This is a genomic window from Jeongeupia sp. HS-3, from assembly GCF_015140455.1.
Classification (GTDB): Bacteria; Pseudomonadota; Gammaproteobacteria; order Burkholderiales; family Chitinibacteraceae; genus Jeongeupia.
Map to the genome: position 1 here is coordinate 2,329,779 of NZ_AP024094.1, position 115,343 is coordinate 2,445,121.

Annotated in this window: 108 protein-coding genes, 4 tRNA genes, 3 rRNA genes and 1 riboswitch (2 of these 116 cut by a window edge); of the genes, 45 read left to right on the forward strand and 70 right to left on the reverse strand. The window is 59.7% G+C overall.

Features of this window, described 5'->3' with window-relative positions:
* A protein-coding gene (gene ppc / locus JLC71_RS11120) for a phosphoenolpyruvate carboxylase (protein ID WP_200915483.1) crosses the window boundary here: on the reverse strand, positions 1-615 show its start. The gene continues 2,148 nt to the left of window position 1, outside the view; only the first 615 of its 2,763 coding nucleotides appear in the window; its start codon is at positions 613-615; its stop codon lies beyond the left edge, outside the window.
* A 108-nt stretch (positions 616-723) separates the two neighbouring features.
* Here ppc and JLC71_RS11125 point away from each other — a divergent pair, with 108 nt between their 5' ends.
* The gene (locus tag JLC71_RS11125) at positions 724-1,560 is read left to right on the forward strand and encodes a PhzF family phenazine biosynthesis protein (RefSeq protein ID WP_200915484.1); all 837 of its coding nucleotides are present in this window, start codon (positions 724-726) and stop codon (positions 1,558-1,560) included.
* Between the two features lie 31 nt (positions 1,561-1,591).
* Here JLC71_RS11125 and JLC71_RS11130 read toward each other — a convergent pair whose 3' ends face one another.
* From JLC71_RS11130 to JLC71_RS11160, 7 genes are all read right to left on the reverse strand, one after another.
* Positions 1,592-3,232, reverse strand: a complete 1,641-nt coding sequence (locus tag JLC71_RS11130) for a response regulator (RefSeq protein ID WP_200915485.1) — start codon at positions 3,230-3,232, stop codon at positions 1,592-1,594.
* Positions 3,233-3,242: 10 nt separating this feature from the next.
* On the reverse strand, positions 3,243-5,363 hold the full coding sequence (locus JLC71_RS11135; protein WP_200915486.1) for a UvrD-helicase domain-containing protein: 2,121 nt from the start codon (positions 5,361-5,363) through the stop codon (positions 3,243-3,245).
* A 131-nt stretch (positions 5,364-5,494) separates the two neighbouring features.
* Positions 5,495-5,818 (reverse strand): H-NS histone family protein, encoded by a 324-nt coding sequence (locus JLC71_RS11140; protein WP_200915487.1) that lies wholly within the window; start codon positions 5,816-5,818, stop codon positions 5,495-5,497.
* Between the two features lie 128 nt (positions 5,819-5,946).
* The gene (locus JLC71_RS11145; protein WP_200915488.1) at positions 5,947-7,314 is read right to left on the reverse strand and encodes a TolC family outer membrane protein; all 1,368 of its coding nucleotides are present in this window, start codon (positions 7,312-7,314) and stop codon (positions 5,947-5,949) included.
* A 14-nt stretch (positions 7,315-7,328) separates the two neighbouring features.
* The gene (locus tag JLC71_RS11150; protein ID WP_200915489.1) at positions 7,329-10,418 is read right to left on the reverse strand and encodes an efflux RND transporter permease subunit; all 3,090 of its coding nucleotides are present in this window, start codon (positions 10,416-10,418) and stop codon (positions 7,329-7,331) included.
* Positions 10,415-11,533: an efflux RND transporter periplasmic adaptor subunit gene (locus JLC71_RS11155; RefSeq protein WP_200915490.1), complete on the reverse strand. Its 1,119-nt coding sequence runs from the start codon at positions 11,531-11,533 to the stop codon at positions 10,415-10,417. The genes JLC71_RS11150 and JLC71_RS11155 overlap by 4 nt, the downstream gene beginning before the upstream one ends.
* Positions 11,526-12,185 (reverse strand): TetR/AcrR family transcriptional regulator, encoded by a 660-nt coding sequence (locus JLC71_RS11160; protein WP_200915491.1) that lies wholly within the window; start codon positions 12,183-12,185, stop codon positions 11,526-11,528. Before JLC71_RS11160 ends, JLC71_RS11155 begins: the two co-directional genes overlap by 8 nt.
* Before the next feature lie 150 nt (positions 12,186-12,335).
* Here JLC71_RS11160 and argB point away from each other — a divergent pair, with 150 nt between their 5' ends.
* The 3 genes from argB (at position 12,336) to JLC71_RS11175 (ending at position 14,463) form a co-directional block, all read left to right on the forward strand.
* Complete coding sequence (argB, locus tag JLC71_RS11165) at positions 12,336-13,214, forward strand: acetylglutamate kinase (protein ID WP_200915492.1); 879 nt, start codon at positions 12,336-12,338, stop codon at positions 13,212-13,214.
* A gap of 133 nt (positions 13,215-13,347) precedes the next feature.
* Positions 13,348-13,779, forward strand: a complete 432-nt coding sequence (locus JLC71_RS11170) for a CBS domain-containing protein (RefSeq protein ID WP_200915493.1) — start codon at positions 13,348-13,350, stop codon at positions 13,777-13,779.
* A 30-nt stretch (positions 13,780-13,809) separates the two neighbouring features.
* On the forward strand, positions 13,810-14,463 hold the full coding sequence (locus JLC71_RS11175) for a pyrimidine 5'-nucleotidase (protein ID WP_200915494.1): 654 nt from the start codon (positions 13,810-13,812) through the stop codon (positions 14,461-14,463).
* 50 nt (positions 14,464-14,513) lie between these two features.
* On the opposite strand, the gene JLC71_RS11180 is transcribed toward JLC71_RS11175, so the two are convergent.
* The 8 genes from JLC71_RS11180 to JLC71_RS11215 form a co-directional block, all read right to left on the reverse strand.
* Positions 14,514-16,361: a potassium transporter Kup gene (locus JLC71_RS11180; RefSeq protein ID WP_236250872.1), complete on the reverse strand. Its 1,848-nt coding sequence runs from the start codon at positions 16,359-16,361 to the stop codon at positions 14,514-14,516.
* A 93-nt stretch (positions 16,362-16,454) separates the two neighbouring features.
* Positions 16,455-17,024 carry a 1,6-anhydro-N-acetylmuramyl-L-alanine amidase AmpD gene (ampD, locus tag JLC71_RS11185; RefSeq protein ID WP_200915496.1) on the reverse strand — a complete coding sequence of 190 codons (570 nt, stop codon included), beginning with the start codon at positions 17,022-17,024 and terminating at the stop codon, positions 16,455-16,457.
* Complete coding sequence (locus JLC71_RS11190) at positions 17,021-18,376, reverse strand: sigma-54-dependent transcriptional regulator (RefSeq protein ID WP_200915497.1); 1,356 nt, start codon at positions 18,374-18,376, stop codon at positions 17,021-17,023. The genes ampD and JLC71_RS11190 overlap by 4 nt, the downstream gene beginning before the upstream one ends.
* Positions 18,357-19,943, reverse strand: coding sequence for a sensor histidine kinase (locus JLC71_RS11195; protein WP_200915498.1), 1,587 nt, complete (start codon positions 19,941-19,943; stop codon positions 18,357-18,359). Before JLC71_RS11195 ends, JLC71_RS11190 begins: the two co-directional genes overlap by 20 nt.
* A gap of 40 nt (positions 19,944-19,983) precedes the next feature.
* Positions 19,984-20,481: an RNA pyrophosphohydrolase gene (locus tag JLC71_RS11200; RefSeq protein WP_200915499.1), complete on the reverse strand. Its 498-nt coding sequence runs from the start codon at positions 20,479-20,481 to the stop codon at positions 19,984-19,986.
* 153 nt (positions 20,482-20,634) lie between these two features.
* Complete coding sequence (locus JLC71_RS11205) at positions 20,635-21,423, reverse strand: fused MFS/spermidine synthase (RefSeq protein ID WP_200915500.1); 789 nt, start codon at positions 21,421-21,423, stop codon at positions 20,635-20,637.
* On the reverse strand, positions 21,423-22,367 hold the full coding sequence (gene ttcA, locus JLC71_RS11210; RefSeq protein WP_200915501.1) for a tRNA 2-thiocytidine(32) synthetase TtcA: 945 nt from the start codon (positions 22,365-22,367) through the stop codon (positions 21,423-21,425). Before ttcA ends, JLC71_RS11205 begins: the two co-directional genes overlap by 1 nt.
* 69 nt (positions 22,368-22,436) lie before the next feature.
* Complete coding sequence (locus tag JLC71_RS11215; RefSeq protein ID WP_200915502.1) at positions 22,437-23,177, reverse strand: pteridine reductase; 741 nt, start codon at positions 23,175-23,177, stop codon at positions 22,437-22,439.
* Positions 23,178-23,263: 86 nt separating this feature from the next.
* On the opposite strand from JLC71_RS11215, the gene JLC71_RS11220 reads away from it, so the two are divergent.
* From JLC71_RS11220 to JLC71_RS11230, 3 genes are all read left to right on the forward strand, one after another.
* The gene (locus JLC71_RS11220) at positions 23,264-24,442 is read left to right on the forward strand and encodes a class I SAM-dependent methyltransferase (RefSeq protein ID WP_200915503.1); all 1,179 of its coding nucleotides are present in this window, start codon (positions 23,264-23,266) and stop codon (positions 24,440-24,442) included.
* 43 nt (positions 24,443-24,485) lie between these two features.
* A tRNA-Met gene (locus JLC71_RS11225) sits at positions 24,486-24,562 on the forward strand.
* 151 nt (positions 24,563-24,713) lie between these two features.
* On the forward strand, positions 24,714-26,030 hold the full coding sequence (locus tag JLC71_RS11230; protein WP_200915504.1) for a tyrosine-type recombinase/integrase: 1,317 nt from the start codon (positions 24,714-24,716) through the stop codon (positions 26,028-26,030).
* Between the two features lie 248 nt (positions 26,031-26,278).
* On the opposite strand, the gene JLC71_RS11235 is transcribed toward JLC71_RS11230, so the two are convergent.
* Positions 26,279-26,446 (reverse strand): hypothetical protein, encoded by a 168-nt coding sequence (locus tag JLC71_RS11235; protein ID WP_200915505.1) that lies wholly within the window; start codon positions 26,444-26,446, stop codon positions 26,279-26,281.
* Positions 26,447-27,669: 1,223 nt separating this feature from the next.
* A complete protein-coding gene (locus tag JLC71_RS11240; protein ID WP_200915506.1) occupies positions 27,670-27,909 on the reverse strand; it encodes a hypothetical protein in 240 nt (79 codons plus the stop codon).
* On the opposite strand from JLC71_RS11240, the gene JLC71_RS11245 reads away from it, so the two are divergent.
* From JLC71_RS11245 to JLC71_RS11285, 9 genes are all read left to right on the forward strand, one after another.
* On the forward strand, positions 27,908-28,099 hold the full coding sequence (locus JLC71_RS11245) for a helix-turn-helix domain-containing protein (protein WP_200915507.1): 192 nt from the start codon (positions 27,908-27,910) through the stop codon (positions 28,097-28,099). The genes JLC71_RS11240 and JLC71_RS11245 overlap by 2 nt on opposite strands.
* Entirely contained in the window at positions 28,096-29,220 is a 1,125-nt protein-coding gene (locus tag JLC71_RS11250) for a DUF927 domain-containing protein (protein WP_200915508.1), read from the forward strand. Before JLC71_RS11245 ends, JLC71_RS11250 begins: the two co-directional genes overlap by 4 nt.
* Positions 29,213-29,821 (forward strand): hypothetical protein, encoded by a 609-nt coding sequence (locus JLC71_RS11255; RefSeq protein WP_200915509.1) that lies wholly within the window; start codon positions 29,213-29,215, stop codon positions 29,819-29,821. Before JLC71_RS11250 ends, JLC71_RS11255 begins: the two co-directional genes overlap by 8 nt.
* Positions 29,822-30,612: 791 nt before the next feature.
* Complete coding sequence (locus JLC71_RS11260; protein WP_236250873.1) at positions 30,613-30,882, forward strand: GlsB/YeaQ/YmgE family stress response membrane protein; 270 nt, start codon at positions 30,613-30,615, stop codon at positions 30,880-30,882.
* A 30-nt stretch (positions 30,883-30,912) separates the two neighbouring features.
* Positions 30,913-31,125: a hypothetical protein gene (locus JLC71_RS11265; protein WP_200915510.1), complete on the forward strand. Its 213-nt coding sequence runs from the start codon at positions 30,913-30,915 to the stop codon at positions 31,123-31,125.
* 118 nt (positions 31,126-31,243) lie between these two features.
* Complete coding sequence (locus JLC71_RS11270) at positions 31,244-31,606, forward strand: hypothetical protein (protein WP_200915511.1); 363 nt, start codon at positions 31,244-31,246, stop codon at positions 31,604-31,606.
* A 9-nt stretch (positions 31,607-31,615) separates the two neighbouring features.
* Positions 31,616-32,962 (forward strand): tRNA (N6-isopentenyl adenosine(37)-C2)-methylthiotransferase MiaB, encoded by a 1,347-nt coding sequence (miaB, locus tag JLC71_RS11275; RefSeq protein WP_200915512.1) that lies wholly within the window; start codon positions 31,616-31,618, stop codon positions 32,960-32,962.
* Between the two features lie 63 nt (positions 32,963-33,025).
* Positions 33,026-33,343: a hypothetical protein gene (locus tag JLC71_RS11280; protein ID WP_200915513.1), complete on the forward strand. Its 318-nt coding sequence runs from the start codon at positions 33,026-33,028 to the stop codon at positions 33,341-33,343.
* 20 nt (positions 33,344-33,363) lie between these two features.
* Entirely contained in the window at positions 33,364-33,963 is a 600-nt protein-coding gene (locus JLC71_RS11285) for a UPF0149 family protein (RefSeq protein WP_200915514.1), read from the forward strand.
* Here JLC71_RS11285 and JLC71_RS11290 read toward each other — a convergent pair.
* Positions 33,941-34,105 (reverse strand): hypothetical protein, encoded by a 165-nt coding sequence (locus tag JLC71_RS11290; protein ID WP_200915515.1) that lies wholly within the window; start codon positions 34,103-34,105, stop codon positions 33,941-33,943. The genes JLC71_RS11285 and JLC71_RS11290 overlap by 23 nt on opposite strands.
* A gap of 55 nt (positions 34,106-34,160) precedes the next feature.
* Between JLC71_RS11290 and JLC71_RS11295 the strand changes: the two genes are divergently transcribed.
* The 6 genes from JLC71_RS11295 to JLC71_RS11320 all read left to right on the forward strand — a co-directional run bounded on the left by JLC71_RS11295 (position 34,161) and on the right by JLC71_RS11320 (position 40,987).
* A complete protein-coding gene (locus JLC71_RS11295; protein ID WP_200915516.1) occupies positions 34,161-35,165 on the forward strand; it encodes a PhoH family protein in 1,005 nt (334 codons plus the stop codon).
* The gene (gene ybeY / locus JLC71_RS11300) at positions 35,162-35,635 is read left to right on the forward strand and encodes an rRNA maturation RNase YbeY (protein ID WP_200915517.1); all 474 of its coding nucleotides are present in this window, start codon (positions 35,162-35,164) and stop codon (positions 35,633-35,635) included. The genes JLC71_RS11295 and ybeY overlap by 4 nt, the downstream gene beginning before the upstream one ends.
* Positions 35,636-35,643: 8 nt before the next feature.
* Positions 35,644-36,501, forward strand: coding sequence for a CorC family transporter (locus JLC71_RS11305; RefSeq protein ID WP_200915518.1), 858 nt, complete (start codon positions 35,644-35,646; stop codon positions 36,499-36,501).
* The gene (gene lnt / locus JLC71_RS11310; RefSeq protein WP_200915519.1) at positions 36,501-37,988 is read left to right on the forward strand and encodes an apolipoprotein N-acyltransferase; all 1,488 of its coding nucleotides are present in this window, start codon (positions 36,501-36,503) and stop codon (positions 37,986-37,988) included. The genes JLC71_RS11305 and lnt overlap by 1 nt, the downstream gene beginning before the upstream one ends.
* Positions 37,989-38,349: 361 nt before the next feature.
* The gene (locus JLC71_RS11315; RefSeq protein ID WP_200915520.1) at positions 38,350-39,684 is read left to right on the forward strand and encodes a sigma-54 dependent transcriptional regulator; all 1,335 of its coding nucleotides are present in this window, start codon (positions 38,350-38,352) and stop codon (positions 39,682-39,684) included.
* A 97-nt stretch (positions 39,685-39,781) separates the two neighbouring features.
* On the forward strand, positions 39,782-40,987 hold the full coding sequence (locus tag JLC71_RS11320; RefSeq protein WP_200915521.1) for a hypothetical protein: 1,206 nt from the start codon (positions 39,782-39,784) through the stop codon (positions 40,985-40,987).
* A 92-nt stretch (positions 40,988-41,079) separates the two neighbouring features.
* Here the strand turns inward: JLC71_RS11320 and JLC71_RS11325 are convergent, their stop codons facing one another.
* The 7 genes from JLC71_RS11325 to JLC71_RS11355 form a co-directional block, all read right to left on the reverse strand.
* Positions 41,080-41,694: a hypothetical protein gene (locus JLC71_RS11325; protein ID WP_200915522.1), complete on the reverse strand. Its 615-nt coding sequence runs from the start codon at positions 41,692-41,694 to the stop codon at positions 41,080-41,082.
* A 74-nt stretch (positions 41,695-41,768) separates the two neighbouring features.
* Positions 41,769-42,470 (reverse strand): C39 family peptidase, encoded by a 702-nt coding sequence (locus JLC71_RS11330; RefSeq protein ID WP_200915523.1) that lies wholly within the window; start codon positions 42,468-42,470, stop codon positions 41,769-41,771.
* Positions 42,471-42,497: 27 nt separating this feature from the next.
* On the reverse strand, positions 42,498-42,878 hold the full coding sequence (locus JLC71_RS11335; protein WP_200915524.1) for a hypothetical protein: 381 nt from the start codon (positions 42,876-42,878) through the stop codon (positions 42,498-42,500).
* Between the two features lie 110 nt (positions 42,879-42,988).
* The gene (locus JLC71_RS11340; protein WP_200915525.1) at positions 42,989-43,309 is read right to left on the reverse strand and encodes a hypothetical protein; all 321 of its coding nucleotides are present in this window, start codon (positions 43,307-43,309) and stop codon (positions 42,989-42,991) included.
* A gap of 111 nt (positions 43,310-43,420) precedes the next feature.
* Complete coding sequence (locus JLC71_RS11345) at positions 43,421-44,227, reverse strand: hypothetical protein (protein WP_200915526.1); 807 nt, start codon at positions 44,225-44,227, stop codon at positions 43,421-43,423.
* Positions 44,228-44,666: 439 nt separating this feature from the next.
* On the reverse strand, positions 44,667-45,245 hold the full coding sequence (locus JLC71_RS11350; RefSeq protein WP_374757598.1) for an RDD family protein: 579 nt from the start codon (positions 45,243-45,245) through the stop codon (positions 44,667-44,669).
* Between the two features lie 16 nt (positions 45,246-45,261).
* Complete coding sequence (locus tag JLC71_RS11355) at positions 45,262-45,618, reverse strand: hypothetical protein (protein WP_200915528.1); 357 nt, start codon at positions 45,616-45,618, stop codon at positions 45,262-45,264.
* A 305-nt stretch (positions 45,619-45,923) separates the two neighbouring features.
* On the opposite strand from JLC71_RS11355, the gene ilvB reads away from it, so the two are divergent.
* The 5 genes from ilvB (at position 45,924) to JLC71_RS11380 (ending at position 52,570) form a co-directional block, all read left to right on the forward strand.
* On the forward strand, positions 45,924-47,690 hold the full coding sequence (ilvB, locus tag JLC71_RS11360) for a biosynthetic-type acetolactate synthase large subunit (protein WP_200915529.1): 1,767 nt from the start codon (positions 45,924-45,926) through the stop codon (positions 47,688-47,690).
* Positions 47,691-47,702: 12 nt separating this feature from the next.
* Complete coding sequence (gene ilvN, locus JLC71_RS11365; RefSeq protein ID WP_200918343.1) at positions 47,703-48,194, forward strand: acetolactate synthase small subunit; 492 nt, start codon at positions 47,703-47,705, stop codon at positions 48,192-48,194.
* Between the two features lie 27 nt (positions 48,195-48,221).
* The gene (gene ilvC / locus JLC71_RS11370) at positions 48,222-49,280 is read left to right on the forward strand and encodes a ketol-acid reductoisomerase (RefSeq protein ID WP_374757599.1); all 1,059 of its coding nucleotides are present in this window, start codon (positions 48,222-48,224) and stop codon (positions 49,278-49,280) included.
* A gap of 504 nt (positions 49,281-49,784) precedes the next feature.
* Complete coding sequence (locus JLC71_RS11375; protein ID WP_200915531.1) at positions 49,785-51,116, forward strand: transporter; 1,332 nt, start codon at positions 49,785-49,787, stop codon at positions 51,114-51,116.
* 59 nt (positions 51,117-51,175) lie between these two features.
* Positions 51,176-52,570, forward strand: a complete 1,395-nt coding sequence (locus JLC71_RS11380; protein WP_200915532.1) for a sigma-54 dependent transcriptional regulator — start codon at positions 51,176-51,178, stop codon at positions 52,568-52,570.
* Positions 52,571-52,586: 16 nt separating this feature from the next.
* Here the strand turns inward: JLC71_RS11380 and JLC71_RS11385 are convergent, their stop codons facing one another.
* The 6 genes from JLC71_RS11385 to asd form a co-directional block, all read right to left on the reverse strand.
* Positions 52,587-53,279, reverse strand: coding sequence for a hypothetical protein (locus JLC71_RS11385; RefSeq protein ID WP_200915533.1), 693 nt, complete (start codon positions 53,277-53,279; stop codon positions 52,587-52,589).
* Between the two features lie 23 nt (positions 53,280-53,302).
* The gene (locus tag JLC71_RS11390) at positions 53,303-53,983 is read right to left on the reverse strand and encodes a C39 family peptidase (RefSeq protein ID WP_200915534.1); all 681 of its coding nucleotides are present in this window, start codon (positions 53,981-53,983) and stop codon (positions 53,303-53,305) included.
* 55 nt (positions 53,984-54,038) lie between these two features.
* Positions 54,039-54,935, reverse strand: coding sequence for a FapB/FapC family functional amyloid domain-containing protein (locus tag JLC71_RS11395; protein ID WP_200915535.1), 897 nt, complete (start codon positions 54,933-54,935; stop codon positions 54,039-54,041).
* Between the two features lie 78 nt (positions 54,936-55,013).
* On the reverse strand, positions 55,014-55,613 hold the full coding sequence (locus JLC71_RS11400) for a FapB/FapC family functional amyloid domain-containing protein (protein WP_200915536.1): 600 nt from the start codon (positions 55,611-55,613) through the stop codon (positions 55,014-55,016).
* A gap of 9 nt (positions 55,614-55,622) precedes the next feature.
* On the reverse strand, positions 55,623-56,069 hold the full coding sequence (locus JLC71_RS11405) for a FapA family amyloid fibril periplasmic chaperone (protein ID WP_200915537.1): 447 nt from the start codon (positions 56,067-56,069) through the stop codon (positions 55,623-55,625).
* A 355-nt stretch (positions 56,070-56,424) separates the two neighbouring features.
* Positions 56,425-57,264: an archaetidylserine decarboxylase gene (gene asd / locus JLC71_RS11410; protein ID WP_200915538.1), complete on the reverse strand. Its 840-nt coding sequence runs from the start codon at positions 57,262-57,264 to the stop codon at positions 56,425-56,427.
* A 168-nt stretch (positions 57,265-57,432) separates the two neighbouring features.
* Between asd and pssA the strand changes: the two genes are divergently transcribed.
* Positions 57,433-58,197 carry a CDP-diacylglycerol--serine O-phosphatidyltransferase gene (pssA, locus tag JLC71_RS11415; RefSeq protein WP_200915539.1) on the forward strand — a complete coding sequence of 255 codons (765 nt, stop codon included), beginning with the start codon at positions 57,433-57,435 and terminating at the stop codon, positions 58,195-58,197.
* A 140-nt stretch (positions 58,198-58,337) separates the two neighbouring features.
* Positions 58,338-60,128 (forward strand): 2-isopropylmalate synthase, encoded by a 1,791-nt coding sequence (locus tag JLC71_RS11420; protein ID WP_200915540.1) that lies wholly within the window; start codon positions 58,338-58,340, stop codon positions 60,126-60,128.
* Positions 60,129-60,448: 320 nt separating this feature from the next.
* Here JLC71_RS11420 and JLC71_RS11425 read toward each other — a convergent pair whose 3' ends face one another.
* Complete coding sequence (locus JLC71_RS11425; RefSeq protein ID WP_236250874.1) at positions 60,449-60,823, reverse strand: DUF2069 domain-containing protein; 375 nt, start codon at positions 60,821-60,823, stop codon at positions 60,449-60,451.
* Positions 60,820-61,419 carry an NAD(P)H:quinone oxidoreductase gene (gene wrbA, locus JLC71_RS11430; protein ID WP_200915541.1) on the reverse strand — a complete coding sequence of 200 codons (600 nt, stop codon included), beginning with the start codon at positions 61,417-61,419 and terminating at the stop codon, positions 60,820-60,822. The genes JLC71_RS11425 and wrbA overlap by 4 nt, the downstream gene beginning before the upstream one ends.
* 59 nt (positions 61,420-61,478) lie before the next feature.
* Here wrbA and JLC71_RS11435 point away from each other — a divergent pair, with 59 nt between their 5' ends.
* Entirely contained in the window at positions 61,479-62,675 is a 1,197-nt protein-coding gene (locus tag JLC71_RS11435) for a YihY family inner membrane protein (protein ID WP_200915542.1), read from the forward strand.
* Positions 62,676-62,715: 40 nt separating this feature from the next.
* Here the strand turns inward: JLC71_RS11435 and aroB are convergent, their stop codons facing one another.
* From aroB to JLC71_RS11470, 7 genes are read right to left on the reverse strand one after another with little or no spacing between them, the layout of a single operon-like run.
* The gene (aroB, locus tag JLC71_RS11440; protein WP_200915543.1) at positions 62,716-63,798 is read right to left on the reverse strand and encodes a 3-dehydroquinate synthase; all 1,083 of its coding nucleotides are present in this window, start codon (positions 63,796-63,798) and stop codon (positions 62,716-62,718) included.
* Complete coding sequence (locus JLC71_RS11445) at positions 63,791-64,327, reverse strand: shikimate kinase (protein WP_200915544.1); 537 nt, start codon at positions 64,325-64,327, stop codon at positions 63,791-63,793. Before JLC71_RS11445 ends, aroB begins: the two co-directional genes overlap by 8 nt.
* Before the next feature lie 51 nt (positions 64,328-64,378).
* Complete coding sequence (locus tag JLC71_RS11450) at positions 64,379-66,439, reverse strand: type IV pilus secretin PilQ (protein ID WP_200915545.1); 2,061 nt, start codon at positions 66,437-66,439, stop codon at positions 64,379-64,381.
* Positions 66,436-66,960 (reverse strand): pilus assembly protein PilP, encoded by a 525-nt coding sequence (locus JLC71_RS11455; RefSeq protein ID WP_200915546.1) that lies wholly within the window; start codon positions 66,958-66,960, stop codon positions 66,436-66,438. The genes JLC71_RS11450 and JLC71_RS11455 overlap by 4 nt, the downstream gene beginning before the upstream one ends.
* A gap of 14 nt (positions 66,961-66,974) precedes the next feature.
* Entirely contained in the window at positions 66,975-67,607 is a 633-nt protein-coding gene (locus JLC71_RS11460; RefSeq protein WP_200915547.1) for a type IV pilus inner membrane component PilO, read from the reverse strand.
* A gap of 10 nt (positions 67,608-67,617) precedes the next feature.
* Positions 67,618-68,208 (reverse strand): PilN domain-containing protein, encoded by a 591-nt coding sequence (locus JLC71_RS11465; RefSeq protein ID WP_200915548.1) that lies wholly within the window; start codon positions 68,206-68,208, stop codon positions 67,618-67,620.
* Positions 68,205-69,281: a pilus assembly protein PilM gene (locus JLC71_RS11470; RefSeq protein WP_236250875.1), complete on the reverse strand. Its 1,077-nt coding sequence runs from the start codon at positions 69,279-69,281 to the stop codon at positions 68,205-68,207. Before JLC71_RS11470 ends, JLC71_RS11465 begins: the two co-directional genes overlap by 4 nt.
* A 168-nt stretch (positions 69,282-69,449) precedes the next feature.
* Between JLC71_RS11470 and JLC71_RS11475 the strand changes: the two genes are divergently transcribed.
* Genes JLC71_RS11475 through JLC71_RS11500 form a run of 6 tightly spaced genes read left to right on the forward strand, consistent with a single transcriptional unit; the run spans position 69,450 to position 74,754 of the window.
* Positions 69,450-71,765 carry a penicillin-binding protein 1A gene (locus JLC71_RS11475; RefSeq protein ID WP_200915549.1) on the forward strand — a complete coding sequence of 772 codons (2,316 nt, stop codon included), beginning with the start codon at positions 69,450-69,452 and terminating at the stop codon, positions 71,763-71,765.
* A complete protein-coding gene (locus JLC71_RS11480; RefSeq protein ID WP_200915550.1) occupies positions 71,710-72,387 on the forward strand; it encodes a nucleotidyltransferase family protein in 678 nt (225 codons plus the stop codon). The genes JLC71_RS11475 and JLC71_RS11480 overlap by 56 nt, the downstream gene beginning before the upstream one ends.
* A gap of 6 nt (positions 72,388-72,393) precedes the next feature.
* Positions 72,394-72,963: an NAD(P)H-hydrate epimerase gene (locus tag JLC71_RS11485; RefSeq protein ID WP_200915551.1), complete on the forward strand. Its 570-nt coding sequence runs from the start codon at positions 72,394-72,396 to the stop codon at positions 72,961-72,963.
* Complete coding sequence (locus tag JLC71_RS11490) at positions 72,960-73,253, forward strand: transposase (protein WP_200914865.1); 294 nt, start codon at positions 72,960-72,962, stop codon at positions 73,251-73,253. Before JLC71_RS11485 ends, JLC71_RS11490 begins: the two co-directional genes overlap by 4 nt.
* Positions 73,250-74,116 (forward strand): IS3 family transposase, encoded by an 867-nt coding sequence (locus JLC71_RS11495; protein ID WP_200915552.1) that lies wholly within the window; start codon positions 73,250-73,252, stop codon positions 74,114-74,116. Before JLC71_RS11490 ends, JLC71_RS11495 begins: the two co-directional genes overlap by 4 nt.
* 35 nt (positions 74,117-74,151) lie before the next feature.
* Positions 74,152-74,754, forward strand: a complete 603-nt coding sequence (locus JLC71_RS11500; protein WP_200915553.1) for an NAD(P)H-hydrate dehydratase — start codon at positions 74,152-74,154, stop codon at positions 74,752-74,754.
* Between the two features lie 126 nt (positions 74,755-74,880).
* Here JLC71_RS11500 and rrf read toward each other — a convergent pair.
* From rrf to rplU, 14 genes are all read right to left on the reverse strand, one after another.
* Positions 74,881-74,993 (reverse strand): 5S ribosomal RNA (gene rrf, locus JLC71_RS11505).
* 121 nt (positions 74,994-75,114) lie between these two features.
* Positions 75,115-78,007: ribosomal RNA gene (locus tag JLC71_RS11510) — 23S ribosomal RNA — on the reverse strand.
* Positions 78,008-78,238: 231 nt separating this feature from the next.
* Positions 78,239-78,314: transfer RNA gene (locus tag JLC71_RS11515), tRNA-Ala, on the reverse strand.
* A gap of 39 nt (positions 78,315-78,353) precedes the next feature.
* Positions 78,354-78,430: transfer RNA gene (locus JLC71_RS11520), tRNA-Ile, on the reverse strand.
* Positions 78,431-78,491: 61 nt separating this feature from the next.
* Positions 78,492-80,025 (reverse strand): 16S ribosomal RNA (locus JLC71_RS11525).
* Together the 16S, 23S and 5S rRNA genes with 2 tRNA genes alongside form the textbook arrangement of a ribosomal RNA operon.
* A 602-nt stretch (positions 80,026-80,627) precedes the next feature.
* The gene (locus JLC71_RS11530; RefSeq protein ID WP_200915554.1) at positions 80,628-81,779 is read right to left on the reverse strand and encodes a THUMP domain-containing class I SAM-dependent RNA methyltransferase; all 1,152 of its coding nucleotides are present in this window, start codon (positions 81,777-81,779) and stop codon (positions 80,628-80,630) included.
* Between the two features lie 2 nt (positions 81,780-81,781).
* Positions 81,782-84,610: an AAA family ATPase gene (locus tag JLC71_RS11535; RefSeq protein ID WP_200915555.1), complete on the reverse strand. Its 2,829-nt coding sequence runs from the start codon at positions 84,608-84,610 to the stop codon at positions 81,782-81,784.
* A complete protein-coding gene (locus tag JLC71_RS11540) occupies positions 84,610-85,152 on the reverse strand; it encodes a GNAT family N-acetyltransferase (protein WP_200915556.1) in 543 nt (180 codons plus the stop codon). The genes JLC71_RS11535 and JLC71_RS11540 overlap by 1 nt, the downstream gene beginning before the upstream one ends.
* On the reverse strand, positions 85,149-85,835 hold the full coding sequence (locus JLC71_RS11545) for a hypothetical protein (protein ID WP_200915557.1): 687 nt from the start codon (positions 85,833-85,835) through the stop codon (positions 85,149-85,151). The genes JLC71_RS11540 and JLC71_RS11545 overlap by 4 nt, the downstream gene beginning before the upstream one ends.
* Positions 85,836-85,838: 3 nt before the next feature.
* Positions 85,839-87,104, reverse strand: coding sequence for a hypothetical protein (locus tag JLC71_RS11550; RefSeq protein ID WP_200915558.1), 1,266 nt, complete (start codon positions 87,102-87,104; stop codon positions 85,839-85,841).
* 24 nt (positions 87,105-87,128) lie between these two features.
* Positions 87,129-87,989, reverse strand: coding sequence for a beta-1,6-N-acetylglucosaminyltransferase (locus tag JLC71_RS11555; RefSeq protein WP_200915559.1), 861 nt, complete (start codon positions 87,987-87,989; stop codon positions 87,129-87,131).
* A 9-nt stretch (positions 87,990-87,998) separates the two neighbouring features.
* Positions 87,999-89,141 (reverse strand): GTPase ObgE, encoded by a 1,143-nt coding sequence (gene obgE / locus JLC71_RS11560; RefSeq protein ID WP_200915560.1) that lies wholly within the window; start codon positions 89,139-89,141, stop codon positions 87,999-88,001.
* A gap of 70 nt (positions 89,142-89,211) precedes the next feature.
* Positions 89,212-89,484: a 50S ribosomal protein L27 gene (gene rpmA / locus JLC71_RS11565; RefSeq protein WP_200915561.1), complete on the reverse strand. Its 273-nt coding sequence runs from the start codon at positions 89,482-89,484 to the stop codon at positions 89,212-89,214.
* Between the two features lie 17 nt (positions 89,485-89,501).
* Positions 89,502-89,816, reverse strand: coding sequence for a 50S ribosomal protein L21 (gene rplU / locus JLC71_RS11570; protein WP_200915564.1), 315 nt, complete (start codon positions 89,814-89,816; stop codon positions 89,502-89,504).
* Positions 89,817-90,049: 233 nt separating this feature from the next.
* Here rplU and JLC71_RS11575 point away from each other — a divergent pair, with 233 nt between their 5' ends.
* The 3 genes from JLC71_RS11575 (at position 90,050) to JLC71_RS11585 (ending at position 92,088) form a co-directional block, all read left to right on the forward strand.
* Positions 90,050-90,979, forward strand: a complete 930-nt coding sequence (locus JLC71_RS11575) for a polyprenyl synthetase family protein (RefSeq protein WP_200918346.1) — start codon at positions 90,050-90,052, stop codon at positions 90,977-90,979.
* Between the two features lie 65 nt (positions 90,980-91,044).
* A tRNA-Pro gene (locus JLC71_RS11580) sits at positions 91,045-91,121 on the forward strand.
* Between the two features lie 214 nt (positions 91,122-91,335).
* Positions 91,336-92,088: a hypothetical protein gene (locus tag JLC71_RS11585; RefSeq protein ID WP_200915566.1), complete on the forward strand. Its 753-nt coding sequence runs from the start codon at positions 91,336-91,338 to the stop codon at positions 92,086-92,088.
* 110 nt (positions 92,089-92,198) lie between these two features.
* On the opposite strand, the gene JLC71_RS11590 is transcribed toward JLC71_RS11585, so the two are convergent.
* The 5 genes from JLC71_RS11590 to JLC71_RS11610 all read right to left on the reverse strand — a co-directional run bounded on the left by JLC71_RS11590 (position 92,199) and on the right by JLC71_RS11610 (position 97,157).
* Positions 92,199-92,702 carry a type I restriction endonuclease gene (locus JLC71_RS11590; protein ID WP_236250876.1) on the reverse strand — a complete coding sequence of 168 codons (504 nt, stop codon included), beginning with the start codon at positions 92,700-92,702 and terminating at the stop codon, positions 92,199-92,201.
* A gap of 362 nt (positions 92,703-93,064) precedes the next feature.
* Positions 93,065-93,598: a hypothetical protein gene (locus JLC71_RS11595; protein WP_200915568.1), complete on the reverse strand. Its 534-nt coding sequence runs from the start codon at positions 93,596-93,598 to the stop codon at positions 93,065-93,067.
* 75 nt (positions 93,599-93,673) lie between these two features.
* Positions 93,674-94,765: a hypothetical protein gene (locus JLC71_RS11600; RefSeq protein WP_200915570.1), complete on the reverse strand. Its 1,092-nt coding sequence runs from the start codon at positions 94,763-94,765 to the stop codon at positions 93,674-93,676.
* Complete coding sequence (locus tag JLC71_RS11605; protein WP_200915577.1) at positions 94,762-95,646, reverse strand: restriction endonuclease subunit S; 885 nt, start codon at positions 95,644-95,646, stop codon at positions 94,762-94,764. Before JLC71_RS11605 ends, JLC71_RS11600 begins: the two co-directional genes overlap by 4 nt.
* Entirely contained in the window at positions 95,643-97,157 is a 1,515-nt protein-coding gene (locus JLC71_RS11610) for an HsdM family class I SAM-dependent methyltransferase (protein ID WP_236250877.1), read from the reverse strand. The genes JLC71_RS11605 and JLC71_RS11610 overlap by 4 nt, the downstream gene beginning before the upstream one ends.
* Positions 97,158-97,419: 262 nt before the next feature.
* On the opposite strand from JLC71_RS11610, the gene JLC71_RS11615 reads away from it, so the two are divergent.
* Entirely contained in the window at positions 97,420-97,749 is a 330-nt protein-coding gene (locus JLC71_RS11615; protein ID WP_200915579.1) for a helix-turn-helix domain-containing protein, read from the forward strand.
* Between the two features lie 661 nt (positions 97,750-98,410).
* Positions 98,411-98,737: a DUF3135 domain-containing protein gene (locus tag JLC71_RS11620; RefSeq protein WP_200915581.1), complete on the forward strand. Its 327-nt coding sequence runs from the start codon at positions 98,411-98,413 to the stop codon at positions 98,735-98,737.
* A gap of 9 nt (positions 98,738-98,746) precedes the next feature.
* On the opposite strand, the gene dinB is transcribed toward JLC71_RS11620, so the two are convergent.
* Both dinB and JLC71_RS11630 read right to left on the reverse strand, forming a co-directional pair.
* Positions 98,747-99,814 (reverse strand): DNA polymerase IV, encoded by a 1,068-nt coding sequence (gene dinB, locus JLC71_RS11625; protein WP_374757631.1) that lies wholly within the window; start codon positions 99,812-99,814, stop codon positions 98,747-98,749.
* 80 nt (positions 99,815-99,894) lie between these two features.
* Positions 99,895-100,299, reverse strand: a complete 405-nt coding sequence (locus JLC71_RS11630; protein ID WP_200915587.1) for a YfiM family lipoprotein — start codon at positions 100,297-100,299, stop codon at positions 99,895-99,897.
* 272 nt (positions 100,300-100,571) lie between these two features.
* On the opposite strand from JLC71_RS11630, the gene leuS reads away from it, so the two are divergent.
* From leuS to rng, 4 genes are all read left to right on the forward strand, one after another.
* Complete coding sequence (gene leuS / locus JLC71_RS11635) at positions 100,572-103,175, forward strand: leucine--tRNA ligase (RefSeq protein ID WP_200915594.1); 2,604 nt, start codon at positions 100,572-100,574, stop codon at positions 103,173-103,175.
* Positions 103,176-103,218: 43 nt separating this feature from the next.
* A complete protein-coding gene (locus tag JLC71_RS11640) occupies positions 103,219-103,770 on the forward strand; it encodes an LPS-assembly lipoprotein LptE (protein ID WP_200915596.1) in 552 nt (183 codons plus the stop codon).
* Positions 103,770-104,774 (forward strand): DNA polymerase III subunit delta, encoded by a 1,005-nt coding sequence (gene holA, locus JLC71_RS11645; protein ID WP_200915598.1) that lies wholly within the window; start codon positions 103,770-103,772, stop codon positions 104,772-104,774. The genes JLC71_RS11640 and holA overlap by 1 nt, the downstream gene beginning before the upstream one ends.
* A gap of 78 nt (positions 104,775-104,852) precedes the next feature.
* Positions 104,853-106,304, forward strand: a complete 1,452-nt coding sequence (gene rng, locus JLC71_RS11650) for a ribonuclease G (RefSeq protein WP_200915600.1) — start codon at positions 104,853-104,855, stop codon at positions 106,302-106,304.
* A gap of 38 nt (positions 106,305-106,342) precedes the next feature.
* On the opposite strand, the gene JLC71_RS11655 is transcribed toward rng, so the two are convergent.
* From JLC71_RS11655 to JLC71_RS11690, 8 genes are all read right to left on the reverse strand, one after another.
* Positions 106,343-107,449, reverse strand: coding sequence for an MraY family glycosyltransferase (locus JLC71_RS11655; RefSeq protein ID WP_200915608.1), 1,107 nt, complete (start codon positions 107,447-107,449; stop codon positions 106,343-106,345).
* A gap of 48 nt (positions 107,450-107,497) precedes the next feature.
* Positions 107,498-108,619: a glycosyltransferase family 4 protein gene (locus JLC71_RS11660; RefSeq protein WP_200915610.1), complete on the reverse strand. Its 1,122-nt coding sequence runs from the start codon at positions 108,617-108,619 to the stop codon at positions 107,498-107,500.
* Entirely contained in the window at positions 108,616-109,716 is a 1,101-nt protein-coding gene (locus JLC71_RS11665; protein WP_200915612.1) for a glycosyltransferase, read from the reverse strand. Before JLC71_RS11665 ends, JLC71_RS11660 begins: the two co-directional genes overlap by 4 nt.
* Complete coding sequence (locus JLC71_RS11670) at positions 109,713-110,675, reverse strand: EpsG family protein (RefSeq protein WP_200915614.1); 963 nt, start codon at positions 110,673-110,675, stop codon at positions 109,713-109,715. Before JLC71_RS11670 ends, JLC71_RS11665 begins: the two co-directional genes overlap by 4 nt.
* A 152-nt stretch (positions 110,676-110,827) precedes the next feature.
* Positions 110,828-111,931, reverse strand: coding sequence for a glycosyltransferase family 4 protein (locus JLC71_RS11675; RefSeq protein WP_200915616.1), 1,104 nt, complete (start codon positions 111,929-111,931; stop codon positions 110,828-110,830).
* Between the two features lie 23 nt (positions 111,932-111,954).
* On the reverse strand, positions 111,955-113,169 hold the full coding sequence (locus JLC71_RS11680) for an oligosaccharide flippase family protein (protein ID WP_200915625.1): 1,215 nt from the start codon (positions 113,167-113,169) through the stop codon (positions 111,955-111,957).
* Between the two features lie 267 nt (positions 113,170-113,436).
* Positions 113,437-114,444, reverse strand: a complete 1,008-nt coding sequence (locus JLC71_RS11685; RefSeq protein ID WP_200915627.1) for a Wzz/FepE/Etk N-terminal domain-containing protein — start codon at positions 114,442-114,444, stop codon at positions 113,437-113,439.
* Between the two features lie 81 nt (positions 114,445-114,525).
* Positions 114,526-115,167: a protein-L-isoaspartate O-methyltransferase family protein gene (locus JLC71_RS11690; RefSeq protein ID WP_200915631.1), complete on the reverse strand. Its 642-nt coding sequence runs from the start codon at positions 115,165-115,167 to the stop codon at positions 114,526-114,528.
* A gap of 91 nt (positions 115,168-115,258) precedes the next feature.
* A riboswitch (TPP riboswitch) is annotated at positions 115,259-115,343 on the forward strand (it continues 17 nt past the right edge of the window).

Consider the following 115,343-nt stretch of genomic DNA (forward strand, 5'->3'; position numbering starts at 1 on the left):
GACGGTACGGATTTCGCGGGTTTGCCACAGCGTGATCAGTACGCGCTCGAGCGCCTCCTGATTGGCTTGCAGCTCTTCCGGCGTCATTTGGCTGCGATCGCGCTCGGCCAAGAGTTCGCCGACGGCGCGGTGGCAATCGAGAATGGTCTTGCGCTTCACCTCGGTCGGATGCGCCGTCAGCACCGGCACGATCAGCGTTTCGTTCAGCAGCGAGAGAATCTCGGCCGGCTTGACGCCGCGCGCACCGAGGCTTTCGATCGCCGCGGCAATGCTGCCGCGTTGCGGCGCCGACCCCAGCACCTTATGCGCACGACGACGGCGATTATGGTGCAGATCCTCTGCTATATTTGAAAGGTGCGAGAAAGAACTGAAGCCACGAACCAGCGCCATGGCAGCGGGCAGATCCAGTGTCGACAATGCTCGCGCCAGCGCCAGACCGGCCGCCGGATCGTGCCCTTGCACGTATTTAAGTGCCAGCTCCCGGATCGCATGGATCTGATCGGCGGCATCGGCACCGGTTTGTTCACGGATGGTATCGGCCAGCACGCGGGACAGAAGGTCCAGATCACGCGCAAGCGGCAGGTCTTTCTCGGCAATCGGTTCTAGTACAGACATGGGCGAATTCGGCAGCAGCGGTTTATTGGCAAAATGAGCCCCATTGTAGCAACAAGTCGCCACAACAGAAGCCCTTAAGCCCAGCTTTGCCCTACCGGAGCGCCGATCTTGCAATACTCGTTTTTCCTGATTAACGGTTTTGCCGAGCGCCGCGGCTCCGGCGCCCCGCTGGCCGCCTTCGTTGTAGATGCCTTGCCGGACGAAACCACGATGCGGCAACTGGCCTACCAGCTGAACCTGCCCGAGGTCGTTTTCGTCACCCGCAACGCCGATGCCATCCACATCGCAACGCCCCAATTCACCCTGCCTTTCTCGGGGTTATCGCTGCTCGCCGCCGCCACGGCGCTCAAGCAGGAGACCGGGCGATACCCGGAAAGCCTGCCCGGCCGTTACGGGCCGATACAGTTGTCACATGACGACGACACTTGCTGGTTCCGGGCGTGGGCCGAACGCACCCATCCGCCAACCGCGGGGACGATGGAGCTGGCGACGGCACTCGGCATCGATGCGCGCGAGATCGCCGGCACCCCCTTGGTGGTTGATACCGGACTGGAGCAACTGCTCGTTCCGGTACGCTCGCGCCAGGCAGTGCTACAGGCGGCACCGCATCCGGCCTTGCTGGCGCAACTGGCCGGCAACGGCCAGCACATCGCCCAAATGGCCGTGTGGCACCGCGACGGCGATATCGCGATGCTGCGTTTTTTCAGCAGCGATTCGTTCAGCATTTACGAGGATTTCGGCGCCGGCAGCGCTGTGGCCAATCTTGGCGGCTGGTTGCTTGCGACCGGATGCGCGCTGCCCTGTCGGATCAAGGTCGAACAGGGTCATACCATCCACCGCCCCAATACGCGTCTGTCGGTACTGCACCTGCACATTGGTGCCGATCGCGCGATCAACGTCGGCGGCCATGTCTGGATTGTGGGCCACGGCCAGGTCGAACTGTAGCGGCAAGGTTGGCACCGCCAGTCGATGGCGGCTAGTGCTCGCCGGCGTCCTTGTGCGCCGCATCGATACCGAAACGGCGCTGGGTGCGCAGCCACACATCCTGCATCTGCCGCGCCCGGCCGTTGCCCGGCTCGATCCGCAAGGCGCGCTGCACGCAGGTCTGGGCAATCTGCATATAACTGGCGTCCCAGCCCATCCGGTTCACACAGGTCAGCAGCGAATTGGCGGCATTGAGCAGCACGCCGACATTACCCGGAAGCTGGTCGAGCGCAGCAATGAAGCGCTCGGCGGCACCGCGATAATCGCCTTCCTGCGCCGCCCGCACCGCTTCGTTATTGAGCTCGAGAATATCCCGCGTAGCCTCCTGAACCAGCCGGGCCCCGGCCTCCGGCTGCCCCAGGTCGGCGTACAAGGCCTCGACGCTGGCAACGATCTCGACATCGTCATGGCGACTGCTCAACGCGCGCCGCACCAGCTTTTCGGCATCGCCACCATCGCCCAGTGCGATGCACGCCTGCGCCGCTTCGAGCAGCGCGCCAGCCGGCGCATCATCACGCGCCGCCAGCCGGGTGGCGGCGCCGCCGATCAGTTTGCGCGCCTTGTCCTTGTCGCCACTGCTGATAAACGTTGCGCCTTCGATCAACTCGGCGATCGACTGCGCCACGCCGTCGCCACGAAAATCGTGCATCAGCTGCGCCGCGGTCCGCCGCGCCGCGCCGATATCGCCCTGCGCCAGTTGCACCCTTGCCAGCTCGGCATACAGCGCCGGATCGCGCCAGAAAGAGCCGCGATTGAGCTGCACCGCCTGCACCAGCGCAGCTTGGGCCACATCCAGCGCGCCATTGCGCTGCGCCAGACGGCCCCGCGCGCGCTGGCGCTTGGCCACCAGCGGCGAACGGGCGACAGCGTCATCGAGCACCAGCTGCGCCGCGGCCGGCTCGCCCTGTGCGGCCAGCGTGCGCGCCAAGCCGTCATAGGCATCCATGACCAGCTCGTGTTCGAGCTTGATCCGCTCGAACAGCAAGCGCGCCTCGTCGAACTGTTTCAGCGCAAACAGCGAGCGCGCCAGCCCGAGCTGTGCCCACGGCCAGTCGCCGTCGGCAAGTTGCTCGCGATAGAAGTCGCGGGCCAGCGCATGCTCCCCCAGCAGCCCGAGCAAGCGGCCCTTGTGGCGCAACAGATCGGGACGATCGCTCGCCGCCGCCGTGGCAAGCTCGGTATTGCAGGCGGCGATGGCGGCCAGATAATCGCCGGCGCGGCTGGCATCGTCGATGGCCCTGAGCTGACGCTTGCGTGCCATCGCCCGCGCCAGGCGGTCGACCAGATCGCTACTGGAAAACGGCTTGAGCAGATAGGCATCCGGCGTCAGTTCGGCGGCGCTCATCACCTGTGCCAGCCGGCGCTCGCCGCTGACGATCATGAATACACAGGATGGCTTCAGCAGTTGATGCGTCTGGCAGGCTTCGAAAAAATGCAGCCCATCGAAATCCTGGCCGAGATCGTATTCGCACAGCACGATGTCGTACGAGGTTTGCTTGATCTTGCCGAATGCGTCACCGGTGCGACCGGCGAATTCGACCTCGCCCACGCCGGCTTCGAGCAGCCCGCGCGCGAGCATCGAGCGGACTTCGGATGCCGGCTCGATCACCAGGGCGCGGGTTCCATTGCTCATACGCGTCGTCTCAGTCGGTCAGTGGTTCAAGTTTGGCATAGGCAACCGCCAGCCACTTGACGCCGTGCTCGCGGAAATTGACCTGCACATTGCCGGCCGCGCCGCCCTCGTGGTCGACGACCACGCCGATACCGAACTTGGGATGTTTGACGTTCATGCCGATCGCCAGGCCGTGTTCGGGCGTCGCGTTCCGGCGTGGCGCAGCGGCCACGGCCGCCTGCGGCGCATAGCCGCGATTCAGGAAGCGCAACAGCCCTTGCGGAATCTCGTTGAGGAAGCGGCTGGCCACGGCATAACGCGTCTGGCCGTGCAACATCCGGCTCTGCGCCAGCGTCAGGTAGAGGCGACGACGCGCGCGGGTAATCGCCACATACATCAGCCGCCGCTCCTCCTCCAGCCCCTTCGGGTCGTTGGCACTGTTGTCGTGCGGAAACAGCCCTTCCTCGATCCCGGCGACGAACACCGAATGAAATTCCAGTCCCTTGGCCGAGTGCACCGTCATCAGCTGCACCGCCGCCTCGCCGGCGCCGGCTTCGCGCTCGCCGCTTTCAAGGCTGGCGTTGGCGAGGAAGGCGGCGATGTCGTTTTCATCCTCGGAGACAAAGGCCGCCGCCGCACTGACCAGCTCGCCAAGGTTGGACAGGCGCTCCTCGCCATCCTTGTCGTTACGGTAATGCTCGCCCAGCCCCGATTGTTCGATCACCAGCGACACCAGCTCGGGCAGCGCCAAGCCTTCACCATCACGACGCATGCCGTCGACCATCTGCACAAAGCGCCCGACCGCCGCCGCGCTACGGCCGGCACCGCCCGAGCACGCCGCCAGCCACAGGCTGGTACCGGTGATGCGTGCGGTTTCCTGCAGCGTTTCTATCGTCCGGTTGCCGATGCCACGGGTTGGAAAATTGATAATCCGCAGCAGCGCGTTATCGTCATCGGCATTGGCAATCAGCCGCAGATAAGCCAGCGCGTGCTTGATTTCCTGCCGCTCGTAAAAGCGCAAGCCGCCATAAACACGATAGGGAACGCCCGCCTGGACCAGCGCATGTTCGATCGCCCGCGATTGGGCGTTGGCGCGATAAAGAATGGCAATTTCATTGGCATCGACACCATCGCGCGTCAGCTGACCGATCTCGTCAACGAGAAAGTCGGCTTCTTCGAAATCGGTTGCCGCTTCAAATACCCGGAGCGGCTCTCCGCCGGCTTCCGATGTCCACAATGTCTTGCCAAGACGTTCGCTATTGTTGGCAATCACCGCGTTGGCGGCATCAAGGATATTGCCGTGCGAACGGTAATTCTGCTCAAGGCGGATCACATGCTTGACGGCGAAATCACGCTGAAAATCAAACATATTGCCGACATTGGCACCGCGGAAGGCATAGATCGATTGGTCATCGTCGCCGACGGCAAAAATGGCATTCTCGGCACCGGCCAAGAGTTTCAGCCAGGCATATTGCAGCCGGTTGGTATCCTGGAACTCGTCGACCAGGATTTGCCGGAAGCGCGACCGGTAGTGCTCACGCAAGGACGCATTGCGCTCAAGCAACTCGTAGCACGCCAGCAGCAACTCGGCAAAATCGACCACACCTTCGCGCCGGCATTGCAGCTCATACTCGGTGTAGATCGCCTTTTGCGTTTTCGAATAGTCATCCCAAGCTTCGACCACGGCAGCGCGCGAGCCGTTTTCCTTCTGGCCATTGATATATTGCTGGATGGTTTTTGGCGGGTAGCGTTCGTCGTCAATTGCCAGCGCCTTGAGTACCCGCTTGATCGCGGCGAGCTGATCGGTCGAATCGAGGATCGCAAACGTCGCCGGCAAGCCGGCGTCGCGATGATGCAGCCGCAGCATCCGGTTGCACAGGCCATGGAACGTGCCAATCCACAAACCGCGCGGGTTGAGCGACAACATCGCCGTCAGCCGCGCCAGCATTTCCTTGGCGGCTTTATTGGTAAACGTCACCGCCAGCACACCGGATGAACTGAGCTGACCGGTGGAAATCAGCCAAGCGATTCGCGTCGTCAGCACCCGGGTCTTGCCACTGCCGGCGCCGGCGAGGATCAGCGCGTGCGCCATCGGCAGCTCGACGGCGGCGGCCTGTTCGGGGTTGAGATACTCGGTCAGCGGGTGCGCCATGATCGGACAGCCTAGGCAAAACGCCGATTGTACCGGTTCTGCCGGTCTGGCTCGAACGCGGCAGGCATGAAAAAAGGCAACCCGATGGCTGCCTTTTTTGTATCAATCCTGCATTTGCGCCCAAGGGCGAATCAAACGCGCAGATCGTCGAGCGACTTGCCGGTGGCAATCCAGTCGATTGCCCATTGCGGCTTGCGACCGCGGCCCGACCAGGTTTGGCTCGGATCGTTCGGATTGGCGAACTGCGGCTTGCCAGCAACGGTCACTTTCTTGCCGAGTTTCTTGCCGGCTTCAAGGCCGAGCACTTCGGTCAGCGAAAAGCCCTTGGCGGCGGCCAGGTTCTGGATTTCAACGAGCAGATCGTGCTTATCGGTCACCTTGCGGTTTTCGATTTCTGCGGCGATCTTCTTATGCAGTTCATACAGCTGCGGCAGGCTGAAGCCGGACAGTTCCATCAGTCGCTCCTTAGTTGATGGGTGTAATGACGATGCGTCATATTTCCTGATCAATTATGCACAGCCATTTCAGTCATTACAAGCAAACCGTGAATCCAATTCCGATTATTTCATCAATAAGAATATGCTTATTGAGTTCCTGACAATCCATTCCTCAAGGCCGGATTCGAATCAAGCCAGCGGTTGATATCCTGCAATTGCCCCTCGTTCAGCCCCCCCACCGCCGCCGCCAGCTGCAAGCGGGCGTATAAATACTGGTAACGCGTCACCACCAGATTAAAGCGGGTTTGGTAATAGTTCTGTTCTGCGTTGAGCACATCAACCGTGGTACGCACGCCAACATCACGACCCAATTTGGTCGACTCCAGCGATGAGCGTGCCGAGATTTCGGCCTGCTCCAGCGCCCTGACCTGCGCGGCGCCGCTTTGTACACCAAGGAAGGCCTGTTTGGTTGATTGCGCGGCATCACGCCGCGTGGCTTCCAGCGTCTGCCGCTGCTGATCTTCCAGCGCGATCGCTTCACGGTATTTGGAGCTGCGATTGCCACCGGTATAGAGCGGAATAGATAACTGCAAACCAATCAGCCCGTTGGTGCTGCGATCGGTACCGCCGCTGCGCGACAAGCCATCGCCGTTCCAGTCGGAACCGTAGCTGGCAACCAGGTCCAGCGTCGGCGATGTTTCCAGCCGGTAGCGGTCGATCTGTCGCGTGGCGATATCAAGACCGAGTTTTTGTCCGGCAATGGCCAGACTGCCGCTATCGGCCAGCGTCAGCCACTCGCTCATTGCATTCGGTTGCGGTGGCGATGGCTTCAACGAGGTCGAAATCTTCGCCAGCACCGTCGGATCAAGATTGGTCAATTGGTTGAAGGCGTTGCGCTTCACCTCCAGATCGTTCTGCGCATTGATTTCGGTGGCGATGATCGCGTCATAGCGCGCCTGTGCGTCATTGGTATCGGTGATCGTTGCGGTGCCGACCTCGAATGATTTTTTTGCCTGCGCCAATTGCTGCGCAACCGCGAGTTTCTGCGCGCCGGAAAACCGCACCGCCTCTTCGGCGGCGATCACCTCGAAGTAGGCCTTGGCGACGCGCAGGATCAGATCCTGTTCGGCGGCGCGGAACTGCACCTCGGCCTGATCGGCCTGTTTCTTCAGCTGATCGCTGCCGACAAACGCGTCGGCGCGGTAGATCGGTTGCGCCGCGGTGACCTTGAGCCCGTACTGGCCGCCGTTGGCGTCGTAGTTCGGGTTCAGCAAGGTCGCCTGCCCGGCACGGTAGTCGCTCGCCGCGGCGCCGGCATTGCCCGACAAGTTCACCTGCGGCAGCAGCAGCGCATTGCCCTGATTGGTTTTCTCGCGCCCGGCGGTCAGGCCTGCGCGCGATGCGGCGAACGCCGCGTCGTAGCCGCGCGCGGCGCGCCAGGCGTCCATCAGGTCGGTCGCACCGGCAAACGGCATCGCGCTTGCCAGCACCAGGACTATCCATGATCGTTTCATTGTCGTTCTCATTATTATGCCGCCGCGCTATCGAGCGGTTTGATCCGGAACCAGGCCGCGTACAGCGCCGGCAGGAACAGCAACGTCAGTACCGTCGCGACGAACAGCCCGCCCATGATGGCGATCGCCATCGGCCCCCAGAAGGTATCGCGCGTCAGCGGAATCATCGCCAGGATCGCCGCCGCCGCGGTCAGCATGATGGGGCGGAAACGCCGCACCGCCGACTCGATGATCGCGGTCCACGGCGGATGGCCGTGACGGATGTCCTGTTCGATCTGGTCCATCAGGATCACCGAATTGCGCATGATCATGCCAGAGAGCGCGATCACGCCCAAGGTGGCGACGAAACCGAACGGCGCCCGAAACAACAGCAGCGCGATCGCCACGCCGATCAAGCCCAGCGGCGCGGTCAACAGCACCATGATCATGCGCTGGATGCTTTGCAGCTGGATCATCAGCAGGGTCATCACCACGATCAGCATCAGCGGCATGACCGCCGAGATCGAATCCTCGCCGATCTTCGAGGCTTCGAGCGTGCCGCCGACCTCGATGTGGTAACCCGCCGGTAGCCTGGCCTCGATGTCGGCGATTTTTGGCTGCAAGGCCTTGGCGATATCGGGAGCCTGCGCCCCGGCGACGTCGGCACGCACCGACAAGGTCGCCACGCGGTTGCGGCGCCAGATCAGGCTTTCCTCGGCCTCGAGCACCACATCGCCAAGCTGCGACAGCGGCACGCTGCGGCCCGATGCGAGCTTGACCGGCAGATCGCGGATCGCCGTCAGCGAGGTGCGCTCGTTCGGCACCAGCCGGGCGACGACGTCGATCAGCTCGTTGCCCTCGCGATACTGCGTCGCGGTGACGCCCGAGACCGCCAGCTGCAGATACTGCGCCAGCTGCTGCGTGGAGAGCCCGGCTTCGCGCAACTTGTCCTGATCGGCGCGAATGCGCAGCACCTTGACCTGCTCGCCCCAATCGAAGTGCACCTCACGGGTATGCGGATTGCCGCGCATCGCGCCGGCGACCTGCTCGCCGATGCGCCGCAGCTCGGCCACATCCTCGCCGGAAACGCGGAACTGCAGCGGGTAACCCACCGGCGGGCCGTTTTCCAGTCGCACCACCCGACCGCGCACCTGGGCGAAATCGCTGGCGAACAGCGTGCGTATCCGCTTGAACACGTTTTCGCGCACCTTCTCGCCCTTGGTCATCACCGTCAGCTGGGCGAAGTTGAGGTTGGGCATCTGCTCGTCGAGCGGCAGGTAATAACGCGGCGAGCCGACGCCGACGTAGGTGGTGACGCTTTCGACGTCGGGGTCCTTCATCAAGATCGCTTCGAGCTTCTTCGCTTCCATCTCGGTCGCCTGGTAAGACGCCGCATACGGCAGCCACAGATCGACCATCAGCTCGGGCCGGCTCGACGCCGGGAAGAACTGCTTCGGGATCAGCGTTGCGAACACCACGATCGCAGCGACAAAGGCCAGCGCGGTGGCGGCGATCGTCGTTTTCCGCCAGGTGATGCACCAGGTGACCAGCGCGCGAAAGCGACGATAAAACTTGCCCTGATAGACGTCGTGCTCCTCATGCTTGGCGACTTCGGGCAGCAATTTGTAACCGAGATAGGGCGTGAAAATCACCGCGACGATCCACGACAGCACCAGCGCGATGCCGACGACGGCAAAAATCGAGAAGGTGTATTCGCCGGCGTTCGATTTGGCCAGCCCCACCGGCAGGAAGCCGGCGGCGGTGATCAGCGTGCCGGTCAGCATCGGCATCGCCGTGCTGGTGTAGGCGAAGGTCGCCGCGCGGAAGCGGTCCCAGCCTTGTTCGAGCTTGAGCGCCATCATCTCGACCGCGATGATCGCGTCGTCGACCAGCAGGCCGAGCGCGATCACCAGCGCGCCGAGCGAAATCCGCTGCAGGTCGATCCCGGCGGCGAACATGCCCAGAAAAGTCAGCGCCAGCACCAGCGGGATCGACAGCGCGACGACGATGCCGGTGCGCCAGCCGAGACTGAGGAAGCTCACCGCCAGCACGATCAGCACGGCCTCGCCGAGCGAACTCATAAAGATCTTCACCGCGCCCTTGACCACCGCCGGCTGGTCCGACACCGCGTGGAACTCGACCCCGACCGGCAGGCTGGCGCGCGCCTTGGCGAGCACCGAGTCGATCTGCTCGCCCATGCGCATCACATCGCCGCCGTGGCGCATCGACACACCGAGGCCGATCGCCGGCTGGCCCTGATAGCGCATCTTCAGCGTCGGCGGATCGATGGTCGCGCGGTAGACGTTGGCGATGTCGCCGAGCCGGAAGCGCTTGCCGCCGGCATCGACGACGGTATCGCGAACCCGCGTGACCGCGTCGTAATTGCCGGTCACGCGCACGAACACCCGCTCCTCGCGCCCTTCAACCACGCCGGCCGGGGTCAGCGCGTTGGTCGCCGCCAGCACCTGGTTGATCTGAAACGGCGACACGCCGAGCGCCGCCAGCTTGGCCGCCGAATACTCGACGTAGATTTTCTGGTCCTGCTCGCCGACCAGCGTCACCTTGTTGACGTCCTTGATCCGCAGCAGTTCGGTACGCACGTCCTCGACGTAATTCTTCAGTTCCGGCATCGAAAAGCCGTCGCTGGTGAACGCGTACAGATTGCCGTAGGTCTCGCCGAATTCGTCGTTGAAGAACGGCCCGACCACGCCTTGCGGCAGCGTGCGCTGGATATCGCCGACGCGCTTCCTCACCTGGTACCACGCATCGTCGACCGCCTTGCCGCGGATCGACTCGCGCAGGCTGACGATGATCAGCGTCTCGCCGGCACGCGAATAGCTCTTGGTGTAATCAACCGCGCCTATGCCCTGCAGCGCTTTTTCCAGTGGATCGGTCAGTTGCTTTTCGACCTCGCCGGCCGCTGCGCCGGGCCAGAAACCGCGCACGACCATCGCCTTGAAAGTGAACTCGGGGTCTTCCTTCTGCCCCAGCTTGGTGTACGCGAGCGCACCGGCCAGCGACAACATCACCATCAGGTACAACACGAATGACTGGTGCTTGAGCGCCCACGCCGACAAATTGAAGCGCCCGGCGTGCGTGGCCGGGTCGAAATCCTGCTCGTTCATGCGCCGGACTCCTTCGTCGCCGCGAGACGCGTCACCGGCTGGCCTTCACGCAACAGGTGCACGCCGGCGGTGACGATGATTTCACCGGGCTTGACGCCCGAAACCAGCACCGCGGTATCGGTGATCGTCAGCACCTTGACCGGCAAGGCATGCACGCGGTTGGCCTTCGCATCAAGCCGCCAGACCTGCTGCTTGCCGGTTTCACCGAACAGCGCCGTCAGCGGCAGGCGGATCTGCCCGCTCGGCATCACCGCATCGGGTGCCGCCAGCCGCACGCTGGCGGTCATGCCCAGCCCCAGTTGCGGCACCACCTCGTCGAACACCACCCGCGCCGCATAGGTGCGCGAAGCCGGATCGGCGGCGGCGGAAATCTCGCTGACATGGCCCTTGAACTCGCGGCCCTGCATCGCCCACAGCCGGATCAGCACCTTGTCACCGAGTTTGACCTTGCCGTGCAGGTTTTCCGGCACATCGAGCGCCACTTCGGGGACGCCGTCGCGCGCCAAGGTGACGATCGGCGTGCCGGCGGCAACAACCTGACCCGGCTCGGCGCTGACCTTGGTGATCGCGCCATCGGCATCGGCCAGCAGCGTCGCGTAGGCGGCCTGGTTGTTCGCCAGCTGCCTTTGCGCCTCGGCCTGTTTCAGCGACTCGGTCGCCGCGTCGAAGCTGGCCTTGCGGGTATCGACCTCGGCCTGACTGACGAACTTCTGCGCCAGCAAGGCCTTGCTGCGCTCGTAGTCCATTTTCACCTTGGCCAGTTGCGCCCGCGCCAACGCCGCCTGTGCATCGGCGGCAGTGGCGTTCAGCGCCGCATCCTGCGGATCGATACGCGCGATCACCTGGCCTTTTTTCACCACCGCGCCGATCTCGACACGCCGCTCGATCAGCTTGCCGCCAATGCGGAACCCCAGCGGCGTTTCGACATGGGCACGCACCGTGCCGTTGAGCTCGGCACCGGGCAGCTGCGCGTCGGCACCGGCGGTCATCACGCGCACCGGACGGACTTCCTCCTGCAGCTTGGCGTCGTCCTTGCAGGCGCCCAGCAGCGCCATCAGGGTCAGTACGGCGGCCAGCTTGAGCCGGCGCGGTACGAGGGCAAATCGGTCATGCATGGTCGGAAGCCTCGGAAAGGGATTCGGGGCGCTGCAGCAGGCCGCGCAGCATCAGGTCGAGCAAGGTGTCGAGATAACGGATGGGGTCGAGCTTGTCGAAGCCACAACCTTGCGGCATGTAGCGCCACAGCATCGCCATGATCACCGGCGCCACCAGCACGTGCAGTGCGTAGTCGACGTCGATCGGCGTGAACTCGCCGCTGGCGATGCCGGCTTCGATTTCGCGGCGGAAAATCACCTGACCGCGAACGATGAACTGGTCGTTGTAGAGCTGCACGACCTCGGGGAAATTGCCGGCTTCGGCGATCATCAGCTTGGGCAGCGCCGACAGCCGCGTTTCGCCCATCCCTTGCCACCAGACATGCACGACGCGGCGCAAACGCTCGGATGCGCTGCCCGCAAAGCCGTCGAGCATGGCCTCGGCCTCGTCGAGCGCGGGCAACAGCAGCTCGTTGATCAGCGCCTTGAAGATGTCTTCCTTGCCGGCGAAGTACAGATACGGCGTACCGCGGGTGACGCCGGCGAGCTTGGCGATCTCGTCGATCCGCGTCGCGGCGTAGCCCTTTTCGGCAAAGAGTTCGAGCGCGGCCTCGAGGATTTCACGCGGACGCGCTTCCTTGCGTCGCGACCAGCGCTTGGGGCAGAGGTTCATGTCACAGCAACTAAATGAATATTCATTTAATTATTCTTGCCAACGGCATGCCGGTCAAAACAAGCGGTACACCTTGTTGCACAGATGGCGCGAAACCGCGGGTGCATCTTTGCTAAAATCGCCAGCATTACCGCGCAGTCAGGAGCCGTCATGCCCACGATTTCCCCGCTGGAAAAGGCCGAGATCCTCTCGGAAGCCCTCCCTTACATCCAGGCTTTTTTCGACAAGACCATCGTCATCAAGTACGGCGGCAACGCCATGATCGACGAAGAGCTCAAGGAAGGCTTCGCTTCCGATGTCGTGCTGCTGAAACTGGTGGGCATGAACCCGGTCGTCGTCCACGGCGGCGGCCCGCAGATCAACGACCTGCTTGACCGTATCGGCAAGAAGGGCGAGTTCATCCAGGGCATGCGCGTGACCGATGCCGAGACCATGGACGTGGTCGAGATGGTGCTCGGTGGCCACGTGAACAAGGAAATCGTCTCGCTGATCAACAAGCACGGCGGCAAGGCCGTCGGCCTGACCGGCCAGGACGGCCATTTCATCAAGGCGCACAAGCTGTACCTGAAGGATGAAGCCGGCGCGGAAACCGTCGATATCGGCCAGGTCGGCGAGATCGACAGCATCGACGCGACCATCGTGGCGCATCTGGATGCGGCCGACTTCATTCCGGTGATCGCGCCGATCGGCGTCGGTGCTGGCGGCGAGAGCTACAACATCAACGCCGATCTGGTCGCCGGCAAGCTCGCCGAAACGCTGAAAGCCGAAAAGCTGATCCTGATGACCAATACGCCCGGCGTACTCGACAAGCAGGGCCAGTTGCTGACCGGGCTCACCGCCAAGAAAATCGATGCGCTGTTTGCCGATGGCACGATCTCCGGCGGCATGCTGCCGAAAATCGCCTCGGCACTCGATGCGGCCAAGAAGGGCGTGAATTCGGTGCACATTATCGATGGCCGGGTAAAGCACGCGCTGCTGCTGGAAGTGCTGACGAGCCAGGGCGTCGGCACCATGATTCGCGCCGACTGATGCGTCCATGCCCCGGATAAAAACGGGGCGTGGACGCAACGATACGCTGCCGCAGGCTTGCAAGTGGACGGGCGGTGACTAGATTGGAAGGAACCGCACCCGCCGCGGCTGACTCGACATCCAGGAGCCACCCTTGAAAACCGCCCGCCATATCCTTGCCGAGAAAAAAATTTCCGGCACGCTGTCGATCGAACCCCAAGCCACCGTCTACCAGGCACTGCAATTGCTCGCCGAAATGAACATCGGCGCACTACTGGTGATGGAGGGCGACAGCCTCGTCGGCATGTTTTCCGAACGCGATTACGCCCGCAAGGTCGTGCTGATGGGCAAGACCTCGGCCGCGACGCCGGTGTCCGAAATCATGACCCGCAAGTTGATCTGTGTACCGCCCTCGTCGACCGTCGATGAATGCATGGCACTGATCACCGAAAAACGCATCCGCCATTTGCCGGTGATTGAAAACGACAAGGTGCTCGGCGTACTGTCGATCGGCGATCTGGTGCGCGAAACCATTGCCGACCAGCAGTTCACCATCGACCAACTGGTTTATTACATCCACCGTTGATTTGTCCCGGCGGCAGCCGGGCGCCCCCCCATGCCGCTACCCTGCTCGCCGATCTGGCTGTTCGACCTCGACAACACCCTGCATGACGCCAGCCGCCACGCCTTTCCGACCATAGACACGGCGATGACCGGCTTTATCGCCGACGCGCTGACGCTCACCGAGGCCGATGCATCAAAGCTGCGCGTCGCCTACTGGCATCGTTACGGCGCCACGCTGCTCGGCTTGATTCGCCACCATCCACACGTCGATCCGCGGCAATTCCTTGCGCACAGCCATCCGCTTGATATGCTCACCGATCAGTTGCACCCGATGCCCAGGCTCAAGCGCACGCTGGCCCGGCTGCCCGGACGCAAATACCTGTTCACCAACGGCCCGCAGGATTACGCCGAAACGATGCTGGCCGCGCTGGGCATAGACCGCAGCTTCGACGGTGTGTTCGCGATCGAATCGGCCGGCTACGCCCCCAAGCCGCAGCCGCATGGCTACCACATGCTGTTGCGTCGCTGGCGACTTGATCCACATCGCTGCGTGCTGGTTGAAGACACCGCCGCCAATCTCAAACCGGCACGCCGGCTCGGCATGGCCACGGTGCTGATCCGCAAGGGTAGCCGCCGTTGCGCCTGGGCCGACTGGCAAATACCCGACCTCGCGGCGCTGGCCGAGCGCTGGTCGCGCCAACGCTGAAACGACAACGGCGACCCTCAGGTCGCCGTTTCTTTACTCTGGAACGTCGATCAAAGCTCGACTTGCGTCCCCATCTCAACCACGCGGTTCGGCGGGATCTTGAAGAACTGCGTCGCCCGTGTGGCGTTGCGGTTCATCAGCGAGAAGATCTTGCGACGCCAGAAACTCATCGCCGGGTACTTCGCTTCGACGATGGTTTCGCGCGACAGGAAGAACGAGGTTTGCATCGGGTCAAAACGCAGTTCGGCCTGCAGCGTTTCAACCTGCGCCAGCACCTCCGGCACGCTCTGGTCTTCCTTGAAGCCGTAGGTGGCGATGATCTGGAAGAAGTGCTCGCCGAGCCGGCGCACGACCACGCGTTCGCGCTTGGCCACGAAGGGGATGTCGGCGGTTCTGACCGTCAGGAACACCACCTGGTCATGCAATACCTTGTTGTGCTTGAGGTTGTGCAACAGCGCATGCGGCACCGAATCGGCGCTGGCGGTCATGAATACCGCGACACCTTCGACCCGGGTCGGCGGCGACGCTTCGAGGCTTTCGACAAAGCCCTCAAGCGGCAGCTCGCCGGCAAGCAGGCGCTCGTACAGCAGCTTGCGCCCGCGCTTCCAGGTCATCATCAGCGTGAATGCAGCAAGACCAACCATCAGCGGGAACCAGCCGCCTTCGAAGACTTTCACCGCATTGGCCGAGAACAGCAGCGTATCGACGACCAGCAGCACCAGCAGCGAAGCGATGGCCAGCCATTTGCGCCAACCGCCGAAGATATGCCCCACGACAGCAAAGGCCAGCATCGTGGTGATCAGCATCGTGCAGGTCACCGCAAAGCCGTAGGCCGAAGCCAGACTGCCGGAGGAGCGGAAGCCCAGTACCAGCAGGATCACCGCAACCAGCAAGAACCAGTTGATCCCGGGCATGTAAATCTGGCCCTTCTCGGTTTCCGAGGTATGCAGGATGTCCATACGCGGGCAGAAGCCAAGGTGCACCGCCTGGTTGGTCATCGAATACGCCCCCGAAATCACCGCCTGTGAGGCGATCACCGTGGCAAAGGTCGCCAGCACCACCAGCGGCACCAGACCCCAGCTCGGGGCCAGCAGGAAGAAGGGGTTCTTGATCGTGCTCGGGTCGGAGAGCAGCAAGGCGCCCTGACCAAAATAATTGAGCGTCAGCGCTGGCAGCACAAAGGAGAACCAGGCGCGGCTGATGGCGGGACGGCCGAAATGGCCCATGTCGGCGTAAAGCGCCTCGGCCCCGGTCAGCGCCAGCACGACCGCGCCAAGCAGGAAGAAGGCCTGCCTGGGGTTATCCACAATGAACTGGAAGGCGTAATACGGGTTCAGCGCATGCAATACCGTCGGGTTCAGGAACACATGCCAGGCACCGAGGGCGCCGAGCACCGTGAACCACAGCAGCATCACCGGGCCGAACAGCTTGCCGACCGAGGCGGTGCCGTGGCGTTGCATCGCGAACAGGCCGACCAGCACACCGATGGTGATCGGGATGATGTAGGGCTCGAAGGTGTGCGAGACGATACCGATGCCTTCCAGCGCAGAGAGTACCGAAACGGCCGGGGTAATCATGCTGTCGCCGTAGAACAGCGCCGCGCCGAAAATCCCCAGTGCGGTCAGCACCTTGGCCTTGCGGCTACCCGTTTTCAATTGCCGCAGCGCCAGCGCCAGCAGCGCCAGAATCCCGCCTTCGCCACGGTTGTCGGCGCGCAGGATGATGATCACGTATTTGAGCGAGACAACCAGCATCAACCCCCAGAAAATCATCGACAGCATGCCGAGGACATTTTCCGGGTTGATCGCCAGCGGGATGTGGCCGTTCAGCCCCTCCCGCAAGGTGTAGAGCGGGCTGGTGCCGATATCGCCGTACACCACGCCGAGCGCAGCCAGCATCAGTCCGTTCGTTTTTGACTGCTCATTGCCCTGCGATGTACTGCTCATTGAAACTACCCCTACGAATTGGCCGCCGATTATAGCCCCGGTACGTTATGCGGCAAGCGGCGCGACCTTGAGCTGTGGCAAAGCTGCATGGATTCGAGTCCAGTCGAAATAAGGACCCGGATCGGTTTTACGCAGCGGCGCGATATCACAATGCCCGACGACCTCCTTCACAGGATGGCGCATGCGCAATGCAGCAGCCAGCAGGATCAGCGCGTCGTACTGGATGTTCTCGAAAACGTGCAGATCGCTGCCTTCGAGCTCGACGCCGATCGATACGTCGTTGCAACCGGGACGATCACGCCATGACGACACCCCGGCATGCCAGGCCCGCGCCGTCGTCGGCACGAATTGCAGCACCGTGCCATCGCGGCGGATGAAGAAATGCGCCGACACCCGCAGCCGGGCCAACTCGTCGTAACCGGGCGCGGCCTGCGGATCGATCCGGTTGGTAAACAGCCGCAGCACGTGATCCCCGCCAAACTGACCGGCCGGCAGGCTGATGTTGTGCACCACCAGCAGATTGATCTCGGCGCCGTCGGGGCGTGCGTCGCAATTGGGGCTAGGCACCGCGATCGCCGTGTCGCACCAGCCGGCTTCGTCGATCTGCCAGCTCATGCCTCGACCTTGCCGGCGAGGCCGAGTCTGTCCATCCGGTAGCGCAGGCTGCGGAAGGTCACCCCGAGCAACTTGGCCGCCTGGGTACGGTTGCCGTTGGTTTTTTCTATCGTTTCCAGAATGGCCTGTTTCTCCAGCCGATCCAGATAATCCTGCAGGCCACCGCCATCGGCATCGACGAGTTCGACATCTTCACGGTCAAGCTGCAGATCGTACGGCGTGATCGTCGCGCCATCGGACAGCGCCAGCGCGCGCTCGAGCATGTTCTCCAGCTCGCGCACATTGCCGGGGAAGTGATAGCGCGACAGCGCCGCCAGCGATTCCGCAGCGAACAGCGGTGCATCAACGCCGTTGTTTGCCGCCAGCCGCGCCAGGATGTGCCGGGCCAGCAAGACAATATCGTCGGCCATCTCGCGCAGCGGTGGCATTTTCAGCTCGATCACATTGAGCCGGTAATACAGATCGAGCCGGAAGCGACCCGCCTCGACGCAATCGGCCAGATTCTGGTGGGTGGCCGAGATCAGCCGCACGTCGACGGCTTCCTCGATGGTGCTACCCACTTTGCGTACCTTGCGCTCCTGAATCACCCGCAGCAGCTTGACCTGCATCGCCAGCGGCAGATCGGCGACCTCGTCGAGGAACAGCGTGCCGCCGTTGGCCGCCTGGAAAAATCCGTCCCGGTCGCTATCGGCGCCGGTGAACGCGCCCTTGCGATAGCCGAAGAATTCGCTCTCGACCAGGTTCTCCGGAATCGCGCCGCAGTTCACCGCGATAAACGCCTTGTCGGTACGCGCCGACTGGGCGTGGATCAGCCGCGCCGCACGCTCCTTGCCGCTACCGGATTCGCCGGTGACGTAGACCGGCGCCTGACTCCTGGCGAGTTTGCCCACCAGCTCGTGTACCTGGCGGATCGCGGCGGAATCGCCCAGCAAGGGGCGGTCGCCGTCTTGCGGCAGCGGCTCGGCGTCATCATCGAGCCGCAAGGCGGATTTGACCAGGGTGCGCAACTGATCCAGCGAGACCGGCTTGGCCAGATAATCAAACGCCCCGGCCTTGAGCGCCGCAACGGCGTTGTCGGTACTACCGTAGGCAGTGATCACCGCGATCGGCACATCGAGCCGCGCGCTCTGCACATGGCGCAGCAGATCGAGTCCCTCACCATCGGGCATGCGCATGTCGGTCAGCACAAGGTCGTAGTTACGCGTGTCGAGCAGCCCTCGCGCCGAGGCGACGTTGTTGGCCTTGTCGACATCGAGGCCAAGCTTCACCAGCGTCAGCTCAAGCAGATCGGCGAGATCGGCTTCGTCGTCCACGACGAGGACGCGGCGGTTGTTACGGGGTTTCCTGGCCATCGTTCATTCCGAATACAATCCGAAAGCGCACGCCCGAAGGCGGCGGCAGCTGCACATATTCAAGCCGCGCGGCGTTGGCAGCGCAGATCTCGCGTGCAATATACAGACCCAGCCCGGTGCCCTTGGACTCGGTGGTGAAAAACGGTTCGAACAATTGCGTCAGCGCGTCGCGCGCGACCGGCGGGCCATCGTTGTCGACGTCAAGCTGCCAGTGCCCGTCGAGCAGCATGATGCGCAGGCTCAGACTGCCGGGCGCCTTGCTGCAATAGCGCCAGCCGTTGCGCAGCAGATTCCACAGTACCTGATGCAGATGGCCCGGGTCGAACGGCACGACGGCCTCATCGGGACAATCGCACGCGATGGGCATGGTAATCCGCTCCACCTGACAGAACTCGTCGATAAACGCCGACAGCCAAGGCGCCAGTGCCACCGGGCGCATCTCGATCCGGTCGCGACGGTTCAGCTCAAGCACGTCCTTGACCATCCGCTCCAGCCGGTGGGCGTTGTCGCCGATGATACGGGTCAGCTTCTGCATCAGCGGATCATCACCGGCCTCTTCCCTCAGCAACTGGCCAGCATGGCTGATGGCACCGAGCGGATTGCGGATTTCGTGCGCCAGATTGGCGGTCAGCCGGCCAAGTGCGGCGAGCTTGAGCTGCTGCGCCTCGCGTCGCAGCCTGTCCATGTCTTCAAGGTAAACGAGCACGCTGCCGTCCGGATCGGGACCGAGCGGCACGAAGCGCGGGCGCAGGGTTTTATAGGCACCTTCAAGTTGCAGCAGCGTCGCCGGCTGGCCGGGATCGCGCCGCCACGCGCCCAGCGAGCGCGCCAGCACCGGCAAGGCGTTGAGCGGCTGGCCGGCGATCAGCGGCGCATCGATCAAGCGCTGCGCCTGAGCGTTGAACTGGCGTAATTGATCATGCTGGTCAACGACGATGACGCCATCCGAGACGTCCTGCAGGATGCGCGCATTCAGCTGACCGAGGTTTTCCAGATCGATGCCGCGCTGCTCTGCCAGTGCCTCGCTCTCGCGGGCAAAACCGGCCAATCGGTGCGCCAGCCACGCAAAGGCGAAACAGGCCATGCACAGCAAGGCCGGCACCAAGAAATCGTCGCTACCGCCCTGTCCGGACAGCGATTGCCACATCTGTTCGCCCAGCAGCGCCAGACTGGCAACGGCGGCATGAAACAGCGTCATCCGGCCGCGAGAAATCAGCCCGGCAGCGGCCAGATAAGGCAGCAGCAGAATCCCCAGACCGCTTTTGATCCCGCCCATCAGGTGCATCAGCGCCACCAGAAAGACGATATCGGTCACCGCCTGAATCGACAGCTGAGTCTGAAATGCCGGCTTGCGCCGATAAATACCGAAGGCGAAAAGCACCGACAGCACGACCTCGGCGATCGCCAGCACCACGAAGGCATCGTAGCTGCCGGTATCGGCCTGCGCGAAGCGCGCACGCCAGCCAATGCTGGCGAACAAGCCCAGCGCGGCCAGCAAACGGAAGACGTTGAATAACGCCAGCGAGCGCCAGTGCGCCTCGGACGGAAAAACGCCGCGGCCGCTCATGCGGTCCGCGGCGTTAGCCGGATGTGATTCACGCCCATTGTCAGTGCGAAATCCGGCGAGCCGATTCGGCGCCGATAAAGCGCACCAATTCGGACAAGGCGGCTTCATACACGCCACGCTTGAAATCGATCACGGCCTCCAGCGGCGACCAGTAGTCGCTCCAGCGCCAGGCATCGAACTCCGGATGCGTGGTGCGACGCAGGCACACATCGGTATCGCGGCCCACCAGCCGCAGCAGGAACCAGATCTGCTTCTGGCCCTTGTAGGTTCCACGCCATTCGCGTCGAACCCAGTGGGTCGGCACATCGTACTTCAACCAGTCACGGGTACGGCCGAGGATCTGCACATGCTCGGGGGCGAGCCCCGTTTCCTCCATCAGTTCGCGGAACATGGCCTCTTCCGGGGATTCACCCTGCTTGATGCCGCCCTGCGGGAACTGCCAGGAATGCTCGCGCACGCGCTTGCCCCAGAACACCTCGTTTTGACGGTTGATGATGATGATGCCGACGTTCGGGCGATAGCCGTCACGGTCGAGCATAGTCTTACCTTTTAAACTTCTGTTAGCACCGATTTTTCCACATCCGGCGTTCCTTGGGAACGCCCTCGTCGCCACGGGCCGTCGTCCGGCAAGCAAACTTTGCGCCCGGCCGATACCGGCAATGCAAAGCCTGCGGCGAACGCGGCCGTGTGCTCAGACGAAAAGCTTGCGGTCGTTATGCGGATTGAGGCGCGCCAGATCGGCGACAAACTCGGAGAACTCCAGCCCGTAGGCCGCTTCAAGCTCGGTGGCGCGCTGCGACAGCGCCGCCCAGCGCGGCTCGCCCTGGCCCTTCTTGAACGCAAACGCAATCACATTGCCCTTCTGCCGGGCCGGCAGCAGCAGCAGATGGCCGTCGAATACGCCGGAGAGCCGCTCGCAATACTGCTGGAAACGCTTGTCCGAACCCCACAGATTGACCGCGAGCACGCCGTCGTCGCTCAACTTGTCGCGACAAGCGGCAAAGAACTCGGTCGTTGCCAAGGGCGGCGCGATGCCGGTGGCCGAATACGCATCCATGACGATGAAATCGCTGCTGTCGTCGTCCATGCCGACGAGGTGGGCGGCGCCGTCGCCGGCAATCACCTCAAGCCGCTCGTCATCCATCGGCAGCGAAAACATCGACCGCGCCACATTGATCACCTGCGCATGCAGTTCGACACAGGTGATCCGCGTCTCGGGCAGCTTGGCGTAGGCCCATTTCGCCACCGAACCGCCGCCGAGGCCGATCAACAGCATCCGCTTGGGTGACGGTACGAACAGCAGCGCAGCGAACACGCAGCGCGAATACGCCAGCACCAGTTCGATCGGGTCGGAGATGCGCATCGCGCTCTGGGTGTCGTCATGACCGAAATGCAGTTTGCGGATCCCGAACTCTTCGGAGATATCCACCAGCAGCTCATCATCGGGCCGGCTGGAAAAACGCTTGGAACGGAACAGCATCAGTCGCCCCCGCAACCGCCAATGTCGGCCGGTTTGTTGGCGAGGATATTGATCGTGTTCGGCTCGCTGAAGGTATCGCGGTCGAAAGCCTTGTCGCCGTCGGCACGCGCAATGCCGTCGGCCTTGGCGCCGACGAAGTTGTACAGCTTGGGGTCGGCCAGATGGCTGGGCACCACATTGCGCAAGGCGCGGAACATGCTCTCGATCCGCCCCGGAAAACGCTTGTCCCAATCGGCAATCATCTCGCCGACCACGCCGCGTTGCAGGTTCGGCTGGCTGCCGCAGAGATTGCACGGAATGATCGGAAAGCCCCTGGCCTGCGAATACTTGACGATGTCCTTCTCGCGGCAATACGCCAGCGGCCGGATCACCACGTGCTTGCCATCATCCGATACCAGCTTGGGCGGCATCGCCTTGAGCTTGCCGCCGTAGAACATGTTCAGGAACAGCGTTTCGAGGATGTCCTCACGATGATGGCCCAGTGCGATCTTGGTCGCCCCCAGCTCGTCGGCCACGCGGTAGAGGATGCCGCGACGCAGGCGCGAACACAGGCTACAGGTGGTCTTGCCCTCGGGCACCAGCTTCTTGACGATGCTGTAGGTGTCTTCCTCGATGATGCGGTAGTCGACACCGATGCTTTGCAGATAGTCGGGCAGCACGTGCTCGGGGAAGCCCGGCTGCTTCTGGTCGAGGTTGACCGCGACAATCGAAAAATCGATCGGTGCCGATTTCTGCAGCCCCAGCAGGATGTCGAGCATGGTGTAGCTGTCCTTGCCGCCGGACAGGCACACCATGATCTTGTCGCCGGGTTCGATCATGTTGAAATCGTTGATCGCGTCACCAGCGGCGTGACGCAACCACTTGGTCAGCTTGTTGAGATTGAGCTGGGCTTTCTTGTCGGTATCGGCCACGGCGCCGGTTTCATTTGCGGTGTGCTGGGTCATGGATGAATGCCGACGGGGCGCGCTGCGCCCCGTCGTAGATGATTGAATTGGCGACGATTTTACCGCAATTCACAACACCACGCTGCGCCCGCCATCGACCGGCAGAATCACCCCGGTCAGGTAGCTCGCATCAAGCAAAAAAGCGATCGCCTGCGCCAGATCATCGGGCGTGCCGGCGCGTGCCAGCGGAATCGTCGCCAGAATGCGCTCGCGCTCGGCGGCGTCGAACACCTCGATACCGTCGGGCCACAGATTCGCCCCCGGCGCGACCGCATTGACGCGCACCCTGGGCGCCAGCTCGCGCGCCAGACCGCGCGTCATGGCCACCAGCCCGGCCTTCGCGACCGTGTACAGCATCAGCCCCGGATACGGCCGATCGGCATGGATATCGGCAATGCTGATAATGCAACCGCCGGTTTCAGCCAGTGCTGGCACGGCGGCTTGCGCCAGAAACAACGGCGCTTTCAGGTTCGAGCCCAGCAGATCGGCCCAGGCCGCCTCGGTGAATTCGCCGACCGGCGTCGGGTAAAACGACGAGGCGTTGTTGATCAGCGCATCCAGCCGGCCAAACGCCGTGAGCGCCGCATCGACGAGCTCGGGCAAACGGGCGCAATCGAGCAGATCGAGCTGCACCACGACGGCCGAAGCGGCACGCCGCGCGTTCAGTTCACCCGCCAGCACCGCCGCGGCCTCAGCGCTGCTGCGATGGTGGATCACCACCCGCCAGCCTTGCGCGTGCAAATAGCGCACCAGCCCGGCGCCAACGCGCCTGGCCGCACCGGTCACCAGGACCACCTTGTCGTGACTCATCGCCTCCCCTTCGCATGTGCGGCACATGCAGCCTTGCCGCAACCAATTACAATGATCGTTTGTCCTGCCGGAATTCTGCTGTCGTCATGAATACACCGCAACTGCCCGCGCCCGGCGCGGACGCCGCCGCCGCCAGCGCGGCCCTGGTCGAGCGCATCCGCAACGCCATCGTCGATGCCGGCGGCTGGCTACCGTTTGCCGATTACATGCGCCTGGCGCTGTACAGCCCGGGTCTCGGTTACTACTCGGGCGGCGCAACCAAGTTCGGTGCCGACGGTGATTTTGTCACGTCACCCGAACTCTCGCCGCTGTTCGGCGCCTGTGTCGCCGAAACCGCCGCCGTGGCACTCGCCGCGCTTGACGCCCAAGGCACACCGGGTGACGTACTCGAATTCGGCGCCGGCACCGGCAAACTCGCCGTGCAAATCCTGCTTGAGCTCGAACACCTCGAACGATTGCCGACGCGGTATTGCATCGTTGATCTCTCGGGTGAACTACGTGAGCGCCAGCGCACCACCATCGCGGCTAGCGCACCACACCTGCTTGATCGGGTGACCTGGCTGGATGTGCTGCCCGAGTCCTTCAGCGGTTTCATCATCGGCAATGAAGTCCTCGACGCCATGCCCTGCGCGCTCGTGCATCACGATGATGCTGGCACACTGTTTGAGCGCGGCGTGATCTGGCAGGGCCACGGCTTCGGCTGGCAGGACCGGCCGCTCACCGCTGGCCCGCTGCATACACTCGCCAGCGCACTTGATCTACCCGTGGGCTATACCACCGAAATCCAGCCGGAGATGCACGCGTTCATCGGCAGCAGCGCCGCCATGCTCAGCGCCGGTGCGGTGCTGTGGCTCGACTACGGCTTTGCCCACGCCGAGTATTATCACCCCGAGCGCCACATGGGCACGCTGATCGGCCACTATCGCCACCACACGGTGCACGACCCGTTCTTCTGGCCGGGCCTGACCGATCTGACCTGCCACGTCGATTTCTCCGCCGTCTACCGTGCCGCCGACGCCGCCGGCCTCGCACTGGAAGGCTATGCCCCGCAGGCGCAATACCTGCTCGACGCCGGCCTGCTGGCTAAACTGGCCGCGCTCGGCACCGATCACCCGGCTTATCTGGCCCAGGTCGCCGCAGTACAAAAGCTTACCAGCCCGGCCGAAATGGGCGATCTTTTCAAGGCCATTGCCTTCAGCAAGGCTCTCGAACTAACCGCCCTGCTGCCCGGTTTTGGCGGCCGGGATGATTCACACAAGCTGTAATGCTTGACAGCAAAGCAGATTCCCGACAATATGCCGTCCTCTTGGCTATGTAGCTCAGTCGGTTAGAGCACAGCACTCATAATGCTGGGGTCGCAGGTTCGAGTCCCGCCATAGCCACCAGTCAACCTTCCTAGGGCTTCCTAGGAAGTACATCAAACCCCCGAAAAGCCTAGCTTCCGGGGGTTTTTTGTTCCCAGCGCGTCCAGCCCGCGCCATTGGCAGCCAGAAGTTTTAGGTATACGCTTAGGTATACGATTTCTGGCGTATACCAATGGCCCGCACCACCAAGCCCCTGACCGATACCGATTGCCGCAACGCCAAGCCGCGAGAGAAAGATTTTTCGCTGTTCGATGGCGGTGGCCTGTTCCTGCTGGTGAAGGCCACGGGCAGCAAGTCATGGCGCTTCAAGTTCACCAAGCCCAGCGGCAAGCCGGGCCTGACCGCTTTCGGCGACTACCCGGCACTCTCGCTGTCCGACGCACGCGCCAAGCGTGACGAAGCCCGTGCGCAGCTCGCCAGCGGGATAGACCCCATCCTGCACAAGCAGCAAGCCAAGCTGGCCGCCGCCGAGGCTGCCGAAAACAGTTTTGAAGCCGTCGCCCGCGAATGGCACGCCAAGGTGCTACGCGCCGGCAAGTGGGGCGAGCATCACGCGGCCCGCGTACTGCGCAGACTGGAAACCAATCTGTTCCCCACGCTGGGCCGCTACCCGATCGACACGCTGAAAACGGCAACCCTGCTGCACCCGCTGCGCGCCATCGAGGCAAAGGGAACGTTAAGCCTGGCTGAGGATGTGACCCAGTACGTCGCCGCGATCATGCGCCACGCGGTACAGACTGGCCGCATCAGCCACAACCCCGGCCAAGACCTGCGCGGCGCGATCGCCACGCCCAAGACAACCCACCGCCCCGCCTTGCCACTGGAACGCCTGCCGGAGCTGCTGCGACGTATTGAATCGAGCGCCGGCCCGATCATGTCGCGCCACGCCGCACGCTTCGCCATGCTGACGGCGGCGCGTGAATCCGAATTCATGTTTGCCCGCTGGGGCGAGTTTGATTTGACGCGCGGCATCTGGACAATCCCACCCGAACGTGACGAGATTGAAGGCGTCGCCTACTCCGGGCGCGGCGAGAAAATGCGCCGTGAACGCCTCGTCTACCTGACCCGGCAAACGCTGGCGCTGCTGCACGACGTGCGGGCGCTATCGAGCAAGGAAGAGTTTGTCTTCGCTGGGCGCATTCATGGCAAGCCCATCAGCAGCGGCACCGTGAACCGGCTACTGCGCACCATCGGTTACGACACCAAGGCCGATATTTGCCTGCATGGATTCCGAACGATGGTCATCAGCAGCTTGAACGAATCGGGCCTATGGAGCCGCGACGCCATTGAGCGCCACGTCGGCCACGACGATCAGGACAAGGTGCGGGCCGCCTACATGCACAAGGCCCAGTACCTCGAAGAGCGGCAACGGATGCTGCAATGGTGGGCGGACTATCTCGACGCCAACGGCGGCGAGTACATCGCGCCTCACGATTTCGCCGAGCACGGCGGCAACGTCGTACCACTGCACAAGGGCAAGGCCGCCTGATCGGTCGGCAAGATGACACCCGTGACACCTCTACGGGATATAGGCGTATCTAAAAATAAAGTAAGACCATGCCAGCACGGAAACAGACTCGCGGCGACCCGGCGGATTTAATACCAGTTCGGATTTTTCGCACTTTTGCCGCCATCGCCCCCGGCATTTTTGTGGTGTCAGAAGTGTCAGAGGTGTCAGAACGTTGATTTACAAGGGTTTTTATCTGACACCGAATGTGTCATCTGGTGTCAGAGGTGTCAGAACGCAGTGATGCCGTTACCGCGCAAACCCGCGCGAATGCTTGACTCTTGGTTTTGCCGCTTGGCGGTCGCCCCCGCAAGGCAGCAAAAATCGGCCGCGAATGGCCTTTCCCCTGCCCGCCCGAGCAGCGCGATTTTCGACGAAGCTTTAATACCAATTTGCATCTCGGCGTTCTCCCGCCGGCTCCAGCGGCTGAAACTCTTGCCATTGCATCTCGGCGTCCCACCGCCGGCTCCAGCGGCCGAAACTCTTGGCATTCCATCTGGCCGTCCCACCGCCAGCTCCAGCGCCTGAAACTCTTGGCATTGCATCTGGCCGTCCCACCGCCGGCTCCAGCGGCCGAAACTCTTGGCATTCCATCTGGCCGTCCCACCGCCAGCTCCAGCGCCTGAAACTCTTGGCATTGCATCTGGCCGTCCCACCGCCGGCTCCAGCGGCCGAAACTCTTGGCATTCCATCTGGCCGTCCCACCGCCAGCTCCAGCGCCTGAAACTCTTGGCATTGCATCTGGCCGTCCCACCGCCGGCTCCAGCGCCTGAAACTCTTGGCATTGCATCTGGCCGTCCCACCGCCAGCTCCAGCGCCTGAAACTCTTGGCATTGCATCTGGCAGCCCGCCGCCAGCTCCAGCGGCCGAAACTCTTGGCATTGCATCCCAGCGTCCCACCGCCGGCTCCAGCGCTCGAAACTCTTGGCATTGCATCTGGCCGTCCCACCGCCGGCTCCAGCGCCCGAAACTCTTGGCATTGCATCCCAGCGTCCCACCGCCGGCTCCAGCGGCCGAAACTCTTGGCATTCCACTCGCTGGCCTTCTGCGGCTTGATCTGGATTGCATGTTGGCTTGAAATCTTTTAGTCTCCGTTCATCAGCCTGTGTAGCTGCGTCCAAACAACCCCGGTGCTTTTGCACGCGGGGTTGTTTGTTGTCTACGCTACCCTAGCCAATCTTTGGCAGTGCCATCGGCTCAACGTGGCTTTGCGGGGATTGCAAATTGACGTGTTATCTTTTAGCCTCCGCTCATCAGCCTGTGTAGCTGCGTCCAAACAACCCCGGTGCTTTCGCATGCGGGGTTGTTTGTTGTCTACGCTACCCTAGCCAATCTTTGGCAGTGCCCATCGGCTCAACGTGGCTTTGCGGGGATTGCAAATTGACGTGTTATCTTTTAGCCTCCGTTCTGCACAGTGAGTTACTGCGCCAAAACAAACCCGGAGCTTAGGCAGCCGGGTTTTTTGTTGTCTGCGCTAAGCCTAGCCAATCTTTAGCAGTGCCCATCGGCTCAACGTGGCTTTGCGGGGATTGCAAATTGGCGTGAAAACTTTCATCATCCGTCCTGCACAGTGAGAAATTGCGTCAAGACGCCCCCTGCGCGAAAGCCTTACCAACCATTCTTAACGAATGGGCGTTACCGGGAAATGCGCCGCTAAACCCGTGTGTCCACCCGAGTAAGGGCGTTTTTGTTCGCCCTGAAGATTTGAAGCCCCCATGAAGTAACCGAACCCAGCCCGCCGCAAGCGGGCTTTTTTGTTTTCTACTGTCACCAAACCGCCGGCCCGCATTTGCGCGCCGGCTTTTTTGCGTCCAAACCCGCCCTTGTGGCGGGTTTTTTCGTTTGGAGAAGCCTTAACCATGCAACCCGATTTATTCACCCCCACCGCCGCCGCCGATGCGATCGGCGTCACCACGTCCACCCTTGCGACCTGGCGTTGCCGTGGCAGCGGCCCGGCGTATATCAAGCGCAACGGCAAAGTGTTCTACCGTCGCGCCGACGTGGCGGCGTTCATCGCCAGCCGCACCACTGAACACGGGGGCGCGCAATGACCATTACCACCATCGCCCCCGGCGCATCACCCAGTCGTTACGAGAAATCGTGGCAAACCACCGCCACCGGGGCGGAAGCCCAGCTCGAAGCGCATAACGATCTGCCGCTGATTCTGGATGAGATCGGCCGCGCCAAGGCATCTGACGTGGCGGCCGTGGTGTACATGCTCAGTCAGGGCCAAGGCAAAAGCCGGGGGCGGGCTGATGGCGGTTTGCGGGCGATGACGCGCTGGCGCTGCTTTGTGCTCTCGAACGGCGAGCACTCGGTCGCCGATTACCTGAAAATGCACGGCGTCCCGGTCAACGCCGGCCAGTTGGCCCGGCTGCTGCATGTGAGTGCCGAACGCCGCCACGGTGCCTTTGATGAACTGCACAGCTTTGCCGATCATCCGGCGCTGTGTGAGGCCATTGCCAAGACCGCCGACCAGCAACACGGCGTCGTCGGTCTGGCCTGGCTGGAAACGCTCGCCAGCGTGAATGCGGACGATCTGCGCCGGCAACTGGAAAAAGCCCTCACCGCCTTCGCTGCTGCCTTCGTGCCTGCCGGCGCATCGGGCCAAGCGCGCCATGCCGCCAACTACTTCGGCTTGGTCGCGTTCGCGGGCGAAACCGCAAGCGCTGCGGGGCTGACTGGCTGGCCGGCACAAATGGCATGGCAAGCCATGGGCGCGCTGTACGTTGATTGGCTCAAGCATCGCGGCGGATCGGGCAACGAAGAGGATCGGCAAATCCTGCGGCAAGTGCGGCTGTTCTTCGAGCAGCACGGCGAGGCGCGGTTTACCCGCTGGGATCGAGAGGATGCGGTGATCGATGAGCACGGCCCCAAGACGCTCGCTCGCTGCGGCTTCCGCAAGACGGAAATCATTTGCAGCGATGGCACGGCCAGTGGCAGCCAGCGCAGCGAAACCACCTATTACGTGCTGCCGAATTCATGGGCAACCGAGATCCTCAAGGGGGTGGATTTGAAGCGTGCGAATCGCCTCTTGCTCGATCTGGGCGCGCTGCTGCCGGGCAAGGATGGCAAGGCATCACGCACGCAAGGCATACCCGGCATGGGGTCGCCACGGGTCTATGTTGTGACGCCTGCGCTGTGGCAACTCGGGGGCGATGATGATGCCTGATAACGCTGGTTTTCTCAATTGGATCAACGACCTAAGCCCGGTTCTGCCCGGCGTGACGGAGGGTGATTTTCTGACACCTCTGACACCTGATGACACGGTACGTGTCAGAGGAAAAACCCTTATAGATCAAGGCCCTGACACCTCTGACACTTCTGACACCACAAAAACGCCTACCCCCGAGGAAAACGCGCTACGGGCCAGCCCGCAAGAGCCCCTTCGCGCTGCTGATTTGACGGCTGTCGAGTGGTCGTTGTGGCGAGAGATCGCCGGGCAGGTCGCCGACCATTACGAGTGCACCGGGTCGGAACGATCGTTCATCCTGCGGCAACTGTCCGAGCAAGGTTCGGGCTTCATGGATGCGCTACTGCACCTGGCCCGCACCCATGCCCTACCCGTGACCGATCGTTTCGACTTCTGGCAATTGGCTTACCCCGGTCATTACATCCTGCGCATCGAAACGCCAACGCACGCCGGCTTCGCTGCCATCCCTGCCGGCCGGGCTGGGGCCAAGTTGTACCACGGGGCAACGGCAACGATATGGCAAGGGGTAGGGGGGCTGAAAGTCTGGCGACCCCAACACCGAGACCGTGTGCCTAGGTGAACATTTATGGAACCCCAAAATTAGTAGGGGGGGGTCTAAACAGGGGGTATGGTGCGCCGATCGATGGGGGTGGATAACGTTTCAGTTATCCGCCCCCTTGATCGTTTCGCCCTGTCGGTGAGGTGGGGCGGCATTCGCCTGCCAGCATGGCGTCGGGGGAAACCATCGTGGCCGCACGTGGGCGAAACCGGGCGATGGGCAGCGGGTCCTTCCTGGGGTTCTAGTGTGCGGGTAATTCGGACCCCGTTACCGCGCCAGCTACGCCCCATTGGGGTTAGTGAACTGGTGCACCGGTGAACCGTTCACCTGATAGCCGTAGACAATCAAAAACGCTTTTCCAGTGGGTGCCACCGATACCGGCGGCGTGGCGGCCGGTTTTGTAGTCGGGCCGGCAAAAACCGGGGGCAACTACATCTATCTACATTTTTCAAATCGCCCCTGTCCCGTAGCGGTGTCGGGCGTGTCATCTGGTGGGCTGCCCCACGCTGCAAAATCCACCGCCAAAGGGGGGCAGCGAAGAGTTTTAGGTATACGTTTAGGGATACGATTTCATTTTCACAGCAACGATATCAAGCAAATATGCGGCATACAGCGATATTTCCGAGTCCCGCCATACCACCAGTTGTAAAGTTAAAAGCCGTCAGCATTCACTGACGGCTTTTTCTTTGTCCGCTCGCTGCTCGCGCGCCGCCTGGAGTACTTTTCTCCCCTGTTCACGTTGCTTTTTATTTGGTTACCACCTAACCCCGGTCTACCCTGAAAGCACCACAAGCAACTACAGGGAAAAAATCATGCTGGGCTGGATCATTGCAATCATCGTCGGCGCGCTCATCGGCTGGTTGGCCAGCAAGGTCATGGGAACCGATTCGCAACAGGGCGCAATTGCCAACATCGCCGTCGGTATCATCGGCTCGGCACTTGGTCGCTGGGTGTTCGGCGACTTGCTCGGAATTGGATCGGCTCAGGCGGCCGGTGGCTTTTCGCTCGCGGGGCTGGCATTCGGAATCATCGGCGCGGTCGTGCTGATCTGGATACTCAAGCTGGTTGGCGTATTCAAGTAATCCCGGCCAGGCATCCAGACGGAGCCAGCGATGAGCGATGTGCGGTCTTTCCCCGAGCATCAGCCACGCCACCGACTCAAGGTTCAGGTCACGATCGAGCTTGAACTGACCTCGTCGCAGGATGCGGCTTCGCTCGAAGACGACCTGACCGATCTGGACTACACGCTCGGCTTCATCGACGCGCATTACACCGACGACGAATCGGTGTTCACCTGCAAGGTCCGGGTCGTCGAGCACCGTTAGTGCCGGATCAACGGCTGTCGGCTGGCCGCCGTTTTCACCCGAAAACGGCGGCTACCTGCTTTGAGATCAAGCACTTGCTTGATACCATAGCCGGCTTATCACCTCGTCGGTCACCCCCATGCGCTTCGCTGCCTTGCTGCTTGTCGCCGTCGCCGGTTCGGCCTTTGCCCAGCGCATGCTGCCCCCGGCAGGCCAGCTTGGCGAACTGGACGCCTACAGCCCGATGCGCAGCGTCAAAATTGATGGCGAGGTGTATCACGCCGCCCCCGGTCTGCGCATCTACAACGCGACGGGTGCGCTACTGACTCCCCAACAGGTATTGCAAGCGCCAAAATCGGCCAAGATCTGGTATCAGATCGAGCGCAATACCGGTTTCGCCTGGCGAATCTGGTTCCTCGGCGACGAGGAATACGCCAATCTCAAGCAGCGTTTCGCGAAGCCCGCCTTCGTGACCGCTTCGGAACCGCAGTTACTCCAATAAGTTGCAAGAATGAGCAAGAAAGTATTCATCAAGACCTTCGGCTGCCAGATGAACGAGTACGACTCGGACAAAATGGTCGACCTCCTCAATGCCACCGACGGGCTGATCAAAACCGATACGCCTGAAGACGCCGACGTCATCCTCTTCAACACCTGTAGCGTGCGCGAAAAAGCGCAGGAAAAGGTGTTCTCCGATCTCGGCCGCGTCAAGGAACTGAAGCTGAAGAACCCCAACCTCGTCATCGGCGTCGGCGGCTGTGTCGCGTCGCAGGAAGGCGAGGAAATCATCAAGCGCGCGCCTTACGTCGACGTCGTGTTCGGCCCGCAAACGCTGCACCGGCTACCGGAGCTGATCGCCAAGAAGCGCGCCAGCGGTGCGAGCCAGGTCGACATCAGCTTTCCGGAAATCGAAAAGTTCGATCACTTGCCACCTGCACGGGTCGAGGGCGCGACGGCCTTTGTCTCGATCATGGAAGGCTGTTCCAAGTTCTGTTCGTTCTGCATCGTGCCGTACACGCGCGGCCAGGAAGTCAGCCGGCCGTTCGAGGACGTGCTGGCCGAAGTCGCCGGGCTGGCACAGCAAGGCGTCAAGGAAATCACCCTGCTGGGGCAGAACGTCAACGCCTATCGCGGACGGATGCTGGATGGCGAGGAGGAGGAGATCGCCGATTTCGCCACCTTGCTCGAGTACGTGCACGAAATCCCCGGCATCGAGCGGCTGCGCTATACCACCAGCCACCCGCGCGAGATGACCCAGCGCATCGTCGATTGCTACCGTACGCTGCCGAAACTGGTGTCGCACCTGCATCTGCCGGTACAGGCCGGCTCCGATCGCACGCTGGTGAACATGAAACGCGGCTACACCACGCTTGAATACAAAAGCCTGATTCGCAAGCTGCGCGAAGCGCGCCCGGATATCTGTCTGTCGAGCGATTTCATCATCGGCTTCCCCGGCGAAACCGACGACGATTTTGAACGCACGATGAAGCTGATCGAAGACGTGCGCTTCGACGCCAGCTTCAGTTTCATCTACAGCATGCGCCCCGGTACACCGGCCGCCGATCTGCCGGACGATGTGCCGCAGGACGTGAAAACCAAACGGCTGATGCGGCTGCAGGCGCGGATCGAAGAGCTGGCGCAGGAAGTGAACCAGAGCATGGTCGGCACCGTGCAGCGCGTGCTGGTCGAAGGCATTTCCAAGAAAGACCCGAACGAGCTGGCCGGGCGCACCGACAACAACCGCATCGTCAACTTCGTCGGCCAGCCACGGCTGATCGGCCAGTTTGCCGAAGTACGCGTCACCCAGTCGTTCTCGCACAGCCTCAAGGGCGAAATCGTCACCCACGAGCACGCGTGATCTGATCGATGTCAGCGCCGGTGCAAGCTATGCTGCAGACAGCCCTCCGGCTGGAGTATCGTTATGCTTGCCCGGCGACGCGCGACTCATTTTCTCAAGCGCGACCCAATCGCCACTTTTTATACTGATGTCGATCGGCTTCGTCGGTTTTGCCGTGGTATCACTCAAGCTGGTCTTGCTGCTGTCGGCCCATCCACGGCTGTTGTCCGAGCATGGCTGGCGGCGATGAACGGCGCGCTCGAACAATTGGCCGAGCTGATCGTGTACGGTCTGATCGCGCAGCGGTTCTACCTTTTGTTCCAAATTGTGCGAAAAATTGCTGATCGACCGTCCGAGCACGACCTCGGACTCCACCCCTTAGCGAGCCCACACCCCGCATGAAATACAAACCCGAACCGCCCTTGTCTGATGCTGAGCTCGACGAGCTTGCCGCCTTCCTTGAATCCGATGCTACCGGCGAGGAGTGCATGGATCTATCGATGCTGCATGGCTTTTTGACCGCCATCCACATCGGCCCGGTCAAGCCAGAGCCCGCAGCATGGTTAGCACAGGTCTGGGGTGAAAACGGCCAGCAGCCACAATTCGCCACGCCCGCGCTCAAGATTCGCATCGAAGATTTGATCCTGCGTCTCTACAACCAGCTTGACGACGAAATCAGTAGCGAACCACCGGCATATACGCCGCTGGTTTACGTCGATGAAGAAAGCGGTACCGACATTGCTCAGCAATGGTGCTACGGCTTTACGCTCGGCACAGCGATGGCGCCCGAAGCATGGCAACCGGCCATGGACGACGATGAAATCGCCCAGTTGCTGGCGCCGATTTTTGATTGCGCCGATGACGAAGCGCGCGAGGCAATGAGCAGCGACGGTGAAAACCTCGCCGAATTCGAGCACGAACTCGCCGCCGCACTGACCGATATCGTGCCGGTACTGCATGCGTTCTGGCTGGCGCGCGTGCCGGTCGTGCCACACCGCCTCAGCAACCGCCGCCTGCACTGATCTGCCGCGCCGGGTCGGCCACGCCGCCGGCCCAGAGCTGTTTGCCGGCAACGTTGCGGCCAAGACCGGCCTGGCGCGAGTCAGCGGCGATCTGGCTTTGGCCATCCGCACAGCGGTGATTTTCGGCCTCGTTGGCATCCACGCCGGCTTTCTCGTCCTGACGCTCAAATAGCGCCGCATTGATTCAGGAACCCGTTTTGCATACCGACAAGATTTCCTTCCAGCCCATCGATAACGCCCGCCTTGCCAATCTGTGCGGCGCGCTCGACGAAAATCTCAAGCAGATCGAAACCGCGCTCGACGTCAACATCGCCCGTCGCGATGCGCATTTCCGCGTCTCCGGCGAAGCACCGCAGGTGCGCACGGCGCTGGATGCGCTGGAAACCTTCTACCTGCAGGCGACCGCACCGCTGGATATCGACACCATCCAGCTTGGCCTGATCGAACTGAGCCGCACGCCGGCCGATTTCCCGATCGATCCGGATGCGCCGCAACTGAAAACCCGCCGCGCCGACCTCAAGGGCCGCACGCCGGGGCAGAACGTCTATCTGAAGGCGATCCAGGAACACGACATCACCTTCGGCATCGGCCCGGCCGGTACCGGCAAGACCTATCTGGCCGTTGCCAGCGCTGTCGACGCGCTGGAGCGCGATACGGTCAAGCGGCTGGTACTGGTGCGCCCGGCGGTCGAAGCCGGCGAGAAGCTCGGCTTCCTGCCCGGCGATCTGGTACAGAAGGTCGACCCGTATTTGCGCCCCTTGTACGACGCGCTGTACGACCTGATGGGCTTTGAAAAGGTCACGCGGCTATTTGAAAAAGGCGTGATCGAAATCGCGCCACTGGCCTTTATGCGCGGCCGCACGCTGAATCACTCGTTCATCATTCTCGATGAAGCCCAGAACAGCTCGCCCGAACAAATGAAGATGTTCCTGACCCGGATTGGTTTTGGCTCCAAGGCCGTGATCACCGGCGACCCGACCCAGACGGATCTGCCCAAGCATCAGAAATCCGGCCTCATCGATGCGCAAGAGGTGTTGCAGGGCGTGCGCGGCATCGGCATTCATCACTTCACCAGCGCCGACGTGGTGCGTCACCCGCTGGTGCAGAAAATCGTCGATGCCTACGAGCGCGCCACGCGCGAGCGTACCGCCGCGGACGAGGCTGCCCAGCGCAGCCGCCGCACGCCGGAGAACAAACAATGAGCCGCCGCTTGAAGCTGGCCGTACAAATCGCCACCGACGCCACCGGCATTCCGGGCAAAGCGCAACTCAAAACCTGGATGGAAGCGGCGCTGCGCCCCGGCGTGAAAAATGCCGAGATCACCGTGCGCGTCGTCGATAGCGACGAAGGCCAGCAATTGAACCGCGACTACCGCGGCAAGGATTACGCCACCAATGTGCTGACCTTCACCTTTGACGACGATATGCCGGCGATTGAAGGCCTGCCCTTGCTCGGCGATCTGGTGCTGTGCGCGCCGGTGGTGGCCCGTGAAGCGCAGGAACAGAACAAAACGCTCGCCGCGCACTACTGCCATCTGATCGTGCACGGCACCCTGCACCTGCAGGGCTACGATCATATCGACGACGCCGAAGCCGACGAAATGGAGGCGCTGGAGACGCAAATCGTCACAGCGCTCGGGTATGATGACCCGTATCGCACCGACACGGAGTAGCACCAAAAATGGACGACCCCGCGTCCCCCAGTCCCAAACAATCATGGTTGGAACGACTGACGCATTTCCTGCTGCGCGAACCTGAAAACCGCGGCGAACTCGTAGATATTCTCCACTCGGCCTTCGAGCGTCACCTGCTCGACGCCGATGCGCTCGGCATGATCGAGGGCGTGCTCAACGTCGGCGACATGCAGGTGCGCGACGTCATGGTGCCGCGCAGCCAGATGGATGTGATCGACATCAGCCAGCCGCCCGCCGCCTTCATCCCCTTCGTGATCGACACCGCGCACTCCCGATTCCCGGTCATCGACGGCAATAAGGATCATGTTCTCGGCATTCTGCTGGCCAAGGACTTGCTGCGTTACTACGCTGGCGACGAGGATTTCGACGTCCGCGACATGCTGCGCCCGGCGGTGTTCATCCCCGAGGCCAAGCGGCTGAATGTGCTGCTGAAAGACTTCCGCAACAATCGCAACCATATGGCCATCGTCGTCGACGAGTACGGCGGCGTCGCGGGTCTGGTGACGATTGAAGACGTGATGGAGCAGATCGTCGGCGATATCGAGGATGAATACGATTACGACGAGACCGAAGACAATATCGTCGTCGATCGGCGCGGTTACTGGCGCGTCAAGGGCCTGACCGAGATCGACGACCTGAATGAAGAAATCGGCAGCAGCTTCTCCGACGCCGAGTTCGATACCGTCGCCGGTCTGGTCACCCAGCACTTCGGCCATGTGCCCAAGCGCGGCGAGGCGGTCGAGTTCGACGGCTTCCGTTTCCAGATCGTCCGCGCCGACAGCCGCCGCATCCATTCGGTATTGATCGAAAAACGCGCGGCCCAGCCAGAAGAAGATAGCCACTAATGGTCATTCGCAGACTTGCCGGTCTGGCATTGCTGGCCGCCCTTGGGGCGGCCAGTGTGTTTTCATTCGCGCCGCTCTATCTCGGCCCACTGATGCCGGTAGCGCTGGCCGGCTGGCTCTGGGCCGCCGCCCGCGCGCCAAGCGCACGTAGCGCGGCACTGGCCGGCTATGTCTGGGGCTTGGGCTATTTTGTCGCCAACATCTACTGGATCTACATCAGCCTGCATACTTTTGGCGGCATGCCCAGCTGGATGGCGGCCGGCTGCACGCTGCTGCTCTCGGCCTATATGGCATTGTTCCCGGCGCTGGCCGCCTGGCTAGGTCGCAAACTACCCTGCCCCGAGTCGCTACGATTGCCGTTATTGTTGCCGACGCTCTTCTGCGTCGGCGAATGGCTGCGTGGCACGCTGTTCACCGGCTTCCCCTGGGTCGAGATCGGCAGCTCACAGATCCCCGTCTGGCCGCTGGCTGGCTATGCACCGATCATCGGCAGTGTCGGCGTCGGCTGGCTGTTGATCGTCGGCATCGCACTGGCTTTGGCACGCTATCGCGATGCGCGCAGCTGGGCCGGCATCGCCGCGCTCTGGCTGGCCGGCTGGGGGCTGTTGCAGCTGAACTGGACCACGCCGGTCGGCAAGCCGGTGAGCGTGAGCCTGGCGCAGAGCAATATCTCGCAAGACATGAAGTGGGATATGGCGCATTACGTCGACAATCTGCGCGTCAACCTGCAACAGACCCAAGCCGCCAAGGGTGACATCGTGGTGCTGCCGGAAACGGCGATTCCATCCTTCCTCTCCGACGTACCGCCTTGGTATCTGGATACGCTGCGCGAAGCGGTGGGAAACCGTGCGCTAGTGCTCGGCGTACCCTTGCTGGGCAAAGCGGCCGACGAGTACTACAACGGCGCGATGGTGCTGACCGATCCGAGTCAGCCGGTCTACAAAAAGCACCACCTGGTGCCGTTTGGCGAGTTCGTCCCGGTGCCGTGGCTGTTCGGCTGGATGTACCGCTTCCTCGATATGCCCTTGTCGGGCTTTTCGCGCGGCGCGGACAAACAGACGCCATTCAGCATCGGCGCCACCCGGCTGGCAGCGAACATCTGCTACGAAGACGTCTTCGGCAGTGAAATCGCTCAGGCACTGCCCGAAGCAACCATGCTGGTCAATTTCAGCAATCTCGCCTGGTTCGATGGCTCCTGGGCGGCCGAGCAGCAGTTGCAGATGTCGCAAGCACGAGCGCTGGAAACCGGTCGCTACATGCTGCGCTCAACCAATACCGGCGTCACCGCCATCATCGATGCACATGGCCGCGTCACCCAGCGACTCCCACAGCGCGTACGCGGCGTGCTTGAAGGCACGGCCACCAATCACATCGGTCTCACCCCTTACGGTCGCTGGAAAAACGGGCCGATTTTGCTGATCTGGGTCGTCGTCTTGTTGGGGCTAGGCATGTGGGCGCGGCGGTCTTCGAGTCAGCGTCAGTCCTAAATCAAGTCACACCAAGACGTGCCCGATCACACGCCTTCCTTACGCCTTTTCAAGGCGAACATATAGCGGAAATCGGCAAACGGGCAGACATGCGGCAGAGTGCTCATTCGCCCTCTGCCGCTTGTCGTTCAGCCCTGCCAAACCCGCCATCATCCGGCCTCTCTTCTTGATTTTGCAGGGGTGCTCACCCATTCTGGGGAACAGCCAGTGCGCAAAAAATCTGACGTTGCCGCGCAGATTCAGACTTGATCGATGCCACTGGCTCATACGGCCCCCTGACCGAGCAGCATGCTCCGATCAGCACGTGGCGGCATGAAACTTACCTACTGCGTAGGCATGGCAGGGTAAGGAGGAGAACTCGGTGAACTCGCGCGCCCTGCTGTTGTACGGCAGTGAGCCGGACCGCTCGAATCCGGCGTTTCTGCCCAGTGCCATTCCCGGCTGGTACTGGATCGTTGCCGCCCATCCTGGCACTGTTCAGCAACTGATCGATGAAGAAAAACCCCACGTCGGCCTGATCCACCTGAGCCATTTCTCCGATCAATATCTGGACGAGCTGGAAGCGCTCATTCACCGCAATCCACAAATCGAATGGATCGTCGCCGCCGACCCCGAGCTGCTAGCCTCAACGGCGGTCGGTCATTTCATTTCCTGCAGTTGCTACGACTATCACACCCTGCCGGTCGATCTGCCCCGGCTGGAGGTCACCCTCGGGCACGCGTGGGGTCGAGCGCAAATGCGCCTGCGCCATGGCAGCCAGCCCCACCCCGGTCAATTCGGCATGATCGGCGCATCCGAACCCATGCAGCGGCTGTATCGCAGCCTGCACAAGGTCAGCGCTAGCGATGCACCGGTACTGATTCAGGGCGAGAGCGGGACAGGCAAGGAATTGGTTGCACGCGCGATTCATCGTCACTCTCCCCGGGCCGAACAGCCGTATATCGCGGTCAATTGCGGCGCCATTCCGGTGAACCTGATTCAATCCGAACTATTCGGCTATGAAAAAGGCGCGTTCACCGGTGCCAATCAACGCAAGATCGGTCTGATTGAATCAGCGCATGAGGGCACCGTTTTTCTCGATGAAATCGGCGACCTGCCGTTTGAATCGCAGGTCATGCTGCTGCGCTTTTTACAGGAACACAGCATCGAGCGTGTCGGCGGCCATACGCCGATCAAGGTGGATGTACGGGTGATTGCAGCCACCCACGTCGATCTGGAGCTGGCCGTTGAAGCACGCAGCTTCCGCGAAGACTTGTTCTACCGGCTCAACGTGTTGCGCATTACCGTGCCGCCACTGCGTGAGCGCCTTGATGACATCGACCCCCTCGCCGATTGGTGTTTCGAGGTTTTCAGCAGCGAAAAAAATAGCCACGTTCAAGGGTTCAGCCAGCGCGGCAAACAGGCGATGTCGCGCTACACCTGGCCGGGCAACGTTCGGGAACTGATCAATCGCATACGCCGTGCCATGGTGATGAGCGAAAACCGGCTGATTACGCCGGAAGACCTGCTACTGACACCGCCCGATACCAATGTCGCAGAAGCCTCGCTGGAACACGCACGCGACAAGATAGAGCGCGATTTGATCGAACACGCACTACAACTCAACAAGCAGAACGTCACCGAGACTGCGAGACACCTCGGTTTGTCGCGCTCGACCTTATACCGCTTGATGAACAAGCTCGAACTCAAACAATGATCGGCCGCGGCGGCACCCTCCCCCGGTAATCAACCACTCGTACCTACATCACCGCCAGTCAGTCATTTGCTTGAATGCCGAGAACAGGAGAGACGTTGTGAGTCGAAAACCAAACAAAATCGCCAGTACGATCATTATTTTGGGAATAGCCGCGGTACCCGCAGCTTATGCGAGCAGTGACGCCGGCTCTCCTGACTCGCAAGCCGAATCGGCCGCGGTACAAACGACGCCGCTTCAAGCGGCACAGGCTTCCGATGCGGAAAAACCGGCGAATGACTCACCTGCGCCCACACCGCAAGCACAAGCGGAAGCAAAGCCCGCACAGCAACCCGTCATGACGCTTAAAGAAGCCGCCGATATTCTGGCGCCAGGCGTACTGACCCCCAAGGGGGGCCTCGTTCTGGATCCCTCGCTGCAGTACTCCTATTCGGATGGCAGCCGGGTTGCATTGGTCGGCTATTCGGTGATTCCTGCGGTCACGGTAGGCCTGATCGATATCCGGGAAGAAAACCGCTCCAGCTTGACCGCGGCATTGGCGGTACGCTATGGCCTAACGGAAAGACTGGAAATTGAAACCCGGATTCCCTATGTGTATTCCCGTGATGAATCGCTGGATCGCCCTTTTCTGAATGGATCGATTGATCCAACCGTATTCAACTCATCGGGCTCAGGCGTGGGCGACGTTGAAGTGGCCATGCGTTACCAGCTTAACCAACCTCCGAATGGCAGCCCTTATTACGTGGCCGCAATACGTGCCAAATCAGACACAGGCGAAGGAACGTTTGACGTTCCTTATGATGCCAAAACAGGTCTGGCCACAGAACTGCCGACCGGATCCGGCTTCTGGGGCCTGCAAGGCACCCTGTCTGCCATTATCCCGTCCGATCCGGCCGTGTTTTTTGGCAGTCTCAGTTATATGTGGAATATCCAGCGAGACGTCAATAAAACCATTTCCTACCGCGTAGCCGCAGATGACACGCTGCTCCCGAATCAGTTTGCAGTTAAAGAGGAATTTATCGGCAAAGTGGACCCGGGTGACGTGGTTCAACTGGCCATTGGCATGGGCTTCGGCATTAACGAGCGCAGTTCTTTCAGTCTGAGCTATGACCACAGCATCATCACCAAAACCAAGATCAATGGCGAAATTCCCTCAGGATCCACCTTTGTGCAGGTTGGCATCCTGCAACTGGGGCTATCTTACCGCCTGAATAGCAGCACCACCGTTAACCTTGCCCTCGGCATCGGTACCACCGATGATGCCCCGGCGGTGCAAATGACGGTTCGGGTGCCAGTTAGTTTCTGATACGGATCGTTCTTTACCTGCAACACACAAAAAAACCGGCGGTTGCCCAAAAGCAAGCGCCGGTTTTTTACATCGCCGATCCATCCATCAACTTAGCGAGCGCCTCGGGTCAAACCCTGATTGATCGCACTGAGTACCCGATTGCTCAGCACCGTCGAAAATGAATTGGCAGAAACACTCAGCACCGTGCTCACGCCGATATTCCTATCGTTTGCCGAGTTCTGGATAATCGCGGTCGGCAGGATATTATTTGCCGCTCCCAGCAGCAAAATATTGGTCGCGCCTGCGGCACTCAAACCTGCGGTGCCTGCCCGCAGCTGTGGCGTTGAAATAGAGATGGATGGCAAGGATGACTGATTACTCCACTTAAAACTGGCTGAAGCCTCGATTTTCCCATCCAGGGTGATCACTCGCTCAATGGCGAAATTGACGGCCAGTGACCGGCCCATATCGGCCCCCCCCTGTATGCCGGCCAGTGTATCGGCACTGACGACAGACGCCTCTGCAACAATGATGCGGTCATTTGCACCATCCGCTGGCCGGGCTGCCGGCGCATTCGTTGCCATGGCCGCATGAGCTGGTACATCAGCCCCCTCCAGGCGATCGGAGGCCGCGACCGAATCCGCTTGCGCTGACCCGGCTTGGAGGCCAAGAACCACAGCACAGCACATCATTGCGTAAACCTGGGTGTTTCCGACGGTCATCATTCACCCCATTCGCTCGCGGTTGATTCTTCGCCACACACAGCCACAAACAGCCACAAACAGGCTTACCGCGGGGCTTAAAACCGGAAGTCATTCGGCCCTGGCAAGGTGACGCTGAAGTTTGCCAGATTCGGATTGAAAACACCTGCAGCCAAAGGGCCTTTAGTCACACTCCCCCAATCGGCCTGCGTGTTGAAGTGCGCTTGCCCGACGCTTTTGTAATTCAGAATCAGAAATGCAATATGCCCCCACATCGTCTCGAATTTTTCGCGCGAATAGGACTTAACGCCAACCGCCGGATCCCCCACCAGCACAAAGCCGTTGGCAAAGCCCTTAACAACCACAAAATGGCGATAGCCATCCAGGTTCAAAACGACAATGGCAGGAACGCCCAGCTTCTCGAGTTCTTCAAGGGATAATTTATACCCGTTCGCCTCGAAGCCCTCTGCCTCGACATAGGCTTTCATATCCCGCATGGAAAAACCGGTATTTTGTATCGATGCCTGGTTGCCATGCTCATACATGCCCTTGAAGGTCTGGCTCTCATCAACCGGCCATTGGTAATGGTATTTCAACAGTGTTGCCAATGCGGCCGACCCACAACTGAAATCATACTTTTGCCGTATGGTGTTACGAAAAGCCTTCTCCTTGAAGGTGGCCACATTCACCCGGAAACCATCCAGCTGCCCCACCACTACCGACATGGGTGCGGCAAAGCCAGGCGCCACGGACAAAGCAGCCGATATCACCCATACCGCCTTTATCTGCCAAGCCAACATCGCACTCCTCCCGCGCCGTGTACGCAGCTACTGTACCGATACATTCAGAATGGTGGCATTCTGAATACTGACCGAGTTGCCGCTGTTCTGGATAACGGTGCCAATCCCGTTCATCCCAGCCAGCGCACCGGCGCCAATCATGTTCATTCCAGATGTGACATCCGTCAGCGCGCTGACTACTGAACCCGTCTGGGTTGCCGTATTGGCAGCACTCTGCACCCTTAAGCTTTCTACGCCGATTTGTCCGGTAATCGGTGCCAAATCCACGATTTCAGATCGTGCCGGCAAAACCAGCATATCGGCGTTATTTTTCTCGGCGCCAGATACTTCGAGCGGAGCGGCATACAGCCCACTCGAAACCCCATAGGTCATCACCACAACGATCAAGCCTCGAATCACCGTGTTCATCACAACCCCCAGCACGATTTGGCCTCGAAAGAACCAGCCACTCTGCTCATCTACCGCAGCCAGTCAGCGCCACAGTACGTCCTTGCCCCAGGAAACAAATGCGCAGTCCCTTATCGGGCAGACTGCACGTTGGCACCTACATTGATCGATTGCTGAATCAGGGCGTTGTTGCCGCTATTGGCGGATACCACCCCGAAGCCATTGATGTTTACATTGCTGATGCTGGTATTGCCGGAACTCAACGCGGGCACGACTGCGGGCGCGCCGACGAGGTCGACCGACGTAACCGATGTGCCAACACTACCCAACTGGTTGGAAGTCAGCGTATTGGTGTCAACGGCGCTGCTGATATTGAGAGTATCCCCGGCAAAAGCCGGGACAGAAAAAGCAGCAACCATACCGATAAGGATCCGGGCGACAACTCTGGCCATTTTCACACCCACTGAGCAAGTAGATTACGCCCGCCATATCCCGCATGCGCGGATTGCGAGCCATCCGGACCAAAAAACCGGGGCCTGAATACGGCCCCGGCATTGCTCCACTTAAGGCGTGATACTGGCGTTGATCTGCACGTTGTTCTGGCCTTGCTGCACCGAACCGAACCCTGCATTGCTTTGCATGACACCCACACCGTTAATGGTGTTGCCGGTGAGATTCGATGCGCCCGAAACCAGCACGGCCAAGCCAAAGCCCGCACCCAAGCCGGAATTGCCACCATTGCCGCCAGCAGCACCGGCACCGGAATCAGCATCAGCCAGCCCCAGCCCAAGGCCCAATAGTCCCAAACCAAGCGCACCAGCACCGGCATTTGAACCGGCACCGGCACCACCGCCAGCACCACCATTACCACTATCGCCAACGCCCAACCCCGGGGTGATCGGCACGGCAAAAGCACCAGCGTTCTGATCGGCATGGATCTTGTTCGTGTTGGTGTGAGTTACCGTTGTGGTCGTGTTGTAAGAATTCTTGGTGTTGTAGGAAGAAGTGGTATTGCCAATGTCCTTCCACGAAGCGGCAGTACTACCGTTGTTGGCCGCATTACTATGGTCGTCCGCATCAGCATTTGAATCGAAGTCCAGCTTGGTGTAGGTGTAGGTTTTGGTCTTGTTGTGGCTATCACTCGTCGTAGTGGTCTTGGTCTTGTTGTTGCTATTGGTATCCACGTCGGTCTTCGTAATCGTCGTGGTCTTGGTGCGATCATGCGAATCGTTTGAAATGGCGACGCTACCGTCATCTGCGGCGGCGCTATGTGCAATTGGAACCTGCACGGTTCCGTCATCAAGAACAGCAAAAGCAGCCGAAGTACCGAATGCCATTGCAAACCCAGTGATAATTGCGAGCTTGTTCATCACAAATCTCCTCAAAGCAATGATCCCTTGCGGGATGACCACGCCCCAACAACGAGACGCAGGCTATGCTGAGCAACAGCCATGCCAGATCAGACGAAAATCGCAAGCAATTGAATTTAAAAGAAAAAACACAAGACCAACCAAGCAAACCACAGCAAGAGTGTGTTTCACTTCTGAAACACAAACGCTAACCATCACCTTTGAATCGTGCCTTGATCTGCTCTAGACGCCTTGTCTGGCGCGGTTCTCAGAGCACCATTAGCAGATGTGCCACTCTTGAGACACCGTGGCGCTTCACCTCACCTCGGCACTGAGCTGGCACGCAATAATGGCAGCGAATCCATGTCACCCATGCTGATAACGCCCGACCAATGGCCGGTTTTCTGCATGCAAAGGGAGGGCGTGAAGGTGGCCGGCAATGCAGGCAACAAGCGAAAAATCAGCGCGAAGGTGCCGATGGTTTGGCGCGCAGAGGGATCGTGCGCACGATGCGGGTTCCGGCCAAACGGTCGTGCAGCAGTTGGCCACGCCGATCAAACCAGGCGGCCCACAACCAGGGTGACACCAGCCAAGCGGTGCCCAGCCAGGCCCACGACAGCCAAGCACGATCATGCCAGGCGAGAACCCACAAGGGCACGCATGGCAGATAGCACAACGATGCCGCCACAAACCGGATCAACAACTGCCGCCATGACGGGCGCACGCCATCGCTCGTCTCTAGCTGAAGTCGCCAGGTTTTCATCGCCAGCGTTTGCCCGCCACGGCACCAGCACAGGCCAAAATAGGCAAACGACGTGCCAATCAGTACGGTGAAGTTGAGCATCCGCAACCAGGGCGAAGTCGAGATCACGGCGACCGATGCGCCGCTGAGCGACTGATAGCCAAACTGATAAACAACCTGAATCAGCAATAAAACCGGCACCAGCAAAAACAGCTCATAAACCCAGGACAAACAGCGTCGCCACCATCCTGCATACAGAGTCGCTTCGGCCGTTATCTTGGGCGTTGCCTGGTTCATGGAACCTGTCCTTGGTTTACAACACGCTCCACCCGTTGCGGATGATGCGTGCCGGTATTGATCGCGGATCGCGTTTTACCAGATGCCCCGGGATGAGGAACGCCAACTCCGCCAGCGGTTGGCGCGCGCAGCGCAGCCAGCTTTTTTGCACCGGATGGAGTGCAACATCCGCATTCTGGATCGCGACGATCGCCAGTTCTGACGCACATTTTGCGACCTCGGCCTGAAAGGCCGTGAGCTCGGCCTGCGACGCCAAATAGCACGCGATGTTGCCGGCTTGAAACAAGCGGCAGATGCTAGCAAAGCACAGTTGACGAAGCCAGAAAAACTTGCCAAGCCAAACCTGATCCGCTAACGTCACACGTTCACCCAATCCAGATCAGTGTCGGCCGCCGAAGTGGCAGCCGATGCACCGAAAGGCACCGCCCGCGCAACACACCGCAGTCGTCCCCAACTCGGGCCACAAGCTCGATCGAAGGCGGCCCGCCCGGTAGAAAATTCGGATTTGCGGCATGGCCGATTGTCGAGAATCAACAGGAGCGCCGCATTACCGCGCGACACTCCGAACCGCCCGCACGCCCGCTGGCGATTCACCCGATTACTCAGACTAAGCGTGTCGACAAGTTCAACCTGGATGGCAGTAGGCTATCTAAAACATTTAGTTGTGAGGGTGATCCCATGGAAATCTCAGGTGCAGAGATCGTCACCCGCTGTCTGCAGGAAGAAGGCGTTGAATTCGTCTTCGGCTACCCAGGCGGCGCGGTTCTGGAAATCTACGACGCGATCTTCAAGCAAGAACACTTCAAGCACGTGCTGGTTCGGCACGAGCAAGCCGCGGTGCATGCCGCCGATGCGTATTCGCGCTCGAGCGACAAGATCGGCGTAGCGCTGGTCACCTCCGGCCCCGGCGCCACCAATGCCCTTACCGGTATCGCGACCGCCTATATGGACTCGATTCCGATGGTCGTGCTGTCGGGTCAGGTCGGCACGCCGGTGATCGGTTCGGATGCGTTCCAGGAAGTCGATATGGTCGGCTGTTCGCGGCCGATCGTGAAACACAACTTCCTGGTGAAGGATGTGCGCGACCTCGCCGCCACCTTCAAGAAGGCGTTTTACATCGCCTCGACCGGTCGCCCGGGCCCGGTGGTCATCGACATCCCCAAGGATGTGACCATGGCCAAGTGCGTGTTCGAGTACCCGAAATCGGTGGCTATCCGCAGCTACAACCCGCCGACCAAGGGTCATCCGGGCCAGATCAAGAAAGCCGCGCAACTGCTCGCCGAGGCCAAGCGTCCGTTCATCTATGTCGGCGGTGGCGCGGTTCAGGGCGGCGCCGGTGACCTCGTCACCGAGCTGGTCAAGCACCTGAATGTGCCATGCACCAACACCCTGATGGGGCTGGGCGCGCTGGACGGCACCGATCCGAACTTCGTCGGTATGCTCGGCATGCACGGCACGTACGAAGCCAACCTGGCGATGCAGTACTGCGATGTACTGATCGCCGTCGGCGCGCGCTTCGACGACCGGGTGATTTCGATTCCGAGCCAGTTCCTGTCGAACCCGAAAAAAATCGTCCACATCGACGTCGATCCAAGCTCGATCGCCAAGCGCGTCAAGGTCGACGTGCCCATCGTCGGCGACGTCAAGCATGTGCTGACCGATCTGATCGCCGTGCTGAAGGAAACCGGCCTCAAGCCGAACGCCGATGCGCTGGCCAACTGGTGGAAACAGATCGACGAATGGCGCAAGCCGAACTCGCTGCTGTACACGCCATCGACCGAGGTCATCAAGCCACAATCGGTGATTGAGGCGCTGTGGCAGGTTACCAATGGCGAAGCCATCGTCACCTCCGACGTCGGCCAGCATCAGATGTGGGCCGCGCAGTATTACAAGTTCCGTCGTCCCAAGCAGTGGATCAACTCGGGCGGCCTCGGCACCATGGGCTTTGGCCTGCCGGCCGCAATGGGCGCGCAGTTGGCCAACCCGAACGCGCAGGTCGCCTGCGTCACCGGTGAAGGCTCGATCCAGATGAACATCCAGGAACTGTCGACCTGCAAGCAATACCACACGCCGGTGAAGGTGCTGAGCCTGAACAACCGCTATCTGGGCATGGTTCGCCAGTGGCAGGAGTTCTTCTACGGCACCCGTTATTCCGAGTCGTATATGGATGCCTTGCCCGATTTCGTCAAAGTCGCCGAGGCCTATGGCCACGTCGGCTTCAAGGTCGAGAATCCGGCCGACGTCGAGCCGGTGCTGAAGGAAGCCTTCGGCCCGTCGCTGAAGGAACGCCTGGTGTTTATCGATTTCCGCACCGACCAGACCGAGAACGTGTTCCCGATGATCCAGAACGGGCGCGGCCTGAACCAGATGGACCTGCCGCCGCATATGCGCGGCATGCAGCAGGTGCCGTTCGACAACAACCGTGACTACGGCAACCTGGCCTGAGGAGGAATGAACATGCGACATATTCTTTCCGTCCTGATCGAAAACGAAGCCGGCGCGCTGTCGCGCGTCACCGGGCTGTTTTCGGCACGCGGCTACAACATCGATTCGCTGACGGTGCAAACCACCGAAGACGCGACGCTCTCACGCATGACGATCGTCACCCACGGTTCCGATGACGTGATCGAGCAGATCACCAAGCAGCTCAACAAGCTGATCGAAGTGGTCAAGGTCATCGACCTGAACGAAGCCGAGCACATCGAGCGCGAGCTGATGCTGATCAAGGTCCGCGCCACCGGCAAGGAACGCGATGAGATGAAGCGGATGGCGGAAATTTTCCGCGGCCATATCATCGATGTGACCGAGAAAAGCTACACCATCGAGCTGACCGGCGACGGCAATAAACTCGACGCCTTTATCAAGGCGATCGACCCGGCGGTGATCCTTGAAACCGTGCGTACCGGCGCCTCGGGCATCGGCCGCGGTGAACGCATCCTCAAAGTCTGACGCACCACCGATTTCAATACGCTGAACTTGGGGCGAGCGCCGCCCCGCCATTCAAAAAGGAATGAAACAATGAAAGTTTCCTACGACAAAGATTGTGATATCTCGATCATCCGCGGCAAGAAGGTCGCCATCATCGGCTACGGCTCGCAAGGCCATGCCCACGCCTGCAACCTGAAGGACTCCGGCGTTGACGTGACCGTGGGTCTGCGCGCAGGCTCGGCGACCGTTAAGAAAGCCGAAGCTCACGGCCTGAAGGTTTCCGACGTGAAGACCGCCGTCGCCAACGCCGACGTGGTGATGATCCTGACCCCGGACGAATTCCAATCCAAGCTGTACCTGGACGAGATCGAGCCGAACATCAAGCAGGGCGCGACGCTGGCGTTCGCTCACGGCTTCGCGATCCACTACAACCAGGTCGTGCCGCGCAAGGATCTGGACGTGATCATGATCGCACCGAAGGCACCGGGCCACACCGTGCGTTCCGAATTCGTCCGTGGCGGCGGCGTACCTGACCTGATCGCCATCTTCCAGGATGCATCGGGCAAGGCCAAGCAAACCGCGCTGTCGTACGCCAGCGGCGTCGGCGGCGGCCGTACCGGTATCATCGAAACCACCTTCAAGGACGAGACCGAAACCGACCTGTTCGGCGAACAGGCCGTGCTGTGCGGTGGCGCCGTTGAACTGGTGAAGATGGGCTTCGAGACCCTAGTTGAAGCCGGCTACGAGCCGGAAATGGCCTACTTCGAATGCCTGCACGAGCTGAAGCTGATCGTCGACCTGATGTTCGAAGGCGGCATCGCCAACATGAACTACTCGATCTCCAACAATGCCGAATACGGTGAATACGTGACCGGCCCGAAGGTGATCAACGAAGAATCCCGCAAGGCGATGCGTCAGGCACTGAAGAACATCCAGACTGGCGAATACGCCAAGCAGTTCATTCTGGAAGGCCAGACCAACTACGCCTCGATGACCGCTGCCCGTCGTAACAACGCCGCGCACGGCATCGAAGTCGTTGGTGCCAAGCTGCGTGAGATGATGCCGTGGATTCAGGCAAACAAGATCGTCGACCAGTCGAAGAACTAATTCGACACCGTGCATCACCCGAAACGGCCAGCCTTTGCTGGCCGTTTTTTTTGCCCGCTCCGCATGCCGCACGAGATGAACTCGACTACGCCAGTAGTGCTGCAGATTACGACCGCCCTTATCGGCGGTGATGCGATGAGTGCCGAAGCATCTGAAGCATTTTTGGCAACAAGCTGACAGCCGGCTTTGCCCGCCCCTTCGCCCATGCACCTGGCGACTCATGCTGCAATACCCGGTAAATCCGCGGGATGCTCGACTAGACTGATGACGTGCAATCCCATCGCCCAGAGCGATATTCCCAGCTTACCCTTCAATCTGAATGCCATTCAAACTTGCCAACAAGGCAAGATTTGGTATAGAAATTAGAAAGGGGCAAATGACATTCACACTAATTAGAACGTCGCCATGCCATTCGTTGGCAGCGCTCACAAGGCGCCGCCAATCATGAGCGTGCACCAGATGCAGACGTGTCCCTGTCAATTGATCATCCCCTCAGGAATTCATATGGACAAACGCATCTGCGCCGTGCCCCTCACGGTCATGGCCATCTCATGCCAGCTCGCCTTCGCAATCCCTCCCAAAGCCAAGCCCAATTCCCAGATTGAGCAGCTCAGACAAGCGAACCAGCAGCAAGCGGCCAAACTGGCGGCGCTGGAAGATCAGATCCAGGCTTTGCAAAAAATGGTCGGCGATTTGAACAACAAACTGGTTGGCACCGCCCCCCCGCTCGCCAAACAGACCAGCCCCGGCACCTGGAACAAAACGGGTAATGCGCCGGGCCAGCCACAACAAGGTAGCGTCGTTGCCGCCGTGGCGCCACCACGCCAGCTGCTACCGCCGCTACCCCCGGTTCCCGCCGATAAAACGGCCGGCGATGCGCCCAAGAGCGTCGAGGACATCTATCAAGCGGCCAGTGGTTTCAATTCGTCGAGCCGCTATTCGCTTGAGGCGGGGCTGACTTACAGCCACTACGACACGCGCGAGCTCAAGCTCAGCGGCTTTCTGGCGCTGGACTCGATCTTTCTAGGCAATATCAATCTCGACCGAACCAAGCAGGACACGCTCACACTGGATCTGACCGCCCGTTACTCACCGAGCCCGCGCTGGCAGTTCGACATCAGCACTCCCTTCGTCTACCGCAATGCCCAGTATTTCTCCGGTGGCGCCGGCGGCGCCGCCACCAGCGTGTCCGAAGCCGAAGTCACCCGTTCGCCACAGCTCGGTGATGTCAACGTCGGCATAGCCTACAAGCTGATACAGGAAACGATCGACTGGCCGGATACCACCGCCAGCCTGAGCCTGCGCGCGCCGACCGGCAAAGAACCTTATGGCATCAAACTGGCCGAGGTCCCCGGCAGCAATGGCAACCTGATGGTGCCATCGGAACTACCCACCGGTAGCGGCATGTGGGGCCTGACCGGCGGACTGGCAGTAGTCAAAACCGTCGATCCGGCGGTGATCTTTGCCAACGTCGGTTACAGCTATTACTTCAAGCGTAGCTTCGACGACATCAGCGCCAATGTCGAAACAACGCAGGCGGGCGAAGTGCAGCAAGGCAGCAGCCTGCAATTCGGCGCCGGCACCGCCTTCGCGCTGAACGAGAAACTCAGCCTGGGCCTGTCATATTCGCAGCAGCTGGTTCGCAAGAGCCGCATCCGCGCGGAAGGTACAACCTGGAGCGATGTCATCGGCAGCGATGCCAACGTCGCCACCTTTAACGTGGGTATGACCTACGCAGTCAGCAAAGATATGTCGGTTATACCCAACCTGGCCATCGGACTGACGCCGGAGGCAGCCAATTACACCGTATCGATCAAGATGCCATACAACTTCTAGATCCCGGTTCGACAATAAAAAAAACTGAATACATAAAAGCAGCCCCTTGGAGAAGCAGCATGAGCATTGCGGATAAATTTCTATTCCAGGTCGGCGGCAATCTGAAAGAACCATGGCACTCGGTGCTGAGTGCCTCTGGCTGGCAGGTCATGCATTTCCCCGATGCACAGCGGCTGGCCAGCGTCCGCCACGTCGGCAATGCCACGGTCGGGCTGATCTACGCCGACGAACAACTGCTACCCAGATTACCGAAGCTGGCGCCGCAATTCGCCAAGCATGATCTCGCCTGGATTTTGCTGGTTGAGCAGCGGCTGATCAGCAGCCCGCATGTCGCGCGCTTCATCGACGAATTCTGCTACGACTACCACAGCCTGCCTGTCAATCCCGGTGTGCTGATTGTCACACTGGGCCGGGCACACGGCATGGCCACGCTGCATCGCTCCCAGCAAACCAGCGAGAACGAATACCAGGGCGAAATCATCGGCGAGCATCCGAGCATTCAGCGCATTCGTCGCGATATCCGCAAGATCGCCCCTACCGACGTCAACGTACTGATCAGCGGCGAATCGGGCACCGGCAAGGAGTTGATCGCCCGGGCGCTGCACCAGCAGTCCTCACGTGCCGATGCGCCTTTCATTGCGGTCAACTGCGGCAGCCTGCCGGCCAACCTGGTGCAGTCCGAACTGTTTGGTCACGAGCGCGGTGCCTTTACCGGTGCATCGGAAAGACGCATCGGCCGTATCGAAGCCGCCAACAAGGGAACGCTGTTTCTCGACGAAATCGGCGACATGACCTTCGACACCCAGGTCAACCTGCTGCGCTTTCTGCAAGAAGGCATCATCGACCGCGTCGGCGGTAACACGCCGATTTCCGTCAGCGCCCGCGTGGTTTCGGCCACCCACGTCGACCTGCCCAAGGCCATTGCGCTGGGCCGATTCCGGGAAGACCTGTTTTACCGGCTCAACGTCTGTCGCCTGCACCTGCCGCCGCTGCGCGAACGCCACAGCGACATCCTGCCGATCGCGCACTACCTACTGGAATATCACGCCGGCCGCCTGGGCGTGCCGCGCAAGCGTCTCGCAACGGAAACGGCCAGGGCGATGGTCGCCTATTCCTGGCCCGGCAACGTCCGCGAACTGACCAACCGCATCTGCCAGGGACTGGTGATGGCCAGCGGCCGGCATATCAAGCCGCAGGACATGGGCCTGAATCCGAACGCATCGTTCGAGGGCCGGACGCTGGAAAATGCCCGCAAGGAAGCGGAGCGTGACGCAGTCCGGCTGGCACTGGCGCTGCACAACGGCAGCAACGTCAAGGCGGCGCAGGAACTGGGCGTGTCACGCGCAACGTTCTACCGCTTGATGCAGAAGCACCTGGGCCTCGTTCTCTCGGCCGATGAACGCGCCGAGCTCGATCATGAAAACCGGCACGATACCGCCAGCGACGAGAGCTGAGCGGGCCGCAAGCCGCTTAGCGTGAAAGCCCCTGGGTCAGCGCAGGAATCGATGCGGCAATCGTGCCCTGCCCGGAGGCACTTGGGCGCAGGCCGACCGTGATGCGCATGGCGTTGTCGACCTGGATACCGTTGCCACGGATCACCGTCAGCTGCGACAGCTTGCCGCCGCCGACGGACTGGGTACTCAAGCCGGCTGCGCCGCCGTTGACGGTCAACGCCAGTGTGCCGCTGGTGTTGGTCGGGACGACGCTCACCTGCTGCCAGCCGTCACCGGCCGGCAGCCCCGCAGCGGGTCGCCCTTCGACGAGATCGATCACGGTCCGGTTGTTCGCGTGATTCCCCGCCCCGGCGATCTGGTTGACCTGGGCGACACCGGTCACGTCGACCGGTGTCGCGCCAGCAGCGGTCGAAACGCCCTGGGTCGTGGCACCGGCCAGATTGTAGCGTGTCAGCGTCGCGCCACGCCCCGGCTCCACCGCCAGCGCTACCGCGCCGCCGACCCTGCTACCATCAGGCCGCGTCCAGACCGTCGCCAGTTGCACGCCAAAGTGCAGCACCTCACCGGCGTTCAGATAGCGTCCGCGCAGGTTTGCCATCGCCGCATCATCGAGGGTGGAGAACTGCGGCATGGCGTCGATGCGCTCGACGGCGTACAGCGGCGTACAGCACACCAGCGCCAACGCGCCAACGTAAAATCGCTTGTCCATCGCTCGCTCCTGTCAGACACGGGCTAGAAAAAATCGCTGTGGCGAAAGCCGAACTCGATCAGCTCGGCGACCGGGACCGGCTGCGCCGCGTCGACCGCAGACCTCGCCGAAAGCCGGGGCGTAATACGTACCAGTGGGTTATCCACCCGGTAGCCCTGGCCGACCACCGCCAGCAATACACCGCTCCATTGCGGCAAAAACTCGTCCATACGCATTTCCCGGTTACCGACCGACGGGTCGGCGACGAAAACCCGGTCCGCCGTGGCCTTGCGCAACACCACGAAATGCTTATAGCCATTCGTATCCAGCAACGTGATCACCGGAACCTTCAGATTCGGCAACGCTGCCGCACTCATCTGGTAACCCTTGCTGCGAAACCCCAGCGCCTCGACGTAGCGTTTCATGTCAAGCATCGAGAAGCCCAGACGCTGCACCGCCTGCGAGTCGGCACCTTGCATCATGCCCTGCAGTACCACCTCCTCCGGCGCATCCAGGCCATAGGCGTAACTCAACATGGTTGCGAGCGCAGCCGCACCACAACTGAAATCGGTCTTCTGCTCGACGACGTTGCGGAACCGCGCCTCGCGCAGGCTGACGGCCTTGAGCTGGGGCCGCGTCGCACCGGTGAAGCCGGGAACCGGCATTTCGGCGGCACACAGCGGCACCGCGTTGGCCAACAACAGGGAGAAGAGAAAGGCTTTCATGATATGAGGACGCGAAAGGGTTGCCCCTTCCGCGTTGTCCCTTATGCCGGGGCGCTTAGCGCGCCGAGGCAATCGCCAGGGTATTGACTTGCTGGTTGCCGATGCCGGCCGCCGAGTTCAGGCCCGCGCTGCCCGTGAAGCAGTTGGCGGAGTTGTTCAGCTCGGCTTTGTTGGAGATAAACGCTACCTTGACCTTGTTGTGATCGCTCAGCTGCAGGCCGCCGGTCGTCGCAACGGCCAGAACACCGTTATCAACCGAGGCGATCGCCGTGTAGTTGCCCTGCTGGTTGCCGACCCCGGCCGCCGAGTTGCCGCCACCATTGCCCTGGAAACCGTTGAAGCTGTGGTTCAGCTCGGACTTCACATCCACGCCGTTCCACCACGTGTAGTCGAAAATGGTCACGTCGTTCAGCTCGCTGTTCTGCTCGTAGGTCACAGCTGCGGTGGCGATGCCCTTACTCGAGCCATAATGCGGCTTGCCACGCTCTCCACGGCCCCCGCCGGACTTGCCAGCCTCGGTCGACGCAATGGCCAACGAATTGTTCTGCTGGTTGCCGATACCGGCGGCCGAGTTGGCACCGAGATTGCCCTGGAAGTCGTTGCCGGAATAGTTCAGCTCGGAGTTCGACGGGTCCAAAATGAAGACCGTGTTGTCGATGCTTTTTTGCACTGCGTCGACCGTCGCAGCAGCGGCATGATCGCCCTTGATGTTCTTGGCATCACCGCTGACCTCAACCTTCACCGAGGTTTCGGCGGTTGCCTTGGTACTGCCGACATAAGTATGGGTCGACTTGGTGTCCGATTCGGTTTTGTCGGTAATTGTCGACGTCTTGGTCGAAACGACCGGCGGTTTTTTCGGATGTTCTTTGGGGGGCAGCGGGCGGCTAGCCAGAGCAGTGGTCGAAACAGCAGCAAGAGCCAGCGCAACAGCGGTCAGTTTCAGGGTTTTCATCTTGCATCTCCTCAGAGCTCGATAAAAGTACTGCACACGAAGGAACTACGAGTTTGGCCTGTTGTAACAAGCCGGTTGTTAACCAGGCGGACGCGAGAACTGCACGGCCAGCGCGTTGCCGGCGACATTGCCGTTACCCGCAACCTGGTTGACTTGCACCACCCCACGACCACCCCGAAAGGCAGCCGGGTCGATACTCGTTTGCGGCAATCCCGGCGCCGCGAGTTGCTCCAGCGCCGCTTGCCCGCCCTGCCCGGACAGCAAGGCATCGTCGGCGCCGCGTACCACGATCAGGCCGGCACTTGCCTGCGCGGTGGTTCCCACCGCGATCGCCAGCGTATTGCCGACTGCATTTTGTTGACCGGCTTGCTGGTTGATGCCCAGCACACCATTGAATCCACTGAACGAAGTGCCTTCGATCCGGGCCTGCGGCACATTGCCGCCCCCTCCCGCTTGCACCGCCACGTTTACCACCGTGCCGACCGCCTGTGCCATCGCGGCACCGTCCGAGTTCATTGTCAGACTGCGCAGATTGGCAGCGGCGTTGACATTGCCGGCGGCCTGGTTGATCGACAGCACGCCTTGTCCGTTAGCGCCCGTATTGGTGATCACGGCGACATCGGCTGCTGCAGCCAGCGGCAGCAAGGACACATACAGCAGGGGCCACGTTGCGTTCATGTTGTTCTCCTAACGTGCCGTCAACGGAGCCAGCGCCTGGCCAAGCTGGCCGGCAATGCCCGCGGTCGCGCCACTGATCGTCCGGCCGACACCACTCGCACCACCTGCACCAGCCATTCGCCCTGCACCACCGGCTGCGGCCGGGCTGCTCCAGGCAGCGGTTGCGCCGCCAAAACTTTGTCCACCGGTCTGTCCTGCATGCAGCTTGCCCATCAGCGCCTCGTCGGCTTGGCTCCAACCGGCAACATCGCGGGTCGCGTCGGTGGTTTGACGAGCCGGCGAAGCGCTGACTTCGACCGGGTTCGGTGACTTCGGGCTATCCGGGCGGTAGGCAATGCGCGGTGCAACGTCGCGACTGATCAGGATTCCCCCTTCGACGGCCAAAGCCGCTTGGCTTGCGGCGAAGATCGCCACTGCCAGAACCGGACTGCTGTAGCTGAAACGGGATGACCACATGATCTCGACTCCTGACTTGCTTGCCAGGAGTAATGCAGGCGGCGTGCCAGGTGCACATAAGACGATGAATAAAAAGGGAATTTAGTTTTTTTTATATGGCCACGTCAGCGCGTTTGCATCAGGTTTGAGACACAATAGGCTCGAAAAACCATGCCCAGCCTAGCCTTGGGCCGTGCACGTGCTGGGCACGGCAGTCGCAGCTACAGGTATTGAGGCAGGGCGCGCCGTGCCGCACCACGGCCGCCGAAATGAAACGCCTGGCAGCGTGGAAAAGTGTCTCAAGCCTGAGTTCAGCCCATGAAAAAGCCCCGCCGGGGCGGGGCCATCGCGCTGCGCGTGAACGGCAATCGGCCGATCAACCCGCCATTGCCTCGCCCAAGCGAACGGATTTGGCCGGCCTCCAGGCGCTGGAAAACTGCACACCCGGCTGTGGAAACAGCAGCACGACGGTCGAGCCCAGCAGGAAGCGCCCCATTTCCTCGCCTTTCTTCAACATGATCTGCTGGTCGCGGTAGTCCCAGCGACGAACGGCCTGCTCGCGCGGCGGGTTGACCATGCCGTGCCAGGCGGTGGCCATGCTGCCAACGATGGTCGCGCCGACCAGCACCAGCACAAACGGCCCTTGCTCACCCTCGAACACGCAGACCACGCGCTCGTTGCGGGCAAACAGGCCCGGCACATTGCGCGCCGTCGCCGGGTTGACCGAAAACAGCTCGCCGGGCACATAAATCATCTGCAGCAGACGCCCGTCGCACGGCATGTGGATGCGGTGGTAATCCTTGGGGCTGAGATAGATGGTGGCGAAGCTGCCATTGTCGAACCGATGTGCCAGCGCGGCATCGCCGCCCACCAGCGCCGTGGTCGAGTAGCTGTGGCCCTTGGCCTGGAAGATCTGCTCCTGCTCGATCGCACCGCACTGGCTGATGGCGCCGTCGACCGGACAGACCAATGCTGACGCGGCCAGCGGACGGGCGCCCGGCTTGAGTGCACGGGTAAAGAAATCGTTGAAGCTGGCGTAGCTGGCGATATCCGAATCGGCGGCCTCGTGCATATTCACGCCATATCTGGCCACGAAGCGGCGAATGATCCATGTCGTGACCTTGCCGCGTGCCGGCGTGGCGACCCATCCGGCAAAGACCGTGAGCGCCAGCTTGGGCAGCGCGTACTGCAACAGGATTTTCAGGCGTTCGGGCACAAAGCGCTCCGCATCTCATCAAACCGGCGATTGTAACGCAAGCGCCGCGCGCTCATCACGCCTGCGCGCTGCCGGCGGTTTGCCCCGAGCAGCGCCTGGCGTATTAAACTCTGCCTGGTAAAACATTCACCGGCAGCTGATATGCCCCTGCCACGACCAGAGAGAACCATGACCCCGAATGCCAAAAGCCCGATGAATCTGCGCCGGCAGAGCATTTATCTGTTGCCCAACCTGTTTACCTTGGGTGCGCTCTTTGCCGGTTTCTACGCCATCGTTCAGGGGATGAATAACCGCTTTGAACACGCGGCGGTGGCTATTTTCGTCGCCATGATCCTTGACGGGCTCGATGGCCGGGTTGCGCGGATGACGCATACGCAGTCGGAGTTCGGCGCGCAGCTCGATAGCCTGTCGGATATGGTCAGCTTTGGCGTCGCGCCGGCGCTGGTCACCTACGCGTGGATGCTCAAGGACTACGGCAAGCTCGGCTGGATCGTCGCCTTTGTCTACTGTGCCTGCGCGGCACTGCGTCTGGCGCGCTTCAACGTCAACATCGGCATTGTCGACAAGCGCTGGTTCCAGGGGCTGGCCAGTCCTGCCGCCGCCGGCATCATCGCCGGACTCGTGTGGAACGTGCACGAGTTCGCCGAGGAAATCGCCCCGGTCATCCACCTGCTGCCCTATGTCGCGATCGCAACGACACTGTTCGCCGGTCTGTCGATGGTCGTGAACGTGCGCTTCTGGAGCTTCAAGGAATTCAACGTTCGTAAAACGGTACCGTTCTACGCCATGCTGATCCTGGTCTTGGTGTTGATCGTGCTGGCGGCCAAGCCGGCGCTGGCGCTGTTCCTGTTCTTCGCCGGCTATGGCCTCTCTGGCTATGTGTACTGGTTGTGGCAATGTCTGCGCCGCAACAAGCGGCAGGAAGCCGCCTGATTAGACACAACGTCTAACATCGAACTAAAAAGCGCCCAATCGGGCGCTTTTTTTCGCAACGACGCACGATATCGACAAAACAGTTTGACTCAACGTCCGACAATTCGTAATCTAGCCACTCAGACATGAGGAGAAACAGCGTGCAATTGGACATCGAACGTCTAATCGCCGAGTTCGGCGGGCCGGGGCCGCTGGCGGAGGCACTCAATATTGCCTTCCCCGATGAGCCCGTCTCGCGCGCAGCCATCTACAAATGGCGCGAACGCGGCACGCTGCCGCTGTCTCAACTCAACAAACTCGCACAGCTCGCGGCCAGCCGCGGACATCAATTCAACATTCAGTCTTATCTGGCCGGTACGCAGCCGGCATCGATCACTTGGGGAGAGCCGGTCATGGGCGAACGTTTGTACATTTTCGACACAACCTTGCGTGACGGCGAACAGTCACCCGGTGCGTCGATGACGCGTGAAGAGAAAATTCGCGTCGCCCGCCAGCTGGAAAAACTCGGTGTCGACATCATCGAAGCGGGGTTTGCCGCCGCCAGTCCCGGTGATGCTGCTGCAATCCACGCCATCGCCGAAGCGGTGAAAGAATCGACGGTCTGTTCACTGGCCCGCGCCAACGAGCGTGACGTGCGGGCCGCCGGTGAAGCCATCCGCCCCGCCGCCAAGGGCCGCATTCACACCTTTATCGCCACCAGCCCGATCCATATGGAGAAGAAGCTGCGGATGAGCCCGGACGAAGTCGTCGCCGCAGCGGTGAAGGCGGTGAAGATCGCCGGCGAATACACCGCCGACATCGAATTCTCGGCCGAAGATGCGCTCCGCAGCGATATCGACTTCCTCGCGCGCATTTTCGGTGAAGTGATCAAGGCCGGCGCCAAGACCATCAACGTGCCCGACACCGTTGGCTACGCCGTACCGCAACTGACCGAACGCTTTTTCCGCGAGCTGATCGCCAAGACACCCGGTGGCGACAGCGTGATCTGGTCGGCGCATTGCCACGACGACCTCGGCATGGCCGTCGCCAACTCGCTCGCTGCGGTAATGGGCGGCGCGCGTCAGGTCGAGTGCACCATCAACGGCCTCGGCGAACGCGCCGGCAACGCCAGCCTCGAGGAAATCGTCATGGCGGTGAAAACCCGCCACGATATCTTCGGCGTCGAAACTCGCGTCGACGCGACGCAGATCGTCCCGACCAGCAAGCTGGTCTCGACCGTCACCGGCTATCCGGTGCAGCCGAACAAGGCCATCGTCGGCGCCAATGCGTTCTCGCACGAATCGGGCATCCATCAGGACGGCGTGCTCAAGCACCGCGAAACCTACGAAATCATGAGCGCCGAATCGGTCGGCTGGGCCGCCAACAAGCTGACCCTGGGAAAACTGTCGGGCCGCAACGCCTTCAAGACCAAGTTGTCCGAGCTCGGCATCGTGCTCGACAGCGAGGAAGCGCTGAACGCCGCCTTCGCGCGCTTCAAGGCGCTCGCCGACAAGAAGCGCGAAATCTTCGACGAAGACCTGCACGCACTGGTGTCGGACGAGCTGATCTCGATCGAGCAGGAAACCTACCGGCTGACGTCGCTGAAAGTGGTGTCGGAAACCGGCGAAATTCCGCTGGCGAATCTGGTGATGACCGAGGCCGGCCAGGAACGTCACGCCGATGCCCAGGGCGACGGCCCGGTCGATGCGGTGTTCAAGGCGATCGAATCGCTGGTCGCAACCGGCGCCGAGCTGCAACTGTACTCGGTCAACGCGATCACCCAGGGCACCGACAGCCAGGGCGAAGTCACCGTGCGCCTGAGCCGCGATGGCCGCATCGTCAACGGCCAGGGTGCCGATACCGACATCCTCGTCGCCAGCGCCAAGGCCTATATCTCGGCGGTCAACAAGCTGGCGAGCAAGAACGAGCGGACTCACCCGCAGCCGGTGTAACGATCATTCCGAACCGGTGTCGCCCCCATGCTGGGACGGCTATGGACGACGCCACCGATCCGGACATGCAATAAGAAACAGGCCAAACATTGCGCCGGAAACCGGCTTGCCCACAAGGCGAGCCCGGCGGCTGCCCATCATGGCAGCCGATCCGCCCGCCAGCACAAGCCACAAGCTTGCTGTTGCGACGAGGCGCCCGGCCGCTTCTTTTCCCCCAAACGGTTAAGAAAATCCAGCGAAGCGATGCTGGCAAGGCGTGCGAAGCGCAGACAGTACAAACAAGTACGGCAAGCAAGCACAACGCAGCCAGCAGGATTTCCTTAGTCGTTTTCGGCCGCCAGCACGCTCGGGCGAGTCCACTTGGCGTAGCACGACACCGCAACGAAGCACACCGTTGCCAGCAACACCTCCCCGCCCGCCAGCCAGCGCGACAAACCGGCATCACTCCACACCCGCATCAGCCCCTCGGCCCACCACAGCAGGATGAACATCGACGTCCACTGATAGGTGTAGCGCCGGCCGTGGATCAGCCCACGCAGCGGCAACAGCAGCGGCAGGGCTTTCAGCGCCAGGGTCGAGCCACCGGGTCGCAGCGGCGCCAAGACCAACTCCCAGGCCAGACACAGCGCAATCAGCGCCACCACACTACCAACGGCGCACCATTGCGCCATCGCGCGGCGATCGTGCGGGCTCATCGCGGCACCGCCAGTTTCAGCGCAATTTCGGCCAATCGGCGTCCTTGCAGAATCGCCAGCTGCTTTTCGGCCTCGCTGATCGGCAGGCGGCTTTCCGGCCCGGCGATATGGCTGGGGCCGTACGGCGTGCCGCCCGACGTCGTCGTCGACAGTAACGGTTCGGTATATGGCGTGCCGACGATGACCATGCCGTGGTGCAGCAGCGGCAGCATCATGCTCAGCAAGGTCGTCTCATTGCCACCGTGCATCGAGCCGGTGCTGGTGAACACGCAGGCGGGTTTACCGGCGAGCGTGCCACTCAGCCAGTCGTTGACCGTGCCATCGAGAAAATACTTGAGCGGTGCCGCCATATTGCCGAAACGCGTCGGGCTACCCAGCGCCACGGCTATGCATTCGGTCAGATCGGCCAATTCGACGTAGGGTGCGCCGCTGTCCGGAATCGTCGCTTCGACCGCTTCGCACACGGTTGAAATACGCGGCACCGTACGCAGACGCGCCTGCGCGCCGGGGACCGATTCGATGCCGCGGGCAATCAGCTGCGCCAGTTGGCGCGTCGCACCGTGGGTGGAGTAATAAAGGACGAGAACGTCGCGCATGGCGGCTCCGGATTGAGGGGTGCGGTATTATAAAACGATTGAAACCTTGGCCTTGATCGATGCGCCGACCTTTTCCGCGTCTGAGCGAACTTGCCGACTGGCGACGGCTGTCGGGCTTTGCCCGTTTCGTCGCCCAACGTCTCGTCGCCGACCGCTGCATGCAGACCGCCGGCAGCCTCGCCTACACCACCATGCTGGCGATCGTGCCGCTGTTCACCATCGCGCTGACGCTGTTCTCGGCCTTCCCGATGTTCAGCGCCTACAGCGGGCGTTTCCGCGCCTTCATCCTCTCCAATCTGGTGCCGGACACCGGCGGACGCATCGTCGGCACCTATATGCGGCAGTTTTCCGACAATGCCGAAAAGCTCACGGCACTGGGTATGGTCGCGCTGGCGATCACCGCCTTGCTGCTAGTGTTCACGATCGAGAAAACCCTCAACGAAATCTGGGGCGTACAAAAACCGCGCCGGCTGCTGTCGCGCACGCTGATCTACTGGGCGGCGCTGACGCTGGGGCCGCTGGTGCTCGGCGTCAGCCTGTCGCTGACCTCTTGGCTATCGCATGGGCTAGGCACGACGTCGCTGTTCGCGATCGCCCCGGTCGCACTGAGTTTCGCCTCGCTGGCGCTGCTGTATGTCGCGGTGCCCAACTGCTATGTGCCGCGTACACACGCACTCACCGCGGCAGCGGTGACCACGGTGTTGCTGGAACTGATGAAGAAGCTGTTCGGGCTCTACATCCAGCAGTTCGGCGCCTACAAACTGCTGTACGGCGCCTTCGCGGCATTCCCGATCTTCCTGCTGTGGCTGTATCTGTGCTGGGTGATCGTGCTCGGCGGTGCGGTGCTGTCGGCATCGCTGTCGTACTGGCACGGCGACGGCTGGCGCTGGGGCCGTCACCATGGCACCCGCTTCGAGCAGGCCGTGCGGATACTGCTGACGCTGGCGCAGGCACACGGCAACGGCGAGGTGCTGCACATCGATACGCTGCGTCGCCGCGTCGGCCTCGGGCTCGATGCAACCCAGGCCCTGCTGGAGCGGATGTCGCTACGCAACTGGGTCGAGGCGAGCCGTGAAGGCGAATGGCTGATCGCGGTCGCGGTCGAGCGGATTACGCTGCTGGATATCTACGAACAAGTGGTGACGCCACTGAGCGCCGGCGTCGAAGCCGGCCTGGCGCCGACCGTCGTGGCGATGCGCCAGCCGCTGACGGCAACGCTGGCCGAATACATCGACGCGCTGGACGACCAGAAATGAAAAAGCCCCGCCAAGCGGGGCTTTTCACATCCAGGGCCGCCTACGCGGCGCAACCGGCAGCCAGTGCCGCCTTCACCGTCGCCACCTCCAGCTCGCCGATATACGACTGGCCAAGCTTCTCCAGCAGGATGAACTTGATCTTGCCGGCGTCGACCTTCTTGTCCTGCGCCATCAACTCAAGATAACGATCCTCGCCCAGCTTGGGCGACACCACCGGCAGGCCGGATTTTTCGATCAAGGCCTTGATCCGTGCCAGCTCGGCTTCGGAAATCTGCCCCAGTTCGCGCGACGCCAATGCCGCCAGCACCATGCCGGCGGCAACCGCTTCGCCGTGCAACCAGGCACCGTAGCCGAGGCCGGCTTCGATCGCGTGGCCGAAGGTGTGGCCGAGATTCAGCAGCGCGCGCTGGCCGTGCTCTTTTTCATCGGCTGCGACGATACGCGCCTTGTTCTGGCAGCAACGCTCAATCAGGTATTCAAGCGCATCGACATCACGCGCCATCACTGCGTCGATATTGGCCTCAAGCCACTCGAAGAACGCCAGATCGTCGATCAAACCGTACTTGATCACCTCGGCCATGCCAGCAGAGAACTCGCGCGCCGGCAGCGTATCGAGCGTCGCCAGATCGGCCAGCACCAGCTTGGGCTGATAAAAAGCGCCAATCATGTTCTTGCCCAGCGGATGGTTGATCGCCGTCTTGCCGCCAACCGAGGAGTCGACCTGCGCCAGCAGCGTGGTCGGAATCTGGATAAACGGCACGCCGCGCTGGTAGACCGCCGCGGCAAAACCGGTCATATCGCCGATCACGCCGCCACCGAGCGCGATCAGCGTCGTCTTGCGTTCGCAACGTGCCGAGAGCAAGCCGTCGAAAATCAGGTTCAACGTTTCCCAGGTCTTGAAGCGCTCGCCATCCGGCAGCACGATGGTGTGCACCTGCACATCGGCGGCTTCAAGCGCGGCCTGCAGGCGCGGTAAATACAGCGGCGCGACCGTTTCATTGCTGACGATGGCCACGCGCTTTTGCGGCAGCTGGGCGACGATGGCCGACACATCGGCGAGCACATCGCGGCCGATCAGGATGTCGTACGGCGCATGGGCGATTTCGACTTTGACGTTACGCATTGAGCTTTTTTTCCAGTTCGCGCAGCAGGCGCTGCGTCAGCGATTGCACGGTCTGGCTGCTGGTGTCGATGACGAGGTCGGCGAGCTCGCAATAGATCGGATCCCGCGCCTCGAACAGCTCCTGCAGCTTCTGCTTCGGATTGGCTGTCTGCAAGAGCGGGCGATTCTTGTCGTGCGAGGTGCGCGCGAACAGATCGTCGACGCTGGCACGCAGGTAGATCACGAAGCCGTTGCGGCGCAGGCAGTCGCGGTTGTCCGGATTGAGCACCGCACCGCCACCGGTGGCGAGCACGACGCCGTGCAAGGCGGTCAGCTCGGCGATCGCCGCCGCTTCACGCTTGCGAAATCCATCTTCGCCTTCGACCTCAAAGATCACCGGGATCCGCGCGCCGCTGCGGGCGATGATCTCGTGATCGGAGTCGTAAAACGTCTTGTCGGTCGCGCGCGCCAAGGCCCGGCCGACAGTCGTCTTACCGGCCCCCATCAGGCCGACCAAATAAAAATTGCCTGGCAGTTTCATGCCAAGCATTGTATCCGAAACCCCCGCCGCAAGCCCATGGCCGCGGCGGGGGAACCCACCTTAACGCAACGACAGATTCGAATCGAGGATCTTCGGCGTGATGAAAATCAGCAGTTCGCGCTTCTCGTCACGGGTCGCGGTATTTCTGAACAGATAGCCCAAGCCCGGGATATCGCCAAGGAACGGCACCTTGTGCACATCCTTGCCGGTTTCCTGGATATAGATACCGCCGATCACGACCGTGCCACCGTTCTCCACCAACACCTTGGTCTGCACTTGCTTGGTGTCGATGGACGGGCCGGCCAGCGTATCCCGACCGCGGCTATCCTTGTTGACCTTGACGTCCATGATCACATTGCCATCCGGGGTAATCTGCGGCGTCACTCTCAGCGACAGCGTTGCCTTCTTGAACGACACCGAGGTGGCACCGTTCGGAGCGGTTTCGGTGTACGGGATCTCTTGGCCATCTTCGATCACCGCCTCGACCTGATCCGCAGTCACCAGGCGCGGGCTCGATACGATCTTGCCCTTGCCGTCCGCTTCCAGCGCCGACAGTTCCAGACCGAGCAAACCATCATTACCGGCAATCAGCATCGCGATCGAGCCTGCACTGAAACCGTTGATTGCGGCGGCCGGCAGATTGACCGATGGCACATTGCCGGCGATCGCCGGGACAACCGCACCATCGGAACCCTTGACTTCCTTGGTCGTCAGTGCGCCACCACCAACCACATCGCCCTTCCAGCCGACACCGTGGAATTTCACCCCCAAGTTGCGGCTAAAACCATCGGTGGCCTCGACAATCCGCGCCTCGATCATCACCTGACGCACCGCAATGTCGATCTTGCCAAGCATCTCGCGAATCTGCTCCAGCTTGGCCGGAATATCCTGAATGATCAGGGTATTGGTACGAGGATCGATGACCGCACTACCGCGTGGCGAGAGGATCTTCTGCTTGTCATCCTTGAGGATTTTCTCGAACGCCTCGGCCTTGTGATACTTCAGCGTGAAATACTCGGTGCGGGTCGGTTCCAGCTCGGAGATCTGTTTCTTCGACTCCAGCTCCTGCTTTTCCTTCGCGGCGAGTTCATCACGCGGCGCGATCCACAGCACATTGCCACTACGACGCTGATCCAGCCCCTTGGCTTGCAGAATGATCTCCAGCGCCTGATCCCACGGCACGTCCTTCAGTCGCAAGGTCAGGTTGCCGCTGACGGTATCGCTGGTAATGATGTTCAGGCCGGTAAACTCGGCGATCACCTGCAGTACGGTACGAATTTCGACGCTCTGGAAATTCAGCGACAGTTTTTCGCCCTTGTAATTGGGCTTGAGATTGGCGAGTTTCTTGTCGGCGCTTGAGTCACGCACTTCGATGATGAAGCGGTTCTCGGTCTGGTAAGCCGAGTACTCCCACACTCCCTTGGGCTGAATGACCATCTTGGTCTGATTGCCCTGGCTATAGGTATCGACCTTCTGTACCGGCGTACCGAAATCGGCCACGTCCATGCTGCGTTCAAGGTTTTTGGGCAGCGCGGCCTTGTTGAACTCGACGATCAGCGTTTGACCCTGCTGGCGGATATCGATACCGACATTCGGACTCGACAGGTCGATGACGATCTTGCCTTCACCGGTGTTGCCGCGACGGAAATCGACATTCTGGATGCTGTCAGCGCCCCCGCTGGCCTTGGTCGGTGCGAATTGGGTCACTTTCTGCTTGGCGACCACACCACCTTGCGCGCCATCGACCGTCACCAGCAGCGTGTTGCCGTTGGCTTGGGTTTGATACGACGCCTGCTTTTGCAGATTGAGCACCAAACGCGTGCGGCCGTTGCCCTCGGCGATATTGATCAGTCGCAGCGCACTACCGTTGACCTGAATCGAACTCTTATCGAACTGGTTGCCGGTATTGGCAAAGTCCAGCGCAATGCGTGGCGGCGTGTTGACCGAAAAACTGGTCGGTGTCGGCGCCGGGCCACTGAATGTCAGCTTGATCACCTGCTTTTCTGCGGACAGGCTACTCACCTCGACATTGGTGATGTTGTTATCGGCCGCGAACGCAACCGTTGCCGCGAACGCGCAGCACACCGCCCACACCCGCTGCAGCATCATGTATTTCTTCATTTTTTCTGCTCCGCGTCATCCAGGGCCAGGGCGGTTTCCCGCTCAACCCAATCTCCCCCGCTATCCTCGACGATTTCCTTGAGTTTGACCTCCGTCTCGGAAATTCCCGTCACCATCCCGAAGTTCTGCCCCATATAGCTCCCGGGTTTGACTCGGTACAGATTACCGTCCGGCCCGCGTATCAGTGCCTGAATCACCTTGCCCTGTTGCAGCGTGCCCACCATGCGCAGCTTTTCCAGATCGTAGTTCTCCAGCACTTCTCGCGGCCGGTTCATGTTCGGCGCCAGGCCCGAATTGTTCGAGCGCTTGGCGACTTCCATCTTTGCGGGACGGAAGGGATCAACCAGCGTAAAGGCATCGTAAGTGAAAGGCTTGTACGGTTTGACCTCGGGCAGAGGTTCGACCTTGCCGCGCAATCCGTCCGACTGCTCCTTCATCCACTCCTTGAGATCGCTGTTCTCTTCTCCGAAGCAGCCGGTCAAGCCCAAGGCTGCCAGCATCAGCACGATCGTTCTTTTCATGTGTGCCCCTGTGCCTAGCGCTTTTTCTTCTTCGCGTCGGCTTCCGCCTGACGAATCGACTGCAATTCGGCGTCATCCAGCGAACGGTAGGTTTTGGCTACCGCCTGCATGACCAGGGTGTCCCCATCCTTGCCATTGCTCAGCTGGATATTGCTCAGCGTCACAATCCGCGACAGCTGCGCCACGTCGCTCACGAATGCAGACAGATCGTGATAGCTACCCACAATGCGGATATCGATGGGTAATTCGGCAAATTCAGCCGTCTTGATCTCGGTTCCCGGCTTGAACAACTCGAACTGCAAACCCCGACCCACACCAGCCTGGTTGACCTCGGTCAGCAGGGTTTCCATTTCCGACTTGTTCGGCAACTGCTTGAGCAAGGCGCCGAAGGACAGCTGGATTTCTACCAGCTGCTGCCGATAGGCCTCAAGATTGATGGCCTTTTTCTTTTTGTCGAGAAACTCGATTTTCAGCTGCTCTTCCTTGGCCCGGCCTTCGTCGAGTGCCTGCATCTGGTCACTCCAGACGTAGCCGTAGCCAGCGCCAACCACCACGGCAAAAACAATGGCGAGCAGACCGATCTGTGCACCCATCGGCCAATCGCCGATATTCTTTGGATCCAGATTGCGTATTTCGTCTAGCGTCATGGCTGCCCCCTTAAGCGCGCGGCACAGCAGCCGGCGTGGAGGCCGCCCGCTCGTCCCCGCCGCTGCGGGTGATCTTGATATTGAGGGTGAACTCGGAAAGACGCTGGTTGGCGACCTGAGCCGATTTCACTTCAATCAGCAGCGGCTGCTCGAACACTTCCGAATCGTTCAGGTTGCGCATCAAGGTCGACACGCGCGCGTTCGATTGCGCGTAGCCAAGCAGGACCAGCGTGTCGCCGTTCTGCTTCACGTCCTTGAGATAAATCCCCTCGGGCGTCTGCCGCGCGAGCTGATCCATCACATGAACCGTTTCCGAGCGGTTCGACTGCAAGCGCTCGACCACCGTTTTACGGTCAAGCAGCGCCTGCCGTTCGGCCTTGAGCTTCTCGATTTCGGCAATCTCGCGCTCAAGCTTGGCATTTTCTTCGGCCATGAAGCGGTTGCGCTCGTCCTGCGTGTCGATGCGGGCGTTGTAAAACATATAGCCGGCAATCACGACACCAACGGCGGCGATAAAACTGGTGCCCAGCATGCCGATGTAGCGGCGCTGACGCGCCACCCGGCGTTGCTCGCGGTGGGGAAGCAGGTTAATCCGGATCATGACGGGTCAAACCTCCGCATCGCCAAACCACATGCGATCAGCAAGGAGGGCGCATCAAGCTGAATCTGCTTGCCGCGAATCTTGCCGGTCGCCATACCAAAAAAGGGATTTGCCCGCATCGTGCTAGGTACCTGCGCACGGGTCGACACGGCCTCATCAAGCCCGTGAATCGCGCTGCACCCGCCGGCGAGCAGGATGTGGTCAACCGAGTTGTAATTGCTGGACGTATAGAAGAACTGCAAGGAACGGGAGATTTCCAGTGCCAGCGTATCGATGAAGGGCTGCAGCACTTCCGGCTCGTAGTTCTCGGGCAGGCCACCGGTTTTCTTCGCCTGCTCGGCCTCTTCGGACGACATGCCGAACTTGCGCTGGATTTCCTGCGTCAACTGGTTGCCGGCATAGGCCTGATCGCGACTGTAGATCGACTGGCCGTCCTTGAAGATGTTCATGTGCATCGCGGTCGCGCCGATGTCGACCACCGCGACGATCTGGTTATCACCATGACCGGGCAGCTGCGGGCGCATCAACTCGAACGCGGCCTGGGTCGCATACGATTCAACATCGACCACCACCGCCTTGAGCCCAGAAGCCTCGATCACGGCAACGCGCTCATCGACCTTTTCCTTCTTGGCGGCGGCGATCAGCACCTCTTCTTCTTCCGGCACGGCAGCAGACTGTCCGAGCAACTGGAAGTCGAGGTTAACCTCGTCCAGCGAGAACGGAATATACTGATTCGCTTCCATTTCGACCTGGGTTTCAAGCTCGCGCTCGGAAAGCCCGGCCGGAACCAGGATTTTTTTGCTGATCACCGCGGCGGCCGGCAAGGCGATCGCCACGTTTTTGATACGGGAATCCAGATGGCGCCACGCACGGCGTACGGCTTCGCTGACCACGTCCATATTGGCAATGTTGCCGTCACTGACGGCATCTTTCGGCAACGGCTCGATGACGTACCGTTCCAGGCTGAAGTTGCGTCCGACCATACCCAGTTCGACCATCTTCACGGCCGACGAGCTGATGTCCACCCCGATCAGCGGCGGCGCCTTCGGCTTGAGAAAGTCGAGATTCAACACGTATTTTTCCTTAGAAAATAGGAAATTGGCGTAATTTTTTTCAATTCTACTTTTTGATGCTAACAGCGGGTTCTTCGGGCTGTAAAGTTACCGTGAGAAGCCGATTTATTTTTGCAACAATCATGCTTTAGCGTAAATTAACTCATGTCAATTCTTGATTAAACGACAATGACAAAACGAATTTTGATGATCGTCACCGGTGCCTTAATCGGCCTGATTCTGGTGACGGCCGGCCTTGTGTTTTTCGCGGTGGTGATCACTTACCCGCGCTTGCCGGCGCTCAATGCACTCACCGACTACCAGCCCAAAATCCCGCTGCGGGTTTATACATCAGATCGGGTACTCATTGGCGAATTCGGTGAAGAACGCCGTGCATTCACACCAATCGACCAAGTGCCCCAATTAATGAAACAGGCACTGCTCGCGGCCGAGGACGAGCGATTTTATCAGCACGGCGGCATTGACTATATCGGCGTGGCCAGGGCCATGCTCGGCAATATCCTCTCCGGACACTCCCAGTCAGGTGCCAGCACGATCACCATGCAGGTCGCGCGCAACTTCTACCTGTCCAACGAGAAAACTTTCACCCGTAAATTCAACGAAGCCTTACTTTCATTCAAGATCGAGCACAATCTCTCCAAAGATCAGATCCTCGAGCTTTACATCAATCAGATTTATCTCGGACAACGCGCTTACGGCTTTACCACTGCCGCTCAAACCTATTTCGGCAAAGACCTGAAATCCTTGAGCGTGGCCCAGTACGCCATGCTGGCCGGCTTGCCCAAGGCGCCATCGGCCTTCAACCCGGTTGTGAATCCAAAACGAGCCACGCTACGCCAGCAATATGTGTTGCGCAGAATGCACGAATTGCGCTTCATCACCGATCAGCAATACCAGGAAGCGCAGCAGGCACCGCTTGAACTCAAGCGTGGCAGCCTGCAGTACACGGTTCACGCCGAATACATTGCCGAAATGGTTCGCCAGATGATGGTCGAGCGCTACAAGGACGTGGCCTACACCCAAGGCTTTCAGGTCTACACCACGCTTGATAGCCAACAACAAACCGATGGCTATCAAGCGCTGCGCGAAGGTCTGTTCGGCTACGATGTTCGGCACGGCTATCGCGGCCCCGAAGGCTTTGTTGATGCCAACTTGCTGAACAGCGGCAACGAAGAAGCGCTCGACGAAGCGCTCGCCGACACCAACGACTACGACGAATTGCGTGCCGCGGTGGTGCTAAGTGCCTCGCAGCAAGCCGTAGAGGTCTATCTAAAGGGTGGCGAGAAGCTGCAAATCGGTGCCGATGGCTTGTCGTTTGCACGCTCGGCGCTTTCGGCCAAAAACACCCCCGCCAACCGGATACGCCCTGGCGCGATCATCCGTGTCAAACAGGGACCCAAGGGCTGGCAGATCAGTCAGTTACCGCAGGTCGAAGGCGCTTTTGTCTCAATGGATCCGCAATCGGGCGCCATTCGCTCGCTAGTGGGTGGCTTCGACTTCTCCCGCAGCCACTTCAATCACGTCACCCAAGCCAAGCGCCAGCCAGGCTCCAGCTTCAAACCCTTTGTCTATTCATCTGCACTTGAGCGCGGAGTCACACCGGCTACGCTGATCAATGATGCCCCGCTGGTGATCAATCCGGAACAGCTCGGTGGTCAGAAGTGGGAGCCACAAAACGACGATGGCAAGTATCTGGGGTTGATGACCGTCCGCAACGCGCTGACGCTGTCGCGCAACCTGGTATCGATTCGCATCCTGCAATCGATCGGTGCCGAGTATGCCCAGCAGTACCTGCCGCGCTTTGGCTTCAACCCCAAAGACCACCCGGCCTATCTGACCATGGCCCTCGGCGCCGGGAGCGTGACCCCATTGCAGATGGCTGAAGGCTATTCGGTGTTTGCCAACACCGGTTATCGGGTGCACTCCTACTTCATCGACCGGATTGAAGACAGTCGCGGCCGCGTGCTGGCACAAACCCAGCCGGAGATTGCCGGCAAGAATGCCAAACGAACCATCGATGCACGCAACGCATTCATGATGACCAGCATGCTGCATGATGTCGTTCGCTACGGCACTGCCTCCCGCGCCAACAAAGCGCTTGGCCGAGCAGATCTTGCCGGCAAAACCGGCACGACCAACGATATGCGCGACGCCTGGTTCGCCGGCTATCAACCATCGCTAGTCGCAATCACCTGGGTCGGCTTCGACCAACCCAAGTCATTGGGCGCCGGTGAATATGGTGGGCGCCTGGCGCTGCCGATCTGGATCAATTTCATGAGCAAGGCACTGCGCAACGTTCCGGTATACGATTACGCTGTACCGGAAGGCATCGTTACGCAAAGCATCGACACCAGTCGCGGCCCGCAAACCGAGTACTTCTACAGCGAGTACACCCGCACCAATCCGGAACTCGGGCTGGGTGGCGGAGATGGTGGTGGCACCAGCGCCCAGCCGCTCGACGAGATCAAGGATCTGCTGTTCTAGGAGGCAAGCCATGCCGAGGAACACTCCGTCCGAGCGACACGCGGCGGCGCACCGGGCACAAATCGCCCACCGCGCCGCCAAACTGATCGCAGAGGATCACCTGCACGATTTCGCGCTCGCCAAGAAAAAAGCCGCGCGCCAGTTGGGTTTGGAGGATCACGCACTCTTACCTTCCAATCAGGAGATAGAGGGCGCGCTGGCCAGTTACCGAGCCATCTACCAACCTCAGCATGCCGGAGATTTGCAAGCCTTGCGCGCTGCGGCGATCGGCGCGATGCAACTGCTCGGACCGTTCGAGCCCTATCTCACCGGCTCGGTACTCTCGGGCGTGGCCGGGCCGCACTCCGACATCAACCTGGTCATCTATCTGGATGACCCCAAAAGCATCGAGCTTTACCTGCTCAACCACAGCGTTGATTACCGCCATGTCGATGCCAACGCGGGGCACCGGTATGAAGGTTACCCGACACTGGCTTTCGATCATGAAGGTATCGCCGTGCGGCTCTCGGTAAGGCCAAAGAACGCCGAACGCGCCCAAGTTCGTGGTGAAGAACGGGCCAGAATCGAGCAGTTGCGGCGAATCATTTTTGATGCGCAGCAACTGGCAGCATTCAATCTCTGACCTTCCATGACCGCGCTGTACCTAGCGGCGACGCTGAAACAGCTTGAAGCTGAATACGCACAGCGCCAGCCGTCACTGATCGCGCAAGCCGGCCAAGCCATCGCCCAATGGTTGCTTGCTCACCAGCGAGGCAAGCACTTCGGCATCCTCATCGGCCCGGGCAATAACGGTGCGGACGCGGTCATTTGCGCACAGCATTTAGTTGATGCCGGCCAGCGTGTTCGCCTGATCACCGATCTGCCGGCCCCCACGCTCGAACCTTTTCAAGCAGCACGCGCGCGGCTTGGCACACTCGCCGCCCTGCGAGGGCGCATGGCGGACTTGGCAGAATGTGACATTATCATCGATGGCCTGTTTGGCTCGGGGCTTAATCGTCCACTTGATTCGACATTGATAGCGGCGCTCCAGCACATTGATCAGCTGGGTAAAGCCATCGTAGCCATCGACGTACCCAGCGGGCTCGACAGCAATCTCGGGACACCGCTCCCCTACGCATTGCATGCGACGCACTGGTCTGTCCCTATACGGAAGGACACTAACTTAAGGTGGATAATCGCCACCAAGGAGTGTTCATGACCCAAATCCGCCGTACCTTTCCCGAGTCCTTCAAGCGGGAAGCTGTTGAGCAAATCCTGGCTGGCACGCCGCTACGTCACGTGGCGCAGGCCTTCGGCATCACCGAAGGCCTGCTGGGCAAATGGAAACGCCAGTTTCTGCTCAAGGGCATGGATGCCTTTCCTGGTCATGGCAAGCAACTGGGCGAAGCAGCCGAACTCAAGCGTCTGCGCGATGATCTAGCACGCGTCACCATGGAGCGTGACGTCCTAAAAAAAGCGCTCGCCATCTTCTCGCAGCCCACGAAGTGAAGTACCGCGCCATTCAGGCGCTTGCTGAGCGTTATCCTGTTGCCGTCATGTGCCAGTTGTTCCGCGTCTCACGGAGCAGCTACTACGCTTGGCGCAACCGGCCGCCTTCGATGCGAGAGATGGCTAATCGCGTGCTGTTACGGGAAATCCGTCTGGTCCATGCCGAAGTCAACGGCATCTATGGGCATCGTCGGATACATGCGGAACTGGTCGCACAAGGCTTCGCCTGTGGCCGCCACCGTGTTGGCCGCCTGATGCGCCAAGGCGGGCTGAAGGTACGTTCCCGTAAACGGTGGCGACCTGTCCCGGTCAGCCAACACCTGCTTCCGGTGGCACCAAATCGGCTGGAACGGCAATTCGACGCATCCGGGATGAATCAACGCTGGGTGTCGGACATGACTTACATCCGTACTGACGAGGGCTGGCTGTATCTGGCTGTGGTGCTGGACTTGTATTCCCGCGCCGTGGTCGGCTGGGCAATGCACCATCGAATGCAGCAAGAACTGGTGCATGCTGCGTTGACGATGGCCGTTGCCAGACGGAAACCGGTGCGGGAGGTGCTGCTGCATTCGGACCGAGGCAACCAGTATTGTGCGTTTGATTACCAGATGTTGCTGAAACGGCACGGCATGGTGCCGAGCCATTCACGAGCGGGCAATTGCTGGGACAACGCTGCGATGGAAAGCTTCTTCCGGTCGTTGAAGGCGGAGCGGGTTTACTTGACCCGCTACCGGAGTCACGACGAGGCCCGCGCGGATATATTCGACTACATCCGATTTTACAATCATCGCCGCCGCCATTCGACGCTGGATTACCTGGCACCGGTCGAGTTTGAACGGCAGCATTCAGCGCTTAGCGCTTAATCCTCTGTCCTTCTGCATGGGGACAGACCAAGCTGATGCTCCGGGCCGGGATCAAACTCGCAAAACAAACCGATATTAGCGTCGCAGCCATCGGGCCGGGCCTCGGACAAAGCGACGTCGCCGCAGACCTATTGCGCAGTTTGCTGGACAGCAAACTGCCCTTGCTGCTTGATGCCGACGCACTCAACCTGCTCGCACAATCACCCGCATTGCAAAGTCGACTCCAGCAACGCCAAGCACCATCCATCATCACACCTCACCCAGCAGAAGCCGCACGACTGCTAGGGGTCGAGACTAGGCAAGTTCAACAAGACCGACTTACCGCCGCACAGCTGCTTATCGCACAATTTCGCTGCACCATCGTACTAAAAGGTTCGGGGACGATTTGTGGTAATGAGCAAGGTTTGAGTATCAATGCCTCAGGCAACGGCGCCCTGGCCGCAGCAGGGCAAGGCGATGTACTCAGTGGCCTCATTGCCGCCTTGCTGGTACAAGGGCTGGCGCCACTGGAAGCCGCGCAAAGGGGCGTATTTGTACACGGAGTGGCCGCTGATGAATGGCGATGCACCCATCCTAATGGCCTCGGTTTATGTACGAGTGAATTGATCGACCCCATCCGGTTCATTCTGAATCGGTGACTTGCCTTATCAGCGCGATTGATCCGGCGCTTTGCTGCGCGGCGGCCCTTCTGTCGCGCCCTTCTCTTTTGCGCGCATAAAGCAAAACCCCCCTGCAGCATTCTGCAGGGGGGTTTTCTATGGGGAGTCTGGCGATGACCTACTTTCACACGGGAACCCGCACTATCATCGGCGCTGAGTCGTTTCACGGTCCTGTTCGGGATGGGAAGGCGTGGGACCAACTCGCTATGGTCGCCAGACGTAACTGGTGGAGTTACGACTGTATTAGTCATATCTCTGAATTCGATAGAAGAAGTAATGACTCGGGTTTGATATTTACGAGCCTGTCGCATCATACCCGAACCACGCGGTTCAGGTTATAGGATCAAGCCGCACGGGCAATTAGTATCGGTTAGCTTAACGCATTACTGCGCTTCCACACCCGACCTATCAACGTGGTGGTCTTCCACGACCCTTTAGAAGGCTCAAGGCCTTAGGGAAATCTCATCTCGAGGCTAGTTTCGCGCTTAGATGCTTTCAGCGCTTATCTATTCCGCATTTAGCTACCCGGCGATACCACTGGCGTGATAACCGGTACACCAGAGATGCGTCCACTCCGGTCCTCTCGTACTAGGAGCAGCCCCCCTCAAATTTCCAACGCCCACTGCAGATAGGGACCAAACTGTCTCACGACGTTTTGAACCCAGCTCACGTACCACTTTAAATGGCGAACAGCCATACCCTTGGGACCGGCTACAGCCCCAGGATGTGATGAGCCGACATCGAGGTGCCAAACTCCGCCGTCGATGTGAACTCTTGGGCGGAATCAGCCTGTTATCCCCGGAGTACCTTTTATCCGTTGAGCGATGGCCCTTCCATACAGAACCACCGGATCACTATGTCCTGCTTTCGCACCTGCTCGACGTGTCAGTCTCGCAGTCAAGCTACCTTGTGCCATTACACTATCAGTACGATGTCCGACCGTACCTAGGTAACCTTCGAGCTCCTCCGTTACACTTTGGGAGGAGACCGCCCCAGTCAAACTGCCTACCATGCACGGTCCCCGATCCGGATAACGGACCAAGGTTAGAACCTCAAAGGGGTCAGGGTGGTATTTCAAGGACGGCTCCACAGAAACTAGCGTCTCTGCTTCAAAGCCTCCCACCTATCCTACACAAACCACTTCAAAGTCCAATGCAAAGCTACAGTAAAGGTTCACGGGGTCTTTCCGTCTAGCAGCGGGGAGATTGCATCTTCACAAACACTTCAACTTCGCTGAGTCTCAGGAGGAGACAGTGTGGCCATCGTTACGCCATTCGTGCGGGTCGGAACTTACCCGACAAGGAATTTCGCTACCTTAGGACCGTTATAGTTACGGCCGCCGTTTACCGGGGCTTCGATCAAGAGCTTGCACCCCATCAATTAACCTTCCGGCACCGGGCAGGCGTCACACCCTATACGTCCACTTTCGTGTTAGCAGAGTGCTGTGTTTTTGATAAACAGTCGCAGCCACCTTTTCACTGCAACCTCTTCACGCTCCACGAGCAAGTCGCTTCACGCTACAGAGGCACACCTTCTCCCGAAGTTACGGTGTCAATTTGCCGAGTTCCTTCTCCTGAGTTCTCTCAAGCACCTTAGAATTCTCATCCTGCCCACCAGTGTCGGTTTGCGGTACGGTCAATTCTGAGCTGAAGCTTAGTGGCTTTTCCTGGAAGCATAGGATCAATCACTTCAGTGCCAATGGCACCTCGTCATCACGCCTCAGTGTTAACAGGGATCCGGATTTGCCTAAATCCCCCACCTACACGCTTAAACCACCTATTCCAACAGATGGCTGACCTACCTTTCTCCGTCCCCACATCGCACTCAGAATCGGTACAGGAATATTAACCTGTTGTCCATCGACTACGCTTTTCAGCCTCGCCTTAGGGGCCGACTCACCCTACGCCGATTAACGTTGCGTAGGAAACCTTGGGCTTTCGGTGAACGGGCTTTTCACCCGTTTTAACGCTACTCATGTCAGCATTCGCACTTCCGATACCTCCAGCAGCCTTCTCAAGCCACCTTCACAGGCTTACGGAACGCTCCCCTACCATATGTACTTACGTACATATCCGCGTCTTCGGTTATCAATTTGAGCCCCGTTACATCTTCCGCGCAGGACGACTCGACCAGTGAGCTATTACGCTTTCTTTAAATGATGGCTGCTTCTAAGCCAACATCCTGGCTGTCTATGCCTTCCCACCTCGTTTTCCACTTAATTGATCATTTGGGACCTTAGACGGCGGTCTGGGTTGTTTCCCTCTTGACACCGGACGTTAGCACCCGATGTCTGTCTCCCAAGCTCGCACTTAACGGTATTCAGAGTTTGCAATGGTTTGGTAAGTCGCGATGACCCCCTAGCCATAACAGTGCTTTACCCCCGTTAGTGATACTTGAGGCACTACCTAAATAGTTTTCGGGGAGAACCAGCTATTTCCAAGTTTGTTTAGCCTTTCACCCCTATCCACAGCTCATCCCCTAATTTTGCAACATTAGTGGGTTCGGACCTCCAGTGCGTGTTACCGCACCTTCATCCTGGCCATGGATAGATCACTTGGTTTCGGGTCTACGCCCAGCAACTAATCGCCCTATTCGGACTCGGTTTCCCTGCGCCTCCCCTATTCGGTTAAGCTTGCTACTGAACGTAAGTCGCTGACCCATTATACAAAAGGTACGCAGTCACGGAACAAGTCCGCTCCCACTGTTTGTATGCATCCGGTTTCAGGATCTATTTCACTCCCCTCCCGGGGTTCTTTTCGCCTTTCCCTCACGGTACTGGTTCACTATCGGTCGATTACGAGTATTTAGCCTTGGAGGATGGTCCCCCCATCTTCGGACAGGATTTCTCGTGTCCCGCCTTACTTGTCGTACGCTTAGTACCACGTTTATCTTTTCGCATACGGGGCTATCACCCACTATTGCCGGACTTTCCATTCCGTTCTGCTAAGACAATCGCTATCACGTACAGGCTCTTCCCATTTCGCTCGCCACTACTTTGGGAATCTCGGTTGATTTCTTTTCCTCCGGCTACTTAGATGTTTCAGTTCGCCGGGTTCGCTTCACATGACCTATGTATTCAGTCATGGATACACCAAAAGGTGTGGGTTCCCCCATTCGGATATCTGCGGATCAAAGCTCGTTTGCCAGCTCCCCGCAGCTTTTCGCAGGCTGCCGCGTCCTTCATCGCCTGTAATCGCCAAGGCATCCACCAGATGCACTTATTCGCTTGATCCTATAACCTCAAACGCGTAGTTCAAGATTACAGTTATGTTTGCGACTCGAATTCAAAGTTCTCGAATTCAAAACTCGATGCAATCAAACCCATTCATTACTGAATAAATCTGAGTCTTACTTCTTCTATCTTGTTAAAGAGCGATACAGAGAATAAATTCTCGTCCAACTGAAGCAGTCAGAACTAAAATTGCTACACCAACATCAGCAAACTTAGTTCTGAAAACTAAAATGGTGGAGGCAGACGGGATCGAACCGACGACCCTCTGCTTGCAAAGCAGATGCTCTCCCAACTGAGCTATGCCCCCATCGGATCAAACTGTCTTGTCATTCACTAAAAAAGCAAATGGTGGGTCAAGCTGGAATCGAACCAGCGACCCCCGCCTTATCAAGACGGTGCTCTAACCGACTGAGCTACTGACCCAGTTCTCCGTATCTCTAACCTACAGCCGATGAGTGTGAATGCTTAATGAGGCATTATCTTTAAAGGAGGTGATCCAGCCGCAGGTTCCCCTACGGCTACCTTGTTACGACTTCACCCCAGTCATGAATCCTACCGTGGTAACCGGCCTCCCGAGGGTTAGCCTAGCTACTTCTGGTAAAACCCACTCCCATGGTGTGACGGGCGGTGTGTACAAGGCCCGGGAACGTATTCACCGCGACATGCTGATCCGCGATTACTAGCGATTCCGACTTCACGCAGTCGAGTTGCAGACTGCGATCCGGACTACGATTGGTTTTCTGAGATTGGCTCCACCTCGCGGCTTCGCGACCCTCTGTACCAACCATTGTATGACGTGTGAAGCCCTGGTCATAAGGGCCATGAGGACTTGACGTCATCCCCACCTTCCTCCGGTTTGTCACCGGCAGTCCCATTAAAGTGCTCAACTGAATGGTAGCAACTAATGGCAAGGGTTGCGCTCGTTGCGGGACTTAACCCAACATCTCACGACACGAGCTGACGACAGCCATGCAGCACCTGTGTTCTAGCTCCTTACGGCACTCCCAAATCTCTTCGGGATTCTAGACATGTCAAGACCAGGTAAGGTTTTTCGCGTTGCATCGAATTAATCCACATCATCCACCGCTTGTGCGGGCCCCCGTCAATTCCTTTGAGTTTTAACCTTGCGGCCGTACTCCCCAGGCGGTCTACTTCCCGCGTTAGCTGCGTTACTAAGCTCCGAAAAGCCCAACAACTAGTAGACATCGTTTAGGGCGTGGACTACCAGGGTATCTAATCCTGTTTGCTCCCCACGCTTTCGTCCATGAGTGTCAGTATCAGCCCAGGGGGTTGCCTTCGCCATCGGTGTTCCTCCGCATATCTACGCATTTCACTGCTACACGCGGAATTCCACCCCCCTCTGCCGTACTCTAGCGAGCCAGTCATCAATGCAGTTCCCAGGTTGAGCCCGGGGCTTTCACATCGATCTTAACAAGCCACCTGCGGACGCTTTACGCCCAGTAATTCCGATTAACGCTTGGACCCTACGTATTACCGCGGCTGCTGGCACGTAGTTAGCCGGTCCTTATTCTTCAGGTACTGTCATCCCCGACCCGTATTAGGGGCCAGGATTTCCTCCCTGACAAAAGGGCTTTACAACCCGAAGGCCTTCTTCACCCACGCGGCATTGCTGGATCAGGCTTTCGCCCATTGTCCAAGATTCCCCACTGCTGCCTCCCGTAGGAGTCTGGGCCGTGTCTCAGTCCCAGTGTGGCGGGTCGTCCTCTCAGACCCGCTACTGATCGTTGCCTTGGTAGGCTTTTACCCTACCAACTAGCTAATCAGGCATCGGCCGCTCCAATAACGTGAGGTCTTGCGATCCCCCACTTTCCCCCTCAGGGCGTATGCGGTATTAGCTTGCCTTTCGGCAGGTTATCCCCCATTACTGGGCACGTTCCGATGTATTACTCACCCGTTCGCCACTAACTTGAGGAGCAAGCCCCTCAAATCCGTTCGACTTGCATGTGTAAAGCATGCCGCCAGCGTTCAATCTGAGCCAGGATCAAACTCTTTCGTTTAATCACTGAATAATTGCGCACTTGCGTTAACTCAAAAAAACTCACCCAACCACCGAAGCGGTCAGATTTACTTTCTATCATCTAAGTGCAAGTACTTGATGCACCCATCAAGCACTCACACTCATCGGCTGTAATTTGTTAAAGATCGCTTGCTTCTGAACACTTCGCTCGGTAAACTCGGCGGGTTTCGCTTCGTTTCTTTCGCTGCGTCATCAGCAGAGAACGCAACTTTAAGCACTTCCCTCTCCTGCGTCAACACCCCCTCGCAACAAATTCGCAACCAAGGCGCTAAGCCACTGATCGGACAGCGAATTTTTACTGCACCCAAATCCCACTCTTTCGCACTACCCGGCAAACCCCACCGCCAAAGCTGACAAAACAAGACCAATGGCATAAAAATCGTCAGCATTCGGCCGGATAGCGGGCGGTTTGCGGCGGCAGCCGTCCTATCAGCGGCGCCAAAAAGCCAACGGGCGGCCCGAAAGGCCGCCCGTTTTACGTTCAATATCGAAATCGATGCACCCAGACAGTCGGCCAGTGCAGAAATGACGACGCCACCCGAAGGTGGCGTTGTGATGACTTTACATATGTATATATGCGCTTCAGTCGTGGCCGCGATTGCTGCCGGCGATCAGCTTGAACTCAAGCAAGCGGCACTCAAGCGCGCCGTTGAATAGCGGCGTCTTGCGCGACGGGCGCAGACGGATCGCTTTGGCCAGCATCGGGTCGGCGGTAAAGAAGTAAGCGCGCCAACCGGAGAAGCGTTGCTTCAGCACATTGCCCCACTCCGGGTAGGCGGCGAGCAGTTTGTCTTGCTCGTCGAGACGAATCCCGTACGGCGGATTGGTCAGCAGCAAACCTGCGGCCGCTGGCGCCTTGGCGTCGAGCATATTGAGTTGCTTCAGGCTCACCGCATCATCAAGCTTGGCTGCGGCGAGGTTTGCCTGCGCATGCAGCAGTGCGGTCGACGAGACATCGCTACCGCTGATCTGCAACGGCAGATCGTTGCGCTCGGCGTTTTTAGCCTCAAGGCGTAGCGCCTGCCAGGCCTGGTCGTCGTGTTGACGCAGATACTGGAACGCAAACGTGCGGCGGCTGCCTGGTGCGATATTGCGTGCCTTCAGCGCGGCTTCGATCAGAAAGGTGCCCGAGCCGCACATGGGGTCATACAAAGGCTCATCGATTTGCCAGCCGCACAAGGCCAAGATGCCGGCGGCCAGGTTTTCTCGCAGCGGCGCTTCGACCGATTCGACTCGATAGCCACGCTTGAATAGTGCTTCGCCCGAGGTATCCAGATAAATCGTCGCCACACTGTCGGTCAGGTACAGCTGGATACGCATGTCCGGCTCCTGCGTATCCACCGATGGCCGGGTATTGTCGATCTGGCGGAAACGATCGCAGATCGCATCCTTGACCTTGAGCGCGGCGAGATTGGTACTGCGCAGCGGGCTCTTCACCGCGGTGACGCCGACCTTGATGGTTTTGTCGACACTGAACAGCGCCGGCCAATCGATTTTCATCGCCAGACGATAGAGATCGTCTTCGCGCACGTAGGCGCGCTCTTCAAGCTTCCACAGAATCCGGCTGGCGATGCGCGAATGCAGATTGGCGCGCATCAGTAGCGGCCAGGTGCCGCCGAAGGTCGCCCCCCCATCGGTCGGGCTGACGGCGCTCGCCCCCAACTCGGTCAGCTCAGAAGCAAGAACGCCTTCAAGACCACGCGGGCAGGAAGCAAAAAAACTGAACAGTTGCACGGTCAAACTCCGGTAGCGGTTTCAAGAGCACGTTCGGCGATGCGACGACGCGTTTGCATGATCAGCGGTGCCCAGGTCTGGCCGGGCTGCTTCTTGCGCGTCGTCAGTGTCAGCTCGGACGGGCCGTAGACGTTGGTGTTGTGGGTCAGCGGCGTGGTGATCAGATACTGCGCCTGCGTGGCCTTGAGGAAGCCGCCGACGCGGTCGATGTTGAAGATGTCCAGATGCGCGAACGGTTCGTCGATGAACACGAAGCCCGAGGTATTGGCGTCGTCCATCATCAGTCCGATCAGGAGGATCAGCGATTTCATCACCTGCTGGCCGCCCGAGGCTTCGCCATCGTTCAGGCCCATCATGCCCTTCTGGTCGAAGTTGAAGCGCGCGGTCAACCCGGCCTGGGCCAGCACGGTGTCATCGTTTTCCAGATGCGGAGTATCGAGTTCGACATCAATCCCCGCCAGCTCACCCAGCCGTTTGACGTTGCGACCATAGGCACGCACCGTCGCGCGCAACTTGTTGATATAGGCGGCGCGGGCATCGTCGGTCAGCTCACGGGTGCGAACCACGTCACGGCGGTGCTGATCGGTATCGCGCTCGATCCCGGCGTAGTCGGCGGCGAGCTTGTCGCGCCGCGCCAGTATCGTTTCGTCGGCTTCCCACTCCTGATTGTCGAGCAGGAAGCGGATGCGATCGATCTCGCGCTGCACGTCCTTGACCGTGTCGTACTTCGCGGCCAGCCGCTGCAAATGCTCGGCGGCGACATATTCGGCCGGCAACTGCTGGCGTGCGGCACGCAGCGAGCGCAGCTGCTTACCAAGGTCATCGCGCTGGCGCGTCAACTGCTCGCGCAACTCGGCGATCTGCTGTTCGAGCTGCTCGCGCTGGCGGCGCTGCGTCTCGTAGGCGATGCGCTGCTCTTCACGTGCATCGCGCAGCCCTTGCCACGCCGACTGCGCCGCAGCCAGGCGCGCGCCGGCGTCTTGCAGCCGCGTTTGCTCATCGTGAAAACGTGCCGCCGCGGCGGCAAATTCATCCTGGCGCGCCGCCAGTTGCACCACCGCCTGCATGCCCATCAAGGCCTGCTGGATACTGCTGATGTCACGCGTCAGCGCGACCAGCCTCGCTTCATCGGCCAGCAGCGCATCGTTGATTTCGCGCAAACGGCGGATGGCATCCACACTGCGCGATTGCCGCGCACCTTCGCCAAAGGCGTAATCGCTGCTGCGCACGCTGATGTCGCGCGCACCGCGGCGTTCCTTGTGGAAGGCATCGCGGGTGATCCAGTCGCCGTCGAGCTTCTGGCCATGCGCGACCGAATCGGCGCGCTGGGTGCGGTTGAGCAGACCGGCCAGCCAGTCCGGCACGTCCGCGTTGAAATCGACGACCTCAAGCATGCTGTTTGTGCGCGCACGCGGCACCGGCTCGCGGTCGGGGACAATGAAGTGCCGGTAGCGCAGCTGTTGCGCCAGCTCCCACGCACGTTGTTTGTCGCTGCTGCGGTTGAGCAGGATGATGTGGCGCGACGGCCCAAGCAGCGCCTCGACCGCCTCCTGCCACTGCGGATCGCGCACTTCGACGATCTCGGTCAGCAGCTGGTGCGGGATCGATGCCTGGTCGAGCGCAGCGCGCATATTGCGGACGAAATCGGGTTGCGGTGCACGGCCCGATTGCAGCATGGTCTGCGTATCGGTCAGCGTCTGCCGCTCGATCTTGGCTTGCTTGATCGCCAGACGCACCGCACCTTCTTCATCCTTGAGCGCGGCGAGCTTGTCGTTCAGCGCGACCGCGTCGGCACCGTCCTCGGCCTCGGCCAGCCGGCGCAGACGGTCGGCCTCCTGCAGCAGCTTCTCGGTATCGCGCGCGGCGTCACGAGCGGCCTGGAATTCGGCATAGGCCGCGTCATTCTCGGCCTGCGCCGCGCGTTCGACGTCACGCGAACCGGCAAGACTGGTTTCCAGCTCGCGGTAGCCGACATCCAGCGTCGCCAGTGCCTGCAGTCGCTCGCGCAGCACGCGATGCGCCCCCCGCCACTGATCATGCTGGCCGCGCAACGTGCCCCATTGTTCGACATAGCGCAGCGCCGGCACCACACGGCTTTCCAGCCGGACGGCGTTTTCCTGCAGCGTGCGCCATTCGAGGTGATTGTTGGCGCGCAGCTTGAGCCGCTCGACATCGAGCCCGAGCTGGCTGGCCTGCTGCTCCATCTTGCCCAGCTCGTCCTCGGCCTCGGTCAGGCGCAGCTTGGCTTCCTGGTAGTAATCGAGCACCTGCTTGTCGCCGAACACCTGAAACACCAGATCCAGCAGCGTTTTCGGGCTGTATTCGCACAACTTGTCGGTATCGCCCTGCTCCAGCGCCAGCACCTCGGCAATCGCCGGCGTCAGCCCGGCCGACTCCAGCCGGCGGCGGTATTCATTCACGCCGATCCAGTTCAACAGCGACTCGGTGCCCGGCACCAGTTCGATCCGGCCATCGGCGATCGCGTACTGGCGCACCCAGTCACCGCCTTGCTTCTTGATCCGGCAAAACAGCGTGATTTCGTCGGCGGTGGCCGGGAAAAACAGCGTCGGAAACAGCCCGCCGGCTTCACGGCGTGGATTGCTCACCACGCAACGTAACCAGGCGATGTTTTCCTTGTTGTTGCGCACATAGCGCTTGTAATCGCGCCGACCGGAACATTTGAGCCCCAGCAGCGTGCGCAGTGCATCCAGCAGGGTGGTCTTGCCCGAACCGTTCGGGCCAACGACGGTCACGATCTGGGCATCCAGTGGCACCTTGATCGCCTGCCAGAAATCCCAATGGACCATTTCGAGTTCGCGAATCTGAAACATCACACTTCCTTGAACACGGTGGGCGATTGCTGCGCAGCCATGCTTTCACTGCGCAACAAGCCATAAATCAGTTGATCGACTTCTCTTTCGCCAATCAGATAGTGCTTTCTCAGCACGCCTTCCTGCGTGAAGCCCAAGCGGCCCCACAATGCGCAGGATGCGTGGTTATCTACCGAGACGGTCGCCCACAGCCGACGATAACCCGCCTCGAATAATTCATTGATCCAGGCCTCAAGCGCCAATACGCCAAAGCCTCGACGGCGATGAGATTCGGCAATATGGACGGACAACTCCACCGTACGCATCGTCGACGAACGCTGGCGGGCACCGATCAGTCCCACGCGCTCGTCGCCATCGCACACGACGCGCAGCAGTTCATGTTCCCGATCCAGTTCGATCGGCGTCGCGCCGTTGACGAGCCGCTCGCCCAACTGCACCAGCGTCGACACGACAAAAGGCATGAAAGCCTGCGCCGATGGCTCGGCACGCAGGCCGGCCCAGAACGGCGCATCCGGCGCTGCCGGCATTCGCAGCGAGATCACTCCAGCACCTCGCCAAGCTCATCCTCGGCATCGACCGCATCAACCGCAATCCGCGTCCCCGACAGCTTGAGCACATCGGCCAGTGCGCCGTTGATGATGCGCGGCGCGAGCTTGCCGTAGTCGATCATCAGGTCGAGCAGCGGCCCTTCCAGGATCATCCGGTTGCGGCGGACGACAAAGCCGAGCTTGGCAAGCTGGCCCAGGTTGGTGGTGAAACGCATCTTGCCGCCAAGCTGGCGACCGAAATCGGCGTAGACCGCATCCTCGGGTACGCCGACCGAGACGTCGTCGCCGTGCGAAATCGGCTTCTCGGCGCCGAACATATCGGTCTGGGTATCGCCGATTTCCTCGGCACGCGAAATCTGCCGTTCGCGCTTGGGCAGCACGATCAGCGCCCACACCACCACCAGCAGCGCGATCGCGTCGCGCGGCAAGCCCATATTGTTCGACAGCCATTGCTCGCCTTCGCCGAACACCCAGTCTTCCATTTCGGGCTTGAGGCCGACGGCGATGTATTCGGCGTACGGGTTTTCCAGCAGATGCAGGCCGACGTCGCCGAGCCGGTGCTCGAGGCTTTCGCGGAAGGCTTCGTCGACCAGCGCGCGCCGCGCCAGCGGGTCGCGACGGGGCAGGAATCGATGCGCCAAGAGGCGCGCGGTCAGAATATTGAGCGCTTGGTCCATGACTTACTCGCTACGCAGCGGCATCAGCCGGCCGCGGGTGATGGTGGCGACTTCCGGATGGTCGAGCAGTTCGACCTCGGCGTCGGTTTCAAGCCGCAAGGGCAGTTTGACGAGATCGGCGACCACGCTTTGCTCCAGCGCCGCATCGGCGTCGCCGAGCAGCGCGAGCAGCGAGAGCCGATACGCGGTTTCATGGTAACTGTCGGCGACCACTGAATCGGTCAGTGACGCGGGCAGACCCAGGCTGGCCAGCGCGGCCAGTTCTTCGTACAGCGCCTCGGCGGCGAGCAGCCGTTCAGCTTCGAGTTCGCCGACCAGCGGCGCGGCGCTCGAGGTCGGCAGCTCGCCCACGTGTGTCGGCGTGCGCACGCGCCCGGTGATTTCAAACTCGGCGATATCGAGCAGTTCGTCACTGGTGGCGAACAGCGGCTCGGGATGAAAACTCAGCAGGCCGTCGGCCAGTGTCGCCAATGCGTCCTGACTCTGGCTGCGCAGCCAGTCGGCGACATTGGTCGAGGTCAGCCCGGATTCGCCCAGATGCACGCGCTGCGCGGCGAGTTCGGACAAACGGCGCTGGAATACCCCGGTGAGCCGCAGCATCCGGCTCTGCGCATAGGCGATCGACTGCGCCAGATTCAGCGCCGGCAGATCGAGCGTGTCGTCGGCGAGCAATTCGCGCATCACCTCGGTCCCTTTCTCGACCCAGCGCCAGACGCTGTCGAGCTTCTCGCGCGCGCTGCGGATGCGGAACTCCGATTGCGATTCGAGCGCCGCCTCGAAATCGGCATACAGCTCGTTCAACCGCGCCAACAGATGCTGCATAGACTCGGACGAAACCTCGCCGACCGCCTGGCCGGCGGCAACCTGTGCGGTCAGGTAGCCGAGCTCGGCGTCCTCGCCGGAGAACTGCGTCAGCGTGGCCACGGCGGCCAGCGCGATCCGCCCCGGTTCGGACACCGCGTACAGCTGCGCATCGCTATCCCAGACCAGCAGATCGTTGTGGCGCAAACGAGCCAGCACGGTTTCCAGCTTCACCGGGTTCAGATAGACAAAATGCGCCTGCAGCTCCTGCGGCGACCAGCGCGGCGCAGCGGCGCGGCTACCGATTTCACGCAGTACCAACAGGCGCACCAGGACTTCGTCCTCGCCGCCGCGAAACAGCGTGATGAAGGCGTTGAGTACATTGCGCGCACGCAACAAGCCGGCGAGCGGGCCAAGATCGGCCGGCACAAAGCCGGGGGCAAAAAAATCGTCGAGCGTCGATTCCATCGGATTCGTTCTACGGGTCTCGTTCTAGATCCGGGCGGCAGCGGCAGTCCGCGCGGCATCAAGCCGGGTGGTCAGCGCGCCGTCGGCGGCAAATTTTCGCGCAAAAAGCGCATCGGTATTCAGCAGATCGGGCAGGTCGGCGTCGGTCAGCGTTGCCGGCGACCATGCGCCGGGTGACCAGAGCAGATAACGCAAGGAATCGCGGCACAGCCGCTCAGCCAACGGCGTATGCATCAGCATGGTCTGCACGACCATCTCGTCGGGCACCAGCGTACTGCGGAAAAAATCGATGACTTCCGGGTGCTCATCACACAAGTGCAGCAGCGCATCGACGGCGGCGGCGGACAACATCCACCACTGCGAGCCGGCCCAGACCGCACGCAGCGGCGCCGGCAGGCGTCGGCACAGGCCGATTTTTGCCAGCCCGCGCTGGGCTTTCTGCAGAATCCGCCCCGGCAGACGGCCGTTGAAGCGCTCGGGATGCCATGCCTGCCAGCGATAGCCAACGTCGAATTCGGCCGTATCGCGCACATCCAGATAGCCGAGCGCCTCGCCACTTTGCAGCCGAGCAACGATCTCGTCGTGGGATTTGAGCGGGTAATCGGCGCCGGAGAGCAGCACCTGCCAGTCGCAACCGTCGGCACGCGCCGCGCGCATCAAGTCCAAGGTGGCGGCAACGAGCGAAAAACCGCCCCAGCGACAGGGCCGCCGGGTCATCCAGCGCACCCCGTCCGGTGCCGTGGCCCACATCGCGGCGAACACCTCGGCAGGCGTACTCGCATCGACATGGACGTAAATGCAGACGCCCGGCGCGTTAAGCCGGGCGATCAGCCGCGCCAGCTGGGCCGGCGCGGCATGGGCGAGAATCAGATAGGCCAACCGCATTGCGGTGGGTCAGTCCTCATCACCATCAAATTGCTCCAGCGCACCGGCCTCGGACTCGGTCAACACCGGCTGGGGTGTCGGCTCCAGCTCGGCCAGCGCGGCCGGACGCACGGCGTCAAGGTAATCCATGATCGCGTAGGTCAGCTCACGGGTGTTCTCGCCGGTCAGGCCGGAGATGGTGAACACGCGCAGCGCCTTCGGGTCGAACACGTATTCGTTTTCCGGCGCACTCCAGCCATAAGCAGCGAGGAAGTCGGCGACGCGCTGTTCGCGCTCGTCTTCCGGAACCATGTCGAGCTTGTTCAGCACCAGCCAGCGCGGCTTGTTGTAGAGGTCTTCGTCGTACTTGCGCAGCTCCTCGACAATGGCCTTCGCCTCCCGCACCGGATCGACATCCGGATCGAACGGCGCCAGATCCACCAGATGCAGCAGCACCCGGGTGCGCGCCAGATGCTTGAGGAAGCGATGCCCCAGGCCCGCGCCTTCGGCCGCACCTTCGATCAGGCCCGGAATATCGGCGATCACGAAGCTGCGGTTTTCGTCGATACGCACCACCCCCAGATTCGGGTGCAAGGTCGTGAACGGATAGTCGGCAATTTTCGGCCGCGCCGCCGAAACGCTGGCGATAAAGGTCGACTTGCCGGCGTTGGGCATCCCCAGCAGACCGACGTCGGCGAGCACCTTGAGCTCCAGCTTCAGTTCGCGACGCTCGCCTTCCTCGCCCGACGTGGTCTGGCGCGGTGCACGGTTGATCGAACTCTTGAAGTGGATATTGCCCCAGCCGCCCTTGCCACCCTTGGCCAGACAGATGCACTCGCCATCGTGGGCCAGGTCGGCGACGGTTTCACCCGTCTCGACGTCAACGATCAGCGTACCGACCGGGAAGCGCAGCGTGACATCGTCACCGGCGGCGCCGTAGCAGTCGGCACCACGGCCGGACTCCCCGTCGCGCGCCTTGTACTTCTTGACGAAGCGGTAATCGACCAGCGTGTTGATATTCTGATCGGCCACGGCCCAGATCGTGCCGCCCTTGCCGCCGTCGCCGCCGTCCGGGCCGCCGCGTGGAATGAACTTCTCCCGGCGCATGCTTGCCGAGCCCTTGCCACCCTTGCCGGCGATAACTTCGATTTTTGCTTCGTCAATAAATTTCATGATGCTCTGTCCAGAAGCGAAAAAAGCCCTATCCCGCAGGATAGGGCTTTTTGATCGCGAATAGCGAAGCTTACGCTTCTTCGCCGGTGTACGGCAGTACGATCACGGTGCGACGCTTGGCGGCACCCTTGACTGCGTACTTGACGTAACCGTCAACGAGGGCAAACAAGGTGTGATCCTTGCCGATGCCGACGTTATCGCCCGGGTGAAATTCGGTACCGCGCTGACGCACGATGATCGAACCTGCCGGAATCAGCTCGCCGCCATATACCTTGATGCCAAGGCGCTTGGCCTGTGAGTCGCGGCCGTTACGTGAACTACCGCCAGCTTTTTTGTGTGCCATGGTAAGTCAGCTCCTGATTACGCGTCGATCGAATCGATGCGGATTTCGGTGTAGTTCTGGCGGTGGCCCTGACGCTTCTGGTAGTGCTTACGACGGCGCATTTTGAAGATGCGAACCTTGTCGTGGCGACCTTGCGAAATGATCGTTGCCTTGACGGTAGCGCCAGCCACAAGGGGCGCGCCAATCGTCACTGCTTCACCGTTTGCCACCATCAATACTTCATTCAGTACGATTTGGCTGTCGATGTCTGCAGTGATCTGTTCTACTTTAAGTTTTTCGCCGATAGCAACTTTGTACTGCTTGCCACCGGTTTTTACGACTGCATAAGACATAACAAGCTCCTGAGAGTTTGTGCTCAAAAAACGCCCTACCCGAAGGCAAAACGATCCCCATCCACTACGGGGAACCCGGGATCATAGTGGCAACTTGCTTGTGAGTCAAACACTTAGCGCAAGCCAGGCGGCAAAAACACGCTTTCATGCTAAGATCGCCGGCTTCATGAAATAGACGGCAGGACGAGACCAGCGTGTCGCTTTCGTTCGTACAATCGGTCATCGGTGCAGAAATGCAGGCGGTTGACCAACTCATTCGACAACGACTCCACTCCGACGTTGCCCTGGTCAGCCAGGTCGCCGAGTACATCGTTGCCTCCGGTGGCAAGCGCTTGCGGCCGATGATCGTGCTGCTCTCGGCACGCGCGCTCGGCTATCGGGGCGAGTATCACCGCGAGCTTGCCGCGGTAATCGAGTTCATCCACACCGCCACCTTGCTGCACGATGATGTCGTCGACGAATCGGCGCTACGCCGTGGCCGCGACACCGCGAATGCGCTGTTCGGCAATGCCGCTAGCGTGCTGGTCGGCGACTTCCTCTACAGCCGCGCCTTCCAGATGATGGTCAACTGCGGCTCGATGCGCATCATGCAAACGCTTGCCGACGCCACCAACGTCATTGCCGAAGGCGAGGTGCTGCAGCTGATGAATATCGGCAATGTGGATCTGGATGAAGCCGGCTACGTTCGCGTCATCCAGTACAAAACCGCCAAACTATTCGAAGCCGCGGCACGGCTCGGCGCCATCCTCAACAACGCCCCCGCCGAGGTCGAGGACAAGCTCGCCCGCTACGGCATGCACCTGGGCACGGCCTTCCAGATCATCGATGACGTGCTCGATTATTCGGGCAAGCAGGACGAGATCGGCAAGAGTCTTGGCGACGACCTCGCCGAAGGCAAGGCCACGCTGCCACTGATCTACGCAATGCGTCATGGCACGCCCGAACATGCCAATGCGGTGCGCCAGGCGTTGACGCAAGCCGATCGATCGCTGCTGCCGCAAGTGCTGACCGCGGTGCATGCCTCCGGCGCACTCGACTATGCTCGGGATATCGCCAAGAGCGAAGCCGGCCTGGCCCGCGCCCTGCTCGCCGAACTGCCCGACAACGACGACCGCCGCGCGCTCGAAGCGCTGGCCGAATTGGCCGTCGCCCGCAATAGCTGACAACGGTTACAAAACGCCTTGACAGCGCCAATAGTGCTTACGATAATGGCGCTCTCTTTCGAGATCGGGGTGTAGCTTAGCCTGGTAGAGCGCTACGTTCGGGACGTAGAGGCCGGAGGTTCGAATCCTCTCACCCCGACCAGGAATTCCCTACAAAAACAGCGGGTTATCTAACCCGCTGTTTTTGTTTTTGGGCGCCAGCAGTGGCAAATCAGTGGCAATTGCCACCCGGTTTGCCGTCGAAAAAAAGTTCGCCGGTCGTTCTCAGGCACTTTTCGGCAAACCACGCGCCCAGCGACAAATCATGGTCGCTCGTTCGACATATACCGTGCTCCGCAACCAATAGGAGCATGGACATGGCGTCCATTGAGAACCGCTCGCACCACGAAGTCTCGGTCAAGCACCGCGATGACCTGACCCAAGCCTTTGCCTGCAACGCCAAGAAAAAGGCCGAGGAATACCACCAGTCCCTGAAGGCCCAAGGGTTCAAGCCCAAGTTGTCCCGCCTGGACAACTACTACGCTATCCGCGACCGCAGCGTCTCACGCCCGGAACAGACGCTGTACGCCCACAGCAAGGCCGAGGCTGAGACCATCAAGGCGCGCCTCGAAAGCGAGCAAAAGCAGGGGCTCTTCATCGACTATGCCCAAGGCTACAAGAACACCCTCGCAGACCTCCTGATTCGCTATCTGCGCGAGGAAGCGCCGCGCCACAAGAGCTTCGAGGTCGTCGCATACAAAATCAATGCCCTGCTCGAAGACGCCGGTCTGCCACGACAAGACATCGGACGAATCGTTGCCGAGCATCCGAACCCGCACCCCAGGGTCAAGGCGATGAAAATCCGTCAGGCGACGGGCACACGGACAGGAGCACCCTCCGAAGCCAGCAAGTTCATCCGCAAAGGTTTTGCCGCCATCGTGCCGGACGACTTCACCGATTACATCGATGAGCGCGGCTCGGTCGTTGCCCCGGCCACGGTAGACCGGGAAATCGACATCTTTTCTGCGGTTTGCCGCATTGCCATCGACACTTGGCGCATCCACATTGTCGAGTTCGATGCGGCTTCCAATGAACTCGGGCGCCCGACAGCGGTGCAGAAGCCGGCTTGAAGCTGGTCGTCGAGTAACTGGTCGATTCCTCCCCTCGTGAACACCACCTATGACTTAGCCCCAACGCACAAGCCTCACCGTAATCATCGTCCCTTTCAACTCGTATCCCACTAGCGGTGCAGGATGTCGAGCCAGCTCTCGCGCGCCCAGACTTCCTCCCACAGATACGCCGTCGCAAAACCATCGGGGTTCGGCGCATTGCCGGCCCCGCCCTCATTGCCCCTATTGAACGGCAGGAAAGTCGTGGCCGGGCCGGCCAGCCGGGTCGACATCATCACCTCCGACTGGCTCACCGCAAAGTGCACCAGCGCGCCGCCCGGAAAGCCCAGTAGTGGCTCCAGCACACCGCCTTTGGGTTGCGGATGGCGGTCGAAGCGGTACTGGTCCACCGCGTCGTGCACGCTCTGGGTGAAATCGCTCTTCAGCTCCGCCGTGGCCACCGCGATGCCGTTGAGAAACAACACCAGGTCCAGCGCGTCGTGCTGGGCGTTGGGTGAGTGCTTCACCTGCCGCACCACGCGCAGTCGGTTGGCTGCGTACTTGGCCTGAATGGCCGGGTTGATAGCCAGCGCCGGCTTGAACTGTGCCAGTTCCAGTGGTGCCGGCAGCCCCATCCTCCAGTTCCAACGGCTCCGCCGTCTGCACGACATAGGGATACCAGCGGTTGGTAAATCCCAGCACATCACCATCCACCGGCATCAAGTCAAACAACAGGCCGGACTCGCGATGCACCCAGCGGCAGATGACCTCGCTGGCGGCGTCACGCACGAAACCTCGCGCCGCAACCTCTTCTTCCAGACGATAAAAAGCCGCGCGCCCGGCCTCGACCACGGCATCGACATCAACGGTGGCACGTACGCCCTCGGCCAGCGGGTCGGTCAGCAACAAACCGGCCACCGAGCCACCGACGAACACCAGCTGTTCGCGCAAATCGCCCAGCGCCTCGGCGATGCGTCGCAACTGCGGCAGATTAGGGTCATTGGCCCGCATAGGATTCCCCGAGCGTGGCCTTCATCAGGTCTGCCGCCAGCGCGCGCTCGCGCGCACGGCCGGTGCGCAAGGCGTCCAGCAGCGCCAGCAGGCGATGCAGCGCTGGGTCGGCCAAGGCCGCCTGCGGGGCGGTACGGTAGAGCGGAGAAAGCGTCGGCCCCTTGGCGCTGCCCTCGGGGTGCGCCCAGACCGGTGCTTCACCGGGCGCCACACTCAACTGGCTGGCCAGCGGCTCTGTGCCGATGCTCGTGGGCACGCCGCGCTTGACCGGTCCGAGCGTGGCCGGCCACACATAACGTACGCCGTGCTGCACAAATTCGAGCAAGGCAGGCCGCACCGGCTGCCAGCCTTCACGCCCCTGCGACACCGCCAGACCACACGCAACCGCGCGCTTCACACAGGCATGGACCTCCGAGGTGCTCATCGCCAAGGCCTCGCCCAGCGCGGCATAGGTCCAGCGCCGTGGCGGATGCGCCGCCACCTTTAGTAGCACCAACAGGTCTTGAGGTTTGAGTTCCATTGCGTGGCCATATTCGCTATTCGCGAATTGCGAATATGCGTCACCCAAACGGGTTGCGCAAGTAGGAAATGGGCATCACTCCTCGTTTTTCTTGGCGCTTCCAACCGTCACCTGCAGATATTCGAGCTTGAGTCCGAACAGCGTATGCAGTTTCTGTAAATACTCCTGCGTTACTTCATCCAACGGCGCATCGGAGACAACATACAGACTCGCGGGATTTAGGCCTCCTCGTCGATACCCATACTCAAGCAATTGACCCATGGCCTGGCGCACAGCTTCGGCCGCGGTTGCTGCCGGCTTGATTTCGTACAGGTCATAGTGTCCATCACACCTAAGCACCAAAGCATCGGCACGCCCGCCGGTACCGGTTGCGTGCTCAGTGGCTACTGAGCCTGCGTCAGGTTGAGCGCAAAGCTGTCTGTAGAGCTGATTTTGGATGTCGTTGTGCCGTTGCGAAACTGAACGTATTGGAGTCCGTTGCCCCGATAACTGCGGGGCTGAATGCGGCCGGTGGCCCGCTCGAAATGGGAGCTTGCCGTTGGCATCGCGCAACTGGTCGAACACGTACCACGGAAACAGATTGCGGCGCAGCGTATCGCCTGCAAATACGCCACAGCGGTCCAGGTGCGCAGTCAAGGCGGCCGCCTTGGTGGCCCAATTGCCTTCCGGCTCGACAAAGCCGGTGTGCCGCACGAACCACGGAATGACCCGCTGCTGTTTACCCTCATCCACCGTGGTGTGGTAAAGGTCAGGATGGATTGCCGCAAATGCCCGGGCCAATAGCAAGCGAGGCACCTTGGGGAGTTGGCCGTCGCTCCGCCATCCGGTCAGAGTCGATTCCAAGGTCTTGAAGTTGTCGTCACTGCCGCTCTTCCCGACCTCGCAAGTGATGTCGACCAATTGGTCGCGCAAACGGTCCACCACATCGAAAGCAATGACGCCTTGCCCAGCATTGCTAACTGCATTGTCAACGGTTCTCCAAACCAGTTTAAAGAGCGTATCCGAATCATTCTGCGCTATTGCGGTTCGTACTTGCCCTAGCGTTTCGGCGTAGCGCGGTAGCCAATAATCAATCAGTGGGTTGCCCGGTGCGTTGAAGCCTTCGAGAAAGGCGTAGGCCTCGCCATCGAACACTGGGCGGTAAGGAAGATTTGATGGCTTGTTCATGCGAGTTCCACTGTGCTGCGCACGTCGATTTGACCGGTGACGGCGGCGGCGATGAGGGCGCTACGGCGTTCTTTTAGGAGGCTGATGGCACATTCGGCTTCCGCTTCAAGAGCATCAAGTCTGTTGCTTTCATCAACGATTAATTCCGCAAGCTGCACCTGTTCCTTGGGTGGGGGCACAGGGACTTGCAGGGCACGAATATCCTCCACGTTCACTCGCTTGAACGTCGAACCGACCATGATGTTCTTCAACTGCTCAACGACGACGCCAGAGCGAATCACTGATTGCATGAAGTCGCTGGACGAGTCGTCATTCAGCCGTCGCAGCAGGCACACGTCCTGTCCCATTGCAAAGGGCGGATGGCCTTCATCAACCTGAGCCACCTCGCCAACCGTCGCATTGCGGCTGAAGATGAGGTCACTAGGCAAGGGCCGTCGACCACCCTCAATCAGTTGCTCGTAAAAGAGCTGGGTAGTCCGTTTTGCAGCGTCAAGTGAAACGTACTTGGACTGCACTTCTCGGATGCTGGCTAATGGATAGCCTTCATCCACAAACTCCGCTGTGACGTGCTTGCAGTCGGTGACGCTCCAGTACCGCTTCAATGCCGCCACATCCCAATGCGCCGGCACCTCCCCCAGCCACGTCACGCCGGAATCCTTCATCGGCGCATCGGGGTTGAGGCCGCGGGTGGAGCCGTCGTCACCGATGGCTTCCATTGGCAGGAAGGAGACCTCGGTCGCGCGGTCGATGCCGGCGAGCTCAGACTTCGATGGATTGAGCTCGGCAACGAAGCGAAGGCGCTTGATTGACCAGTGCGCCGGCACGTGACCGAGCCAGTCGAGACCGCTCCCTTTGTATTCCCCATACCTCGGCAAACTCATTCCGCCAGCTCCTCGAGCATCTTCATGATGCTGGCCGAGACGGTCTTCAGCTCTTCGTCGATGGCGTGCAGGCTGCGCGGCGGCTCGAACACGTAGAACTGGCGGCTAAACGGAATCTCGTAGCCAACCTTGCTTTTCTCCTCGTCTATCCAGGCATCGGGCGCGTGCGGCAGCACTTCGCGCTCGAAGTAGGCCTGGATGTCATCACTCAGCGGCACGTTCTCGGTGTCGCGCAGCGCGCTGTCGGGCTGCGGCTTGCCTTTCTGCTTGCCCTTTTGGCCGAGCACAATCTGACCGTTTTCATCACGCGCCGGGCGCTCGACGGTGACGGTGGTGTAGCCGAACTCTTCATTCTTGAAGATGCGCGAGATGGGCACGCGCTTCGTCTTGCCGCCTTCGGGCGCCTGCGGCGGCGTGTCGGTATTGGTGACGAGCTGTGGCTCGCCCTGTTGTGCGCCAGCAGCATCGCACACGCTGACGCACTCGGCCTCGGTGAAGTCGCCGAATAGCCGGGTGACAGTGGCGATGTGGTCGTCTGACATTTCCTTGCGCTTGGAGCCGAGGCTTTTGCGTATCTTCTGCCAGAAACTGCTGGCGTCGATGAGCTGCACGTAGCCTTTGCGGTCGTCGGTCTTCTTGTTCGACAGAACCCAAACGTAGGTGGCGATGCCAGTGTTGTAGAACATGTCGGTGGGCAGGCCGACAATGGCTTCGACCAGGTCGTTTTCCAGCACGTAGCGGCGGATTTCGGATTCACCGCTGCCAGCTCCGCCGGTGAACAGTGGCGAACCGTTGAGGACAATGCCGAAGCGGCTGCCGCCATCCTGCGCCGGGCGCATCTTCGAGAGCAGGTGCATCAGGAACAGCATGGAGCCATCGGACACGCGCGGCAGGCCCGGGCCGAAGCGGCCGTCGAAACCCTTGCTCTGGTGTTCGTCGCGCACGGCTTTTTCGACCTTCTTCCACTCGACGCCGAAGGGCGGGTTGGAGAGCATATAGTCGAACTTGCGCCCGCCGTGGCCATCGTCGGACAGCGTGTTGCCGGCGATGATGTTCTCAACCGGCTGGCCCTTGATGAGCATGTCGGCCTTGCAGATGGCGTAGGACTCGTCGTTGAGTTCCTGGCCGTACATGGTCAGGCGTGCCTGCGGGTTGTGCTCGAGCAGGTATTCGCCGGCAATCGACAGCATGCCGCCGGTGCCGGCCGTGGGGTCGTAAATGGTCCGCACCACGGCGTTGCCGGGGCTGAGCACGTCGTCGTCTTCGATGAACAGCAGATTCACCATCAGCCGGATAACTTCGCGCGGGGTGAAGTGCTCCCCGGCGGTCTCGTTGGAGATTTCGGCGAACTTGCGGATGAGTTCCTCAAACACCAGTCCCATGCTGGCGTTGTCGACCACCTCCGGGTGCAGGTCGATATTGGCGAATTTCTCGGTGACGAGATACAGCAGGTTGGCCTTCGCCACCCAAATGGTCGGGGCGCTGGCACGCGTTGAGGCCAAGTCCGGCATTCTACTCCCCCGCCTGTCGGGCCCGTTTCGGTGATTTTTTGCACGACATGGGCGATAGGGCCTTTGCATGGCCACGTTGCTCATCGCCATGAATTGGCGATGGCGGCAGACCTCGATTGCTTGGCAGCGCAGGTGGCCAAGTGCCTCATCTCGTCCATCAATAACCAGCGTAATATTGCCTGTTGTATCGAATACTTCACATAAGCGGCATTATTCTGCCTGCAATTACAGAGACACCGCGCGTATGCCGAGGAGATTCACCATGCCGCACCTGAATCCTGAACCACGCCACGGCACACCAGCCGAACTGGAAACGGCGCTTGGCGAAAATCTGAAATCACTCCGGGTGAATCGCAACCTTGACCAGGTCACGCTGGCAGAACGGGCCGGCATCGGCTTGCGCACCTTGCGTAACCTTGAAAGCGGCAATGGCTCGTCGTTGAGAACGCTTATACTGGTGTTACGTGTCCTCGGCCGCGAGGGCTGGCTGGACACCATTGCACCGGTAGCGACGATTAACCCGTTAATGCTGACCCGAGAGGCCAGGCCGCGCCAGCGGGCAAGCAAGCCAAGGCGAAAGGCGGGCGAATAAGCCGGGCACCAGCGTCATTGGCCGGCCACCTTGGCGCATATGCATTTGCGTGAAGTGTAGAAAACGAAAGCTTTCCGGATACAGACGCTTTTAATACCCCTTCTGGAGACAGATACCGCTTCTCGGCGTTCGTCAGCAACGGACCTCACGAGATGCCCCTCCCGGGAAGCTGAGCGGCTTGAGTGGGAATTCAGTGGCAAATTCAAGGCTACAAAATCAGTGGTAAATCAGTGGCAATTTTCGAGAATTGCCACTGAATCTCGAAGGGAACCACAAGAAGTTGTTATTCGTAACGCACTGTTTTACAATGATTTTTCCCGCAACCCGGGGCACGGATTTTGAAGGGAAAGCGCGTTCGGGACGTAGAGGCCGGAGGTTCGAATCCTCTCACCCCGACCAGATTTCAAAAAAACCGCACAGTTCGCTGTGCGGTTTTTTGTTTTTCCGGCACCCCGTCATGGGCAAATCCAAACAAAAGTCGGTCTCAACACCCGACCCCGCCGTACGGAGGCCAGCCCCTCCCTCTTCGAGCCGACACACGGCTTGAGTTTGCTGCTTACACTGAAATCGATACGTGGCAGCGAATAAAACCGGACCCTCGAGCCGACCACCTAGAGACGCCTCGCACCACCCTACCCAGCCCATGGCCCGGAGGTGCATCATGTCTCACGTCGATTTACCCGATTTCGATACCCTGGCAACGCTGTATCGCCAGGATCCTGGTGCCTTCGAGGCGCTGCGTACTTCGCTGCTGCAACAAGCGCTGGAGCAGGTCGAAGCACCACGCCGGAGCCGGATCGAAGCGCTGCTCAACCGCATCGAAATGCAGCGTCGCCGCGCCAAAAATCCCTTGCACGCCACCGTGATTGCTCATGAAATGATGTGGACCTCGTTTCTGACCATGCGCTACGTGCTCGCCCACGGCGAACGGCCGCAGCACCCGGGCGCCATGGTGCTGCAGTTTCCAACCCGTCAGCAGTTGCATTAGCCGGCCGCTTCAACCCCACAAGCCGGGCAACTCGAGCCGCGGCGTGGCGTCGCCAAGGCGCACGCCTACGCCCAGCAAGCGAACCGGCTTGGCGCCGCGCGCCCATGCCTGCCGCAGCAACAACTCGAACATCGTGAGTGATGGTGTTTCGCAGCCACATTCGATCGTGGTCTGGCTGAAATCGTGAAACTTGATTTTCACCACCGCCTTGACCGCAGGGCGGCTTGAATCACTCGCGGCGAAACGGGACGAGAAATCATCGACCAGTGCCGGCAAAGCGGTCAGGCAGGCAGCCAGATCGGCCAGATCGTGCGTATAGGTCTGCTCAACCGACAGCGACTTGCGCGCCCGCTCGCGCTCTACCGACCTGGTATCCACCCCCCGGCACTGCTGATAGAGCGATGCGCCCATTTTACCAAAGCGGGCCACCAACGCCGTAACCGACCACGCCTGCAAATCGGCACAGTTTTGTACATCCAGCCCGGCCAGCTTGGCGGCGGTCGCCCTACCCACCCCCCAGAGCTTGGCCACCGGCAGCGCACGAATGAAGGCATCCACCTCATCCGGGGTGATCACGAACTGGCCATCGGGCTTGTTCCAGTCGCTGGCGATCTTGGCCAGCAGCTTGTTGGGGGCAATCCCGGCACTGGCGGTAATCCCTACTTCGGCCGCGATCCGCGCGCGGATTTCCTGCGCCATCAGCGTGGCGCTGCCGTGGCAATGCGGCAGACCGGTCACGTCCAGATAGGCTTCATCCAGCGACAAGGGCTCGAAGCACTCGGTGTAGTCGCGAAAAATTTGCTGAACCGCCCTGGAGGCGGCGCGGTAGCGGGCGAAGTCCGGTGGCAGCAACACCAGCTTCGGGCAACGCTGCAGCGCGGCGCGCGTCGACATGGCCGAATGAATACCGTAGCGACGCGCGGGATAATTGCATGTGGCAATCACCCCGCGCCGCTCGGCCGCACCGCCGACGGCCAGGGGCACATCGCGTAGATCCGGCCGGTCGCGCATCTCAACGGCGGCGTAAAAGCAGTCGCAATCGATGTGAATGATCTTGCGTCCAGCCGACACGTCCACGACCCCGGGAAAGATGAAACGATAGTGTACGTTCGTTCTATCAATATCCCCAAGCATGCAGCCCATCGATCTCGTGGATCTCAGAAGCGCCCCCCATATCGCAAACCAACGACCGGCTCGCCATCCCGTGAGGACATCAACAACACGGTGTCGCCGAGATAGGCGCCGGAGATCGCGCCGGCCAGATCGAAAAGCAGATCTTTATAAGAAAAATCGTTATCCCGCTGGATGCCATCAAGCACTTCCTTGGCGACCCCGGGCACCGTAGCCAGCAAGACGCCATAAAACCGGGGATAGCCGGACTCGCTGGCGACTTCCGCGCCGCCCGCCCCCAAGGCCGAGGACACCGAAAAATGCGCCACCTTGTCCGAGCCACGCCACGGATCGGGGTCGGCAAATTCAAAAGCACAGACCTGTTTGGCTTGCAGGGTCAGCAAGACCAGCAGCAATGGCAAACACCGATCCACGAAGCTGCGCGAACTCATCGACGCACCCACCCGGAACCGCGGCCTGCACATTGTGGAATACTCGCCGCGATCATGGATTGCAGCGGTGTGATGGGTCGCTTCTTGACTCCCTCTATCGGCAACTTAGACGGCCCGTGCCCGTCTGTGCCAACCCGGGCTGCCGGGCGGTGGCGCTATCCGGGCTTGATCCGCCCGATGGCGAGCAGCATTGAAATTGCCGGTACGCCGACGGGAGCGCCCGCATGGCTTATAATCTGCGGTCTCAACATTCGTCCTTCCGAGTATCCGGCATGCACGAGCACTACACTCCGGCCCAGATCGAGGCCGCCGCCCAGGCACAGTGGGAAAACAACAAGGTCTTCCAGGCAGAGGAAGACGCAGCCAAGCCCAAGTACTACGCCTGCTCGATGCTGCCCTACCCGTCGGGCAAGCTGCACATGGGCCATGTGCGCAACTACACGATCAACGACATGCTGGCGCGCCAGCTGCGCATGCGCGGCTTCAACGTGCTGATGCCGATGGGCTGGGATGCCTTTGGCCTGCCGGCCGAGAACGCCGCGATCGCCTACAAGAAATCACCGGCCGAATGGACCTACGCCAACATCGCCGACATGAAGTCGCAGATGCAGCCGCTGGGTCTGGCGTTCGACTGGTCGCGCGAGATCGCCACCTGCGATCCGGATTACTACAAGTGGAACCAGTGGTTCTTCCTGAAGATGCTCGAGAAGGGCGTCGCCTACAAGAAGACCCAGGTCGTCAACTGGGACCCGGTCGACCAGACCGTGCTCGCCAACGAGCAGGTCGTCGACGGCCGCGGCTGGCGCTCGGGCGCGGTGGTCGAGAAGCGCGAGATTCCCGGTTACTACTTCGGCATCACCCAGTATGCCGACGAATTGCTTGATGACCTCGACCAGTTGACCGGCTGGCCCGACATGGTGCGCGCAATGCAGCGCAACTGGATCGGCAAGTCCGAGGGGGTGCGCTTTGCCTTCGACCACGATATCCGGGATGCGAACGGCGCGCCGATCAACGACGGCAAGCTGTGGGTCTTCACTACCCGCGCCGACACCATCATGGGCGTGACCTTCTGCGCCGTCGCCGCCGAGCATCCGCTGGCAACGCGCGCGGCCGAACTCAATCCCGAGCTGCTCGCCTTCATCAAAGAATGCGAAAAAGGCGGCGTGTCCGAAGCCGAACTGGCCGCGCAGGATAAAAAGGGCGTGTCGACCGGGCTGTTCGTCACCCACCCGCTGACCGGTGCGCAACTCGAAGTCTGGATCGGCAACTATGTGTTGATGGGCTACGGCGATGGCGCGGTCATGGCCGTGCCGGGCCATGACGAACGCGACTTCGCCTTCGCCCACAAATACGGCCTGTCAATCCAGCAGGTCGTCGCCGTCGACGGCGAAACCTACTCGGCCGATACCTGGGCCGAGTGGTATGGCGACAAGGCCCGCGGCGTGATGATCAACTCCGGACGTTACGACGGCCTGAGCTACAAGGACGCGGTCGACGCCGTTGCCGCCGACCTGGCCGCCAAGGACGCCGGCGAGAAGAAGACCTCCTGGCGCCTGCGCGACTGGGGCATTAGCCGCCAGCGCTACTGGGGCACGCCGATTCCTATCATCCACTGCCCGTGCTGCGGCGATGTGCCGGTGCCGTATGAACACTTGCCGGTGGTGTTGCCGACCGACTGCATTCCAGACGGCTCGGGCAACCCGCTCAAGCACCGCGAGGACTTCCTCAACGTCGCCTGCCCGAAGTGCGGCGAGCCGGCGCAGCGCGAAACCGACACGATGGACACCTTCGTCGATTCGAGCTGGTACTTCATGCGCTATTGCGACCCGAAGAACGGCGAGGCGATGGTAGCCGACGGCACGAAGTACTGGATGGCGATGGACCAGTACATCGGCGGCATCGAGCACGCCGTGCTGCACCTGCTGTACGCGCGCTTCTGGACCAAGGCGATGCGCGACGAGGGCCTGATCGATTTCGACGAGCCGTTCAAGAACCTGTTCACCCAGGGCATGCTGCTGCGCGACTGCTACTACCGCGAAGAAGCATCGGGCAAGAAGCGCTGGTTCTACCCGGCCGAGATCGAGGTCCAGCACGACGACAAGGGCCGGCCGGTTTCGGCCATCGCCAAGGAAGACGGCCAGCCGGTGGTGATGGGCGGCATCGAGAAGATGTCCAAGTCCAAGAACAACGTCGTCGAACCCAAGGACATCATCGAACAGTACGGCGCCGATACCGCACGACTGTTCACGATGTTCGCCGGCCCCCCGGACCAGAGCGCGGCGTGGTCGGACAGCGGTGTCGAAGGCGCTTACCGCTACCTGCGCCGGCTATGGAACTTCGGCTACAAGCACGCCGAGGCGATCCGCGCCGCCGGTGCATTGCCGGCCGAGTTGTCCAAGGACGACAAGGCGCTGCGCTTCGAGATCCACAACACCCTCAAGCAGGTCGATGCCGACTTCGAACGGTTGCAGTACAACACCGTCGTCTCCGGCGTGATGAAGCTGCTGAATTCGCTCGAAGCGTACAAGGGCGACAACAGCTCGGTACTGCGCGAATCGTTCGGCATCCTGCTGCGCGCGATCTACCCGGCCGCACCACATATCGCCCATGTACTGTGGCGCGAGCTCGGTTACGGCGACGAGATCGCCGACGCGGCCTGGCCAGAACCGGCACAGGATGCGCTGACGCAGGACGAGATCAAGCTAATGGTGCAGGTCAACGGCAAGCTGCGTGGCGAGATTCTCGTTGGCAAGGATGCGGCCAAGGACGTGATCGAAGCGACCGCACTGGCGCTCGACAGCGTACAGAAGCTCATCGACGGCGCACCGAAGAAAGTCATCATCGTTCCAGGCCGACTCGTCAACATCGTCGCCTGACCGGAGGCCGGGCGAAAGTCCGGCCTGTCCACTGGAGTATGCAATGCGTTATCTGCTGATCGTCGCCACCCTGTTGCTCACCGCCTGCGGCTTTCATCTGCGCGGCCAAGGCGCCGGCGGGGCCTTTCCGTACACCTCGGTGACCATCACCGGCGGCGGCGGTACGGCCAATGCATTGCGCGACTACCTGTCGGTCTTGCCGCAAGTGACCATGCTCGACAAGCCGGGCAAGGACACCCCGCAGATCGACGTGCTCAGCGAAGGGGACAACCAGAAGGTGCTGACCGTGAACAGCTCGGGCCGGGTCAGCGAATACCGGGTTTACTACACCGTGACCTATCGCGTCCGTCTTGGTGATCATTACCTGATCGACGACGGCAAAGCCCAACTGTTCCGCGATTACACCTACGACGAGAACAATCCGCTCGGTGAGGATGCAGAGAAAGCACAATTGATCCAGGGTATGCAGCGCGATGCCAGCCAGAACATTCTGCGCCGGATCACCGCGGCGGCGCGCAACGCCGACAAGGTCAAGGCCAACCCGCCGCCGCCGAAACTCTCGCCGACCGAGCAGATGCTCAAGTCGCTGCAGTAATGCGCAGCGAGCAGCTCGCGCGCCAGCTTGCCACCAAGCTGGCGCCGCTTTACACCATTCATGGCGACGAGGCCTTTCTCGCCCAAGAAGCCGCGCAGACCATCCGCGATGCCGCCCGTAACGCCGGTTACGCCGAACGCGAAGTACTCACGGTCGAGGCCGGTTTTGCCTGGAGCCGGCTGGCGCTGATCGGCAACTCGTTTTCTCTGTTTGGCGATCAGAAACTGGTCGAGCTGCGCATTCCGACCGGCAAGCCCGGCGTCGAAGGCGGCAAGGCGATCGAAGCCTATTGCGCCAATCTGCCGCCCGATACCGTCACCCTGGTGCAATGCCCCAAGCTTGATCGCGCCGCACAAAACGCCAAATGGTTTCAGGCACTGGCAACGCATGGCGAAATCGTCGAAGCGCGCGGCATTGATCGTACCGCCCTGCCCGGCTGGATACGCGAACGCTTTATCGCCCAAGGCCAGCAGCCGGCTAGCGATGCGCTTGAATTCCTGGCTGACCGGGTCGAAGGCAATCTGTTCGCCGCGCATCAGGAAATCCTCAAGCTCAGTCTGCTCTACCCCAAGGGAGAAATCTCGCTGGCGATGCTGACGCAAACGATCGCCGATGTCGCCCGCTACGATGTGTTCCAGCTCGGTGAAGCGCTGCTGGCCGGCGATGCGACCCGCCTGTGCCGCATGCTTGACGGCCTCAAGGCCGAAGGCGAAGCACCGCATCTGGTGTTGTGGGCGCTAAGCGAAGAAATCCGCGCGCTCTACAAGATCGGCCAGGGCCGCGCCCGTGGCATGCCGATGCCGCAGCTGATGAAGGAAAACCGCATCTGGGGCAACAAGCAACGCCTGATCGACGGCGCCTTATCGCGAGTCAACGGCAGCACCCTGCGCGACGGCCTGGCGCACGCCGCGCGCATCGACCGCCTGATCAAAGGCATCGGCTCTGGCGATGCGTGGGACGAACTGCAACGGCTCTGCCTCAGCATTATCGGCACGCGGCGCTAAGCCGCGCCTCCGCCTGAGCGCCTCTTGTTTCTGTTAAGCTCGACGCCTTCCCGTCGTCAGCCACACGGCCCGTCCTCAATGAAAGAAGAAATCCTCGTCAACGTCACTCCGCAGGAAACACGCGTCGCCACGATCGAGGATGGCATCGTTCAGGACATCCATATCGAGCGCAGCGCGCATCTGGGTCTGGTCGGCAATATCTATCTGGGCGTAGTCAAACGCGTACTGCCGGGAATGCAATCGGCCTTCATCGAGATCGGCTTCGAGCGCGCCGCCTTCCTGCACATCGCCGACGTGATCGAACAACGGCAAAGCCCGAACGAAGTACTGCGGATCGAAAGGCTGGTGCACGATGGCCAGCCGATACTGGTGCAGGTGATCAAGGACCCGATCGGCACCAAGGGCGCGCGGCTGTCGACGCAAATCAGCATCGCCGGGCGCTTTCTGGTGTTCCTGCCGCAGGAGCGCCATATCGGCATCTCCCAACGGATCGAGAACGGCGGCGAACGCGAGCAACTGCGTGAACGGCTCGGCAAGTTGTTGCCGCAGGATCATCACGGCTACATCATCCGCACCAGCGCCGACCATGCGACCGACGAAGAGCTCAAGGCCGACATCGAATACCTCGACCTGATCTGGGCCGATATCAAGCAGAAATCGCAGAAACTGCCGGCCAAATCGCTGCTGTTTCAGGACCTGTCGCTGCAGCTGCGCACGCTGCGCGATATGGTCAACGCCAATACCGAAGCCGTGCTGGTCGACAGCCGGGAAAACTTCGTCAAAATGGCCGAATTCGCCGGCCGCTTCGTCGCCGATGTTGCACCGCGCGTGCAGCATTACACCGGCGAGCGGCCGCTATTCGAGCTGTACGGTGTCGAGGCAGAAATCGAACGTGCACTCGCCCGCCGGGTGAATCTGAAGTTCGGCGGCTACCTGATCATCGATCAGACCGAGGCCATGACGACGGTCGACGTCAACACCGGTGGCTTCGTTGGCACCCGCAACTTCGACGACACCATCTTCAAGACCAACCTCGAATCCACCCACGTCATCGCCCGCCAGTTGCGGCTGCGCAATCTGGGCGGCATCATCATCGTCGACTTCATCGACATGGACAACGAAGAGCACCAGACCGCGGTGCTGGACGAGCTGAAGAAAGCCCTAGCCCGCGACCGCACCAAGATCACCGTCTCCAGCTTCACCAGCCTGGGGCTGATCGAGATTACCCGCAAACGCACCCGCGAATCACTCGCCCATGTGCTGTGCGAACCCTGCCCGACCTGCCAAGGGCGTGGCGAAATCAAAACCGCCGAATCGGTCTGTTTTGAAATTCTGCGGGAAATCCTGCGGGAAGAACGCCAATTTTCCGCCCGTGAATACCGCATCCTGGCATCGCAAGGGGTGATTGACCGGTTCCTGGATGAAGAATCGACCAATTTGGCGATGCTGGCCGATTTCATCAAGAAGCCGATTTATTTGCAGGTGGAGACGGCTTATACGCAGGAGCAATTTGATGTAGTGCTGGTTTGATATTTGCAAAAATAAAAAAGCGGCCATTGGCCGCTTTTTTATTTTTTGTCTGCCGGTTTGCGTACCAGCAACCAACGAGGCGCATTGAATCTAACCAGACGTCGATAAAGGACAACGTACAAGATCACAAAGACCAAGACAAAAATTTGCAACATCAAGCGGTTGTCCCAGAACAGCACCGCCGGCAAGACCGCAAACGAGCACAGTAGCCACAGATACGGCGACGTCATGGCATTGCGGGTAGTTTTCTCACCTGCATGTTTGCTCCCCACCGCCCAGCGAACAAGTCGTTTGTAAATAAGCTGATGCATATGTGCAGCATCAGGCATACCTGCCGATGTCCCGCGCAAAATCGCGCGCCGATAAATCGAGAACAGCGTCTCAAATACCGGATACATCACAACCAGAAGCGGGAACCACGGTGAAACCTGCGGATGACGCGCGACAAGCAGTACCGACAGCTCCGCGATCATGAAACCGATCAGATAGGCGCCGCCATCGCCAAGGAAGATCAAGCCACGCGGATAGTTCCAGACAAAGAAACCAAGAATCCCGCCCATCATCGCTAGCGCGGACTTCCAGATCAGCGGATCACCCAGCTGGAAGCCGACATAGCCCAATGCGGCCAGCATCATGATCGACACCATGCTCGCCAAACCATTGTAGCCATCGATGATATTGACAGCATTCACCACGCCACCCACGGCAACCATAGTGAAAATCAAAGCAATTATCCAGAAACGCATGGCGCTATCCACCAATGGGATATCCAGTCGGTTGATGCCCGCTTTGAGCAACCAGAATCCTAAGGCTGCAGCCAGCATCGTCAGCCCTAAGCGCGCCAGCACGCCGACCCGCTTGGTACAGTCCTCCACCAGCCCACCAATAAAAGCAGGCGATGCCGCGATCAGAAGCAGGCCAAACGGTTTGAACTCATTTGGCGCCTTATAGCCAAGCCAGAGCAGACAAGCTAGCATTGCGCAAACAACACCGACGCCGCCGACTCGGGGAACCACGGTTGAATGAAACTTCTGAACACCATTCAGGTCATGGTCGGCAGTGAAATGGGCATGGAGATGCTGATAGCGAATGATAAGCAACGTAGCAATCAAAGACGCTAGAAACGCCAAAATAAATATCTGCATGAAAGAACGGCCACTCTATTTTATCGAAATAATTAAAAGAAACTCACATCAAGCAAGGTTGCGAGCCATAAACGAGTCGTAGGCCGCAATTGTTATTTGCTCATCGAACCGAACCTGCATGAACTTTCTACCAGCCTTTCCCATCTCTACCTTGGCTGCCGGCGACAACTGTATGTACAGCATGATACTTTCAGCCAGCGCTTCGGCACTCTTGACCGGGCAGAGGAACCCTGTTTTTTCGTGTTCGACAATATCGCGACAGCCCGGAACATCCGTTGCGATCAGCGCTTTCTCCATGGATGCACCTTCCATGAGCGAGCGCGGCACACCTTCGCGGTAGGAAGGCAAAACAATACAATCCGCCTGCGCAATAAACTCACGCACGTCTGTCGTCGTGCCAAGATAGTCGATAACACCTTCATCGCGCCATTCTTGGATTTTTTCAGCATTGATCGCACTCGGATTATCAACACCGCACGCCCCCAACAATTGAAAAATGGCATTAGGGTAACGCTGACGAACAATTCGCGCAGCCTCTACAAACTCGCCAATTCCTTTGTCCCACAACAAGCGAGCAATCAGCAAGAAGCGAAGTTTGCCATCATCACATGGTTTGTCTCTTGGAGAATACTGACATAGATCGATACCCTCGCCATCCAGAAGCATCGCCCGATCGGCCGAGACCAGATGGCGCTCCAGAAAGATGAGGCGATCATCTTCATTCAGAAACCAGACCTCCCGCGGATAGCGAAACGCAAACTTATAAAGGCTGCAGGCAATTTTTGAAACGACACCCGGATTGACAAATGCATACCCCAAGCCAGTAGTCACCGCCAATGACGGTATCTGGGCCAATTTAGCCGCGATCGATCCGTAAATATTCGGCTTGATCGTATAGTGTACGATGAGAGTCGGCTTGGATCGCCGATAAATGCGCATCAAACGAAATACGAGACACGCATCCTCTATCGGGTTTACCCCTTTTGCCGACATCCTCAGATCAATGAACCCGCACCCCATATCAATCAATAGCTGGGCGCACTCATCCATGGGCGCTACAACCGTGACACGAGCCCCCAGGTTAATCCAGTGCTTGATCACGCCCGCGCGGAAGTTATAGAGCGACCACGCGGTATTGGCCACAAACAGAACGTGCCTATCAGTCTTCATTCCGCCACTTTACCCTGATAAAGTTGAAGCCATTTTTCCACTGCGGCTCCCAAAGAAAAACGCTCTACGACTCGCTGGCGCGCAGCTTGGCCAATGCGTCTTTTTTGCTCCACCGACCAATCTAACGCCTCATTAATGGCAGCAGCCAATGCCTGTGAATCTTTGACAGGAACCAATATGCCTTCCTTTCCGATAACTTCGGCAACACCACCACAATTTGTTGCGACAACGACTCTTTCACATGCCATTGCCTCGGCAACAACCAGACCGAACCCTTCCCAAGCGGAGGAAAGCACAAATAAATCTGCGGCGCTCATCCACGCGTTTATATCTCGCCGCATGCCAAGGAAGTGTACTTGGCCTGCAAGCCCCATCGTCTCCGCAAGATGCGGCAGCGTTTGGCACAAATCTCCATCGCCAATAATTGCCAAATAAAGCGAGCGATCTTGAGGGCGAAGTAACGAGAAGGCACGCAGCAAATTCGGGTAATCCTTCGCTTCAGTCAAACGACCGACGGCCAATAGCAACCTCCCACCAGGAGGAAGACCAAGCTCTTGTCTGCGACTTTGGCGGTCGTTTTCACTAAACCGGAAATGTTCGACATCAATACCATTGGCGACCGCAATCATTCGCCCGGGTTTGCACGCCCCTTTGGCGACAAATGCGTCGACCGCTTCCTCACTCACATTGGTAGAAATGTCTGCAAGCTGGTCGGTAAGCCGATACGCCCACATCCTCGACCTTCCGCCCTCACTGGTACTATGAGCAGTGCAAATCAAGCGAGGAATAGGCACGATCAGTCGCAACAACCGACAAAAGATGTTGGCATGGACCATATGGCTATGTATCACATCTGGCTTGAAATTCAGAATGATCCGACGAACCGCTTTCAATGCAGATATCAAACCAGAAGCCGTTTTCTGCATGTTCAGTTCGAAAAGCCTGACTCGGGTATCTACAGGACGATTCAGCGTAGCGCCATTCAAAGAAACCAAAGTGACCTCATGGCCAGCCATCGCGAAACAATCAACCAAATCGCAAACTTGGCGCTCTGCTCCCCCCATCCCCAAACCAGTAATAACCAGTAACAGCCTCATAGAAAACTATTATTCACCAAGGTTGATTGATAAAAGTATATATTGATAAAAAGAAGCCCAACCACAAAGATCAAATCAACAGATCTAGACTTATTGGCCAGTGCGACATAAACAAATGGCAAAAAAGAAATAACCAATCTACCTGCAATCGGAGAAAAAAAATACAATACCAAGTAACTCACAACCCCAATAAGCGCTACGGAATACACACCTTCACTCAACAGCCAACTACGCCCGCGTGAAATCAAGATTAAGAAGAGCCCACCCCAGAGTATAAAAGCCGCACCTGAAGCGGTTGCTTCATTTGTCAAGTGTTCCTCCGTAGCTTGTCGCACCCCAAGATATTCTGCGGCAACGAGCCCAACCAATGCCAACATCGAAGCCCCTGCAGTATAGGCAGCAACTCTCCACTTCAAACCAAGATCAAATCGATCCAGAAGAAAATCTAAAATTAGAAACCCCAATATTATAAAGTTCAATGTATGAACAAAGGAAAGAATTAAACATGCAAAAATCCACCACTTTCTTTTATTTGTAATACAAACAACAAACAACAAAACCGCTGAGCATAACCCCTGCCTAAGGACAACCATTCCAAGATGAAAAAACTGGGCAGAGCAGAGCAAAAGCAGAGCAACGAGCACAAATGACGTCAGCCCCCTAGCCTTGAGACCACAAGAGAGGAATATCAAGAATATCGAGAAAGACGAGTAAAAAGCGGGAATAGACGCCGGGTCAAGAAAAAAACTCAAAAAATGATTCAAGAGCAAAAAAATGGGCTCATTGAAAAGCCCCTTAAATAGGGAGTATTCGAAATTATCTTTGAGGATAAAAATTGATTCATATGCATAAATCAGGTAATTATCCCGATCACGAAGAACATTCACCGGGAAAAGCTGGGCAACAACAGCCGTAAATGAAGCAATTAAAATCGCACCACCGCTTTTTAGCTTCAACACCGCCCTCCCTTACCAATAAGCACTGAGGCCATTTTGCAACCCCATCCATTTTGACATACAACGAAATCTAGTCGTCTCGAAACTGAATCAAAACAAATCAATAAACCATGCATGACTTCACACAGAAAACTGAGCCCCTTGAATGGCCCCATTTAATTCAAACCCAACAAATGCACCCACTTAATCAACACCACATCAAGATCGAATTTTTCCACGCCTTTTAAAGCTTCATTTTGATGAAATAGATAACGTTCATCGTCATTCGCCATTTCAATGGCGTCACACAATGCCGTGGCCAGCGCAACAACATCCTCGGGTGGACACAGCCATCCGTTCCGCCTGTGCTGAATAATTTCGCTGGGCCCTGTATCGCAATCAAAAGCGACCATTGGCAACCCATGCGCAGATGCCTCAAGTAATACCATCGGCAGCCCCTCATAACGGGAACTCAAAACATACAGACGTGAATGCCGATAGTAAGGCTCAATATTTTTCTGAAATGGGATTAATGAAGCAGAGCTTTCAACACCAAAATCTTTTATAAGACCTTCAAGTAAAGCCTTATCTTCACCATCACCGATTATTTGCAACTTCCAGCCAGGCGACTTAACTGAGACAAGACTCCACGCTCGCAACAGAAGATCAAACCCCTTTTGGTGAACGAATCGCCCAGCAGCTAAAACGATTTTTTGTCGATCATTTGTGTTGATAGCACTTAAAATAGTCTGAGATGGTGATGGCGATGGATTTGGAATAGCGACCACGGAGGCCCGACACCAAGCGCCCTGCACCCAGAACGACTTATCACGCTCAGTTAATGTAACAACATTGTCACACATCAACGCAGCCATATGTCGTGCGATCCGCCGGTTTCTTCTCCCAAGATCCACTTTGAAATTGAAATGCTCCCAGCAAACGTGCTTAATCGAAAGCCCGTAAACGGCGGGAACGGCAAATAACGCCAACATGGATTCTACATCAATCAACACATCAACACTGCGAGAGCGAAGGAATCGTCGAAGACGAATTACAACCAGCGCAAACCATAAAGAAAATCGATGTCGACTAGCAAACAGCGAATGACAAACCACTTGCGGATCAAGATCGAAAAATGGTTTTCGCCCCCCCCAAAGGCTCAAAATTGTTATTTGACAATCACGACGGTGTGCCAACGCATTGGCAACCAAACTTACCACCCGTTCAGTTCCGCCACTAGAATCCAAGTTTCCGACAAAAAAACATATATTTTTTTTCATAGTCTGCAACGATCACCAAATTTTCAACGGAAAATCCATCTAACCCCAGCACCGATGGCAAAAACATAACCAGATGCAACAGCCATCACAGCACCTATGCCGCCGTAGCTTGGAATAGTAAAATAACCAACAACAACACATATTACTGCTGCAGCACCCCATTTCAGAATAGTCTTTTGCCCAAGGCCATATTTAATCAAGTAGGTATTCAGTCCAGCCTCAAAAAAGACCAACGGACATAAAAGCAAAGACGCCGACAAAGTTTTTGCACCATAAACAAATTCACCACCAAATACAGCGCCCATAATCCATTCACTTGCACTAAATAAAGAAAGGCATCCAATTAAGGCCAGCCCCCCCATGCCTAATGCAAGAAATAGAACATGTTTTTTCACTAAAGATTCATTTCTTGATCCATATATCAAAACTGGCGCAGCACTAACAGCCATCAATGGAGCCAACTGATTTACATTATCAGTAATTTGCATGCTTGCGGAATAAATGCCCAATTCATGCGCACTAGATAAAAATCGCACAAGAAATCGATCGACCCTCAGAAAACCGTACATTGCGATCAACCCTACAAGAAACGGCCACCCTTGAGCGAAAAGACTATAAATCTCTTCTCGGCAAAAAGCATCTTTAGCTCGTCCAAATCTTCGCCTAAAAACATAAAGCAACCCTAATGAAATTAAACAAGCCTCTAACACCCAAGCAAACGCGTAATAAATTGGATTATTCACACCCAAAGAATAAACACAAACTACAAATAAAAGCCGACCCAACGTTGCACACAAACCAAGTAGAGACGCGACCCGAGCTGCGGACTGAGACTGCAAATACGTTGTGACTACGGCGGAGGGCTCTCTAAAAAAAACCATCAACCCGACAACAGCAACAGTCCAAAACTCCCTCCCGCTTCCCATTGAAAAAAATGAGAATATCAGCAACACTCCATACGAACATCCGGCCGCCAGTTCTCGCAAAAGAAAAGCATTGAAAATAACACGCCTTGCCTTTAGCCGACTGGAATCCACCATGCGAGGTAGAATGACCTCCGCGCCACACACCAAACCGAACGAAGAAAAGAAAAGCACAACCGCAAGCGCGTACTGAAACTCTCCATATCCCCCAACACCAAGAGATCTGGCAATCAAACCACTAACAATCAGTGCAGATACAACCTGCCCCCCACGCTCTACAAGAAGCCAGCCGAAATTAAGAGCAATTTTCTTCACAAGACATATCAGAAAGATACTGCATGAAAACAAACCAAAGATCTGACATATTACAAACGAAACAACGCTCGTTCGCCAGAACCATACGGTAAACCATGTAAAATCTTGACACTTTTTTGAATCACATCTCTACCGCCCACTGTCACCTTCAATCGAATTGATCAATTTACAAGCAACACAAAAAAACGACATTCTCTTCATACCACCATTCAAACAATCAAAACGTATATGGCGATTCATCTAAAATAAGAAGCCTTGAAAATGGCTCTATACTGCATTCTTTTTCATACGGGCACTTTCTCTCACTATTGCCACCAAAAACATCACTACCCCGCCAAAGAAGGCCGCCAATACCGTAATTAACCCACGCTTTGGTCCGGATTCTTCATCAGGCGTGTCCGCCCAACTGATTTTCAATTCATCCCGCTCTTGTGCTTTGACCAATTCAACACGGCGGTCGAGCCGGTCTTTCATCGCCCCCCAGTAGGCTTCGTCTTGTAGGGCGTTAATGGCCGCAATCCACTTTCCAAGGTCACCGTTATTGCGCTTCATATTTTCCACGAGCAGGCGCTGCATGCTGGAAAGCTGATCCTGCATTTTGACGATCTGACTCTGTGCCAAATCGGAAATGCCTTGTTGTTGCAAAGTGGCCTCGGCCTGAATTCCGGCAAGGCTGATGATGCCGTATCGCTCAGCAGGCGGTATCTGGTCGATGATTTCTTTGACCGCGGGTTCAGCCAGGAGCTTACTGGCCTTGGCTTTGTTTTCAGCTGCCATGTCGCGCCGCAACTCCAGATCGTGCCTGGTCTTGGATGCTTCCAGCAGGCGCAATTCAAACAACTGCTGGGTCAAACCCTGACCAAAGGCATTGGCCAATTTGGCAGCAAAGGCCGGCTCGGTGTCGGTTACCTGCAGAACCAGCGAGCCTTCCTTGGCATTCGGCTTGATTTTGACGTGGCGTTCGATTGCGCGCAACGTGCTGTCAGCCCCCTGCGTACCGTAATGCTGTTTGAGCTGAAGCGCCTTGGAAACCGGGTTGATCAACAGCTCGTCATTCAGCAACCAGGCGTAAACAGCCGTATTCTTTGAAGGCGCAATTTTCAGCGTAGCGGTGTACTGGTTTGGCAAAGCCAGCGTGACGGCCAGAGCCAATAAACCCGCGAGCAGCGGAACCAGGATCAAGGCCCGTTTATGCCGGGCCAGGACTACCAGAATGTCTAGCAGCGAAATTTCCTGCTCGCGGGTCGAAGGATCGTGCTGTGCGTTTATAGTCATCGGTCATCCATGGAGCGCTTTTGTGTCATGGCCGTTTTGGCATGGACAAGCGCCGTGCATCAGCCCGACGCCATCGTCCATTTAAAGCGCAAACACAGATCGCGCTGGCTGCAGCCGTGGCAGGTTGTATTCAAACAAGGTTTCTTCCGCACCGGCACCGGCACTGACACGTACCGCACGCATGATCGGCAACTCGCCAACAATGCCAAGCACTCTGCCACCACTGGCCAGCAACTCCTTCAGAGCCGCTGGCAGCACGTCAAACGAGCCACAAACGATAATCGCGTCATATGGTGCTTGCGCATTAAATCCGAGCAGATCGCTAGTCTGCTCTATCCGCACATTCTTGATCCCGGCACGCTGCACACCGGCCTGGGCGAACGCCACCTTCTCGGCAGTGTCATCACTCCCATACACCTGCGCACACAGCCCGGCAGCCAACCCGATCAGATACGCGCCACTGGCCGCACCGATCACCAACACCTTGTCGGTCGGCTTGAGCTGGGCTTCCTGGACAAAGCGAGCCTCGACCTTCGGCGACAGCATCTGCCCGCCACAGGGCAGCGGCAGTTCGGTGTCGACAAAGGCCAGCGCCTTTTTGTCGGCCGGGACGAAGTCTTCGCGCTTCAAGGCGAGCACACGGTCGAGCACCTTCGAATCCAGCACGTTCCACGGGCGAATCTGTTGTTCTACCAGCAGGTAGCGGGCGTGTTCCAAATCCATCTTTGCATCACCTCAAGCTGGCCCCGTCCAGCGGGGCGCGATTTCCTTAATAGCTTGTAATTATCCCACAATATCAGTACCGTCACAGCCTGTAGTTCGCTAGGGGTTTCGCCCATCCAACATGGGCGAATGAGAGAGTCCCTCAGCACCTGATCCGGTTCACACCGGCGTAGGGA

Excerpts from the sequence above, each read along its gene's own strand:
- JLC71_RS11130 (WP_200915485.1), bottom strand. The coding sequence starts at position 3,232 with ATGAGCAATGGAACCCGCGCCCTGGTGATCGAGCCGGCATCCGAAGTC.
- JLC71_RS11135 (WP_200915486.1), bottom strand. The coding sequence starts at position 5,363 with ATGGCGCACCCGCTGACCGAGTATCTCAACCCCGAACAGGCCGCCGCC.
- JLC71_RS11140 (WP_200915487.1), bottom strand. The coding sequence starts at position 5,818 with ATGGAACTGTCCGGCTTCAGCCTGCCGCAGCTGTATGAACTGCATAAG.
- JLC71_RS11145 (WP_200915488.1), bottom strand. The coding sequence starts at position 7,314 with ATGAAACGATCATGGATAGTCCTGGTGCTGGCAAGCGCGATGCCGTTT.
- JLC71_RS11150 (WP_200915489.1), bottom strand. The coding sequence starts at position 10,418 with ATGAACGAGCAGGATTTCGACCCGGCCACGCACGCCGGGCGCTTCAAT.
- JLC71_RS11155 (WP_200915490.1), bottom strand. The coding sequence starts at position 11,533 with ATGCATGACCGATTTGCCCTCGTACCGCGCCGGCTCAAGCTGGCCGCC.
- JLC71_RS11160 (WP_200915491.1), bottom strand. The coding sequence starts at position 12,185 with ATGAACCTCTGCCCCAAGCGCTGGTCGCGACGCAAGGAAGCGCGTCCG.
- argB (WP_200915492.1), top strand. The coding sequence starts at position 12,336 with ATGCCCACGATTTCCCCGCTGGAAAAGGCCGAGATCCTCTCGGAAGCC.
- JLC71_RS11175 (WP_200915494.1), top strand. The coding sequence starts at position 13,810 with ATGCCGCTACCCTGCTCGCCGATCTGGCTGTTCGACCTCGACAACACC.
- JLC71_RS11180 (WP_236250872.1), bottom strand. The coding sequence starts at position 16,361 with ATGCTGGCTGCGCTCGGCGTGGTGTACGGCGATATCGGCACCAGCCCG.
- ampD (WP_200915496.1), bottom strand. The coding sequence starts at position 17,024 with ATGAGCTGGCAGATCGACGAAGCCGGCTGGTGCGACACGGCGATCGCG.
- JLC71_RS11190 (WP_200915497.1), bottom strand. The coding sequence starts at position 18,376 with ATGGCCAGGAAACCCCGTAACAACCGCCGCGTCCTCGTCGTGGACGAC.
- JLC71_RS11195 (WP_200915498.1), bottom strand. The coding sequence starts at position 19,943 with ATGAGCGGCCGCGGCGTTTTTCCGTCCGAGGCGCACTGGCGCTCGCTG.
- JLC71_RS11200 (WP_200915499.1), bottom strand. The coding sequence starts at position 20,481 with ATGCTCGACCGTGACGGCTATCGCCCGAACGTCGGCATCATCATCATC.
- JLC71_RS11205 (WP_200915500.1), bottom strand. The coding sequence starts at position 21,423 with ATGCTGTTCCGTTCCAAGCGTTTTTCCAGCCGGCCCGATGATGAGCTG.
- ttcA (WP_200915501.1), bottom strand. The coding sequence starts at position 22,367 with ATGACCCAGCACACCGCAAATGAAACCGGCGCCGTGGCCGATACCGAC.
- JLC71_RS11215 (WP_200915502.1), bottom strand. The coding sequence starts at position 23,177 with ATGAGTCACGACAAGGTGGTCCTGGTGACCGGTGCGGCCAGGCGCGTT.
- JLC71_RS11220 (WP_200915503.1), top strand. The coding sequence starts at position 23,264 with ATGAATACACCGCAACTGCCCGCGCCCGGCGCGGACGCCGCCGCCGCC.
- JLC71_RS11230 (WP_200915504.1), top strand. The coding sequence starts at position 24,714 with ATGGCCCGCACCACCAAGCCCCTGACCGATACCGATTGCCGCAACGCC.
- JLC71_RS11235 (WP_200915505.1), bottom strand. The coding sequence starts at position 26,446 with ATGCAAATTGGTATTAAAGCTTCGTCGAAAATCGCGCTGCTCGGGCGG.
- JLC71_RS11245 (WP_200915507.1), top strand. The coding sequence starts at position 27,908 with ATGCAACCCGATTTATTCACCCCCACCGCCGCCGCCGATGCGATCGGC.
- JLC71_RS11240 (WP_200915506.1), bottom strand. The coding sequence starts at position 27,909 with ATGGTTAAGGCTTCTCCAAACGAAAAAACCCGCCACAAGGGCGGGTTT.
- JLC71_RS11250 (WP_200915508.1), top strand. The coding sequence starts at position 28,096 with ATGACCATTACCACCATCGCCCCCGGCGCATCACCCAGTCGTTACGAG.
- JLC71_RS11255 (WP_200915509.1), top strand. The coding sequence starts at position 29,213 with ATGCCTGATAACGCTGGTTTTCTCAATTGGATCAACGACCTAAGCCCG.
- JLC71_RS11260 (WP_236250873.1), top strand. The coding sequence starts at position 30,613 with ATGCTGGGCTGGATCATTGCAATCATCGTCGGCGCGCTCATCGGCTGG.
- JLC71_RS11265 (WP_200915510.1), top strand. The coding sequence starts at position 30,913 with ATGAGCGATGTGCGGTCTTTCCCCGAGCATCAGCCACGCCACCGACTC.
- JLC71_RS11270 (WP_200915511.1), top strand. The coding sequence starts at position 31,244 with ATGCGCTTCGCTGCCTTGCTGCTTGTCGCCGTCGCCGGTTCGGCCTTT.
- miaB (WP_200915512.1), top strand. The coding sequence starts at position 31,616 with ATGAGCAAGAAAGTATTCATCAAGACCTTCGGCTGCCAGATGAACGAG.
- JLC71_RS11280 (WP_200915513.1), top strand. The coding sequence starts at position 33,026 with ATGCTTGCCCGGCGACGCGCGACTCATTTTCTCAAGCGCGACCCAATC.
- ybeY (WP_200915517.1), top strand. The coding sequence starts at position 35,162 with ATGAGCCGCCGCTTGAAGCTGGCCGTACAAATCGCCACCGACGCCACC.
- JLC71_RS11305 (WP_200915518.1), top strand. The coding sequence starts at position 35,644 with ATGGACGACCCCGCGTCCCCCAGTCCCAAACAATCATGGTTGGAACGA.
- lnt (WP_200915519.1), top strand. The coding sequence starts at position 36,501 with ATGGTCATTCGCAGACTTGCCGGTCTGGCATTGCTGGCCGCCCTTGGG.
- JLC71_RS11325 (WP_200915522.1), bottom strand. The coding sequence starts at position 41,694 with ATGATGACCGTCGGAAACACCCAGGTTTACGCAATGATGTGCTGTGCT.
- JLC71_RS11330 (WP_200915523.1), bottom strand. The coding sequence starts at position 42,470 with ATGTTGGCTTGGCAGATAAAGGCGGTATGGGTGATATCGGCTGCTTTG.
- JLC71_RS11335 (WP_200915524.1), bottom strand. The coding sequence starts at position 42,878 with ATGAACACGGTGATTCGAGGCTTGATCGTTGTGGTGATGACCTATGGG.
- JLC71_RS11340 (WP_200915525.1), bottom strand. The coding sequence starts at position 43,309 with ATGGCCAGAGTTGTCGCCCGGATCCTTATCGGTATGGTTGCTGCTTTT.
- JLC71_RS11345 (WP_200915526.1), bottom strand. The coding sequence starts at position 44,227 with ATGAACAAGCTCGCAATTATCACTGGGTTTGCAATGGCATTCGGTACT.
- JLC71_RS11350 (WP_374757598.1), bottom strand. The coding sequence starts at position 45,245 with ATGAACCAGGCAACGCCCAAGATAACGGCCGAAGCGACTCTGTATGCA.
- ilvB (WP_200915529.1), top strand. The coding sequence starts at position 45,924 with ATGGAAATCTCAGGTGCAGAGATCGTCACCCGCTGTCTGCAGGAAGAA.
- ilvN (WP_200918343.1), top strand. The coding sequence starts at position 47,703 with ATGCGACATATTCTTTCCGTCCTGATCGAAAACGAAGCCGGCGCGCTG.
- JLC71_RS11375 (WP_200915531.1), top strand. The coding sequence starts at position 49,785 with ATGGACAAACGCATCTGCGCCGTGCCCCTCACGGTCATGGCCATCTCA.
- JLC71_RS11380 (WP_200915532.1), top strand. The coding sequence starts at position 51,176 with ATGAGCATTGCGGATAAATTTCTATTCCAGGTCGGCGGCAATCTGAAA.
- JLC71_RS11385 (WP_200915533.1), bottom strand. The coding sequence starts at position 53,279 with ATGGACAAGCGATTTTACGTTGGCGCGTTGGCGCTGGTGTGCTGTACG.
- JLC71_RS11390 (WP_200915534.1), bottom strand. The coding sequence starts at position 53,983 with ATGAAAGCCTTTCTCTTCTCCCTGTTGTTGGCCAACGCGGTGCCGCTG.
- JLC71_RS11395 (WP_200915535.1), bottom strand. The coding sequence starts at position 54,935 with ATGAAAACCCTGAAACTGACCGCTGTTGCGCTGGCTCTTGCTGCTGTT.
- JLC71_RS11400 (WP_200915536.1), bottom strand. The coding sequence starts at position 55,613 with ATGAACGCAACGTGGCCCCTGCTGTATGTGTCCTTGCTGCCGCTGGCT.
- JLC71_RS11405 (WP_200915537.1), bottom strand. The coding sequence starts at position 56,069 with ATGTGGTCATCCCGTTTCAGCTACAGCAGTCCGGTTCTGGCAGTGGCG.
- pssA (WP_200915539.1), top strand. The coding sequence starts at position 57,433 with ATGACCCCGAATGCCAAAAGCCCGATGAATCTGCGCCGGCAGAGCATT.
- JLC71_RS11425 (WP_236250874.1), bottom strand. The coding sequence starts at position 60,823 with ATGAGCCCGCACGATCGCCGCGCGATGGCGCAATGGTGCGCCGTTGGT.
- wrbA (WP_200915541.1), bottom strand. The coding sequence starts at position 61,419 with ATGCGCGACGTTCTCGTCCTTTATTACTCCACCCACGGTGCGACGCGC.
- JLC71_RS11435 (WP_200915542.1), top strand. The coding sequence starts at position 61,479 with ATGCGCCGACCTTTTCCGCGTCTGAGCGAACTTGCCGACTGGCGACGG.
- aroB (WP_200915543.1), bottom strand. The coding sequence starts at position 63,798 with ATGCGTAACGTCAAAGTCGAAATCGCCCATGCGCCGTACGACATCCTG.
- JLC71_RS11445 (WP_200915544.1), bottom strand. The coding sequence starts at position 64,327 with ATGCTTGGCATGAAACTGCCAGGCAATTTTTATTTGGTCGGCCTGATG.
- JLC71_RS11450 (WP_200915545.1), bottom strand. The coding sequence starts at position 66,439 with ATGAAGAAATACATGATGCTGCAGCGGGTGTGGGCGGTGTGCTGCGCG.
- JLC71_RS11455 (WP_200915546.1), bottom strand. The coding sequence starts at position 66,960 with ATGAAAAGAACGATCGTGCTGATGCTGGCAGCCTTGGGCTTGACCGGC.
- JLC71_RS11460 (WP_200915547.1), bottom strand. The coding sequence starts at position 67,607 with ATGACGCTAGACGAAATACGCAATCTGGATCCAAAGAATATCGGCGAT.
- JLC71_RS11465 (WP_200915548.1), bottom strand. The coding sequence starts at position 68,208 with ATGATCCGGATTAACCTGCTTCCCCACCGCGAGCAACGCCGGGTGGCG.
- JLC71_RS11475 (WP_200915549.1), top strand. The coding sequence starts at position 69,450 with ATGACAAAACGAATTTTGATGATCGTCACCGGTGCCTTAATCGGCCTG.
- JLC71_RS11480 (WP_200915550.1), top strand. The coding sequence starts at position 71,710 with ATGGTGGTGGCACCAGCGCCCAGCCGCTCGACGAGATCAAGGATCTGC.
- JLC71_RS11485 (WP_200915551.1), top strand. The coding sequence starts at position 72,394 with ATGACCGCGCTGTACCTAGCGGCGACGCTGAAACAGCTTGAAGCTGAA.
- JLC71_RS11490 (WP_200914865.1), top strand. The coding sequence starts at position 72,960 with ATGACCCAAATCCGCCGTACCTTTCCCGAGTCCTTCAAGCGGGAAGCT.
- JLC71_RS11500 (WP_200915553.1), top strand. The coding sequence starts at position 74,152 with ATGCTCCGGGCCGGGATCAAACTCGCAAAACAAACCGATATTAGCGTC.
- JLC71_RS11535 (WP_200915555.1), bottom strand. The coding sequence starts at position 84,610 with ATGTTTCAGATTCGCGAACTCGAAATGGTCCATTGGGATTTCTGGCAG.
- JLC71_RS11545 (WP_200915557.1), bottom strand. The coding sequence starts at position 85,835 with ATGGACCAAGCGCTCAATATTCTGACCGCGCGCCTCTTGGCGCATCGA.
- JLC71_RS11550 (WP_200915558.1), bottom strand. The coding sequence starts at position 87,104 with ATGGAATCGACGCTCGACGATTTTTTTGCCCCCGGCTTTGTGCCGGCC.
- JLC71_RS11555 (WP_200915559.1), bottom strand. The coding sequence starts at position 87,989 with ATGCGGTTGGCCTATCTGATTCTCGCCCATGCCGCGCCGGCCCAGCTG.
- obgE (WP_200915560.1), bottom strand. The coding sequence starts at position 89,141 with ATGAAATTTATTGACGAAGCAAAAATCGAAGTTATCGCCGGCAAGGGT.
- rpmA (WP_200915561.1), bottom strand. The coding sequence starts at position 89,484 with ATGGCACACAAAAAAGCTGGCGGTAGTTCACGTAACGGCCGCGACTCA.
- rplU (WP_200915564.1), bottom strand. The coding sequence starts at position 89,816 with ATGTCTTATGCAGTCGTAAAAACCGGTGGCAAGCAGTACAAAGTTGCT.
- JLC71_RS11575 (WP_200918346.1), top strand. The coding sequence starts at position 90,050 with ATGCAGGCGGTTGACCAACTCATTCGACAACGACTCCACTCCGACGTT.
- JLC71_RS11585 (WP_200915566.1), top strand. The coding sequence starts at position 91,336 with ATGGCGTCCATTGAGAACCGCTCGCACCACGAAGTCTCGGTCAAGCAC.
- JLC71_RS11590 (WP_236250876.1), bottom strand. The coding sequence starts at position 92,702 with ATGGGGCTGCCGGCACCACTGGAACTGGCACAGTTCAAGCCGGCGCTG.
- JLC71_RS11595 (WP_200915568.1), bottom strand. The coding sequence starts at position 93,598 with ATGGAACTCAAACCTCAAGACCTGTTGGTGCTACTAAAGGTGGCGGCG.
- JLC71_RS11600 (WP_200915570.1), bottom strand. The coding sequence starts at position 94,765 with ATGAACAAGCCATCAAATCTTCCTTACCGCCCAGTGTTCGATGGCGAG.
- JLC71_RS11605 (WP_200915577.1), bottom strand. The coding sequence starts at position 95,646 with ATGAGTTTGCCGAGGTATGGGGAATACAAAGGGAGCGGTCTCGACTGG.
- JLC71_RS11610 (WP_236250877.1), bottom strand. The coding sequence starts at position 97,157 with ATGCCGGACTTGGCCTCAACGCGTGCCAGCGCCCCGACCATTTGGGTG.
- JLC71_RS11615 (WP_200915579.1), top strand. The coding sequence starts at position 97,420 with ATGCCGCACCTGAATCCTGAACCACGCCACGGCACACCAGCCGAACTG.
- JLC71_RS11620 (WP_200915581.1), top strand. The coding sequence starts at position 98,411 with ATGTCTCACGTCGATTTACCCGATTTCGATACCCTGGCAACGCTGTAT.
- JLC71_RS11630 (WP_200915587.1), bottom strand. The coding sequence starts at position 100,299 with ATGAGTTCGCGCAGCTTCGTGGATCGGTGTTTGCCATTGCTGCTGGTC.
- leuS (WP_200915594.1), top strand. The coding sequence starts at position 100,572 with ATGCACGAGCACTACACTCCGGCCCAGATCGAGGCCGCCGCCCAGGCA.
- JLC71_RS11640 (WP_200915596.1), top strand. The coding sequence starts at position 103,219 with ATGCGTTATCTGCTGATCGTCGCCACCCTGTTGCTCACCGCCTGCGGC.
- holA (WP_200915598.1), top strand. The coding sequence starts at position 103,770 with ATGCGCAGCGAGCAGCTCGCGCGCCAGCTTGCCACCAAGCTGGCGCCG.
- rng (WP_200915600.1), top strand. The coding sequence starts at position 104,853 with ATGAAAGAAGAAATCCTCGTCAACGTCACTCCGCAGGAAACACGCGTC.
- JLC71_RS11655 (WP_200915608.1), bottom strand. The coding sequence starts at position 107,449 with ATGCAGATATTTATTTTGGCGTTTCTAGCGTCTTTGATTGCTACGTTG.
- JLC71_RS11660 (WP_200915610.1), bottom strand. The coding sequence starts at position 108,619 with ATGAAGACTGATAGGCACGTTCTGTTTGTGGCCAATACCGCGTGGTCG.
- JLC71_RS11665 (WP_200915612.1), bottom strand. The coding sequence starts at position 109,716 with ATGAGGCTGTTACTGGTTATTACTGGTTTGGGGATGGGGGGAGCAGAG.
- JLC71_RS11675 (WP_200915616.1), bottom strand. The coding sequence starts at position 111,931 with ATGAAAAAAAATATATGTTTTTTTGTCGGAAACTTGGATTCTAGTGGC.
- JLC71_RS11685 (WP_200915627.1), bottom strand. The coding sequence starts at position 114,444 with ATGACTATAAACGCACAGCACGATCCTTCGACCCGCGAGCAGGAAATT.
- JLC71_RS11690 (WP_200915631.1), bottom strand. The coding sequence starts at position 115,167 with ATGGATTTGGAACACGCCCGCTACCTGCTGGTAGAACAACAGATTCGC.